The organism is Chloroflexota bacterium (genome assembly GCA_015478725.1).
Classification (GTDB): domain Bacteria; phylum Chloroflexota; class Limnocylindria; order Limnocylindrales; family CSP1-4; genus C-114.
In genome coordinates this window covers 173,015-288,357 of record JADMIG010000001.1, presented here as the reverse complement: position 1 = coordinate 288,357, position 115,343 = coordinate 173,015, and the positions used below count along the sequence as shown (strand labels likewise).

Sequence of the window (115,343 nt, the reverse complement as noted above, 5' to 3'; positions counted from 1 at the left end):
ATGCACGTCAGCCGGCTCCTGCGGGGCGCGGAGATCCCCGAGGGGTTCCCACGGTTCGATCTCGACGAATACGAATCGCCCGAAGAGATCGCGCGCGCGGTGCGCGCTGCCTGGAATCTCCCGTCCGGGCCTATCCAGAACCTCATCCAGGCCGTCGAAAGCGCGGGCGGGCTTGTGATCCGCATGGACTTCGGCACGCGCCTGGTCGACGCTGTGAGCCGGTGGGTGCCGGGCCTGCCGCCGCTGTTCTTTCTGAACGCTGATCTCGTCGCCGATCGTGAGCGGCTCACTCTCGCGCACGAGATCGGGCACATCGTCATGCACAAGGTGCCGACTCCCACGATGGAGGACGAGGCGTTCCGGTTTGCGGGCGAGCTGCTCATGCCCGAACGCCAGATTCGGCCGATGCTTCGCGCCCTTACGCTTCCGCGATTGGCAACGCTGAAGTTGATGTGGCGCGTGTCGATGGCCGCGATCGTGACTCAAGCAGCTCGCATTGGGGCCATCACGAAGAACCAGGAACGCTACCTGTGGATCCAGATCGGTCGGGCTGGCTACCGACAACGCGAGCCCGTCGAACTCGACTTTCCGAAAGAGCCGGCCGGATTGCTCCACGAGCTGTTGGACCTTCACCGAACGACGCTCGGGTATTCGATCAGCGACCTGAGCCAATGGTTCGCCGTCTACGAGCGCGAGCTTCTGTCGGCATACCCGCTAACCCCGACCGCAGACGAGGGCCGGCGACATCTTCGCGCCATTGCAAACTGACCTAGCGCCGAGCCGAGCCGAGCGGCGCATTCAGATCGACTCGGCCTGCGGGGCAGCGACGCTGCAGGATCGGCTCGGGTCCGGCTCCGCACTGTGACCCGGGCCGATGCCCGGACGACGGTGAGCGAGTGAGTGAGAGCGATGCCGCAGTGAAGGAGCAGCCCAAGGGCGACCGGTTCAGCATCTACGGGAAGTGCACTCTCCTCATCACGGCGCTCGTCGGCGAGGATGGACAGCCTCTCTTCACGGAGGCCGACCTTCCTGCCCTGATGGAGAAGGGTGCAACGGCGATCGACAGGCTCTTTGACATCGCGGCGCGCATGTCGGCGATCGACGTGGGCGATGGCAGGCCGTCGTACCTCCAGACGCTCTTCCCGGACAAGCTGATCCGCGCCCTGGTCGATCGCGGCGATAGTGACGCGGAGATCCTGGCGGCCATAGACAGCGACGAGCTCAAGTGGTGGTTTGACCGCTTGACGTCGCCGCCGGCCAAATGCCGGGCACTTCTCGCGGAGCTGAGGCAGAGGCCGTCGTCCGGGGAGGGCAAGCCCGGGCCGCAGCCAATGGTGACGGCGGGGGATGTCGCGCGGACGCGCCAGGAGCTCGCGTCCTGGGGCCGCCCGGCCGGGGAGCGGTCGATTGCCGACGAGCTCGGCGTGAGCCGCGACGCTGTTCGCTATGCGCTCGGAAAGGACAGGCGTCGGCGTCGGGACGCCTAACTACCGACCAGACTACCGACCACCCGCCACCTTCACCCGCCGCCCATGGGGCTGCTAGAACAGCCCCATGACACGGATCAATGTTCCGCTTCCCGAGAGCGCCGCCGAGCGGCTCCGTGACCTTGCCCGCCGCGAGATGCGGGACCCGCGCTCGCAGGCCAGCCTCCTGATCCAAGACGGGCTCCGCCGAGCCGGCCTGGACCCCGAAGGGTCGCGCGCGGCTGCTACAGACTCGGCTCGGCCGGGCGGGCAACCATGACGTCCGTCGCGCACGAGGCCGTCATGCGGCCGCCGACCTCAAGTTGGACCACGCGATCGCGCTCGCTGACGGCGGTGCGCCCTTCGATCGGGCGAACGCCGGCGTGCTCTGCGGGCCGTGCAACAGCCGCAAGTCGGGCGGCCGCGGTGCCGGCTCCTCGGACGGGTGGGGGGGTATGAGGGTAGGTGGCCGCCGCGGCGCCCAAAGGTCGTCAGCCGCTTGTGATACGCGGCCGAGTTTCGCCATTCTTGTCACTCCGCCCGGTCGGTGAGCGGAGCTAGCTGATGGGCAGGCGCGGTCCCGCTCCCATGCCCAGCACACTCAGGCGGCTCCACGGTGAGACGCGCCCGTCGCGCCTCAACGATCGGGAGCCCCTGCCCCGCCAGACCGCGCCGCGACCGCCTGCCCACCTCGATCCGGCCGCCAGGGTCATCTGGCGGCGGACGGTCCGCGCGATGCCCGCGGGCGTCATCACGGGCGCCGACACCGATGCCCTCGCCTGCTACTGCGAGGCGGTCATCCGCTATCGCCAGGCGGCCTCGCTGCTCGTCCGCTCGGCACCCCTCATCCGCGGCGCACGGGCAGGCGACCTCATCGCGAACCCGCTCGACCGGATCATGCGGGGCTGGGCCGACCAGATCCGCCTGTTCGGCCGCGAGCTCGGACTGACACCCTCGGCCCGGGCAGGCTTGCACATGGAGATCAGCCCCTTCAGTCCCTCGGTCGCGGACGAGATCGGCTTGCCGCCGCGGTTCAGGGTCCTGGCTCCCGCGGCGGGCGATGGCTGAGCCGATGGGAGGAGCGCTCGAACTCGCGCCTCGGACACGGGCCAGGCTCGGGGAACCCGACCCCCGGGTCGTCACCCCGATCATCACGATCGGCGGCGGCCGGCGGTCGGTTTCTCACCTTGCCAACTCCCCGGCAACAGAGCGTACATGGATCCCTGAACGCGAGGCGATGCGGGCCGCGCTCCGGGTGGTACTGGACCTTCCCCGGGTGCTCCCCTCCCCCGCGGACGGAGGCGAGCAATGACGATGGCAACCGCGACCCGACGCGTGGCGACCTACGAACGAGTGAGTTCGGCCGACCAGCGCGAACGCGAGACGATCAAGACCCAGACCGACGCTCTCGACCGACGGCTCTCCTTCGAGTCAGACGTCGAGATCGTCGCCCGATATATGGACGACGGGGTTTCGGGCACGATCGCCCTCGCCAACCGCCCCGCCGGAAGCCAGCTGCTGCGGGATGCGGCCGCCGGGCACTTCGACGAGTTGTGGATCGTCGCCATTGACCGGCTCGGGCGCGACGCGCCCGATGTCATGCTCGCCCGGCGACGGTTCGCGTTCCTTGGCATTCGGCTCATGTCCCTCACGGGCGAGGTACAACCGCTCGTCGCAGACCTCGAGGCGGTCATCGGCGACTTCAATCGACTGAAGTTGCTCGCGGACATGGCCCGAGGGATGACGAGAGCGGCGCGAGAGGGCCGCTACACCGGTGGCATCGTGCCGTTCGGCTATCGGGTCCAAGGCCTCAAGGAATCGGCCCGTCTCGTCTCGGACGACTCGATCGTGTGGGCGGATCAGAGCGCGGCGGACATCGTCCGCTGGATCTACCAGCGCCTGGGGGCCGACCGCTGGAGCTGTCGGCGCGTCGCCGAGGAGCTCAACGCCCGGGGCGTACCCACCCACTACTCCCGCGACGACCGGCTCGTGACCTCCAAAGGTCAACGGGCACAGCGGACCCAGGGCGTATGGAGATCAGGACGGATCCGGAACCTCGTCGTCAATCCGCTTTACCGAGGTGAGCTCCAGTACGGCCGGAGAACCACGAAGGCGTCACACGGTCGCGAGGTGATCTCCGCACCGGTCGAGCCGCTGGTTTCCCCGGCGCTCTGGCATGCGGCGCAGGAGGCACTCGCGGCGAACCGGACGATCGCGAAGAACACGCGGCGCAAGTACCTGCTGCGGGGCGTCATCCACTGCGGGATCGATGGCCTCTCCTACTGCGGGACCCAGGGTCGGGGCGAGGTCGGCTGGTATCGCTGTACCGGCCAGCTCGTCGAGCGCGGTCCCCTCCCAGGGCGCTGCTGGGGCCAGTCAATCCGGACCGATGCCATCGAACCAGTTGTCTGGGCTGACGTTGAGCGGTGGCTCCGCGACCCCGGCGATGTCCTCGACGAGCTCGACGGACAAGCTGATCGCGAGGCCCACGGCACGGTCGTCGTCGCCGAGTCGATCACGCTCGCGCGAGCGATCGAGGCTCTGGGGGCCCAGCGCAAGCAAGCGATCGCCCTCAACATCCGTGGCCGCCTGCCCGACGCAGAGCTGGATAGCGAGCTTGACCGGATCGCGGCCGAGACGACCGAACTCGAGCGCCGTGTGGCCGCCTTGGAGCCCCGTGACGACCCGGACGTGCCGGTGGCGGCCATCGACCTGCTCGCCGAGGTCCGGGCCCGCCTGGACGCTGGACTGACCGCTGAGCAACGCCAGGAGATCGTCCGTCTGCTCGTTCGCGTCGTCCTGAACACCACGACCCACGACGACGGCAGGAAGAGCGTCTGCGCCCTCGTGACCTACCGGTTCCCGGGTGTAGTCGAAACCTCCACGGGCACGGGTTCATCGCGGCGACGAGCTGGAACCTCGCCGGGAAGGTCTCGGCGCGACCGGCCCGGACGATCGCCACGCGACCATCCTCGAGCGGCTGCCGGAGTGCCTCGAGGACATCCCGATCGAACTCCGCGAGCTCGTCGAGGAACAGCACGCCGTGGTCAGCCCGGGTCACCTCGCCCGGCGCGAGTCGCGGACCCCCACCGACCATGCCCGCGTACGAGATCGTGTGGTGCGGTGCGCGGAACGGCGCGCGCCGGATCAGACCCCTGAGCGGCGCCTCGCCGGCCACCGAGTCGACGATCGTCGCGGCGAGTGCCTCGGCGTCGTCGAGCGGCGGGAGGAGTCGCGGGATCGTGCGGGCGAGCAGCGTCTTGCCCGCCCCGGGGGGGCCGATGAAGAGGATGCCGTGGCCACCGGCAAGCGCGATCTCGAGCGCTCGCCGCGCCTCCACCTGGCCGCGGACCTCTGCCAGGTCGGGGATCGAGGTCTGATCGTCCTTCCGGGCCGGCGTCCCGTCGTCGACCGGACCGCCGGCGAGCTCGACGCGGGCCGCCACCGTCGGCGTCCGCGGCCGTCGGCCGGCCGGTCGCAGCACCTCGAGGGCCTCGCCGAGCGAGGCGGCGCCGATCGCCTCCACGCCGTCGACGAGACGCGCCTCGGCGAGGCGATCCAGCGGCACCACGACGCGTCGCACGCCGCGTCTCGCGAGCGCCACGACCATCGGCAGGACGCCCGGCACCGACCGGACGTCGCCACCCAGCGACAGTTCGCCGATGAGCGCCCAGCGGCCCGTCGCCCGGAGCTGCTCCGAACCGATGAGGATCGCGGCCGCGATCGCCAGGTCGAGCGAGGACCCTCCCTTGCGCAGATCCGCCGGGGCCAGATTGACGGTGATCCGACGAGGTGGGTAGACGAACCCGCTGTTCCGGATGGCTCCGCGGACGCGTTCTCGCGCCTCCTGGAGCGCGGTGTCCGCGAGACCGACGATCGTGGACCCGGGCAGCCCGGGAGCGACGTCCACCTCGACGCGGATGACGCGTCCCTCGAGCCCATGGAGGGTGGCCGAATGGATCGTCGCAAGCACGGTCCGAAGGCTAGGACCGCCGGCTCACCCGCGACTTACCAGGCGCCATCCAGGCGGCTCGTCCGCTGGCGGCTGGTCCGCTCAGCGGCTCGGCGCCACGACGAGTCGGCTGCCTTTGGCCGGCTCCTTGTCGACCGCCCGAGCGAAGTCGAGGAGCGACCGGCCGAGCGGTGAGTCCGCCTTCGTGAACATGAACGGCGCGCCGCTGTTGAGGGCGCTGATCGCCCCGCGGTACTCGTTCACGACCTGATGGTCGATCGTCCGCTTGAGAGCCCCCTCGGCGTTCTTCACGCTGATCCCGGTGAAGGCATTCGAGCGATTGAGGACGAGCTGCACCTTCCCCTGCTCGTAGCCGAGGTTGGCGATCGTCTCGAGGACGAGGCGGACATTCTTGAGGCACGACAGGTCGGCGGTCATGACGACGAAGATCGTGTCGGACGCGTCGAGGGCTCGAAGGTTCACCTCGTCGAGCCGCTTGTCGATGTCCACGAGGACGTAGTCGTACAGCGTCCGGAGGTGATCGAGGATGAGCGGCACGTGGTCCGCCGTGACGAGCTCGGCCGTCTCCGGTGATGGCGGAGCGAGGAGCAGGTCGACGCCCGAGTCGTGCTTGACGAGGACCTGCTTCACGAGGTCCACGTCGATCGTCGATGCGGTCACGACGTCGACGATGCTCTTCCGGTCGAGGCCGAGGTCGAGGAAGACGCGATGGTCGCCGAACTGGAGGTTGCCGTCGACGAGGGCCACCGAGCGCCCGAGCTCGCGATGGAGGGCGATCGCCGCATTGATCGCGATCGTCGTCGTCCCGACCCCGCCCTTCGCCCCGTAGTAGACGTGCAGGCGCCCGAGCGGCGGGCGGCCGACAAGGGTCTCGGCCGGGGCGAACCGGGCGAGGAGGCTCCTGATCCGGGCGACGAGCTCGGCCGGGTGGAACGGCTTGATGAGGTAGTCGTCTGCGCCCGCCCGCAGGCCGCGCACCTTCTGCTCGACCTCACGCTCGGCGGTGAGCATGATGATCGGGACGTGGACGGTCGCGCCCTCCTCCGCCCTGATCCGCTCCGCGACCTGGTAGCCGTCGAGCTTCGGCAGCAGGACATCGAGGAGGATAAGCGCAGGGCTGTCCACGCCCCACAGCCGGATCGCTTCGGTCCCGTCCGCAGCGACGACGACCTCGTAGCCTTCCTGCTTCAGCGTGTAGGTGAGCTGTCGCTGGACGTTCGGGTCGTCGTCGACGACGAGGATCTTGGCCGCCATCAGGTCGCGTCACCCCTCCGTGCGAGCCCGGGCGGGCTCCGGCGTCCGGATTATAGGCGTTCGACCGCGACGCTCCGAGTGACGGCGTCGAAGATGATCCGACTCCACGTCTCGAGCCGATCGCGTACGGCTGCGACCTGTTCGCCCGTGGCGAATCCGCCCTCGAGCTTGTCCGACTCCCGGATCCCGACCGGACGCCCGTCCGCCTCGGCCATGTAGACGACGCCGAGGTGCACGGCACCGACGGGGCTCGCATCGTCGTTGATCAGGCCGACGGGCCTGAACGGCGGCACGAACGCCGCCTCGAGCTCCTCGCTCCACTCCCGCAGGAGTCCTCCGTCGAGGTCCGTGTCGCCCGGATTGAGATGGCCGCCGATGCCGATCGACCAGCGATCGTGGAGGCGCTCGTCGCCGCCGCGGCGGGTGCGGCGCATGAGGAACCAGTGCGGGCCGTCGCGGAGGACGAGGTACGGGATGATCTGCTTGGCGGTCGGGTCCGCCTCGGCCGCGGACCGGAGGACGAACCGCCCCTCCGACTTCATGGCGCCGACAAGGTCGGCGATCCCCCCCGGATCCGTCCGCAGGCCATGCCACGGGATCGGGACAGCCACCGCGCGAGGAACGACGAGGACGTGCTCGGATGGGTCGCTCACCCGGCTTCGTCCGCGTCGCCGCCGTCCGGCGCCTCGAGGCGCGCGCGCGCCTCGGCGAACGCCGCCGTCAGCTCCGCCGGATCGCCACGCTCGATCTGCACCCGCCAATCCACGAGGACGGCCTCGAGGTCGCGGATCCGCGCGACGATCGAGGCGGCATTCGTCGCGGCGATCCCGGCGGCCATGGTCGGGTCGCCGCGAGCGAGGCGCGTGGCGGACGCCCAGCCGCTCGCCGCGAGCGCACGCGCCGCCGCCGCGTCCGGTCGCTCGGTGTCTCCAGCCGGGCCGAAGACGGCACCGGCGAGCGCGGCGGCAACGATGAGGGGGAGATGGCTGATCCCGGCGACCGCGGCATCGTGATCGGCCGCGTCCATGACGACCGGGGCCGCACCACACGCGCGAGCGAGTGCTGCGATCCTGTCGACGCCTCCGGCGGGGCTCGTGGCGGTCGGCACCACGACCCACGGCCGGCCCCTGAACAGGAGATCGTCCGCGGATCCGAAGCCGCTCGTCTCCCGGCCGGCCATCGGATGGCCACCGACGAACGGCAGGTCGAGGCGAACGGCCCGCGCGACGATCGCCGCCTTCGTCGACGCCACATCCGTCAGCAGGACGTCCGTCGCGAACCGATCGCGGACGTCCTGCTCGCCGCTGCGGTCGATCAGATCGAGGCAGGCGAGCGGGGGCGCGGCAAGGATGACGAGCGAGGCGCCGTCGACCGCCTCGCCGATCGAACCCGCCGCCACGTCGACGGCGCCCGCCGCGAGCGCGGCGCGTGGGCCGCGCCCGTCGGGCGTCCATGCGGAGATCCACGGTCGACGGGCAGGGTCGTCGTCCGGCCGGCGAAGCGCCCGGGCGATCGAACCGCCGATGAGCCCGAGACCGAGAAGAGCGACCCGCATCGGGCGATTATCGTCGCTCCGCCACCGTCGGCGCCGATGGAAGGCTCGGCGTGGGCGTCGGCGCCTCGATCCTAGGGGCCCGGAGTCTCCTCGCTCGTCGTCGTCGGAGGGGGTCGATGGCCGCCCGGTTCGGCGGATGGGATCGCCGACGCGGGAGGCGAAGCGCTCTCGATCGGAGAAGCCGATGCAGTCGGAGCGCTTGCCGCCCTCGTCGAAGCCGCGGACTCGGACGGGATGGGCGACGCCGGCGGTGCCGGGGAAGCGGACGGCGAGGCCGACGCGCGCGATCCGAGGCCGGCGACGATCGGGGTGGGGTTCGCGAGGTCGGTGGTGCCTTTGTGCACCGGCGGTGAGCCGAGACCGCCGAGGGCCAGCGCGACGGCCGCGATGACGAGATTGATCAGGCCGAGCGCGAGCACGAGGCGGGCGCGCTGCGCGACGGTCACGATGATCCGGGCTCTCCGTGCACGGGCACCTGCGCGGGTCGGGTCCAGCGTGGCTCAGCCGATCGTACCATCCCCCGACGTACTTCCTGCTCCCGCTTCCGACGCGATCCCAACGTTCCCGAGCGACGCTTCCATGAGCCGCAGGTAGCGCGCGGGCCCGCCTCCTGTCTGGCTCTCGAATAGCACCATGGATGTGGCACGCCAGCGGAGCGACAGACCGTCGGCCGCGGCGATGAGCCGGCGCGCGAGCCGCGGCCCCGCCCGGACCCCGTCGGAGCGGGCGAGCGTGAGATGCGGCCGGAACGGCCGCTGGTCGGTCGGCCAGCCGAGCTCCACGAGGGCTCGATCGAGGGTCGAGGCAAGAGCGCCGAGCTCGGTCTGACCGGCCCCGATGCCGAGCCACAGGGCCCGCGGGCGATCTGTGCCGGGGAATGCCCCGGCGCCCGTCACCCGAACCTCGAAGGGGTGGCCGGCGGCGGCGACGCGTTCGACCGCCGTCGCGATCCGTTCGACGTCTGGATCGAGGGTGGGCCCGATGAACCGGATCGTGACATGGAGGGCGTCCAGCCGGACCCAGCGGACGTCGTTCGCGCCGCGTCCCCCGCGACCGACGGGCCCGACGATCGCGGCGCCATCCGCGGCGCGAACGCCCTCCACGAGCGCGGCCACCCCACGGATGACCTCCGCCGGCAGGGGCACCGCGACGAACAGCCGACGGCCGGGCTCACGCGCCCGGGCGAGCCACGCCGGCTCGCGCGGATCGGCCGCCACCGTTTCGCGGCGCGGTTCGCCGAGCGGCGCGTCCTCCGTCATCGGCCGGATCGGCCGCCGCCCGCCCTCCGCTCGGCGTCGAAGGTCCGTCGGTCGGCGAGGAGGACCTCCCGGGCCGCCACCGCTGCGCGCCAGCCGACGACCTCCGTCTCCTTGGACTCGAGCAGCTTGTACGTGTCGAAGAAGTGGCGGATCTCGACGAGCCGGTGGGGCCTGACCTGGTCGAGGTCAGCGACGTGGGCCTGATGCGGGTCGCCCACGGCGACGCAGAGGACCTTGAAGTCGAAGCCCTTGTCGTCGCGCATCTCGAGCCCGCCGATCGGGCGCGCCCAGACGTGGCAGCCGGTGAACGTGGGCTCGTCGATGAGGAGGAGTGCGTCCGTGTGATCGCCGTCGCCGGAACGCGTTCCCTCGACGAAGCCGTAGTCGAAGTTGTAGTAGACGGCTGAGGAGAGGACGCGGTCGAGGCGGAACACGCGCTCGTGCTCGTCCCACTCGTACTTGTTCCGACTGCCGCGGGGGATCTCGACCACGACTTCCACGACGTCCGGGAACCGGTCGCTCACGCGCTCGCCCATCCGCACACGATACCCGTGCCGGGCCCGTGACGCGCGCGACGGTGCGCCGCCGCGCAGCGGCGCCTCAGTCGTTGTAGAGGCGCTCCTCGATGAGTTTCTCCTGCACCGTCCGGCCGCTCGGATCGAAGCATGAGAACTCAAAGTGCTTCTCGTACTCGAGGTCGACGTTGTCCTGGCCGCCGCGGTTCTTCTCGATGCTCACGACGACCCAGTCGCGGAACCGCTGCGCCTGATACGGGTTGAACTCGATGTTGACCTTGGCCACGATGTGGTACTTCTCGTTGATGATGACGATGATGTCCGCCTCGTAGTTGATCGCCGAGCTGCCGCGCAGGTGGTGGTTCCGAAGACGGGCCGCCTTGAGCCCCTCCTTGTCGGCCGCGACGATGGCGATCATCGGGACATCCTCGGCCAGGGCGATGTCCTTGAGCCCGTTGACGACGAACGTCACCTTCTCGGTCTCGGTCGGTGGCTCCGGGTAGACCGGCACCTTCTGGAGATAGTCCACGACGACGAGGAGCCGGCGGTCGCCGGACAGCTCCTTGTGCTGGCGGATGAGCTGGCGGAGATTATCGACGGTGCTCGCCGTCTGCGTGCCGCGCATGAGGAACAGGTTCTGGCCGTAGCGAGCGATCCGGTCGAGCGAGGGCCGGAGTCGCGGGTTGTTCGCCAGCTGTGCGGTGCCGGACCCGTCCGCCATCCAGGAGCCGAGGATCTCCTTGCGAACGTCCTGGATCTTGATCGCCCCGGTCTTGTGCGGCAGGTGGGCGAGGGCCGACTCCATCGCGATGAGCCGATTGAGGAGGTATTGCTCCTCATGCTCGAAACAGACGTACAGCACGTTCGCCTGTCCGCCCGAGGCGACGTTGCGCGCCATCTGGAGGGCCATCGTCGTCTTGCCGGTCCCCTGGGCGCCGCCGATGAGGAAGAGCTCGCCGGCTCGCAGACCGTTGCCGATCGTCTTGTCGAGCGGGGTGAACCCGAGCGGCACCGGCTGGTATTCGCCGACGTTGCCGGAGGTGACGTGATCGTTGAGATCCACGAGGACATCCAGCGCGGAACGAGGAGCCATGCTGCCGTTCGGCGTGTCGAGCCGCCACGCGGTCTTGGGGGTGGCGTTCGTGTCAGGTGCCTCGGTGCTCACGCGGCGTATCCCTCCCGGTGGTGACGTGCGGGCATGGTAGCACCGGCCAGAAGCCCGGAAAGTCGCCGAAGGTCCTGGGTCCCGCGGACCGGCGGAGTCCCGGCGGCCGGCTCGCTGCCACCTGCCGCCCTCACCGCGGGAGGCTCGCGAGCTCCTCCCAGTAGCGCGCCATCGCGCGGATCCCGAGCTCGAAGTTGGTCAGGTCCATCCACTCGTTCGGGGCGTGGAAGTTCCCGTCCGGCGGGGTGAATCCCATGATGACGACGGGCAGGGCGAGGAGCGTCTCGAACGCCGCGACGAACGGGATGGAACCGCCCTCGCGAATGAAGACCGGCTCGCGACCGAAGACCGCGGCGAGGCTCCGGGCGAGGGCCTGGTTCGCCGGCAGGTCGATCGGCGAGAAGCTCGGCCGGCCCATGCCCAGATCGTGCACCTCGACCGTGACGCCCGGCGGGCAGGTCGCGAGGACGTGCTCGCGGAAGCGCCGCAGGATGACCTCGGGATCCTGGGCGGCGACGAGCCGACAGCTCACCTTCGCGTGCGCCCTGGCAGGGATGATCGTCTTGCTCCCTTCGCCCTGGAAGCCGCCCCAGATGCCGTTGACGTCCAGGGTCGGGCGGGCCGCGCGGCGCTCGAGGGTCGTGTAGCCCACCTCGCCGACGAGCTCCACGACGCCGAGCGATGCGCGCGCCTCATCCTCGTCGAACGGGAGGGTCGCGAAGGCCGCCCGGTCGTCCGCGCCGAGGGGGATGACGTCATCGTAGAAGCCCGGGATGAGGATCCGTCCGTCCGCGTCCTTGAGCCCGCCGAGGATCGTCGCGAGGGCGTTCGCGGGGTTGGCGACCATGCCGCCGTAGACCCCCGAATGGAGGTCCTGGAACGGGCCCGTCACGTCGAGCTGGGCGTACATGATCCCGCGGAGTCCGATCGTCACGGCCGGGATGTTACCGGCGAAGAAGCCGGAGTCGCAGATGAGGGCGACGTCGCCGCCGAGCCGCCCGCGGTTCGCCGCGAGCCACGGCTCGAGGTGGACCGAGCTCGACTCCTCCTCGCCCTCGAAGATGAACCGCAGATTGATGGGCAGCTGTCCGCGCGTCGCAAGCAGCGCCTCGGCCGCCTGGACGATGATCGCGATGTTGCCCTTGTCGTCGCTCGAGCCACGGGCGAGGACGCGGTCGTCGACGATCACCGGCTCGAACGGTGGTGACGCCCACTCCTCGACCGGGTCGACCGGCTGGACGTCGTAGTGAGCGTAGACCACGGCCGTCGGAGCGCCCGCCGCGTGCAGCCAGTCCGCATAGACAATCGGATGGCCGCCCGTCTCGGACACGTCGACGTGCTCAAGACCGATCGCCCGCAGCCGATCAGCGACCCAGCCCGCCGCCCGGCGGCAGTCTCCGTCGTGCTCCGGAAGCCCCGAGACACTCGGGATCCGGAGGAACTCGATGTACTCGTCGAGGCGTCGGCCGTGGGTCTCGACGAGGTACGCCTCGAGGGCCGGATCCGTGACCGGGGCGCCCGGGGATACGGAGGGCTGCGTCGTCACCTGCCGGTGATCCCGATCGGTTCGATCGGGATCACGCCGGGCTCGGCGCGGGCGCCGGAGCCGGACCGGTCGACGGGCCCGGAGCGGCGGGCGCGTTCGGCGTCCGCGGCGTCACCGGCGCAGCGGCGATCAAGGGTGTTCCGCCGCGCGGATCCTCCTTGGGCGGCAGGTCCGCGAAGATCTTCTCGAATTCCTCCGAGTCCACCGTCTCCTCCGCGACGAGCTTCTCGGCCAGCGTCTGGAGCCGGTCGCGATGGGTCACGAGGACCTCCATCGCCCGATCGTATGCCCGATCGATGATCGCCCGGACCTCGTCGTCGATCGTCTTCGCCACATCGTCGCTGTAGTTCCGCTGCTCGCCGATCTCGCGGCCGAGGAAGACGAGCTCGTCCCGCTTGCCGAAGCTCAACGGACCGAGCTTGTCGCTCATGCCGAACTCGGTGACCATCCGGCGCGCGAGGTCCGTCGCCTTCTCGATGTCGTTGCTCGCCCCCGTGGTCGTGTCACCGAACACGAGCCGCTCGGCGGCGTTGCCGCCGAGGAGACCGGCGATCTTGTCCTCGAACTCCGACTTGCTCTGCAGGTACCGATCCTCCGTCGGCAGGGCCATCGTGTAGCCGAGGGCCATGCCACGGCTGATGATCGTCACCTTGGAGACCGGGTCGCATTTCGGGAGGATCCGCTGGACCACCGCGTGGCCGCCCTCGTGGAAGGCGATGATCCCCTTCTCGACATCGCTAATGACCCGGCTCTTCCGCTCCGGGCCGGCGACGATCCGTTCGAGCGCCTCCTGGAACTCCGGCATCGCGATGACCTTCTTGTTGCGGCGCGCGGCGAGGATCGCCGCCTCGTTGACGAGGTTCGCGAGGTCCGCTCCGGAGAAGCCGGGCGATCGCCGGGCGATGCCTTCGACGTCGATGGTCTTGTCGAGTGGCTTGCCCTTCGTGTGGACCTTGAGGATCGCCGTCCGACCCCGCATGTCCGGGCGGTCGAGGATGACCTGGCGGTCGAAGCGGCCCGGCCGGAGCAAGGCCGGGTCGAGCACGTCCGGCCGGTTCGTCGCCGCGACGACGATGACATTCGTGTTCGTGTCGAAGCCGTCCATCTCGACGAGGATCTGGTTGAGCGTCTGCTCGCGCTCGTCGTGGCTGCCGCCGAGGCCCGCCCCGCGCTGACGACCGACGGCGTCGATCTCGTCGACGAAGACGATGCACGGGGAGTTCCGCTTGGCCTGATCGAACAGGTCGCGGACCCGTGAAGCGCCGACGCCGACGAACATCTCGACGAACTCCGAACCGGAGATGCTGAAGAACGGGACGCCGGCCTCACCGGCGACGGCCCGGGCCATGAGGGTCTTGCCGGTTCCGGGAGGGCCGACGAGAAGGACGCCGCGCGGGATCCGCGCGCCGAGCGAGTTGAATTTCTCGGGGTATTTGAGGAACTCCACGACCTCCTGGAGCTCCGTCTTTGCCTCGTCCACGCCCGCCACGTCCGCGAACGTCACGACCGTCTTGTTGCCGAGGAACATGCGGGCCCGGCTCTTGCCGAAGCTCAGCGCCTGGTTATTCGTCCCCTGCGCCTGCCGCATCATGAAGATGATGAAGCCGACGATGACGACGACCGGAAGCAGGATGCCAAGGAGCGAGAGGAACCACGAGGTGTCCGCGGGGACATCCGCGGTCAGGTCCGGGGTGGGCTTGCCGCCGGCCTTCGCCGCCGCGACGATGTCCGGATAGGCGTCCGCGAGGAGACCCGGGACGACGACCGTGTACTGACCGGTCGACTGCTTCACCGTGAGCGTCTTGTCCTGCTGGACGATCGAGACGACGGTCCCGTTCTGGACGTCCTGGAGGAACGAGGTGTACGAGTGGGCGGTGCCGGTGCTGCTCGGGCTGATGAGCACGGCGGCGAGGAGCGCAACGGTGCCCACGACGAGCACGAGCATGACGATGCCGTTGCGGAGGAACTTGGCGTTCAAGGAAGGAAGCCTCCGGATGCGCGAAGACCCGCCGACCGAGCGGCGAGCTCACGGGCGAGTATACCGCCGCACTCTTTGCCCGCCCCCCGGAGAGGCGACTGCGGCTGGACCGGGCCGTCCATGCGGGTCGCGTCCGGCCGCCGCTGCCCCTCGCTCATCCGCTCATCGGAGGAACGTTCGGGAGCGGTGCGGTCTCCCGAGGCCCACGTCCACCGCTCGATCGTGCCCGGCCGAGCGTGATCCGGCGGGACCGAACGGGCCGGAAGCTCGCCCTCCAGCCGGAATCGCGCACGAACGTTCCGGGGATGAGCGGATGAGCACGAACGTGCGGAGGATCTGGTAGCGGAGGGCGGATTCGAACCACCGACCAAGGGCTTATGAGTCCCCTGCTCTACCACTGAGCTACTCCGCCGAGGTTCTCAAGCTTACCGAGCGTGACCAAGGGCAGCAACCGAGGTCGCTAGAGCACATAACTATCGCACAGCACATAACTATTGAGCCCTGGTCACGTACGGCCAGGCGGCGGACAGTCGCTCCCGAACCATATCGAGGTCGTCGGCGTTAGAGTACGGCATATTGACGAGTGGAGTCAATATCACGTAGTCTTGCTGAGTGAACACCACGCAGACGGGCGCCAAGCTCATCGAGTTCCTCCAGCTGGCGTTCCTCCAGGTCCTGCCAACGCGCCTGCCCATCGCGGACTATGTCGTGAAGGGTGGCGCGAACATGCGTCTCTTCTACGAGAGCCGCCGCCGGTCGCAGGACATCGATCTCGACTACGTGGGCACTGCGTTCTGGAAGATCGAGGACAAGGTCGACGAGACGCTCGACTCTCGAGCGTTCCGCGACCTGCTACGGCTTGCCGGTGTCGAGATGGCCGACCTGACGAAGCCGAAACAGACCGACACGACCCGGAGATGGAAGTTCGCCGTCGTCGGGAGCGGGGCCAGACTCAACTCCAAGATCGAGTTCTCGTCCCGGAACGCCGCCGATCCGGAGTACGCCCTTGAGGCCGCACGGTCGGACATCGGGCGGGCCGCCGGTCTCCGTGTCGTGAAGGCCAACCACTACCTGGCCACCGCCGCCATTCGGCAGAAGATCCGGGCCCTCGCCGAGCGCTCGGAGACCGAGCCGCGCGACGTCTTCGATCTCGACCTCCTGTTCGCCGGGAACCCGGACGCGGTCAAGGCCGGTGATGTCGACGGGGTACTTGTCGGCAAGGCCATCGACGCGGCGTTTGCGATCCCGTTCGAGGCCTTCGCGGACCTCGTCGTCGACTACCTCGAAGAGGAGTTCGTCGAGATCTACAACCGGCCAGAGGTGTGGGACGAGATGGTGACCACGGTCGCCGGCCATCTGGAGCGACTGCGATGACGCTGGCCTCCTACGCCACCCTCGCCGGACTCGGTCCGACACTGACGACCGGCGAGGCCGCCGCCGCGCTTCGGATCTCCACCAGTGCGGCGAGCCGTCTCCTCAGCGATCTCGCGACGCACGGTCTCGCTCAGCGGGTGCGACACGGACTGTGGGTCCTCGGGAGCGAGCCAGTCGACCCGCGACGACTCGCCGAGGAAGTCACGCGACCGTACCCCGCGTACATCTCGTTCGCTTCGGCACTCAACTTCCATCAGCTGATCGACCAGCTCCCGCGGGATATCTCTGTCGCCTCGCTCGATCGTTCGAAACAGGTCCGGACCTCCGTGGCCACCTTCGTTGTCCATCACCTGCCACCGGACCTGTTCGGCGGATGGGTGGAAAAGGACGGGATCAAGGTGGCGAGTCCGGCGAAAGCGCTCTTCGACCTCTGCTACGTGTCTGCGGCGCATGGCGCGCGGCAGCGCCGGATTCCCGAGCTTGAGCTCCCGACGGACTTCGACCGCAAGGAGATCGCTCATTGGCTGGAGCGGATCGGATCGCCACGGCTGCGCACGCTGACGTCGCGCGGGCTCGAATACGCCCTTCGCCGAGCGCTCCGGTAGCCCGCCGTCGGTCTCCATGACTGACCCAGGAAGACTGCCTCTTGCGCTTCGCCAGATTGACTCTGTCGGTCGACGCGCCAACAAGTCGCCCGAAAGGCGGAGTGCCGACTTTCAGTCCACGGCGCGAAGGATCGGGCGCTTGGGGGCAAGTTGGACGTCATCGAGGAGCGACGTAAAGGCCGGCCGGCGCGCGTTGGCCGCCCTGATGTCGGCCACGTACGACGCGAACTCCGTAGCGCGACCAAGCCTGGACATCCGCGGGCCGATCCGTCCGAGAAGGTCAACCGCCTGCACGTAGTTCCCCTTGTCGCTCACCTGGAGCAGTCGCTCGACCTCCTGACGGTAGATCGGGATGGCTTCGTCCGGGTGGGTCACCTGGCGCTCCGCGGCCAGCAGGAGGAGCAGACCCGGCGAACAGCCGAGCGCATGTGCTTCCGACCACGCCTCGTCGACGTGACCTTCCCAGCGGAGGATGTCGACCAGCCGCGAGCCGTCCGGCGGCACGTTCCAGCGGTATCGGGCCCGACTGATCGCGGCGGGCGTCGGTCCAGCAGCCTTGGCCAGGCCGATCGACCGGCGCACCTCCGCGAGCGCGCGCGAGCGCCAGAGCGCCCACGTTCCGATCTGGTCGGCGTACCGCTTCAGAAGCTGGAAGGCGGCGAGGGCCGGCTGCTCGAGGAACTGCGCCCAGATGACCGCCATCGCGTCGTCGCCTCGGGCGCGGCGCAGGTATTCGTCGGCAATGAACTCTCGGAGACGATGGTCAGTACGCTCCGGGAAGGCGCGAACCCCGCGCTCGGCCCAGTCGAGTGCCTCGTCGGGGCGACCGGCGTCCCGACAGACTTGTGCGATCTCGAGGAACCGGTAGGCGGACGATAGGTCGCGGCTTCGGACCGCGATCTCCATGTCAATGTCGTGATACGCGTGGGCGAGCGACTCCATCGTGTACGTGATGCTGAACCGGTTGGAGTCGTTGGGCTCGATGGCGTCCGGGACTGGCGCGAGCGTCGGCATGCGCTCCCACTCGGCCTCCGCGAGAAGCCGATACCTGGCCAGCCCGGCCTCTCCGAGCACGTCGCTGTAGGTCTCGGCCGCGCCCCGGAAGACATCCCAATCGCCGCTGAGTTCCCAGCGGAAGAGCCGTTCAGCGAGCTTGACCGGATCGGGTCCGGCCGCCCGGCACGCGTCGAGGTGGGTCTGCTGGAAACGGGCGAGCAGATCGCCGATCAAGCCATCCGAGTCGTCGGCGTGATCGAGCGCCTTCTCGAGGCGCGCCAAGGCATGCTCGGCCAGGCCGATCGCGGCGTCGGGCCGGCCGTCCGTCACCAGCCCATCGAGCAGGTCAGCGACCTCGTCGACACCCCGGGCGAACGCCCGGACGTCCCGATAGCGGAGGAAGCCATACGTCCTGGTCGCGCGACCGATCGCCTTCTTCAGTGCCGGCAGGCCATCGGTTCCGGGGGCCGCCATCGCCGCGCGGAGCCCAAGTCGCTCGGCGAGTCCGTCGTCACGGTCCGCTTCCTCGACGATGAGGTCGACGAGGGCATCGCCATCGAGGCTCGCCAGGAACGGTCGGATCAGATCGGGCATGTCAACCGAATCCTAAGCGTTCAATCGAACGGCGGAGATTGAACGCTTGGGGAGGCGATCACGTCCCTCGGGCTAGAGGATGATGACCAGATTCAGGTATGTGCTGTATCGGAGTTATGTGCTCTGACGGTCACCGACGATACAGCCTATAAGTGGACCGATTCGTGCTCAGCTTTCACGAGGATGAGCACAGCGGATGTGTCGGGCGGCTTATGAGTCCCCTGCTCTACCGCTGAGCTACTCCGCCGCCGATTCACGCGCTGCGCTCGATTCCATGGCCGAGCCGGACGTGTCCGCCAACCTTGCCTCGTTCGGCCGCCACCCGCGGGTCGACGACGGCTACATGCCTGCCGTGCTTGGCATGAATCCGGGTGCGAGCTCGGGGATCCGGATCGTCGCGATCGCCAGGCCGAGGCAGGCGACCCCGACGAGTCGCGCGAAGGCTTCTCCCCTCGACCAGAGCTTCTCCGTGAGGACCACCGCCGCGAGGATCAGCATCGGGACGACGCTCATCGCCCCAAGAGCGAGCAGGACCACCATGAGCGCCCAGCAGCAGGCCAGGCAGTAGGCGCCGTGGTGCACGCCCACACGCAGGTCTCGCAGTACGCCCTGGTAGGAGCTGTACATGAGGAAGAGCGACAGGGGAGAGCGGCAGTGCGCCAGGCAGCGGTACTTGAGCGGCGATAACTGGTACAGGCCGCAGCCCAGATATGCGACGACTCCCGCCGCGGTCCCGAGTCGCCCATCCCCCTCGGCCAGCCGCGAGATGAACCCGCCGAGCGCGAACGCGAGCACGCCCGCAGACGCCCAGACCGCCAGATAGCCGCCGGTGAACAGGGTCAGGCGCAGGGCGCGACGCCCGGAGATCGACCGGGCGTAGAGGGAGGCCACCGGCGCGACGGACGGCAGCATCATGGCGGCCATCATCACGGTCCAGGCGACCAGAAATGCCGGTAGCGCCAGGCCCATGGTGCCGGACATGGCCCCGTCCTGCGACGACCAGGCGATGATCGCGACCCAGGCGATCGCGGCCGCGATGAGGAGGACGGCCGCCTGAGGTGTCAGGCGCCAGATGGTCCGAGAGCTGGCTACCCCGCCCACGAGAATGGCGCCGAGAACCCGCTCTTGCCGACGAGGGCGATGTCGTAGCCGAACGCCGAGATGCGGGATGCGGTCGACCGCGCGACCGTGAGCGATGCGCCCGCGGGGTGATGCACGCCGGTCACCTTCGGCGCATCGGCGGCAGGATCGAGCGGTGAGGAGACGTCATCGACCTCGATCGCGACGCCATCGCCGATCTTCACGCTGTGGTGACGTCCGTCGCTGCGGTACTCGATCGATGCCGACTCCATCCCGAGCATTTCCGTGATCAACGGTGCGAGGCCAGCCATGGGCCCACCGATCTGCCCGGAGAACACGCTCGCGAGCTTGGCTCCCTGCTGCGCCGATGCGTTGGAATCCATGAACAGTCCGACCTTCCAGTTGCCTTCGACCATCATGGCGGGCGTATCGCCGAAGACGCCGACGGTCAGCCCGCTGACGTCCACGTCGTCGACCTTGCCCGAGTCGACGTGGAAGGCCATGAGGAACCGGCACCGCTCATGATCCGCAGGGGCCGAGAAGTCGGCCACGGTGCATGGACACCCGACCTCGCAGCTACAGTTCTCGAAGTAGGTGCCGTCCAATCGCCAGGCCATGACGAGTCCTCCATGAGCGAGCCATTGCGGAGCCTCCTCATCGTGGCCCGGCCGTCCGGGCAACGTCAAGGACATTTCGGAGTTGGTCGCCCCCGGTGCGCTCGAGCCGGGCGCCAGGACGACCGCATCGTTGGTCCAGAACGACAGGATCCGCTCGATGTGCGTTCCTTCCGACGCTGCCCGCGCCCACTCGGCGTCGCGCTCCGGCACGGGAAGCCGTCACTGCGCAGCGTCGTCCCTCCGGGCGATCAGCCGCCCGGCGTCGGGCCGAAGAGCATCTGCAGCCAGGAGTCGAGGGGCGACGGGCTCGAGGCCGGCGCGCCGAGGCGGAGCGCCGCGGAGCCCGGGGCATTCGAGGGCAGCGGCGGCGCTCCCGGAGCGAGGACGAACGCATGGTCCTTCGCCGTGCCGAGTCCGAGGCCGCGGGCCTGCTGGAGGATGTAGTCCGGCCGCTGGACGAGGTTGAGCTCCCGCTGGAGCGCGATGACGTTCGCAGCCACCGCGGCGTTCGCCACGCGGGCCTGATCTGCCTGCACGGCGACCGCCGACGCGTCGCCCACCTGGCGCGCGAACACGATGACGATCCAGACGGTGGCCAGAGCCCCGACGAGCCACGCCGCCCGGCGTCTCGTGAAACCTCCCACGGTGAGGCCCTCGAGCGACAGGCGCGGGGCGCTCGTGTCGGCGAACGGCTCGTCCGTGGACTCCTGACTCTGCGCCCCATCCTCGTCGAGGCCGGGGTCGAGGTCCGCCGAGGCGCCGTGGGTCCGAGGGTCCATCGGGCCGGATGCTAGCTGCGGGCAGCTGGCGTGTCAAACCACGGTACGCGTGCCTGTGGACGCGTGCCAGGTGACCTGTCACGAACGCGGCTGACCGTGTGGCGTACACTCCGAACCGCACATCCGTTCGATATCACCTGGGAGGAGCGAGTCTTGCGGACCTACGCCCCGCTCGATACCGCTGCCGTGCTCGCGAGGATCCTCGCTGAGCCGTCGCTCGCCGCGACCGTCGTCCACCATGAGACGATCGCCGCTCGCGAAGCCGCCTGGGAGGACCTGCCGTCGTGGCTGGATCCCCGCATCGCCGCCGGTCTTCGGACGCGCGGCATCGATCGGCTCTACACGCACCAGGCAGAGGCGATCGACGCGATCCGCGCCGGGCGCGACACCGTCGTCGTCACGGCCACGGCGTCGGGCAAGACGCTGTGCTATGCGATACCGACGCTCCAGGCGATCGCGGATGATCCCGGATCTCGCGCGCTCTGGCTCTTCCCGACGAAGGCCCTCGGTCAGGACCAGGTCGCCGAGTTCTCGGCCCTCGCCGGAGCGGCCGGCCTGACGGTCTCGACGGCGACCTACGACGGCGACACGCCGGCCCCCATCCGGTCCACGATCCGTGACGCCGGGCAGGTCGTGGTGACCAACCCGGACATGCTCCACGCATCGATCCTCCCCCACCACACGAAGTGGTTCCAGCTCTTCGAGCAGCTGCGGTACATCGTCATCGACGAGCTGCACACGTATCGCGGCGTATTCGGCAGCCACGTCGCGAACGTGCTGCGTCGACTCCTCCGCCTGTGCGCCCACTACGGCTCGCACCCGGTCATCGTCTGCTGCTCCGCGACGATCGGGAACCCGGCCGAGCTCGCCGGCCTCCTCACCGGCCGGCCGGTGGAGCTCGTCACCCGCAACGGGGCGCCGTCCGGCGAGCGGCATCTCCTCCTCGTCGAACCGCCGCTCCTCGATCCCGCCACCGGCGCCCGGGGATCGGCCCTCACCCTGGCCCAGCGATGGGCCCTCCCGTTCCTCCGCGCCGACCGCCAGACCGTCGTGTTCGGTCGATCGCGGACGGCCGTCGAGCTCCTCCTCACCGGCATCCGCGAGGCGCTCCGCGAGCATGCCGGCCCCCGATCGCGGATCCGCGGCTATCGAGGCGGGTACCTGCCGACGGAGCGTCGGGCGATCGAGCGAGGCCTCCGCGACGGCGAGGTGCTCGGGGTCGTGAGCACGAACGCCCTCGAGCTCGGCGTCGACATTGGCCGCCTGGACGCCGCGATCCTCGCCGGTTATCCGGGATCCGTCGCCGCCACGTGGCAGCAGATCGGCCGGGCAGGCCGGAGGTCCGGGGTGAGCGTCGCCGTCCTTGTCGCCGCCGGTTCACCCGTCGACCGCTACATCGTCCACCACCCGGAGTTCCTCCTCGCCGGCACGCCGGAGGAGGCGCGGGCGGACCCCGACAACCTCCACATCCTGCTCGCCCATCTCAAGGCGGCGACCTTCGAGCTTCCATTCGAGCCGGACGAACGGTTCGGGCGCGACGGCGTGGCCGACCTCCTCGCGTTCCTCGCCGAGGAGGGCCACGTCCGTCAGGCCGGCGACGGTCGCTGGTACTGGTCGTCGGAGAACTTCCCCGCCGCCTCGATCTCGCTGCGGACGGCCGCCTCGGAGAATGTCGTCATCGTGGACACGACACCCGATCGGCCGCGGGTCATCGGCGAGGTCGACATGTTCTCCGCGCCGACGCTCGTCCACGAGGATGCCATCTACCTCCACGAGTCGGCGCAGTTCCACGTGGACCGCCTCGATTGGGACGAGCGGAAGGCGTACGTCCGGCGGGTGGACGTCGAGCACTACACGCAGGCTGACGCCGCGGTGACGCTCAAGCCGCTCGACGTCTTCGCGACGGCACCGGTGCCGGGCGGGACGCGGGCCCACGGCGAGGTGATGGTCGCGAGCCTCGCCACCATCTACAAGAAGCTCCGCTTCACGACGAACGAGAACATCGGCTGGGGACGGATCCACCTGCCGGAGATCGAGCTCCAGACGACCGCCTACTGGCTCACCCTCGGACGCCCGCAGGGGGCATGGTCGCGGCGCGAGCTCGACATCGCGCTCCTCGGGGCCGGGCGGGCGATCCAGGCGGTGGCGGCGATCCTGCTCATGGTCGACCCGCGCGACCTCGGGCTCGTCAGCCAGGTCCGCTCACCGCACCACGAGGCCCCCACGATCTACCTCTACGACGGCGTGCCCGGCGGCGTGGGGCTCGCCGAACGCCTGTATGAGCGGCACGACGAGCTGATCGAGGGCGCCGCGAGCCTCGTCGCGAGCTGTCCATGCGACGCCGGATGCCCTGCTTGCACCGGCCCCCGCCTCGAACCCGACGTCGACGCCAGGGCATCCGCGCTCCGCCTGCTCGGCGAGATCGTCGGGCTCGGCACGCGCGGCGCGATCGGCGGGGCGACCGTTCGGTGAGCCCCAACGCGACGCTCGAGCGCCGCCTCGCGAATCATCGAGCGGGCCACTCGGCGGGGCCGGCCGGGATCCATCTCGAACCGCAAGGCGAGGCGCCCGCCGTTCGACTCGCCGCCGCGCTCGGCGGCGAGGTCGTCGAGACGTCGCGCGGGCGATACATCCGCTGCGACCTTCCACCCACGACCGTGCCGCTCGACCGCGGCCGGCTCGCGCTGCTGCCGGGAATGCCGCCGGCGTCGGTCCCCCTGGTCTGCCTCGACACGGAGACGACGGGCCTCGCGACGGCGGCCGGCACGATCGCCTTCCTGGTCGGGATCGGCTGGTGGGAGGGTGCGACGTTCCGGCGAGTCCAGCTCGTCGTGCCCGACCAGCCGGACGAGCCGGCGATGCTCGGCGCGCTCGCCGACCTCGTGCCCGCCGATGCCTGGCTCGTCACGTACAACGGGCACGGCTTCGACTGGCCGCTCCTCGAAGCCCGCTTCCGGATGGACCGCCGCGCTGCCCCGAGCCGTGCCGGCCATCTCGATCTCCTGCCGTTCGTCCGTCGCGTATTCCGCCACCGGATGACGGATGCGCGACTCCGCACCGTCGAACGCGAGCTGCTCGACCTCCATCGGCGTGGCGACGTCGAGGGAGCCGAGATCCCCGGCCGATACCTCGCCTTCCTCCGAGGCGGCACGGCGGGGCCGCTCGTGGACGTCGCGCGCCACAACGCGCTCGACGTGTGGTCCCTCGCCACCCTCCTCGCCCACATCGACCGGACGGTCGCCGACCCGGATCTCCGGCGAAGCGCCCATCGCGGCGATCTCGCCGCCGTCGCCCGCCTGTTCCGGCGCGAGCGTCGGCACGCGGAGGCCCTCGCCTGCCTCGACGCCGCTCTCGACGCGGATCGGGCGTGGGACGCCACGGCCCGGACGCGCGGCGTCGAGGACCCGCACCTGACGCCCGATCCGCGACGGATCCGCGATGGCATCGCCGCAGAGCGGGCTCGGACCCTGCGGCGCCTCGGCCGCCACGCGGAGGCGCTCGCGGCCTGGCGGGAGCTCGCGACCGCCAGCCGTCCCCTCGCGGCGCTCGCGATCGTCGAGATCGCGAAGGCGCTCGAGCACGCGTGGACGGATCCGATCGCCGCCCTCGCGATCGTCGAGCGCGGACGCGTGGTCGCCGAACGAGGGCGGGCCATGGGTCGGCCGATGCCGATCTTCGAGGCGGACCTCGCCCGACGCCGACGTCGCCTGGCGGCGAGGATCGCCCGCCACCTATCCGCCGGCGTCCCCGCCTCCGCGCGGAAGCTCCGCGATCCTCCGCTTCACGGCCTCCCTCGTGGGAACCCCGGCGAGTCCGGGACCCTCGAGGACGAGGGACGCTGCGGCGGCCGCGAGGCGCAGGTCGAGCTGTGCCCCGAGCCGGCCGCCGACGAGCCGCGGCTCGACGCGGGCGGCGAGGAGCGCGGCGAGGAAGACGTCGCCGGCTCCGGTCGGGTCGACGATCGCCGCTGGCCGGATACCCGGCCAGCGGCGCATCCTCGTCGGACCTCCGGAACCGCCACCCAGCGCAATGCCGCCGTTCGCGCCCTGGGTGAGGACGAGCGTCGCGCCCGGATGCAACAGCTCGCAGAGCGTCGCGAGCGGGACGTCCGCGTCGAGGTCGTCGCGGCTCACGCCCACGATGTCCGAGCGCTCGATGATCGGAGCGCGGCCTGGAGCCCGGTGGCGGACGCGCTCGCCCGACGTCACCTCGCGGAGGAGTCCCTGCCAGCCGGTCGCGACGAGCGCGCCAGCGGGGACGGCGGCGGCCCAACCGTCCCCGAGCTCGTCCGCGACAGCCGCGAAGAGCCAGCCCGGGGCGTCCGCCCAGGCTCGCGGGATGGCCTCGTGGGGGACGCGGTCGGAGGGTGACGAACCGATCTGGATGCGACCGCGCGGCGTCTCGATGTTCTCGAAGACCGGTCCGTGCTCCAGACGGACCGTGATGACCGATGCTCCGGCGTCGCGGAGCAGATCGAGCTCGTGTGCCGCCTCGGCCGTCGCGTCCACGCCGACGAGGGCCGCGGTGCGGACGCCGAGGCGGGCGATCGTCAGCGCGCCGTAGGTCACGCCGCCGCCGAGGCGCCAGCCCCGGGGATCGTCGGCCGCGATGTCGCGGGCGGCCGCGCCCACGACGACGATCGTGGGTCGGGACGGCTCGCCCGTCACGCCGACCTATACTGTCGGCCGCCGGGCGCCGTGGGATCGCCGGTGGTCAGGGATCGGGAGCGAGCGTGTATTTCTACGAACTCCATGAGGGCGATGGCGACGTCTTCGCCGATCTCATGCTCGCCCGTGACGAGGAGATGGAAGCGGAGGAGTTCTTCCGGACGGTGCAGGAGATCCGCGAGCAGGTGATCGAGTCGCATGAGCACGATACCCTCATCGAGGCCATCGCCGATGAGCTCGAGCGGATCCACGGCTTCATCCACGTCTCCGACGAGCGACTGACGGCAGCCGTCAACGTCTCACGCGACCCGGACGAGACGTTCCTCGCCGACCTCGAGGGCACGGCCACCAGCGGGCGCGACGACGACGACGACGATGACGACGATCCGGAGGGATCCCCATCCGACTTCCGGTCCATCGTCGCCGACTTCAACGGGTCGCGTCCGCCTCGCCCACACTGACCACCCGCGGATCGTGCGCCGTCGGCCGCCGAGCCGCCGCGGGTCGACCGCCTACCGGCTGAAGAGCACCTCGAGGACGTCGCCGTCGCGGACGCGATAGGTCTTTCCCTCCGAGCGGAGCTTGCCGTGGCGACGCGCCTCCGCCGTCGAGCCGAGGGCGAGGAGATCCTCGTAGGCGATGACCTCGGCGCGGATGAAGCCTCGAGCGAGGTCCGTGTGGATCGTCCCGGCGGCCTCGACCGCCGTGGACTCTGCCGCGATCGGCCAGGCACGCACTTCGTCCGGACCGGCCGTGAGAAAGCTCACGAGCCCGAGCAGCCGGTACGAGAGGGCGATGACCCGATCGAGGCTCGAACCGTGGAGGCCGAGCTCCTCCATGAAGGCGGCCGCCTCGCCCGGCTCGAGCTCGCCGAGCTCCATCTCGATGCGGGCGGAGAGCGCGTCCACGAGCGAGTGCCGATGGTCATATCGGGCGACGATCGCCGCGATGAGCTCGGCGGACCGCGGCAGGTCTCCCTCCCCGATGTTGAGGAGGACGAGGACCGGCTTCTGGGTGAGGAAGCGGAACCCGCGGAGCGCCTTCTCTTCGTCGCGCTCGAGGCCGGCGTCGCGGATCGGCGTCCCCGCGCGAAGCGGCCCGACAAGGCGGCGCAGGATCGCCTCCTCCCGTTCGTTCGCCTCCCGCTCGGCCGGTGTCCCGTGACGCCCGGTCGCCGCGAGCCGTTCGAGGCGCCGCTCGACCATCGCGAGGTCCGCGAGGATGAACTCGAGATCGAGCCGCTCGAGATCGCGGGCCGGGTCGACCGAGCCGTCCGGGTGCGGCATCGCGGGGTTGTCGAACGCGCGGACGACGTGGAGGAGCGCGTCCGAGTCGCGCAGCCGGGCGAGGTGTTCCGCTGGCAGCTCCTCGGTCCCGATCCGGCCCTCGGTCGACGCCGGGGGCGCCGGGAGGTCAACGTACGTCACGTCCGCCTGCACGATCTTCTTGGGGCGAAAGATGGCGGCGAGCCGCTCGAGCCGCTCGTCCGGGACCTTGACGACGCCGACGTTGAGCTGGACGCCGCCGAAGCCGCCGGTCTCCGCATGGCCGCGTGTCAGGGTGTTGAAGACCGTGGTCTTGCCCGCGCCGGCAAGGCCGACGATCGCGATCTGCATGCTCTCCTCAGTACCCGACGGTCGGATCGACCGCATTGTGGAGTGGCTCGCCCGCTGCATATCGGCGGAGGTTGTCGCAGAACAGCTCGACGCTCCGGTCGAGGACGCGGCCCGTCGACCAGGCGGTATGCGGCGTGACGATGACGTTCGCGAGATCGTAGAACGGGGAGCCCGGCGGGAGCGGCTCATCGCGGAACGTGTCGAGCACCGCCCCGCCGAGAGGTCCCTCGCGGAGGGCCCGCACGAGCGCACGCTCGTCGACGAGGCGACCGCGGGCGACATTGATGAGCCATGCCCCGGGCTTCACGCGGGCGAGCGCCTCTGCGTCGATGAGGCTCTCGGTCTCGGCGGTGAGCGGCGCGGCAAGGACGATGAAGTCGGACTCCGCGAGCAGCTCCGCAAGCCCATCGGGACCAAGGATACGGGCGGGTCCGTGGTCCTCGCCGCCCTCGCCCCGACGGCGGGTGGCGACGACCCGGCAGCCGAACGCGGAGGCCAGGTCGGCGACGGCCCGTCCGATCGACCCGAGCCCGACGATCCCCACGGTCACGTCGCGCAGCTCGGCGCCCTCGAGGGGTTGCCACGTCCGCTCCCGTTGCAGCTCGAGGAGCTGCGGGAGTCGCCGGCTCACCGCGAGGATCATCATGAGGACGTACTCGGCGATCGGCTCCGAGAAGACGCCGCGGGCGTTGGTGATGACGAGACCGCGATCCCGGCCCGCCGGCGTGAGGACCCGCTCGACCCCGGCCGAGGCGGAATGGACCCACCGGAGGCGGGGCGCCCGGGCGAGGATGCGATCGAACGCGTCCGCCGAGAGCCAGCCGCGCAGGAGGACCTCCACCTCGTCGAGCGGCCCGTCCGCGAGGCCTTCCGTGGAGACGGACACGATGCGCGCACCGGGTGCCGCGGCTCGGATCCGGTCGAGGTCGCGGACCCGGTAGCGCGCCGACAGGATCGGCGTCAGGGCGATCGCGAGCGGGACACCGTCCGGGCCGAGACCCGGTCCGCCGAGGGATCGCGGTTCCTCCTTCACGCGGAGGCACCGCCGCTGGACCCGACGACGCGGGCGAGCCAGCGTTCGGGTGCGTCGATCTCGCCGTTCAGCGGCAGGTTTTGCGGTCCCTCCCACAGTCGTCGAAGGGCGGCGGGTCCGCCGCGCTCGGCCACGGCACGAACGAACCGTTCGCCGTTGCGGTATTGCTCGAGCTTGAGGTCCATGCCGATGAGCCGGCCGATCGCCCGCTCGAAGCCGGTCTTCTGCTCCCGACGGGCGTGGAACCGGGCACTGATCCGGGCGACGTCCGGGACGAGGTCGCGGCCGACCTCGTCCATGACGTAGTCACTGAACCCCTCGAGCAGACTCATGACCGCCTGGGTCTCCCGGAAGCGGTCGCGCTGTTCGTCCGTCATGAGCCGCTCGAGCCAGTGATCGCCGCTCGACTCGCCCCGCAGCGCCCGACCGAGCTGGCGGACGGTGTCGCGCGACACGACCGCCAGGCCGTCGCCGAAGTCGGCGAGCTGACGCTTCAGTCGTTCGGAGAGGTACGGCCGGAGCCACGGGTGGGCCTCGAACTCGAAGGCGTGAGTCGTCTCGTGGATGGCGATCCAGGTCCGGAACGGATCGAGGGGCACATCGAGAGCGCGGGCCGTCTGGCGGATGTTCTCCTCGACGAACAGGAGGCGGCCCGGTGTCGCCTCCGCGGAGAGGAGGGCCAGGTCGTACTGGCCGAGGACCCGCTGGCCCATGAAGCCGAGGATGAAGCCGAGCTGACGCGTCGTGACGAAGCGGTTGGCGATCGCGAGCGAGGCGTGGGCGAGCCCGCCGCCGGTCGGCACGACCTGGTCGAGCAACCGTCCCTCGAGGTGGCCGACGAGCTCGGCGAACGACGCGACGTTCGCGTGGACCCAGCCGGCCCGATCGACGACGCCGGCTCGCTCGACGATCCCCGGCAGGTCCGCCTCGAGCGCCGCCGCGAGTCGCGGCACGATCCGGTCGAGCGCCGCCCGGTAGACCGGCTCCGCCGCGGCGAGCTCGGTCGCCGTGAGGGTCCCGGGTGCGGAGCGCAGTCGGGAGATCGCGAACGCCTCGGCCGCGCGCCAGTCGACGAGTCCCCGCCGTGCCGAACGCTCGGCCCGGCGCCCGAGGACCGTCGCCGCGGCACCGAGGGCCGCTCCGACGAGGAAGCCACCCTGCCAGAGTGGATCGCCGAACCGCCCGCCACCGCCGGCACCGGCCCTGTCGCTCATACAGCCACACCGAGCTCGACGTGCTCGACGTCCCGGAACCGCTCGCCGAACAGGACACTGGCGAGGCGCTGGAACTGTCCCCTGTCGCCGGTCGTGAGCTGGCGGTGGATCGCGCCGGTCGTGCCGCCGGTGGACGACGACGGCGGCCGATCGTGACCCTCGCTGCCCGCGTCGGCGGCCGTGCCGCGACTGCTCCCGGGAGCTTCGAGCCCGTTGATCGCGAGGACCTCCACGAGCGCGGCGGCGGTAGCCGTGGCGCTGTCGACGATCGCGATCCGCGGCCCGGTCACGGTCGCGATCGCGGACCGCAGCAACGGATAGTGGGTGCAGCCGAGGAGGAGCGTGTCGACCCGCGCGGACGGCGGCATCGGGAAGATGAATTCGCCCGTCGCGTCGCGCGTGCCGAACAGGGGCGCCAGGGCATCCGCGACGACCGCCTCCACCGCGGCGCCGTCGAGCCGGCCCGCCTCGACGAGCGGGACGAGCGCCGGTGTCGCGTGCTCGTAGACTTCGATCGCCGGGTTCTCGTCCTTGATCGCGCTGAAATACGCATGCGAACGGACCGTCGCCGGGGTGGCGATGACGCCGATCCGACGACTCCGCGTCGCGAGCGAGGCCGCCACCGCGCCCGGCCGGATGACGCCGAGCATCGGGATGTCGTACCGGCGGCGGAGCGCACCGAGGGCGACCGCCGTCGACGTGTTGCAGGCTACGACGATCGCCTTGACGTCGCGCTCGACGAGCAGATCGAGTGCCTGCCGGCTGAACGCGAGGACCTCATCGTCCGATCGGGTCCCGTACGGGGCGCGGGCATTGTCGCCGAGGTAGAGCGTCGATTCCGCCGGCGACCGGCGCAGGATCTCCTGCAGGACGGTGAGGCCACCGACGCCGGAGTCGAAGACGCCGATCGGTCGCGGGTCGGCCACCGGGATCAGCCGCGCGCCGCGACGAGGACTCGGCCCTCGAGCAGTTGTGCCGCGATGCGCGCGATGTCCTCGCTGATGCGGGCCGTCGGGTTGGCAAGGACGAACGGTACCCCCTCATTGTTCGACTCGACGACGAGGAGCCCGTCCGAGACGACGGCGTGCTCGGGGACGCGGCCGAGCGCGCGGGCCAGATCGGCGGCCTGGAGGCCACCCGGCGAGTCCACCCGGTTGACGAGGTATTCGACCTTCGACGCCGGGTAGCCGATCGTGCGGAACGCATCGGCGACGGCGATCGTGTTGTGGATCGTCGTCGAGTCGTAGGTGACGATCTCGAGGATCGTGTCCGACGCGTCGAGGAGCGACAGGTTGACGTCCCCGAGTGCCGGCGCGGTGTCGATCACGATCACGTCGTAGACCCGCCGCAGGATGGACAGGACCTTGTCGACGTCGCGAACGGTCACCATCTCCGCCATCTCGAGCCGCGGTGGGGCGAGGAGGATGTCGATGCCCGAGGGGTCTCGCCACAGGACGTCCTGGAGATCCGACTCCTGGATGCGGTCGGTCGGCAGGTCGAGGATGGACGGCGCGTTCGCCGGAACCTTGAGGAGGGAGCGGAGATCGCCGAACTGGAGGCTCCCGTCGATGAGGGCGGTCCGTTTCCCCCGCTGGCCCATCGCGACCGCGAGATTGAAGGCGATCGTCGTCTTGCCCACCCCGCCCTTCGGAGCGAAGACACTGATGAGCCGCGAGACGCCGCTCTCATCCGATGCCTGGAACGCGGCGTGGATGGACTGGATCCGATTGATGAGGTCGTAGCCGCTGAATGGCATCGACAGCACGCCGTGGACACCTCGCTCGGGATCGACCTCGACGGGGTTCTGGGGCACCGTGAGGACGATGACCGGGACGCCCGAGCGTGACTGGGCGAGCTGTGCGGCGAGCTGGAGACCCTTGACCCGACCCTGGAGCAGCGCATCGACGATGACGACGTCCGGTTTGAGCTGCTGGACGTTGGCGGCGACCTTCGCACCCTCGATGACGACGTCGAGGAGCTTGATGTGCGCCTGCGCGTTGAGGAGTCCGCGGATGTACTGCGCCACCTGCGGGACGTCCTCGACGACAAGGAGTCGGATCTGGTTCGTGGTCGCCATGCCGGCCGAGTGTATCAAGCCCGGCCGCTCGGCCGAGACGCAATGCCCGTCGCGGGCAGGCCGGGACGATGACGGCGCGGCGGCTCGCCTGTCCGCCCGCCACCTCGGGCTGCCCAGGGCTGCAGCCTTGGGCGCCCGGGGGTGGGGTGCAGCCCCCTCGCCGTATCCCAGCGCGTCCATTTCGCGTCGCTTACGCGCCTGGTGCGTGGTGGACGGCGGAAGACGCGACGGTGGCCCGGAAACACGAACGGCGGACGGTGACCACGTCACCTCTCGCGTCGAATGCCGCGTCGAGTACGCACCCAGTGCGTATCCGGCGCGCGGGGGCAAGCCCGGCCGCTCGGCCAGCGTTCCTACGGCTTGACGGCGACGAGGATCGCCCGATCGGCACCGCCGGCGAGCGGCTCGAGATCGTAGCTGCCGCCCATCGTCTCGACGGTGAGCCCTGCCGCCTCCGCGAAGCCGACGAGCTCATCGGCGGAGACGAGCCGGAGGCGATCCTCGCGGATCCAGCGGACCGCCGGCACGCCCGGATCGCCCTCCTCGTAGATCGTCGTGAGGCGGACCGTCCCGGTCGCGGCGTCGTGGACCGCGCTCGCCGCCTTGGTCACGAAGCGCCGGCTCTCGGGATCGCGGCGCGGATATTCGAGCACGATCCGACCGTCGAACCGGGCGAGATCGTCAGCGTCCGGGACCCACACATCCACCACGGCGAGACCGCCCGGCGCAAGATGGGCGGCGAGCGTCGCGACGACGTCCGCCTGAGCGCGGCGATCGCCCATGAGCAGGAGCGAATTGAGGGCCATGAATGCGAGGTGGTAGGAACCGGCGTCGGGAAGCCGGATCGTCCGGGCGTCGCCCTCGATGAAGCGGACTGGACCGGACGAACGGGATGACCCGTCGGCGCCCGGGACAGGCCGCCGTCGGGCCCGCTCGAGCATCGCCGCGTCGAGGTCGACGCCGGACACTGCGTGGCCGTCGCCCGCGAGCGGGATCGCGAGCCGGCCGGTCCCCACGGCAAGCTCGAGGATCGGCCCGCCTGTCCGGACGGCGAGCGCCCGGTAGAGGTCGAGGTCGCCCGGGGCATCGAGAAGGTCGAGGTCATAGAGGCGAGCCAGCGCGGCGCGCTCCTCCGGCGTCGCCCCGAGGATCGGCATGGCGGCGTCGCGGTTCAGCGTTCGAACCGGACGGTGCGCCCGGCCGCCTTCTTCACGGCGAGCGCGCTGATCGCCTCGAGGACGGCCCGGTTCGCCGCCATCGCCGTGGTCTCGGCGTGATCGTACGGCGGCGAGACCTCCACGACATCCATCCCGGCGAGCTCGACGGCGCCCACGACCTGGCGGATCGCCCGGAGCACCTCGCGGGTGAGCATGCCGCCGGGCTCCGGCGTGCCCGTGCCCGGTGCGAGCCCCGGATCGATGACATCGATGTCGAGCGAGAGGTAGATCGCGTCCGGCCCGTCGAGCGCCTCGGCGATCGCATCGGCGACGACCGCCTCCGCGCCGCGCTCCTCGATCTCCCGCATGAGGTGGTAGCGGAGGCCGTGCTCGGCCATCCATTCGAAGACCGGGATCCGCGGCCAGTACCCACGGAGCCCCACCTGGACGAAGTTCCGACCGTCCACCGCGCCCGACTCGATGAGGCGGCGCATCGGCGTCCCGTGGCCGGCGAGGACGCCCCAGTCGTCGCTCGCCGTATCCGCATGGGCGTCGAAGTGGACGATGCCGATCGAGCCGGGTCGATGGAGCTCGGCGACGGCCGTCGCCGAGGGCCAGGTGATCGAGTGGTCCCCGCCGAGGACGATGGGGATCGCGCCGCTGCTCGCCACGTCACGAACCTTGCGGTAGATGAGCGCATGGGCCCGCTCGGTCCAGGCCGGGACGATGTTCGCATCGCCGGCATCGACTGCCGTGAGCACCTCGTACGGCTCGATGCCGAGCGCCAGCGAATGGAGCGCCCCGGTCGTGTACTGCGCCTGGCGGATGGCGCGAGGGCCGAAGCGGGCCCCCGGGCGGTGGCTCACCGCGTCGTCGAACGGGGCGCCGATGATCGCGACGTCCGCCCGACGAGCGCGGATCTCCGCGGGGTCGGGCACCCATGGCAGGCGGCTGAACGTGACCGGGCCGACGTAGGTCGGGAGGTCGTAGTCGTCGAACGTCTCGTACTCGGCGTCCCAGCCGTTGACCGCGGCGAAGTCGGGGACGCGGGCCGCGTCGCGGTCTGATCCGTTACGTTCGGGCACGGAGCACTCCTCCGGGAGGCGGCGCGGTGGCGCGGGCGTCATCGCCCGTCGCGGCCGACGAGAGGCCGTCTCAGGGGGCGCCGCCGGTTCGTGTCCGTCGTCCAGCGGGGCGCGTCGAGCCGATGATACGCCCGGTGCGACGAGCGTGACCGGGGGCGGACTCAGCGGTCAGCGGACAGCCAGCCCTCGGCGAGGGTCACCATCGTGAGCACGAAGAGCGCGATCGCCAGCTGCAGGGCTCCCTGGAGCCGGAGCGCGACGAACAGCGCAACGACGATGGCGACCCAGCCACCGCGCCGGCTCGCCCGGAGCCAGTCACCGCGGTACGCGATGCGCCGATGGCGGCCGAACACGGCAAGCCAGAAGAGGGGGATCGTGGTCAGGCCGATCGCCGCCCCGATGAGGACGGCGCCGACGAACCCGGTGGCCGGATCCACGCGCGGATCGCGAGTCGTGACGACGATCCCGACGAGCACCCAGACCGCCGCGGCAGCGGCAAAGACCGCGAGGTTCCCGAGTCGATCGCGCGATTCCATGCGGTTGCGAGTCTAGCCGGCGGTCAGGCGAGCCGATCGACGAGGTCGCCGAGCTCGTCGAGCAGGAGATCCGCCCGCACGGCGTCGTCGGGATCGCTCGAGGGAAGCGGCGAATCCCCCTGCCGTCCCGGCAGGTACGCAGCGAGCCAGCCGGCTCGCTTCGCCCCGACGACGTCCGCCGCCCAGTCGTCGCCGACGTGGAGGATCGAAGCGGGCTCCGCGTCGAGCGCCGCCTCGGCGGCACGGAAGATCTCCGGCCGCGGCTTGATCGCTCCGACGCGCTGCGAGACGATCGTCGCCTGGAACAGCGGCGACCATCCCGCCGCCCCGAGAAAGCGGTCGATCGTCCTCGCGTGGGGCCAGTTCGACAGGACACCGAGACGGTGGCGCTGCGCGAGTCGGGCGAGCAGGGCACCCACGCCATCCGGTACCGGTACCTCGGCGATGAACGCCGCGCTGTAGGCCTCCACGGCGGCGCTCCGCTCCGCGGCGTCGGACATGACTGCCGCGACCGCGTCGTCCCAGCGCCGTCCGACGGCGGGTGGGGGCATCCCACGAAGGCGGGCGAGGACGCGCACGACCCGCTGTTCCAGGTCCACCTCGCGACCCTCCGGGATCTCCTCCGCGAACTGGCGGACCCGCTCCTCGCGCCACGCGGCGAGGAACGCCGGCCGCGCAACGGGCCCGGAGCGGCGGTCGACCTCGATCGCCAGCCGCTCGACCACCAGCTCGAGCGCGTCCCGACGCACCGCCACGAGCGTGTTGCCGAAGTCGAAGGTGATCGCGACCGGGTGAAGCCGACCCGCGGCCCGCGTTCTGGATCCGGTCACGCGGTGGCGCTCGCCGGACAAATGTCCCGATACGGGCAATACGAGCATCCGACCGGGTCCGGGCGCGGGGTGAAGTCGCCGGCCCGGATGCCGGTCGCCGCGGCCGCGATCAGCGTTCGAGCCCGGGCGATCCGGCGGTCGTCCACCTCCGCCCGTCCGACGAGCCCCGAGTCGAGGAACCACAGCTGGACGGCGTCCGGAAGCCGTCCCGTCTGCGCCTCGTACGCGAGCGCGTAGATCGAGAGCTGCAGCGATTCCCGGGCCCGCTTCCGGGCGACCGCGGGGTCGCGAACGTCGCCGGACTTGTAGTCCGTGATGGTCACCCGCTCGCGCGGGAGGAGCCGCAGGGTCGGCTCGACGACGTCCGGGGCGAGACCACTGCGGTTCGGACCGGCCGCGGTCGGGCCGAGCTCGGCGGCGCTTCCCGCTACTTCCGCCTCCATCGTCGAGGTCTCGCCGATCCCCGTGCCGTCGGCGGGACCGGCCTCGACATCGACCCGATCCCAGCGACCGCGGATCCGATCGCCGTCGAGGAGGAACGTGAACTCCCGTTCGACCGAGGCCGGCACGACCGCGTCCGCCTCGAGCTGTGCCGCACGGAAACGGCGGAGCGCCGTCCGCCCGGCCTCGAGTCGTGCCTCCTCGTGCTCGCGTGACAGGAAGCCCTCGTTCGACCACGCCGCCTCGAAGGCCGCGACGAGATCCGCCTCCGACATCACCTCCCCGCCGGCCTGACGGCGATGAAAGGCCGAGACGGCGACGTGGAGCGCCGCCCCGTAGATGAGGGCGTGATGCGGCGGTGTCGGTATCCGGAGGAGGTGCCCGTAGCGGTACTTCGCCGGACAGCCGAGGTACGCGTCGATCGCCCCGAAGCTCAGCGTCAGCGGTTCGCCGATGGGCCGCACTCGCACCGGCCGGTCCTCCGCGATGGGCGCCGTCGCACGACCGTGGCGGGCGAGCCGCTCGAGCGGCGACGGGGTGACGATCTCCGCGGCCGCGGCGGGGAGGTCGAGCGCTTCGACGACGAACGGCGACACACGGCGGACCCGTGCCCCCCCGTAGTCTCGGGCGTGGCTGAGGATGAGCTCGTCGCGGGCGCGGGTCATCGCGACGTAGAAGAGGCGGCGCTCCTCGGCAAGACCCGCGTCGCCCTCGGGCACGACCTCGTCGAGGAGCGCCGCCGGCAACCCGAGGGGATCCCGTCGATCGAGCGCCGGGAACCGGCCGGCGACGAGGCCGACGATGAACACGGTCGGGAACTCGAGCCCTTTCGCCTTGTGGACGGTGAGGACGGCGACCCCGTCGGCGTCCGGATCGAGCTCCGCCGTCGCCGGATCGTCCCCCGCCTCGAGGAGTGCGCCGAGGTGCGGGACGACGAACGCCGCTCGAGGATCCGCGACGAGCTCCGAGCGGACGCGCACGATCTCGAAGAAACGGGCGACGTTGCGGAGCGTCTCCTCGGCCGCGACGCTGTCCGCCGCCGACCAGCGAGCGAGCAGGCCCGACTCCCGAAGGAACGTGTACAGCACCTCGCCGGACGATCGTTCGTGGGCGAGGGCCACCCAGCGCCGCAGGTCGTCGACGAAGCGAGCGAGCGTCTTCGAGGTGGCGGGTGAGAGACGGATGAGCCCCGGCTGCCGCTGAAGCTCCTCCACGATCTCCCAGATCGAGCGGTTCCGCCGTCGCGCGGTCGTGACGATCGAGGTGAGGTCCTCGCCGCCGAGGCCGTAGACCTCCGAGGCGGCGAGGGCATAGACGTCCGTGCTCGAGCCCGGGTCGGCGATCGCGCGGAGCGCCGACAGCAGGAGCCGGACCTCGGGTCGAGCGTACAGGCCCGACGTCCCGGAGAACCGCCATGGGATGCCCGCCGCGTCGAGCGCCCGGACCACGGGATCGGCCATCGCGTTCGTCCGCACGAGGACGGCGTGATCGCGCGGCCGGGCGCCGGTGATGATCCGGCGCCGGATCTCCGCCGCGACCCAGTCCGCCTCGTCCGATCCCGTGGCGAACGACTCGACGCGGACCGGACGGGCTCCGTGCGCGCGGCGCTCGGGCCGCAGTCGCTTGGCGATCCCGGCCCGCACCTCGAGACGGTCCGGATCGTTGTGGCGGATGAGGCGATACGACGCGTCGAGGATCGGAGCGCGGGAGCGGTAGTTCCGCCGGAGCACGACGAGTCGGGCTCGGCGGTGGCGCTCACGGAACTCAAGGATGTTGCTGATCGCCGCGCCACGGAAGCGGTAGATCGACTGGTCGTCGTCGCCGACCACGGTGATGTCGTGGTGGCGGTCGGCGAGGAGGCCGACGAGTGCAGCCTGGGCGCGGTTCGTGTCCTGGAACTCGTCGACGAGGATGTACCGGAACCGCGCCTGCACGCGGGCCCTGACCGATGCCGAGTCCCGGAGGACCCGCAGGGCGAGTGCGACCTGTTCGCCGAAGTCGAGGTAGCCGGCGGCCCCGAGAAGCTCCTGGTACCGCTCGAACGCTCGGGCGAGCTCGAGCTGACGTTCCGCCGCCTCGAGCTCCGCCGCGGCGCCCTCGTCGCCGGACGTCCATGCGGCGCGTGCGTCCTGAACCCGCCGGCTGGCGTATCCGAGGTACCGCGCGGGCGAGATGTCCTCGTCCTTGCACCGACTGAAGTGGCCGGCGAGGGCGTCGAGGAAGCGGGTGGGATCGCCGAGGGGCCGGTATCGGTCGAGCTCGAATCCGAAGAGGCGCTCCCGGAGGAAGACGACGACGTCCGCCCGGGAGAGGACGCGGATATCCGACGAGAGTCCCGCCTCGAGCGCGAACTCGCGGACGAGCCGATCGCCGAAGGCGTGGAAGGTGGAGATCGCCGTGTCCGTGTAGCCATACGGCACGAGCTGATCCACCCGCACCGCCATCTCGTCGGCGGCCTTGTCCGTGAAGGTGAGGGCGAGGATCTCCGAGGGTTTCGCCCGCCGCGTCGCGATGAGCCAGGCGATCCGGCGGGTGATCACCTCCGTCTTGCCGGTACCGGCCCCAGCCACGACGAGGAGCGGCCCCCGGTCGTGCGTCACCGCGCGGCGCTGCTCCACATTGAGGCCGTCGAGAAGCCCGCCCAGGCCCTCGCCATGCCCCGCGGCGGTCGAGACGATCGTCGGCGGCACACCCCAGACGGGGATCTGTTCGAGCGGGGCGGGTTCGCGCCGTCGATGAGGTGCACTCATTGGGGGGTCATACGACGGTCGGCCTGCCACCACGAGCGGATCATGGACGGCATCCGTGACAGCTTGGCCGTCACTCGGCCCTGGCGGACCCCGTCGGATGGTCCGCGGTCGCGGGGCTGCCCTTCGCCGCGGCGCGCGCGAGCTCGAGCGCCTCCGTCTCCTCACCCGACAGGGCGTTTTCGGACCGGCCAGCGGTGAGGGCCCTGGCATAGACGCGGGTCCCGGAGCGCGTGTGGAGGCTGGTGAGGATGAAGCCATCGTCGTCCGCATCGAGAAGGGCGAGGACGAAGCTCTGGTTCCCGCCCGTCTCTTCGAACGGGTTGTAGCGGACGAGCCCGAGCCGCTGGAACGCGCGCCGTCCGGAGGCCTCGAGCATGGCCGTCCGGGCAGCCACCGAGGCGAGCTCGCGGGCGACCGCGTCGACCGTCTCGAGATGTGCGCCGATGACGGCTTCGAGGGTGTGCCCGTCCGCACCCCGGGTGAGCGCGACGACGCGGGCCTCGAGCCGTGCGAGCCGCCGCATCGAGCGGACGCCGACCGCGACCGCGACGGCGAGCGCGATGGCAGCGATGATGAGATCCACCGCCGGCGAGGCGAGCGAGAGGTCGATGGGGCGGTCCTCCTCGGGGACCCGAGTCTAGCAGTCGGGCCCGACGCGCCCGATGCTATCCTTCCGCGTCGGCGGTCCGAACCGCCCACGAGACGACGACCGGAGGCATCCCGCACCCATGGCGAAACGCCAGCGAACGAGACCGGGCCAGCGGCCACCCGCAGCCCGAGCGACCCGCCCGGCGGCGCGCCCGGCCACTGCCCGGCCGGTGGGCGGACCCGCGGTGTCGCTCACCGCAGCGGAGGAAGCTCGGGCCGCGGAGATCGAGGCCCAGCTGGTCGCGGACGAGCGGGCCGCCGAAGCAACCCGGATCCGCGGACGCGATCGCCGCCGCGACGAGGCGGGTGGTCGCGCGACGATGGTGCGGACGCGGGACGGGAGTCTGCTTGCCGCCCGCGCCGAGGAGGAATACGCCTACGTCGCCCGCGACGTGCGACGGATCGTCCGGGTCGGCGGATCGCTCCTGGGGGTCATGTTCGTGCTCTTCATCCTCATCGACGTGGCCGGGGTCGTCCGTCTCTGATCCTCCCGCGGGCACGGCGGCGGTACCATCCGACGATGCCGGCCCGCCGATCGACCGCCGCCGGAGGCGCCCGCCCGGAGGCGCTCTTCGCTCCGCCGCCGGGGCGGCAACCACTCGCCGCCCGGATGCGCCCGCGGGATCTCGACGAGTTCGTCGGCCAGGAGCACCTCGTCGGCGAGCGCGGCCCGCTCCGCCGCTCGCTGGCTCGCGGTCATCTCGGCTCGCTCCTGCTGTGGGGTCCGCCCGGGACGGGCAAGACGAGCCTCGCCCGTCTCCTCGCGACCGCGGTCGGCGCCGACTTCGAGACCCTCTCGGCGGTGATGAGCGGCGTCGCGGACGTCCGCTCGATCGTGGCGAACGCGCGGGAGCGACTGACGCTCGGCAGCACCCGCACCGTCCTGTTCCTCGATGAGATCCATCGCTTCAACAAGGCGCAGCAGGACGCGCTCCTGCCCCACGTCGAGGATGGCACCGTCACCCTCATCGGGGCGACGACGGAGAACCCGTACTTCGAGGTGAACTCCGCCCTCCTGAGCCGCCTGCGCGTCTGGCGCCTGGAACCGCTGAGCGACGCGGATGTCGCGACCGTCGTCCGCCGAGCGCTGTCCGACGCCGAGCGTGGACTCGCGGGCGACCTGGGTCCGGCCGGTGGCGTGGCCCTTCCCGAGGATGCATTCGCCCACCTCGTCGACATCGCCGGCGGCGACGCACGGTCGGCCCTCAATATCCTCGAAGGCGCGGTGGCGCTCGCCGATGCGGAAGAGGCCCGCGACGCGGACGGTCGGCTCGCCCCGCGGCTCGAGGACGTCGAGGCGGCGGCACAGCAGCGGGTCCTCACCTACGACCGGGCGGGCGACGGCCATTACGACACGGCGAGCGCATTCATCAAGAGCCTTCGCGGCAATGACCCGGACGCCGCGCTCTACTGGCTCGCCTCGATGATCGCCGCTGGCGAGGACCCGCGATTCATCGCCCGGCGGCTCATCATCAGCGCCTCGGAGGACGTCGGCACCGCGGATCCCCGGGCGCTGTCGGTCGCGGTCGCCGCCGCATCGGCGCTCGACTGGGTGGGGCTGCCGGAGGCGCAGTACGCGCTCGCCCAGGCGACGATCACGCTCGCTGTGTCGCCGAAATCCAACCGGGTCGGTCGAGCCTACGCGGCGGCGATGGACGACGTGCTGCGGCACGGATCCCAGCCGGTCCCGCGGCACCTCCGCGCAGCGACGGACCGCCAGCGTCGCGAGACCGGCGATGCGGCCGGTTACCGCTACCCACACGACTACGAGGGAGCGGATATCGAGCAGCAGTACCTGCCCGACGCGCTCGTCGGCCGGCGCTACTACGTCCCATCCGACCAGGGGGTCGAGCGCCGCATCGGCGAGTACATGGCGGAACGCCGGGCGCGACGAGCGGACCGACCGAAGCGGGTCCCCCAACCCGGCGGTGACCCGATGGTCGGCATGGGCGACGGTGCGAAGGCGCACACCGAGAGTCGGCGGAAGCTCGCCCGTACCCAGCGCGCCGACGCCGAGGAGTAGCTCGGGACGGGTCGGTGACGAGATTGCCCATCGGATCGAGCCCTCCGTCCCAGGTTCCGGCAGATGGCCATCAGGGGGGCACTGGTCAGTCGGATCGTGACAGGTCGCCATAACCCGGGTATCTGGCAGCGTCCACGCTCCCGCTCGTCCCGAACCACGCTCAGGTCTGCGAGCGCCACGTGGAGAGTCGGTGACCAACGCCCACCTGGGGGTCCTCTGTCAGGATCGGCGTGCCGCGACGTACTCGGCCGGGCGATCGGATCCGGCAGCAGCCGGGCGGGTCTGCGCTATCCAAGGTCCGTGGGGAATCACCGCTCGCTCAGGCCGCCGCACCCGTGGGGCACCCCGATCAGCCAGGAACCCCCGCCACGATCTCGAGGATCTCCGCGCCGTAACGGTCGAGCTTCGCGGGTCCCATCCCCTTGACGCGCCGCAGCGCGGCGATCGATCCCGGGCGCGCCTCGGCGATCGCGGCCAGCGTCGCGTCATGCGCGACGACGTAGGCCGGCACTTCATCGGCTCGGGCACGCTCGAGGCGCCAGGCGCGAAGCGCGTCAGCGAGCGGATCGCCGGTCTTCGCGACCGGTCGGGCCATCGCGTCCGGCAGGACCGTCACGCGACCGCGGGGGCGGGTCGGCGGCCGGGCTGACCGTGCCGGCGCGAGGTCGGCGAGGAATCGGCTCGGTCGTCGGCGCGCCTCGCGACCCGCCGTGCCCGCTCGAGACTCGGCCCATGAGAGGGCGAGGTGGACTCGGGCCCGAGTGATCCCGACGTACAGCAGGCGGCGCTCCTCGTCGAGCGAGGCCTCGTCGTCGAAGGCGTGGTGGATCGGCAGGCTCCCCTCTTCCAGCATCGGCAGGAAGACCGCGTCCCATTCGAGCCCCTTCGCGCGGTGGTACGTGACGAGGTTCACACCCTCGCCCTGGCCGGCACGCTCGGCCGCATCGCGACCCGCGAGGTCCGCCAGGACCGTCTCGGCGTCGAGCCCGGCATCCGCGACGGCACCCTCGGCGATGATCGCGACGAGCACGGCGAACGCCGCGCCTCGTTCGCGGGCCTCCGGACCGTCCGGGTCGACGCCAGGCTCGTATCCGAGTTCGTCGTGCCAGCGGGCCACGATCGCATCGAGGAGCGCCGGGCCCGTCTCCGTGAGGCTGCCACGCCGGATGATGGCGATGGCATCGCGGACGTCGCGGCGCTCGTAGAACCGCTGGCCCCGCACCGCATAGGAGATGCCCGCCTTCGTGAGCTCCTGCTCGATCGGTGCGAGCTGCGCGTTCATCCGGACGAGGACGGCGATCTCGACGGCGGCGACCCCGCTGCCGACGAGGCGGCTCATCTCTGCGACGATTGCCTGAAGTTCGCTCGCCGCGTCCGGATACCCGCGGATGCTCGGCGACGGTCCGGCAGGCCTGGTCGGGACGAGCACCTTCTGGCGACCGGGATGAGCGATGAGCCGGTTGGCGAGCTCGAGGACCTGTGGCGTGCTGCGGTAGTTCTCCGTGAGGGCGATGACCCGGGCATCGCGGTGGCGGGCGGCGAACCCGGTGAGGAACTCCGACGTCGCGCCGGTGAACGTATAGATGGTCTGGTCCTCGTCGCCGACGACGCAGAGGTCGGTCCTTTCGCCGGTCCACAGCTCGAGCAGCCGCTCCTGGAGCGGACTCGTGTCCTGGTATTCGTCGACACTGAACCAGCGCTTCCGCGACTGGACCACCGAGAGCGCCTCCGCATCGGTCTCCAGCAGCTCGATGGTGAGGGTGAGCATGTCGTCGAAGTCGACCCGTCGGGCGCGTTCCTTCGCCGTCTCGTAGTCGGCGTACAGCCGAGCGAAGAGCTCGACCGGGATCGGCGGAACTCGGGTCGCGGCCGCGACCGGATACGCCCGCGGGGCGATGCGGCGGCTCTTCGCCCACTCGATCTCGTCGATGAGGTCCTTCGCCGGAGTGAAGCGATACCCGCCCGGGAGCGCCCGGGCGAGCCGCCCGACGATGGGGTACTTCGACTCGAGGATCGCGGGCAACGGGTCGCCGTCGTGGCGCGACGGCCAGAAGTGGCGGAGCTGACGCAGGGCGTGGGCGTGGAACGTCCGGGCGGTGACCGATCGGTGGCCGAGCGCCGCGAGCCGTTCGGCCATCTCGCCCGCGGCCTTGTCGGTGAACGTGACGACGAGGATGTCGGCGGGCGCCACGACGCCTGTCGCGATCGCGTACGCGGTTCGGCGGCTGATGACCCGGGTCTTGCCGGTCCCGGCGCCGGCGAGGATCGCCACCGGTCCGCTCGTGGTGCGGACCGCCTCGCGCTGGGCGTCATTGAGGTCTTCGAGCAGCCGCTCGGCCGCCAGCGGGTCCCGGTTCACCCCGAGCTCATCGTGGGCTCGCCGGCCGAGCGGCGGCGGTGTCGTCCGACCGGGTGCCGGGGATTCGAGAGGCCATCGCGACAGCTTAGCCGTTGGGTGGCCGCGATCGACCGCCGGGCGATGGCTGGTGGCGAGTCGGGCTCAGTACGCCTTGCTCTCGACGACTTCGACGACGCGAACTCGTGGGGCTCCACCCAGGACCGACGTCGCGTGCGGCGATCGCCACAACTCCTCAAGGGCGAGCTTGAACGCCTCCGCCGTCGTCCGGTCTTCGAACTCGAGGTCGACCGCGACGTATTCGGGATCGTCGACGGGTCGGAAGATCCGGTACCGGCGCACCCCGGATTCCTCACGTCGGACGGGATCGCGGTCGAACGCGTCCTTCCAGGACTCGAAGTCGCGGATGGGATGCTCGAGTTGCACAACGGACATCTGTGGACCCCTTTGACGCCAGACGACGCGTGACTACTGTGTCACTGTATCCAATACAGTGCTACTATATCGATATGGGAGAACCTGTCAAGGTGCATCGTGCCTACGACTCGCCACGTCGCCGGGAGCAGGCGCGGGTTACCCGTCGTGCTGTACTCGATGCGGCCCGGACTCTCTTCATCGCCGGCGGCTATGTCGCCACCACGATCGATGCGATCGCTCAGAGCGCGCGGGTGTCGACCGAGACCGTGTATGGGATCTTCGGAACGAAGCGCTCGCTCCTGGCGGAGCTCGTCGACGTCTCGATCGCCGGCAGCGACGACGCACTGCCGATCCTCGAGCAGCCCTGGGTGCGGGAGATGCGCGGGGAACCCGATATCCGGCGCCGTCTCCAGGTCCTGGCCAACAACGGCCGGATGATCCTCGAGCGACGGGCCGCCATCGACGAGGTGGTCCGCGGCGCCGCAGCGGCCGATCCCGAGATCATGACCCTGTCGGATCGCGCGAAATCCCAGCGTTTCGTCGGCCAGCGGGAGCTGCTGCGGATCGTGATCGGCGGGGCTGCCCTGCGGGCCGGCCTGGATCTCGAGACGGCCGCCGACATCCTCTATGCCGTCGGCAGCCCGGAGACCTACCGTCTGCTCGTCGTCGATCGTGGCTGGACCAGCTCACGCTTCAAGCGATGGTACGGCGAGACCCTCGAGCGCCTGCTCCTCGTGCCGTGAATATCAGCTCGCCGATGGACTCGGCGCGGCCGGGTTCCGAACGGTCGGGGTGAGCGCGGACGACCCGAGGACGCGGCCCGTCGCGTCGAGCGCCCGGGCGAGGACGAACCGCCTGCCACCGGTCAGCGGGATCGACGTCTCGAAGTCCACCCGCTCTGCGGATCCGATCGAGGTGAGCGAGGCCCGATCGTCGCCGCCCAGGAGCTCCCAGCGGGCGACGTCCGTTGCGCCGTTCCATGACACATAGGCGGTCGGACTTCCGTCCGCCCCGGCCTCGACGACCATGGCGGGCGGCTCGGACGGCCGGCCCACCCACGGCGACCGGATGCTGCGATACGACTGGATCGAGTCGGGGAACGAGGCGTCGAAGCGGAGCGTCCCGTCGCGACCGAACTCCGAGAGGTACGGCGTGCTGCCCCAGCCGACGAAGTAGTCGCCATTCGGCTGGACGCGGACGCTTCCCTGGCTCTGGACGACGAGTCCGTGGGGGTGGTCGAACGCCCGGATGAGCGATGCGCTGCGGGCCGCCTCGTCGACGGCGAGGACGATCGCCCTGCCGTGCCCGGGCGCCGTGCCGTCGTCGAAGATCGTCAGGCTCCCGTCGGCCTGACGGCGGGCATCGTGCTGCCAGGAGAACGTGGCGCCGTCGCCGAATGTGAAGTCGCTCTTCCTGCCGCCGAGACGCCAGAGGATCTCGCCCGTCGTGCGGTCGATCTTGTAGACCGTGGAGGTGTTCCTGGCGGACACGAGGAGCTTGCCGTCCGTGTCGATGTCGATCGAGTTGAGGTGGACCGCGTCGTAGGCCGCGTTCGCAGTCGTCGGTTCGTCGAGACGCGATTCCTCTACCGCGATGTGGTCCCGCGTGTGCCACTCGAAGAGGACCTTGCCCGACGCGATGTCCGTCTCCTGGATGACGTCGTCCCACAGCTGCCACGGCGCGGGCGTCGCGCCTGGGGTGACGTCGAGCGCGTTCGGGCCGCCCCAGAAGGCGAGGGTCGTCCCCTCCGGCGTGATGAGGAACTCATGGAGGTCGGCGCGGTGGCCGCCTCCGGCACCGACACGGAGCAGCTCCCGGTACGAGCTGTCCGCGACGACGAACTCGCCGCTCCCGTTGCCGCCGTTGAGCGTGCCCTCCCACCACGTCAGCACCGGCTGCCCGAGGTACCGGCTCACGGCGAGGTTCACGGCGTGGTTCCCGGGCCCGGTCGGGTGGATCCAGATCGGACGGCCCAGATCGTCCATGATCAGAAGACCGTCCGGAGGCAGGCCGTTGTTCGGGCTGATGAGGATGACCCCGCTCGCGACGCCGGACGCTGGCGTCCCGATGACGATCGGCGCGGCGCTGAGATCGGGCCGCGACCGGTACCGCCTGCGCCGTGCCACGGCCGCCGCTGCGGACGCCGATGCGGCCGCGTTCTGCGCGCCCGTCTGGCCGCTCGGCAGGGCGGACGATCCCGGACCCGGCGCTGTCGACGCGCCGTCGCTGCCCAGGCTGGCGACGATCGCACCAACGCCGACGATACCGGCGGTCGCGATCACGCCCGCCTTGAGGAATCGCCGCCTCGTCCAGCCGGGGCGGTCCGTCGGAGGGGCCGCCCGGGAGGTGTCGTCGCTCATCGGCCGTATTCTGCCCCAGCGCGCCTGAGCCCGTCCTGAGATTCCACCGCCTGGCGGGTACCGTCCGGGCCGGCTCGCGCTGTCTATGGCTCGAGGTCGAACGCCCGCACGTGGCGCGGTCGGAAGACGGCGATCGGCCGACGATCGAACGTCCCGATCCGCCGGATGCCGAGTCGTTCTGCGGTCGCGACGAGGACGGCCTCCGTCAGTCGCGGCCGGTGTTCAGCCGCCGCGGCGAGGAGGACCGCCGCCCGGGCGAGATCGGCCGCGGTGGTCGGGACGAGCCGGATGGCTCCGCCCACGACCGCGTCGATGACCGCGAGCGTCGCGGCGACGCCGAGCTCCCGCTGCAGCAGGTGATCGAGCTCGGTGAGCGTGAAGGCCGTCACGAGCAGCGGTTCATCGACCCGCTCGAACCAGCCGATCGCGGCCTCGTGGTTGAGATCCGCCGTGTCCGCCGCCGCGACGACGATCGAACCGTCGAGGATCACGGCCATCGGCAGGTCTTACCGGTCCTGCCGGCGCGACCGGCCGACCTCACGGCGGACGATGGAACGGCCATCGAGCGAAAGGCGACCGTGCGTACTCCGTCCGATGGCGAGGAACCCGAGCTCGGGTCGCGCCTCGTGCTCGTCGAGCCAGGCCTCGAGGGCGGCCATGACGATGGCCGTCTTCGTCGTTCGGGAACGGTGGGCCTCCCGCTCGATCCGTTCGAGGAGGTCCGCGTCGGCGAGGATCGTCGTTCGTCTGGTCGGCATATGCCGTCATATATTCGCTGGTGGCGGGTCCGGTGTCGAGACCGCTACGATCGACCCTCATCGAGCCGTCCGGACCACAGGGAGTCGCTGCCGTGAACCGTTTCGAGACGAATCTCCGCATCCCCGGTCCGACGGCGCTGCCGTCCGCCGTGCGCGAGGCAGGCGCCCGCCAGATGATCAACCACCGTGGCCCGGAGTTCGCCGCCATGCTCGAGCGGCTCACGAGCGGGCTCCGCGAGTTCTTCGGCACCCGAAACGACATCGCCATCCTCAGCTGCGCAGGCTCCGGCGGCCTCGAGGCGGCGATCGTGAACACCCTGTCGCCCGGCGACCACGTGCTCGGGGTGAGCATCGGCTCGTTCGGGGACCGCTTCGCGAAGATCGCCGCCACGTACGGCGCGGCCGTGACGAAGCTCGACGTGCCGTGGGGTCAGGCGGCGGAACCGGCCGCGGTTCGAGCCGCACTCGCCGCCGGCGGACCGTGGAAGGCCGTCCTGCTCACCCACAACGAGACCTCCACCGGCGTCATGAACCCGATCCCCGAACTCGCGGCGGCCGTCCGCGACGTCGCTCCGGATGCGCTCATCCTCGTCGACGGCGTCTCCGGCGTGGGGGCCGTCCCGTTCGAGCAGGATGAATGGGGACTCGACGTCGTCGTGTCGGGGTCTCAGAAGAGCTGGATGGCCGCTCCCGGGATGGCCTTCGCGAGCCTGTCGGCACGGGCGTGGGCGGCCGGCACCACCGCCCGCATGCCGCGCTTCTATCTCGATCTCGCGAGGCATCGCGAGAGCCAGGCCGCGGGCCAGACGCCGTGGACGCCCGCCGTCGGCGTCATGTTCCAGCTGGACGTCGCGATGGGCCTCATGGCGGCCGAGGGCAGGACCGCCATCTTCGCCCGACACGCGGCCTGCGCGGCCGCGACGCGGGCGGGTCTGGAGGCGCTCGGTTTCGAGCTGTACGCGGACCAGCGCCACGCCTCGCAGACCGTCACGTGCGCCCACCTCCCTGCCGATCTCGACTGGAAGACCTTCAACGGGGAGCTCAAGCGGCGGAAGCTCGTCGTCGCCGGCGGTCAGGGACCGCTCAGCGGCAAGGTCTTCCGGATCGGACACCTCGGGACCGTGACGCTCGACGAGATCCTCGGCTGCCTCGGCGTCATCGAGGAGGCGCTGGTCAGCCTCGGTCGTGACGTCGTTCCGGGGACCGGACTCGCGGCGGCGCAGCGAGCCGGCCTGGCGAGCATCGGCGTCGGGACGGCTGCGGGGATCGGCGCGGCGTGAAGGTCCTCGTCGCCGAGTCGCTGGCGGCGGAGGGTCTCGCCCTCCTTCGCGCACACCATGACGTCGACGAGCGGCTCGGCCTGAGTCGGGACGAGCTGAGCGCGATCGTCGGCGACTACGACGCCCTCGTCGTCCGAAGCCAGGTCCAGGTGGATGCGGCGCTCATCGGTGCCGGCGATCGACTCGTCGTGATCGGGCGAGCGGGTGTCGGCGTCGACAACGTCGACCTCGACGCGGCGACTCGAGCCGGGATCGTCGTGGTCAATGCGCCGACGGGGAACACGATCGCGGCAGCCGAACACACGCTCGCCCTCCTGTACGGCCTCGCCCGACGCATCGCCGACGGCGACGCGGCCGTGCGACGGGGCGAATGGAAGGCGGCCCGGGGGCGGCTGACCGGCGTCGAGCTCCGCGGCAGGACGCTCGGCATCGTCGGGCTGGGAAAGATCGGCCATGCGATCGCCGATCGGGCCCGGGCGATGGAGATGACGGTCATCGGTCAGGACCCGTACGTGAGCCCGGAGCAGGCCGCCCTCCGCGGCATCGAGCTCGTCGCCCTCGAGGAGCTCCTCCGCCGAGCCGACGCGGTCACCGTCCACGTCCCGCTCACGCGGACCACGCGGAACCTCATCGGCGCGCGCGAACTGGCCCTCATGAAGCCCACGGCCCTCCTCCTCAACGTCGCCCGCGGCGGCGTCGTCGACGAGGCGGCCGTCGCCGTGGCCCTCAGCGCCGGCCGGCTCGCCGGGGCCGCTATCGATGTCTTCGAGCACGAGCCGCCGTTCGAGCCGAACCCGCGCTCCCCGCTCCTCGACGCGCCGAACACGCTCCTCACGCCGCACCTCGGCGCCTCGACCGCGGAGGCCCAGGTCCGTGTCGCCGAGGAGGTCGCGGCTCAGATCGTGGACGTCCTCGACGGACGGTCCGCGCGGTACGCCGTCAACGCACCGCTCCTCACGCCGGAGACGGCCCAGGCGATCGCGCCCTACCTGCCGCTCGCCGAGGTGCTCGGCCGGTTCTTCGCCCAGTTCGCCCGGATCGGCGTGAAGACCCTCACCCTGGACGTCGCCGGCGAGCTCGCCACGCACGACGCCTCGCCGCTCACGGCCGCCCTCCTCCGCGGCCTCCTCGAGACGACCACGACCGAGCGGGTCAATCTCGTCAACGCCGGCGCTCTTGCGAAGGCACGCGGGATCACCGTCGTCGAACGAAAGACACCGGACGCCGGGGCCTTCGCGGCCGAGCTCACCGTCTCCGGGGAGGGTGGCGACGGCCCGATCGCCGTCGGCGGGACGGTGGCCGGCGGCGAGGCGCGATTCAGCCGACTCAACGGCTACCGGCTCGACATGGCGCCGGCGCCATCCATGCTCGTGACCCGCCATCGCGACCGTCCCGGGACGGTGGGGCGCATCGGCCTGATCCTCGGCGACGCGGACGTCAATATCAGCTCGATGCATCTCGCCCGATCGGGCCCGCGCGAGGACGCGCTCATGATCCTCGCCCTCGACGATGAGATCCCGGTCACGGTCGCCACCTCCATCCGGGCGAGCGACGGCGTCCTCGACCTGTGGTCTATCCGTCTCGGCACGGACCGGTGACGGAGGACGGCCGCCGGCTCGACATCCCGGACGGTCTCGACGCGACCATCGTCCTGCTCCGCCACGGCGAGTCCGTCCACATCACGGAGGGTCGCTTCCAGGGTCGGCAGGATTCGCCACTCTCGACCCGCGGCGAGGAGCAGGCGCGTCTCGCCGCAGAGCGGCTCGCGACCATCCCCCGGCCGTCCTCGCTCCCGGTGCCGGCCCAGCCGCCGATCGAGGTGGTCCACTCGCCGCTCGTCCGCGCCGCCCGCACCGCGGAGCTCGTCGGCGAGGCGATCGGTCGGGCGACCGGCGCGACCAGGCCGCGACGCGCCGACGGCCGTCTCATCGAGCTCGGCCAGGGGAGATGGGAAGGGCGGCTGCGGAGCGAGATCGAGGCGAACGACGGTGACCTCCTCGACGCCTGGCGTCGCTCGCCGCTCGAGGCGAACGCCCCGGGCGGCGAGCGCGTGGCAGACTCCGTCGACCGGGTTCGGGCCCTGCTCGTCGACGTGGTCGATGGCCTGTCAGCGGTGGCGCCGGCCGATCCGCGGCCAGGTTTGCCGTCGCCCGTCCCCGGCTACGCCACTGCTCCCGGCGTCGATGGGCCGTGGACACTCCTCGTCGGCCACGACGGGATCTTCAAGGTGATCCTGCTCGAGCTCCTCGACCTGCCGCTCGACCGCTTCTGGACGTTCCCGTTCGCCCTCTGCGGCTTCACCGTGATCGAGCTCCGCGCCGGGCGTGGCGTCCTGCGAGCCCACAACCTCACCGACCACCTCGCCGCGGCTGCGCCGGAGCGCCAGGCCAACGAGCCGATCAGCGAGCCGAACGGCCGCCTCTGACCGTCCTACGCCCGGCCGCGGGCATGGCGGTAGCGTCGCACGAGGGCGTTCGTCGACGTGTCGTGAGCGAGAGCCGGCGCGGCGGCTGACGTCAGTTCGGGCGAGATCCGCAGGGCAAGCGACTTGCCGAGCTCGACGCCCCACTGGTCGAACGAATCGATGCCCCAGATCGTCCCCTGGGTGAAGACCTTGTGCTCGTAGAGGGCGACGAGCGCTCCGAGCGTTCGCGGGTCGAGCCGGTCGGCGAGGATCGTCGTCGTCGGGTGGTTCCCGGCGAACGTGCGATGCGGCACCTGCGCCTCGGGGACGCCCTCCGCCTCGACCTGCTCGCGCGTCCGGCCGAATGCGAGCGCCTCCGTCTGGGCGAAGAAGTTGGCCATGAGCAGGTCCTGCTGACCCCCCGTCGCGCCGCCGACCTCCTCGGCCGCGTGGACGAAGCCGATGAAGTCCGCCGGAATGAGCCGGGTCCCCTGATGGATGAGCTGGTAGTACGCATGCTGACCGTTCGTTCCCGGCGTGCCCCACACGATCGGTCCGGTCTGGACGCCGACCGCCCGGCCCTCGACGTCGACGGACTTGCCGTCGCTCTCCATGTCGAGCTGCTGGAGGTAGGCCGGGAACCGTCCGAGGTACTGGCTGTAGGGGAGGATCGCCTGCGTCTCCGCACCGAAGAAGTCGTTGTACCAGAGGCCGATGAGGCCGAGGAGGACCGGCAGATTCCGCTCGAACGGCGCCGTCCGGAAATGCTCGTCCATGGCGTGGAAGCCGGCGAGCATCTCGCGGAAGCGCTGCGGGCCGATGGCGATCATGAGCGACAGGCCGATCGCCGAGTCGTAGCTGTACCGACCGCCGACCCAGTCCCAGAACTCAAACATGTTCGTCGGGTCGACGCCGAACTCGGCGACCTTCGCGGCGTTCGTCGATACGGCGACGAAATGGCGGGCCACGGCCGCGTCATCGCCGCCGAGGCCGGCGAGCACCCAGTCCCGGGCGGCGCGGGCGTTCGTGAGGGTCTCGAGCGTGGTGAACGTCTTGCTGCAGACGACGAAGAGCGTCTCGGCCGGCTCGAGATCGCGGGTCGCCTCGAAGAAGTCCGTCCCGTCGACGTTCGAGACGAAGCGGACCGTGAGCCCCCGATCGCCGTACGCCAGGAGCGCATCGTGGGCCATCGCCGGGCCGAGATCCGAGCCACCGATGCCGATGTTGACGACGGCCCGGATCCGCCGGTCGGTGTGCCCGGTCCAGGCGCCGGAGCGGACCCGCTCGGCGAAGGTCGCCATCCTCGTCAGGACCGCCTGGACGTCGGGCACCACATCGTGGCCGTCGACGACGATTGACGTCCCGGCCGGCGCCCGGAGGGCGACATGGAGGACCGGCCGGTCCTCGGTCGTGTTGATCCGCTCGCCACGGAACATCGCCTCCACCCGGGCACGGAGACCGGCGCGTTCCGGGAGAGCAAGGAGAAGGCGGAGCGTCTCGTCCGTGAGGCGGTGCTTCGAGTAGTCGACGAACAGGCCCGCCGCCTCTGCCGTGAGGCGTTCGCCGCGCCCGGGATCGGCGGCGAACAGTTCGCGCAGATGGACGTCGCGCATGATCGCGGCGTGTCCCTTCAGGGCCGCCCACTCTGCTGTCGTCTCAATCCGATCCATCCGTCTCCCATGCTCCGGTCGTCGCCGGCGTCGTTCGAAGTATGGACGAGGTCTCGCTCAGCGAGTCGGCGGAGCACCCCGGGTCCCGCCCCGGTCGCGCCGTTCGCGGCGCCTGAGGACGAGGCGGAGCAGCACGACCCGGAGCCGGCGCTCGGATGCCCGGACGCCCGCGAGCCGCCCCGGATCGAGGGTCCGCCGTCCGTACGCGACCTCCACCTTGGCGCGGGCGACGAGCTGGAGATCCGGCCGCGCGACCGGGAGCGCCTCGCCGAGGGCGGTCGCGTACTCGAAGGGCGTCTCGGTGGGCCGTGGCGCCCAGCCGAACCGCCCGGCCAGCCGCACGACCCCGGCCCAGGCGGATTCGGGCTGGGTGGGGCCTCGCGGGCCGCGCCGGTAGGCGGCGAAGGCGAGGCCGCCCACGGCCACAAGGAGGATCATGGCGAGGACGACGAACGGGGCGCTCGATGGAGCTGCGGGCGTCGTGCCGGACGACGATCCGGCGGCCCCGCCGCGGTTCGGTGTCCGATCCGGGCCGCGCGCTCCGTCGCTCGCTGCCGGACCCGGCGTCGCCGGCGGCGCGGTGGGCACGACCGGGCCGGCCGGGAGCGCCACCGGTTGCGTGTCGCCGTTGCCCGTCGGATCGAACGGAAACCAGCCGTAGCCCGGGAAGTAGACCTCCACCCAGGCGTGCGAGTTGCTGCGGAGGATCGTCTCGACCCCGCTGGACGGATCCCGTGTGCCCGGCAGCCAGCCCTGCACGAAGCGGGTCGGGACGCCCGCCGCACGGAGGAGGATCGCCATCGTCGTCGCGTAGTACTGGCAATAGCCGCGGCGGTATTCAGCGAAGCACTCGACGGTACTGAGCTGGCTGCATGGTGTCGCGAGATCGGTGACGTCCGTCGAGTAGCTGAACTCGCTCGACCGCAGGACGGCGACCGCGGCTGCCGCGAGGTCGTACGGATCGAGCGCCCAGGTCGAGGGGTCGCCGCCTCGCGCATGGCCGTTCATCCGGAGCGCGACGGAGCGGATCTGGGCGAGCAGCTGCTGGCCATACGAGCCGATCGTGCCGGCCGGCACGTCGAGATAGGTCGACGCGATGTCCGCCGGATAGTCCGTCGAGGCCGCCCGGAGCCGGTTCGCCGTGAAGCCTCCGGTGGCGGTGGTCGGCACGAGCGCCGTCGCCGTGTAGGAGCTCCAGCCGGAGGTCGCGTCGAGCCCGGCGAAGTAGCGGTCCGCGCCGATGACCGTGAGCTCGGTCGGCACGTTCACGGTGGCGGGTGCGTCGGGCGAGAAGATCTGCGTCCCGGCGAAGGCAACGTTCGTGACGGTGAAGCGCAGCTCGTGGCGGAGCGTCGGCACAGCGACGGCATCGCCGGTCCCCCCGAGGATCGGCGATCCGGGCGCCCGGGCCTGCCGGGTGTTCGACGAGATCGACCAGCCGTTCTCGACGAACCGGTCGTACGCGTATGCCCGCCAGTAGTACGGCGTCGTGTCCCCGGCAGGGACGGTGATCTGGAGGGCCGGCGCCGTGTCGGTCACCCACAGCCCGGTGATGCTCGCCGTGGGTCCGAAGGAGACGCCCGAGAGACGGGTCCCCGGACCGCCGAACGGGAGGTACCGCTGGAACGCCTGACCCACCTCCACGAGCCGATCGTCGAGCCCGGAGAAGGCGGTCCCGAGCGGTGCCGATGCGGCCGTCGTCGTGAGAACCAACGAGCCGGCGATCGCGACGCCGACGAAGATGCTGCCACCCCGGAGGTAGAGGCTCGAGACCTGCCGCGGATCCCCGATTCGCCGCCGGAGCCAGGCGGCCCGCGCCTCTTCCGCGTGGAGCCGGACGAGGAGGAGGAGTGCGGCCGCGCTGAACATGACAAGGAACCACAGCTGGTGCCCGGCGAGATCCTTCGTGAGGGCAATGTTCGCGAGGAGCACGAGTCCGCTGACGAAGATCGCCCCGAGCGGGCGGCGATGGCCGAGCGCCGCGTAGCCCGCGAACTGGGAGGTTCCCCAGACGAGGATCCCGAGGACGAGGAGGAAGTGGCCGTATTCCTGGGTCACCGTCCGGTCGCGGACGGTGAGGTCGAGGATCGCCTCGATCGCGGAGGAGGCCGTCGCCACGTACGACGCGGCGAGCCCGCTCGACGTCGGGTCGATGAGCGGACCGATGACGATCGGCAGCACGAGGGCGGCGACGACGGCGCCGAGGAGGTGCGTCGTCCAGCGGCCCCAGCCGACCTTCGCGCCGAGGATGCCCCACCCCACTCCGCCGACGGCCGCGAGCGGAAGGAACGAGGTGAGCTCGCCGCGACCGAGGACCCAGCGGGCATCCGCGATCGACCAGGCGACGGGCAGGACGAGCGCGACGAGGAGGGCGATCGTCGTCCACCCCTCCGCCGGTCCGAGCGGCGGTCGACGGGCGGCGGTTCTGCGCTCGATCGGTCCGCTCATCCGGAGAGGGCCTCCGCGAGGGTCCGACCGCGAAGGACGGCGTGGGTCGGGATCTCGTACTCCGCGAGCGCATGGCGGAGGGCTCGACGCTCCTGCGCCGCGACCCCCTCCGATGTCGGTCCGGCGTCGCCGACCGCGCCCGGTGCCACCTCGAAGCTCGGTCCGTCGAGCGCGACGACCACGCAGGCGACGCCACGCGTCCGCAGAGCACCGAGAGCCCGGACCCACGTCCGATCCCGCGAGGCCGTGACGATGACCGCCGTCATCCCGCGCCGCAGTCGGGCGAGACCGATGACGAGCGTCTCCGCGAGCGGGGTCGTTCCGTCGGCCTCCACGGCGGCGAGGAGCTGCATGATCTTGAGGTGCTGCCGGCCGCCACGATCCGCCGGCAGGACGGTGGTCCGATGACCGGCGACGGTCAATCCGACCGCTCGATTCTCGAGCAGGGCCCGGTCGGCGATCGAGGCGGCCGCGCGGACGCCGACCTCCACCGTCGAGTCGTCCCCCGCTCCCGCCTGGACCCGGCGGTCGAGGTCGAGGAAGATCCACGCGTCGGAGGTCTGCTCGAGGTCGAACTCCTTGACCTGGATCTCGCCATGGCGGGCGGTCGAGCGCCAGTGGATGCGGTTCATCGAGTCGCCCGGTGCATACGGCCGGACCGTCGTCGCGAGCGGCGTCGTCTGGAGTGTTCGCTCGGGCGCGGCGTGGCTCCCCTCGATGTTCGCCGCCGGGAGTCGCCACAGCGGCAGTCGCTCGATCCGCGGGTAGACGATGAGGGTAAGCCCGGCACCCACGACCGCGGACGCCTCGAACAGGCCGAACGGGTCGCCGGTCCGGATCTGGAGCGGCTCGATCCGGAAGTGGCCGCGTCGCGTCAGCTGGGTCTTCGCGACCCACGAGCGCTCCGCCCGTGCCCCGAGGGCGAGAGCCCGACCGGTGAGCCCGCCGGTCAGGTCAGTGGGGTTGTGGACCTCCAGCCACGGCTTCGGGAGCCGGCCCACGTTGCGCAGGGTGTACGTGAGGCGGAGCGTGTCGCCGACCCGGCCGCTCAGCTGGTTCACGGCGTAGCCCGCCTCGAGATCGGCGAGGCCGAGCCGGGTGAGGATGTAGCTCCCGCCGACCACGATGAGCCCGAGGTAGAGGACGAAGAAGAGGAACGGCAGCCCGGTCGCGAAGGCGGCGACGACGAGGAGGACGGCCGCCACGACCGCCTGGAGCCGGCGGATCACGGCCGACCGATCACGCGCCCGCCGCCGCGGACACGTCGCGGGGGCCGCCGCCGCGACCCTGCGGCCGGATCCCCTCCACCGGCGTCGAGTCGAGCAGCTCCCGGATGACGTGACCGGGCTGGATGTCGTGGATCGACGAGCTCGTCCTGATGATGAGGCGGTGGGCGAGGGCGGGTTCGGCGAGGCTCTTCACGTCGTCCGGGATCACATAGTCCCGGCCGAGCAGCGCGGCGAGCGCCTGGCCGGCCCGGTAGAGGGCGAGTGAGCCGCGCGGCGACGCGCCGAGATAGACGTCGGGATGCGTCCGCGTCCCGTTGACGAGGCGGACGATGTATTCGCTCAGGGACGAGTCGACGTAGATCTCGCGCACCGCCGTCTGCAGGTCCCGCAGCTCGTCGGCCTCGCACACGACCGCGAGCTCCTCGAGCGGATGGGACCGCTTCTGCTCGTCGAGGATGACGATCTCCTCGATCGGCTGCGGATAGCCCATCCGGATGCGGAGCAGGAACCGGTCGAGCTGGGCTTCGGGGAGGGCGAAGGTGCCCTCATATTCGATCGGGTTCTGGGTCGCGATGACGAGGAACGGATCGGGCATCTGGTACGTCGTCCCGTCGATCGTCGCCTGGCGCTCCTCCATGCATTCGAGGAGGCTCGACTGGGTCTTCGGCGTCGCCCGGTTGATCTCGTCCGCGAGGACCACCTGGGCCATGATCGGTCCCGGCCGGAACTCGAATTCCTGGGTCTTCTGGTTGTAGATCGAGAGACCGGTCACGTCCGACGGGAGGAGGTCGGGCGTGAACTGGATACGCCGGAACGTGCAGCCGAGACTCCGGGCGATCGCCTTTGCGAGCATCGTCTTGCCGGTCCCGGGAACGTCCTCGATGAGCAGGTGACCGCGGCAGAGCAGCGCGACGAGGGCGAGGCGGACCTCGTGGTGCTTGCCGACAATGACCCGCTCGACGTTGGCGACGACCTTCTCGCCGGACTCCTGGATGCTCGACATCGGGCTCCTCGCGGTGGCGCGTCCCCCGATCCGGATCGGAGCCACGCTTGTCGGATGGGCGGTCTCCCGCCGCGTGTCAGGGGATAGTACGACCGGGGACGGCGGATGGTTCGCGGGCGTGACGCCGACCCGCCAGCCAGCGGAGGCCGCCGACGCCCATCGGCCCCGGTCGGCGTACCGTACGCAGCGATGGCGACCGGGCGACGAGACGACGATCGGTCCGACGTTCGGTCGGCGGAACGCGACCGCCTCGCCGCGGCGGCGGACCCGGCCACGCCGTGGCGCCGCTGGGGCCCATATCTGTCCGAACGCCAGTGGGGCACCGTGCGCGAGGACTACTCGGCGGATGGTTCCGCCTGGACGTACCTTCCCCACGATCACGCCCGCTCGCGGGCGTACCGCTGGGGCGAGGACGGGATCTTCGGAATCTGCGACGACCGGCAGCGGCTGTGCTTCGCCCTCGCCGTATGGAACGGCGTCGACTCGATCCTCAAGGAGCGCCTGTTCGGTCTCAGCGGCCCCGAGGGGAACCACGGCGAGGATGTCAAGGAGCTGTACTGGTACCTCGACGCGACGCCGACGAGCAGCTTTCTGCGGGCCCGCTACGCGTATCCGCAGCGGGCGTTCCCGTACGACGACCTCGTCGCGGAGAACGGACGGCGGACGAAGGCCGACCCCGAGTACGAGGTGCTTGACACGGGGATCTTCGACGACGGTCGCTGGTTCGACCTCGAGGTCGAATATGCGAAGGCCGGCCCCGAGGACATCGTGATCGCGATCGTCGCCACGAACCGCGGACCCGAGCCGGCCACGCTCCACCTCCTCCCGACACTGTGGTTCCGCAACACCTGGTCGTGGGGGTCGCATCACACGCGACCGCGCCTCCGCGACGGCGGCACCGTCGGCGGCGGACGGCGGATCGTCGGCGAGCACCCGGCGCTCGGCCGGTTCCGGCTCGACGCGGACGGCGAGCCGGCCCTGCTCTTCACGGAGAACGAGACGAATGCCGAGCGACTGTTCGGCGCACCGAATCCCGACCCGTACGTCAAGGACGGGATCGGCGAGGCGGTCGTCCTCGATCGGCTCGACCGGGTGAGCCCGGACGGCATCGGCTCGAAGGCCGCCGTCCACCACCGGCTCGAGCTGCCGGCCGGCGGATCCGCCCGCGTCCGACTCCGCCTGCGGATGGATCGATCGGCCGGGACGCCAGCCATCGGCGAGTCGGGCCCGGCCGGCGCGGGGTCCGAGCCGGACGATGCGGAGGCGGACCCATTCGCCGGGATCGACCGGCTCCTCGACCTCCGGCGGCGTGAGGCGGACGCGTTCTACGCCCCGCTCGGCGGGTCGGCCATGACGGCCGACGAGCGGCAGGTGCAGCGCCAGGCCTTCGCCGGCCTCCTCTGGTCGAAGCAGTGGTACCACTACGATGTCGGCCGCTGGCTCGACGGCGACCCGGGACAGCCGGCTCCGCCGCCGGAGCGGCGACGCGGCCGGAACCGCGACTGGCGGGAGCTCAACACCGCCGACGTCCTCTCGATGCCCGACACCTGGGAGTACCCCTGGTTCGCCGCCTGGGATCTCGCCTTCCACGCCATCCCACTCGCCCAGATCGACCCGGAAGCGGCGAAGGAGCAGCTCCTTCACCTCACCCGCGAGTGGTACATGCACCCGAACGGCCAGCTCCCGGCGTACGAGTGGGCGTTCTCGGATGTCAATCCGCCGGTCCACGCGTGGGCAGCCCGGCGGGTGTACCAGATCGACGCCCGAGTCTCCGGCCGCCGCGACCGGGACTTCCTGGAGCGGATCTTCCACAAGCTCCTGCTCAACTTCACGTGGTGGGTGAACCGCAAGGACGTGGACGGCAACAACGTCTTCCAGGGCGGCTTCCTCGGCCTCGACAACGTCGGCGTCTTCGACCGGAGCGCGCCACTGCCGGTCCCCGGCCACCTCGGCCAGGCGGACGGCACCGCGTGGATGGGGATGTACTCACTGTCCATGCTCGCCATCGCCCTCGAGCTCGCCCGCGAGGATCCGGTGTACGAGGACATCGCGACGAAGTTCTTCGAGCATTTCCTCTACATCGCCGGTGCGCTCAACGGCGTCGGCCTTCCCGACGGCGAGCGCATCCCCCTGTGGGACGACTCGGACGAGTTCTTCTACGACGTCCTCCACCTCGACAGCGGGCCGGTCATCCCGCTCCGCATCCGGTCGCTCGTCGGGCTCATGCCGATGCTCGCGGTGGAGACACTCGACGCCGACATCCTTGACCGGCTGCCCGGATTCCGGCGACGGATGCGCTGGTTCCTCGCCAACCGACCGGAGCTCGCGAGCCTCGTCGCGAGCTGGGAGGAGCCGGGCATCGGCCGGCGCCGCCTCCTCGCCCTCGTCCACGGCCACCGCCTCAAGCGGCTCCTCGCCCGGATGCTCGACCCGGACGAGTTCCTCTCGGACCACGGCGTCCGGTCCCTGAGCCGCTATCACCGCGACCATCCGTTCCGCCTCGACCTCGGCGGGACGGTGAGCACCGTCGATTACGAGCCCGCTGAATCGAGGACCGGCACGTTCGGCGGCAATTCGAACTGGCGCGGCCCGATCTGGTTCCCCATCAACTACCTCATCATCGAGGCGCTCCAGCGGTTCCATCACTACTACGGTCCCGAGTTCACCGTCGAGCATCCGACCGGGTCGGGGAGGCTGCGTTCGCTCGTCGAGGTCGCCGACGATCTCTCCCGTCGACTCGAGGGCCTGTTCCTGCCGGGCCCCGACGGTCGGCGGCCCGCCCTCGGAGCGAACGAGCACCTCGCCACGGACCCGGCGTTCGGTGACCTGCCCCTCTTCTTCGAGTACTTCAACGGCGACACCGGGGCCGGTCTCGGAGCGAGCCACCAGACCGGCTGGACCTCCCTCGTCGCGAAGCTCCTCGAGCAGACGAGCACGCGCTCGATGACGACGTCGGACGACATGACGGACCGGGCGTCCGGCAGCGCGACAGGCCGCTGACGGCCTCCCGATGAAAGCCGCCCCGACCCCGACTCCGCCACCGCTCGTCGCCTTCGGACGAGCGATCGCGGCCGAGCTCGACGACGGGCTGCGCCGCGAATGGCTCGTCACGAACGGTCTCGGTGGCTCGGCGTCCGGCACCCTTGCCGGGATCGCGACGCGCCGGTACCACGGCTGGCTCGTCGCCGCCACCCAGCCTCCGGTCGGCCGGCGGGTGCTCGTCGCGGGCCTCGTCGAACGGGTAACAGTGGGTGGGACCGTCGTCGACCTCCACAGCCACGAGTTCGGCGACGGCACGATCGGCGGTGGGGGCCACGTCCACGCGGAGTCGTTCGCCCTCGATGGGACGATCCCGGTCTGGACCTACGCCATCGAGGACGCACTCTTCGAACGGCGCGTGTGGATGGCGCACGGCTCGAACACGACGTACATCCGGTACCGCCACGCGCGGGGCGCCCGGCCGATCGACCTCTCGGTCGGCTGCCTCGTGACCGACCGCGACTTCCACGCCCTCCTCCGGGCGGCGCCCGACGACCCCGGACCCTCGATCGCCGCCGTCCCTCACGGGCTGCTCGTCCGCTGGGGAGCAGCCGGCACGCCGCTCCGCATCCTCGCCGACCCGGGCGACGTCGATCCGACCGGCGGCTGGTGGTGGGACTTCCGCCATCGCGAGGAGACCGCGCGGGGCCTCGACGACCTCGCCGACCTGTTCCTCGCCGGCGCCCATCGCACGCGGCTCGAGCCCGGTGGCTCGTGGACGCTCGTCCTCTCGACCGACGAGGCGCCCGAGCTGGACGGTGAGGCGGCCCTCGCGGCGGCGCGCGCCCGGAGCGCCGAGCTCGTCCACCTCGCCGGGACGGAGCGGGCCTCGCCATTCGTCCGCCAGCTCGTCCTCGCGGCCGACCAGTTCGTCGTGGCCCGCGTGGTGCCGCCCGGTCCCTCCGGCGAGCCCGAGCCGGGTCGGTCGGTCATCGCCGGCTACCCGTGGTTCAACGACTGGGGCCGCGACACGATGATCGCCCTGCCCGGCCTCACCCTCGCGACCGGCCGCCCTGAGGTGGGCGCCACGATCCTCCGCGCCTTCGGCCAGTGGATCGTCGACGGACTCCTGCCCAACGACTTCCCGTCGTCGGCGGCCGCCACGCCCGAGTACAACACCGTCGACGCCGCCCTCTGGTACATCCAGGCGCTCCGTTCGCATGTGGAGGCGACCGGAGACGACGCCCTCGTCGACGAGCTCCTCGCGGTCGTCCGGGGCATCATCGACGCCCATATCTCGGGAACCCGACACGGCATCGGCGTCGACGCCCAGGACGGTCTCCTGCAGGCGGGCGAGCCGGGGCTCCAGCTGACGTGGATGGACGCGCGAGACGGCGATCGCGTGGTGACGCCGCGGATCGGCAAGCCGGTCGAGATCAACGCCCTCTGGTACAACGCGCTGTGCACCGTCGGGCCGTGGCTCCTCGCTCGCGGCGAAAGCGGGCCCGGGACGTCCTGCATGACGCTCGCCGAGCAGGTCGCGAAGAGCTTTCGCCAGCGCTTCTGGCGCCCGGAGCTCGGTCACCTCGCGGACGTCGTCGACGGTCCCGACGGCGACGATCTCGCGCTCCGTCCGAATCAGATCCTCGCCCTGTCACTCCCCTTCCCGCTCCTCGATCACGGCCCGGCGCGCGTGACGCTCGAGGCGGTGGGCCGGTCGCTCCTCACGTCGTACGGCGTCCGGACGCTGGCCCCGACGGATCCCGCCTACCACGGCCGATACGAGGGCGACCCCGGCGCCCGCGACCGTGCGTATCACCAGGGTCCCGCCTGGCCCTGGCTCAGCGGCGCCTACGCCGAGGCGGTCGACCGCGTCAGCGGCGATCGAACGGCGGCGCTGTCCATACTCCGGCCGTTCGAGGCGCACCTCTCGGACGCGGGCCTCGGCTCGATCTCCGAGCTGTTCGACGGCGATCCACCGCATCGACCCCGCGGCTGTCCGGCCCAGGCCTGGTCGGTGGCGGAGGTCCTCCGCGTCTGGCGCCTCCTCGGCGGCGAGTAGTGCCAGGGCGCGCCTGACGCCGCTCAGCCTCGGACGAGGGTGACGATCCCGACCCACACCGTCATGAGGCACCCGATCGCGCCCATCGCCGCGAGGAACGCATCCCCTCCCGACCAGGACCCCACGGCGACCGTCCCGAAGAGTCCGGCGAACACGAGAGCGATGGCGGCCAGGCCGATCCGTTCGATCCACGGACGACGCTCCGGCGGCGCAGGTCCGCTCACTGGGTCGCCTCCGTCGCGAAGTAGCGGGCGAGGAGCTGGCCGGCGAGGGGCGCCGCGCGATCGCCGCCCGCGCCGCCGTTCTCGACGAGGACCGCGATCGCGATCCGCGGCGCGTCCGCCGGCGCGAAGCCGATGAACCAGCTGTGCGGCTCGCCGGTGCCGCCGAGCTGCGCCGTGCCGGTCTTGCCGGCCGTCGGAATCCCGGGCACGGCAGCTCCGGCGGTGAAGATCCGGCCCCAGGGGCTCTCGACGGCCAGTTCCATCGCCTGCCGGACGACCGCGTCGGCCGCCGGATCGATGACCGTCCCGAGCGACTCGGGAGCGACCGTCCGGGTGCCGGTCGACCCCGTGAACGCCGTCACGAGGCGTGGCTTCATGAGCACCCCGCCGTTCGCCACGGTCGCCGCGACGAGCGCCATCTGCAGCGGCGTGACGAGCGTCTCGGCCTGCCCGTAGGCCGCGTTCGCGAGCTCGACGTCGTCCTTGAACCCACCCGGAAGGGGCCCGCCGCCGTTCGTCAGCTGACTCGTCGCGGTCGGAAGGTCGAACGGGATGGGCGCGTAGAAGCCGAGTCGCCGCGCGGTCGCGTCGAACGCCGCCCCGCCCGTCCTGAGCCCCGCCAGGGCGAAGTAGATGTTGCACGAGACCTCGGTCGCGCTGTACAGGTCGAGTACCTGTGAGCCGGTGAACAGATGGTGGCCATCCCGGACCCGATACCCGTCGACGAGGAGACCGGTCCGTTCCGCAGCGGGTTGTTGCGGGAACGTCGTGGCGGTGCTGAGCGCGCCGGACGAGACGCCGGCCATCATCGTGACGATCTTGAGGATCGATCCCGGGACGTACGTCCCGAGCGTCGCTCGGGGAAGCAGCGGCTGGGCCGGATCGGCGCCGATGGATGCCCACGCCGTGCGCGCGGTCGCCGGATTCGAGATCGCCGACGCGTCGAACGTCGGCGACGACGCGAGGGCGAGGACGTCGCCGGTCCTCGGATCGAGCATGACCACCGCGCCACGGTCCGAGCCGAGTCCGCGGAGCGCCGCCTGCTGGAGCGGGAGCGAGATCGAGAGGCTGAGATTCTGCGGGTCGTAGCGCCGCGACCCGAACTTCGCGAGGGCGTCGGCGAGCGGATCCGGCCGGCGAAGTCCGGACAGCTCTCCGTCGTAGGTCCGCTCGAGGCCCGTCAGGCCGTAGAACCGCGAGTCGTACCCGATGACCGGACTCATCGAGCGGTCGCGATACACCCGATAGGGGACGCCGTTCGCATCCTTGCGGTTCGAGGCGAGGACGGTCCCGTGACGGTCCAGGATCAGCCCGCGCGGCGTGGCCCGGGCGGCGGCGATGACGCCGGCGTCGTCGGCGGCCGTCGAGAGGTCCGCGGAGCGGACGACACCCCAGTAGCCGGCCCCGGCGGCCAGGGCGGCGAATGCGACGGCGAGCGCGAGACCCACCCGACCGATGTTCCGGTCGACCGGACGGGGCGCCCCGCCGGGTGCGCTCACCGGACCCTCCCCGCTGCCGCCCCGCGGCCGATCGTCCGGTGCAGTCGTCCGAGCCGCGACGGGCGGGTCGCCCCCGGTGGTGGGGGCAGTTCGACGCCGCGGTCGGAGATCGCGAGAAGGAGGCCGATGACGATGGCGTTCGCGAGCAGCGACGAGCCCCCATAGCTGATGAATGGCAGGGTGATCCCGGTGAGCGGGATGAGCTTGAGATTCCCGGCCGCGATGATGAATGCCTGGACGCCGATGACGAGCGAGAGGCCGGCGGCGAGGATCGCCCGGAACTCGTCGGCCGCAGCCGCGGCGATCCGCAGTCCCCGTTCGATGACGACGAAGTAGACGCCGAGGATGGCGAGGACTCCGGCGAGTCCGAGCTCCTCGCCGAGGGCGGCGAGCGGAAAGTCCGTCTCGACGGCGGGTATGGGGAGCTGGCCGCCGACGGCCGGCAGCCCGGCCCCCAGACCGGTCCCCACGATCCCGCCGCGCGCGAACGCGTGGAGCGCCTGGACGATCTGGTAGCCGGCACCGGTCGGATCGGCGAAGGGATCGAGCCAGATGTCGACCCGCGTCTGGACCGTCGGAATGAGCCGGTACAGGACGGCTGCGCCGGCAAGGAAGAGCGGGAGGCCGACCGCCACGGCGCTCAGCCGGCCGGTCGCGATGTAGAGGAGGACGAGGAAGACCGTGAAGAACAGGAGGGCCGCACCGAGGTCCCGCTCGATGACCACGATCCCGACGGCAATCGCGAGCATCGCGAGCATCGGCGCGAGATACGGCAGCGGTGGGAACCGGAGCGGTCCGAACCGGGTGTCTCGCTCGACGAGGAGCGGCCGGTTCTCGGAGAGGTACCCGGCGAGGAACACGACGAGGATCACCTTGAGCAGCTCCGACGGCTGACCGCTCAATGGGCCGATCCGAAGGGCGAGTCGTTCGCCGTTGACGTCCACCCCGAAGGCGGCCGTGAGGGCGAGGAGGACGATGCCCGCGGCGGCCCATGTGTACTTGTACAGGCGCAGCCAGGCGTCGGACCGGACCACGACGGCGAGCGTGCCGATGACGAGGAGGGCGAGCGTCAGCCACACGAGCTGGACCTGGCCCAGGCCGAGGGTCACGCCGAAGAAGGTCTGGCTGACGAGGCCCTGCGGCAATCGCTCCATGAGGAGGAGGCCGATGCCGCCGAGGAGTCCGACGGCCGGCAGCAGGATCTGGTCCGTCCGCCGGCCGGCGAGGATCTGGGCGAGGTGGACGGCCGCCAGGAGGCCGAGGTAGACGGCGAGCGCACGCGGGTCGGCAGCCACGAAGGCGATCGGATGACCGCCGGCGATCCGCTCGGTCGCCCCGAGCGACACGCTCCCCACGACGAGGCTCACCGCGACCACCCCGAGGAGGGCCGACTCCCGGCGCCTCGAGCGAGGCCGGATCCGCGACAGCAGGGACCGCCGACCCACGCTCCGCGAGCCGATCATCGGCGTCGCCCTCGCTCGAGTCGAAGGCGGATCTCGCCCACCTGGAGCTCGTCGCCGAAGCCGAGCGGCGAGGTCCCCTCCACGAGCTCACCGTTCACGTACGTCCCGTTCGTGCTCGCCAGGTCCTCGACGTACCAGCCCCGACCGCGGTACGTGAGGACACAATGTTCCGCAGAGGCGAATGGGTCGCCGAGGACCACCGCATTGTTCACGTCCCGGCCGATCGTCGTGAGCGCGTCCAAGGTGAACACGGAGCCCGTCGCCGGGTCGCCGGCCGGCGACGTCGTCACGACGAGCCGGCCGAGTTCCGTGACCCGCTCTCGACTCGCGGCTCGCAGGTCGCGGATGAGGACCCGGACCACGCCGAACAGGAAGAGGTAGATGAGACCGAGGAAGAGGAGGCGGAGGATCCACAGCGCGGCGAGCGTGGGGTCCATCGTTCAGCCCGGGCGGTGGTCGTCGTCGGGGGCGGGTCCGGCAGGTCGATCCACGACGAACGTTGCGCCGCCGAACCGGACGCGATCGCCCGGCCCGAGGATCGCCTCCGCGATCGCGACGTCGTTGACGAACGTGCCGTTCCGGCTTTCGAGATCGGTGAGCACGATCGTGCCCTGCCGGCTGTGGAAGCGCGCATGGTGTCGCGATACCGCCGGGTCCGCGAGCACGACGTCGTTGTCCTCGCCACGGCCGACGGTCACGGGGCGCCCGTCGAGCGCGACCTCGGCGGTCGAGCCGTCCGCGCGTCGGACGTTGAGCACCGCCGACGAGGGTGCGGGACGCACCGCCGCGAAGACTGCGGTGTGCTCGATCGTCGGTCGGCCACCAGGGTGCCCGCCCCCCGCGAACGGACTCGAATGTACTGGATCCGATCGATCCGGCGAGGCCTCGGAGAAGCGGGCCGTCACCGCGATCTCGCCTTCGGCGATGGCTGCGTCGGCGACGATCTCCACCTGCGGCCGGGCGGCGACGAGGTACCGATGACTCCGCGCGAAGTCGAGCACCTCGCCGGAGAGGCGCTCGGCGAGCGAGCCGGAGATCTGACCGAGCTCCGCGACGTCGGATGGGTGGAGGCGGACCGCGAACCGGTCGGGCACGATCATCCGCTCGCCGTTGGATCGGCGTTCGAGCTCCATCGCCCGCTCGATCCGGCGCTCGATCCGGACCGGCTCGAGATGCGCCCGGAAGAGACGGCCGGATGGCCGCTCGACGAGACGTTCGATGAGTCGCTCGATCGCGGCGAGTGGTCGCATGAGGCGCCCGGAGTCTAGCAGAGGCTTCATGGCGGTTCCGCCGGCACGTCCAGCGCCAGGGCGGCACGTCCAGCGCCAGGGCGGCACGTCCGCCGGCATGTCCACCGGCGGGGCGGACGGCGCGGTCGCCACCGGGACCTTCGGGCGATCCGGACGGTACGAGCGACACGGGGCGGCCGGGAATCCGTGGCGTATACTCGCGCTCCCGTTCGGCAGCCCGGCCGAGACGGACACTGACCAGGCGTGCTTGCCCCGGGGGCCTGATGGCCGAGATCCTCACCGAGTCCTTCTGCGAACGCTGTGGCACCCGCTACACGTTCGAGGCAGCAGCGCCGCGAGCCCGCCGCCTGGTGAGGGTCCGGACCCTCACGAAGGGCCTTCGGAATTACGTCCTCAGCGACGAGACGTCCTTCGGCGAGGCGATGGCGGATGCCCGCAACGACGTCGACCGGTTGGCCTCGAGCCAACAGCTCGACGCCTTCCACAAGACGTTCAACTTCTGCATGTCGTGTCGGCAGTACACCTGCGGGAACTGCTGGAACGCCGTCGAGGGCACGTGCCTGACATGTGCGCCCCGCCTCGGTCGTGAGATCCTCGATGCGCCGTTCCGAACGCTCAGCGCAGTCGACACCGAGGGCGCCGCAGCCGCGAACGGCAATGGGCACGCCGAACCGATCGCGGCCAGCGCCGAGATCGTGGCGGGAGGCCCGGGAGCTTCGTGGCCCACCGCGGACTTCCGCGGCGAACCTGGCTGGGCCGAACGTGGCGTGGACTCGCCGACCGGCCTCCCCGTCGCCGAACCACACACGGAGGCCGCATCGACACGTGCCGTCGAGACCGACCAGGTGGGGCGCGAGGCCGCGAGTGCGGCGGCCCGAACGCTCGACCTGCTCGCCCGCTTCCGTCCCGCACCGGCGACCCCCGCACCGGCGACTCCCGCACCGGCGGTGGATGTGACCCCGCCGTTCGCGGCGCCGGAGAGCGTGGCCGAGCCGGTCGCTGCCTTCGCGTCACCGGGACCCGCTGCGGACGCGACACCGGAGCCCGCGCCGGAGCCCGACACGGCGGTCGCCGCGGAGGCGACCCGGATGGAGCCCGAGATCCTCGCCCCGCCGAACTCCACCGATGCCGTGGAGACGGCGCACCGCGACGATCGTGTCGAGACGCCCGTCTGGCGGATCGTCGCGCCGGATTCCACGGCTGCGACCCCACTCGGCGCGAACGGCACCCCCGCACCTGCCGCACCCATCGGGAAGGCAGCCGGCCGGCGCGGCGCGGCCGCCACGCCCGCTCCTGAGTGGCCCGCCGCGACCCCGGCCTGGCCGCCGCGCCCGGCGGTCCCGACCGCCGGCCCGCAGTGGCCGGCACCCATCCAGCCCGCTCCCGTCCGCGGTGCCGATGCCGTCTGGGCCCAGTCGAGTCGCGACGTCCTCAACCGACCCGAGACCGGCGTCCAGGCGTGCGTGAACTGCGGGTTGCCGCTCTCCGCCACCGCGCGCTTCTGCCGGCGCTGCGGCTCGAACCAGATCGGCGCCTGAACCGGCAGATCAGGAGTCGGCGGTCCCACCGCCGTCCGCGCCGGCCGCGCTACCCTCGTCGCCCCTGCCGGCCTCGCCGTCCGTTCGGGGAACCTCATCCCGGACGCGCACCCAGGCTCCGCCGATGAGGAGGATCTGGAACGCGATCGAGAGCCAGATCATCGTGGCGAGGACGCCGACGAACTCCGTGAACAGCTCGAGGGATCCGAGCAGGTGCGACTGGAACTGGACGAAGACCGCCGTCAGGACCGCCAGTAGGACCGCGACGACGACCGCTGGACGACGGATGGAGCGCCACGATGGCCGGCGCGGCGGGACCAGCCGGTAGATCCCACCGACGCTCCCGAGATACACCGCCAGGCTGGTGATCGTCACGGTCAGCGCGACGATCGCCCGGACGATCGCCGATCCACCCGAGCGGAGGGTCTGGTCGAGCGCGGCGCCCATCCCGGCCAACCCGATCGACACGACGACCACCGCCGTGAGGAGCGCGACGACGACGATGCCGCGAACGAACCGAACCACAAGGTCGCGCCCAGGCTCGTCCTCGAAGATCCGCGCGAAGGCGACATCGAGGTTCTCGTAGAAGCGTCCGGCGCTCCACCCGAGCCCGATGAGACCGGCGATCGAGAACTGGACGGCCGAACCAGCGACCCGTTGGAGGCCCAGCTCGAGCACGTTCGCGACCGGCGGCACCCGCCTCGCGATCTCGCCGACGATCGTCGCCTCGGTCACCGGATCGCGGACGAGGAACCCGAGCAGTCCGATGAGGAAGAGGCTCGCCGAGAAGACGGCGAAGATCCCGCTGTAGGCAAGGCCGGAGGCGAGGAGTCCGCCGGCCGCCGCGCCGTACACGCTGAACGTTCGTCGCGCGGTGATGATCGACGCCCGCTCCACGATGGCCGCGACCAGCGGATGATCGAGCCACCGTGCGACGCTCCGATCGGGATCCGTCGAGGGCACCAGCCGGCGCCGGTGTCAGCCGCCGAGCTCTTCGAAGAGTCCCGGCTGGAGCTCGTCCGCCCGGATGCGACGCGGGGGTGCGACGAGGGCCTTCACCTCGCCGCGGCGGACGAACCGCCGGCCGCCGAGCTTGATGCTCTGAAGCCGGCCGGACCGCGCCCACCCGCCGATCGTGGCGGGCCGGAAGCGGATGTTCGACGCGGCGAGGAGCTCGGACGCCTCGCTGAGCGTGATCCAGTCGGCCGCGGCGGGCATCGCGTCAGTCCGTCGAGCCCGGGCTGCCCGTCCCCGCGCCGGCCGCCGATCCGTGCTTGACCGGCCGCGACGCGGTCCCGGAGGAGGCAGAGCCGGGCGTTGAGGCGTCACCGGATGCGTTCGCGCCGTCGCCGGATGTGGTTCCGCCTTCGCGAGATGCGGTCCCGCCTTCGCGCGATGCGGTCGCACCGTCGCGAGATGCGGTTTCGCGGTCGCCGGACGAGGTCGAGCCTTCGCGAGCCGCGGTCCTGCCCTCGCTGGGCGTGGTGGAGCCGTCGCCGGGAGTCGTCGACGGTCCGTCGCCCGCCGCCTTCGCCGCGGCCCTGGTGGACGCCGCGTTCCCGCGATCCTTCTTCGCCCAGCCGCTTCCCTTGAAGACGACCGCGGGCGCCGAGATCGCCTTCCTCATCGCGCGGGCATGGCAGTTCGGGCATTCGACGGGCCCGTGGTCGTGGAGGCCGTGGATGACCTCCAGCCGGTGACCGCAGGCGCGACAGACGTAGTCGTAGATCGGCATCGGAGCTCGAACGGACGCGCCGTCAGCCGCGAAGGAGGCGCATGCCGCATTTCGGGCAGTAGAACGCCCGCTCGTGCGCCGAGGCGAAGCCGCAGTGGGCGCACACGAGTCCCCCTCGCCCGGCGGCCGGCACCGGCCGCTCGATCGCGGTGATGCCGAGGGCGTGCTGGTTCGCGAGGACGTTCGTCAGCAGGCCGCCGAGGATCCGCGCCCCGATGCGGTCCGTGTCGCCCCGGACGCCGCGGCCACCCCAGCCCACGACGGATCGGACGAGCAGATCGCCGGTCGTCTCGTCCCAGTGCGCGACGACGCCGCCGATGATCGCGTTGTACTCGGGATACCCCGACGTGTCCGTCTCGCCGTCGAGGAGCGCGCAGGCGAACGTATCGAAGGCGAGATCGATCGCATCGATCGACTCCAGGACGACGAGCGCGTGGCGTGTGATCGGTCCGTGGATGTGATGGGCGTTGAGCCACTGCATCGCCTCGGAGGGCCGACTGATGACGGGGCTCGCCTGGCCGAACTCGATGGGCAGCGGCTCGACGACCTCGATCTCGCTCTTCGCGAGCCCCATGAGCATGGACGGCAGCTCGCTCATCGCCCCGGGGCCCACCTTCATGCGGACTCCCTCGCTGCTCTTGCCCGCGTAGTACAGCTTGAGCTGATGCTCCTCGGCGACGATCTCCTCGGGCAGAGTCGCGGAAGCCGCCGGCGGCGCGTCCGCGGCCTTCTGGTCGGCATTCCTTCGCTTGAGGAAATCGAGCGGCACGATGGGGCGACTCCTGGTCCGGATGGTTGGCCGATATGGTAGCAGCGGTCCGAGCCGGATCCGCCCTCGGTCCGTGGGCCTTTGGACAGCGTGCGCGTTCGGTCCGTGGGCGTTCGGTCAGCGGGACCGCGTCTCGAGGCGGGCGACCCGCTCCTCCAGTTCGTCGGCCCGGACCCGCGCGCCGTCCACCACGGACGTCGGAGCCCGCGACACGAATGCCGGGTCCGCAAGCCGGGCCCGGGCGGCCGCGAGGAGGCGCCGCGCCTCCTCGAGCTCCCTCGCGAGTCGAGCCCGATCGCCGTCGGCGGAGATCGCGCCCACACTCGCGGCGGGACCTCGCCCGATGACGGCCTCGAGCTCGCCGGCGAGCACGGCGAGACCAGAACCTGCGGCAGTCGCCTCGAGCGCCTCGCGCGTCAGCTGCCGTTCGAGGGGACGGGCGCGTGCGAGCCGTTCGACGCCGCCTCGAAGCGCCTCGAACACGGGCCCGATCACGGCCGGGACATACACCTCGACGGGCAGCCAGGCCCCCGGCTCGACACGCGCCTCTGCCCGGGCGTTGCGGATCCCGCGCACAAGGCCGAGGACCGCCTCGACGGACGCTTCGACCTCCGCCTCTCGAGGCCCCGCTATCGGCCAATCGGCGACGATGAGGAGGGCCGGGTCACCGTCCTCGTGCGGGATCGCCTCCCAGATCACCTCACTCACGAAGGGCATGACCGGATGGAGCAGGCGGAGGTACACGTCGAGTGCGTCGACAAGCGTCCACCACGTCGCCTCCCGCTCGGCCGGCGCGATCCGGGCGTCCCCGAGCCGCGTCTTCGCGAGCTCGATGGCCCAGTCGCAGAACTCGTTCCAGATGGCCTCGTAGAGGAGACGCGTGACCTCGCCGAAGGCGTATGTCGCCATGGCGACATCCACGGCCGCGACCGTCGCCGCGACGCGTGAACGAAGCCAGCGGTCGGCGGGACCGAGACGGGCCGGGTCGGGGCGCTCACGGCGGGCACCGGGAGCGAGCGAGACGGGTCGCGCTCCGAGCACGTAGCGAGCGGCGTTCCAGAGCTTGTTCGCGAAGTTGCGGGCGTTCTCGAGCTTCTCCCGGCTGAACCGCTGATCGTTGCCGGCGGTCGCGCCATGGATGAGGGCGAAGCGGAGCGCATCCGCGCCGGTCTCGTCGATGACCTCGAGCGGATCGACGACGTTGCCCTTCGTCTTGCTCATCTTCTGGCCGTACGGGTCGCGGATGAGGCCGGACAGGTTGACGACCTCGAACGGCGGTCTGCCCGTGAGCTCGATGCCGAGCATCATCATCCGGGCGACCCAGAAGAAGATGATGTCGTAACCCGTCTCCATCACCGTGCCCGGGTAGTAGCGCCGATAGTCGGTCGTCTCGTCCGGCCAGCCGAGTGTCGAGAACGGCCAGAGGCCCGAGCTGAACCACGTGTCGAAGATGTCGGGGTCCTGGATGAGGGGCGTCCCGCCGCAGACCGCGCAGGCAGCGGGGCCGGCCACCTCCACGGTCACCGTCAGGTGGCCGTCAGGGCAGTACCAGGCCGGGATGCGGTGGCCCCACCACAGTTGGCGGCTCACGTTCCAATCGCGGATCTCGGTGAGCCAGTGCTCCCAGGTCTTCTCGAACCGCTCGGGCAGGATCCGCGTCCGGCCGGACCGCGTCGCCTCCAGCGCCGCCGCCGCGAGGGGACCGGTCCGGATGAACCACTGGGTCTTGAGCCGCGGTTCGATGACGTCATCGCTCCGCTGGCAGCGACCGATCACCATCTCGTGGGCCGCGGATCCGGCGAGGTCGCCCCGCATCGTGAGCGCGGCGACGATCTCCCGCCGGGCGACCTCCCGGCTGAGACCCCCGAACGGCCCGAACCCCGCGACGACCCGGGCTTCGTCGTCGAGAACCGTGATCATCGGGAGGCCGTGACGCTGGCCGGTGGCAGCGTCGTCGTGATCGTGGGCCGGGGTGATCTTCACCGCGCCCGTCCCGAACGCCGGGTCGACCATCGGGTCGGCGATGACCGGCACCGGTCGCTCGACGAACGGGATGAGCGCCCGGCGCCCGACCATGGCCCGATAGCGATCGTCGTCGGGATGGACGGCGACCGCCGTGTCTCCGAGGAGCGTCTCGGGACGGGTCGTCGCCACTGTGATGGTGGCGCTCGGATCAGCTGCTCCGGTCGCCTCATCGATGAGGTGGTAGCGGATCGACCAGAGCGTCCCGGTCTCCGGCGTCGGCGCGACCTCGAGATCGGAGACGCTTGTCTGGCAGCCGGGACACCAGTTGACGAGTGCCTCGGTCCGATAGGCGAGGCCATCGCGGTGGAGCCGGACGAACGCCTCGCGGACGGCACGGGCGGATCCCTCGTCCATGGTGAAGCGGAGCCGGCTCCAGTCGAGCGAGGCGCCGACGCGCCGCTGCTGGCCCACGATCGTGGCCCGCGTCTCGGCGACGAACGCGCGCATCCGTTCCAGGTACCGCTCGCGGCCGAGGGACTCGCGGCTCTCCCCCTCCCCTGCGAGGATCCGGTCGAGGACGAACTGGGCGGCGATCGAGGCGTGGTCGAGACCGGGCAGGAAGAGCGCGGGTCGCCGCTGCATCCGCGCGTGACGGATCATGAGGTCCTCGACGGACGACCGCTGCGCGTGCCCGAGATGGAGCGAACCGGTGACGTTCGGGGGCGGCTGGATGATCACGAAGGGCGCCGCGGCCGGATCCGCACGCGACCCGGCACCGTCCGGCGCGAAGACGTCCGCCGCGAGCCAGCGATCGTAGACCTGGGCCTCGACGCCGGCTGGGCGATAGGCCTTCTCGAGCGTTCGATCCGTCGCGTCTGTCCCGCTCACCGCTCCCCTGCCCGCATGATCCGATCGCTCCCGGGGCGAGCCGATCATCGCGATCGGTGCCCGGCGGCCGATCGTAGCACGCGGTCACCGGCGGGCATGAGGCGGGTGCGGGTGCGGGGGCCAGGCACATGCGCAGGGCGGCCGCAGCGGATCCGGCCGCAGCAGATCCAGCCTCGCTTCGCACCACGTGCCCGATCTCGCACCGTATATCCGATCGGTCGATGCAAGGCGCGCCCGCGAGACCCCGTTGGACGCTGGATCCGCACCGACGAGTCAACGCCACCCGGTATCCGCCCGGATATCGGCACCTCCGATACCGTGCACCGCGATCGGTCGATCCGAGAGCAGGTTCGCGCCCAACATCTACACGGTCGATGAATGGGTGCCCGGCTCCGGGTCCCCGCCATGAGCCCGGCTCCGGGTCCCCGCCATGAGCCCGGCTCCGGGCGGGTCGCCACGCGCCACGCGCTACGCTGGACGGCGATGACCCACGAAGACACCGACCCGGACGACATCATCGCGCGCCTCTCGCTGCGCCCGCATCCGGAGGGTGGCTGGTACGCGGAGACGTGGCGAACGACGGCGGTCGACGGCGGTCGCGCGACGAGCTCGGCGATCTACTTCCTCCTGCGCCAAGGCGAGCGATCGGCCTGGCACCGCGTCGACGCCGACGAGACGTGGCACTTCTACGCCGGATCCCCGCTCGAGCTCGGCATCGCCGCCGACGGCCGCGCTGCCGCACGGACGATCCTCGGGGTCGAGCTCGCGGCAGGTGAGCGCCCGCAGGCGACGGTGCCGGCCGGCTCGTGGCAGGCGGCGCGCTCGCTCGGATCGTGGACGCTCGTCGGCTGCACGGTGAGCCCCGCGTTCGAATTCGAGGGCTTCGAGCTCGCGGTGGCCGGCTGGGAACCGTCGGGCGGTTGACCGCCGCGCGGCCCGGACCTGCCGGACTTCGGCCATCTACCGCCCGGTGGGCGTTATCCGGATCGGTCGCCTGCCGGGCTGGGGGCCCGGTCGTCTGACTTCGGCCAACGCCCACCAGATGGGAGATCGCGCAGCTGGAATGCGAACTCGACGAGCGATGGCCGCCCCGAGGGCACCGCCGGCCGCATCACATCCGGATAGGTCCCGCCAGCCGGGAGTCAGCCCATCTGGCGGCCTCGACCGCGCCGGGGCGGTCGAGCGCCCGGCCCCGCACCCCGCGGCCCCGGCAAACTCGGGACCCCTGGAACCTCGTCTAGGCGGTCTCGCCCCGTTCGGCGAGCCAGTCTTCGTAGTTCGTCTCGTCGACGCCCTGATCCACGTCGGACTTCGTGAGGAGGAGCGGCGGGCGGCCCTGGCGGATCGTCTCCTCGGTGATGATGCACTTGCGGATGTCCGTCCGCTCCGGGATGTCGAACATCACCTCGAGCAGCGATTCCTCGACGATCGAGCGGAGGGCGCGTGCCCCGGTCTTTCGGTCGAGGGCGACATCGGCGGCGGCGACGAGCGCGCCCGGGGTGAACACGAGCTCCACCTTGTCGAGCTGGAGGAACCGCTGGAACTGGCGGGTGACCGCGTTCTTCGGCTCGGTGAGCACGCGGACGAGATCCTCCGCCGTGAGCGTCGCGAGGGTGACGATCACCGGCAGGCGGCCGATGAACTCCGGGATGAGCCCGAACTTGAGGAGGTCCTCCGGCATGAGTCGCTCGAGGATCTTCGACCGGTCCGCCTTCGAGACCGCCGTCTCGGTTCCGAAGCCGATCCCGCGCTTGCCCACCCGTTCCTCGACGATCTTCTCGAGACCGTCGAAGGCGCCGCCGCAGATGAACAGGACGTTCGTCGTGTCGATCTGGATGAAGTCCTGGTGCGGATGCTTCCGGCCGCCCTGGGGCGGGACGTTGGCGACGGTTCCCTCGAGGATCTTGAGGAGCGCCTGCTGGACGCCCTCGCCGGAGACGTCGCGTGTGATCGAGGGGTTATCCGCCTTCCTGGCGATCTTGTCGATCTCGTCGATGTAGATGATCCCCCGCTGGGCCCGCGCCACGTCGAAGTCCGCCGCCTGGATGAGCCTGAGGAGGATGTTCTCGACGTCCTCGCCGACGTACCCCGCCTCCGTGAGCGACGTCGCGTCGGCGATGCAGAACGGCACGTCGAGGACGCGGGCGAGGGTCTGGGCAAGGAGCGTCTTGCCCGAGCCGGTGGGCCCGACGAGGAGCACGTTCGACTTCTGGAGCTCCACCTCGTCGACGGCATGGCCGGCGTTGATCCGCTTGTAGTGGTTGTAGACGGCGACCGAGAGGACCTTCTTCGCGCGCTCCTGGCTGATCACGTACTGATCGAGGGAAAAGGTGATCTGGCGTGGGTTCGGGAGCTTGGTGCTCGACGGCTTCGCCTTCGGCGCCTCGAGCATCTCCTCCTCGATGATCTCCTGGCAGAGGTTGATGCACTCGTCGCAGATGTAGACGCCCTGGCCCGCGATGAGCTTGCGGACCTGTTCCTGGCTCTTGCCGCAGAAGCTGCAGCGGTACGGGACCTTGGGCCCCTTCGCGCCGCTCGTCGAGGTCACTCGCGCGTCCCTCTCATCGTCCCGTTCCCGGCCCTGCCTGCTTCTTCGCCGTCGCCGCAGCCGGCGCTTCGGCGGGACCCACCATCGCGTCCGTCTCCGTGGCGGCTCCGGCACCGCTCCGACGAAGACTCAGCGGGTCACCGGCCGTCGAATACACCGCGTCGATGATGCCATACTCCCGGGCCTGCTCGGGAGCCATGAAGTAGTCACGATCCGTGTCCTTGCGGATCTTCTCGACCGTCTGTCCGGTGTGGTGGGCGAGGATCTCGTGGAGCCGCTCGTTGAGCTGCTCGAGCTCCTTCACCTGGATGAACACGTCCGGCGTGTTGCCGCGGAATCCGCCGGACCCCTGGTGGATCATGATCCGGCTGTTCGGGAGCGAGAAGCGCTTGCCCGGCGCCCCGGCGGCGAGGAGGACGGACGCCATGCTCGCCGCCATGCCGATACAGATCGTGCTGACGGGTGAGCGGACGTACTGCATCGTGTCGTAGATCGCCAGACCCGCCGTGACGATGCCACCCGGCGAGTTGATGTAGAGGTAGATGTCCTTCTCCGGATCCTCGGAGTCGAGGAAGAGGAGCTGGGCGATGACGAGGTTCGCCACGTGATCCTCGACGGTATCGCCGAGGAAGATGATCCGCTCCCGGAGGAGCCGCGAGTAGATGTCGTAGGCGCGCTCCCCGCGACTCGACGATTCGATGACCATCGGCACGAGCATCGGCGGTCTCCAGTCCTGAGCTTCTGGCAGGTCGAGTGGATGAGGGCCGGGGTCAGCGAGGCTCGGCGGCCGGGCCCGCGTCCGGGTCGGTCGCTCCGATCGCCGCCGACGCGGCCGCGGATTCGAGGCTGATTGCGGCCGGTTCGTCGCTCTCGGCGTGGGGGATCGGCGGGTGGTCGGGATGGGCGACGAGCCACTCGTCGACGAGTCGCTCCACCGTCTGGCTCCGGCGGAGCGTGCTACGGAGGAACGCGCGACCCCGGTCCGACTCGAAGTACGCGAGGAGCTTCGGCTCCCCGCGATACCGCACCCGGGCGGCCGCGATCTCCGTCTCGATGGTCGCCTCGTCCACCGTCACGCCTTCCGTCTCGGCGATCTTCGACAGGACGAGCAGCGTCTTCACCCGACCCTCGGCCCGTGGCCGAAATTCCGCATGGAGGTCCGCCTCCGTCTGCTTCACGACCTTGAGATACGCCTCCTCGGTGATCCCCTGCCGGACGAGCGAGGAGCGGAACTCGTCGTGCATCACCTCGATCTCCTGGTCCACGAGGACGTCCGGGAGCTCGAGAGTGCTGTTCGCGACGGCGTAGTCGATGATCCGGTCGCTGAATCCATGGCGAGCCCGGTCGAGCGCGTTCCGCTCGAGGCGATGGCGAACGTCCACCCGGAACGCGGCGAGGTCCGGATACTCCCCCATGGATCGGGCGAACTCGTCGTCGAGATCGGGCAGGACCTTGGTCCGCAGCTCCCGCAGGTCAACCTCGAAGTGGGCGGTCCGGCCAGCGAGACCCGGCTCCGCGTAGTCCGTCGGGAAGTCGATGTCGAACGCGGTCGATCCCCCCGCCCGGATGCCCACGAGGTGGTCCTCGAAGCCTGGGATGAGCCGCTCGTTCCCGATGATGAGCGGCATCCGCTCCGTGCTGCCGCCCTCGAACGGCTCGCCGTCCCGGGTACCGCGATAGGCGATGATCGCGTAGTCGCCCTTCTTCGCGGGTTCCGTGGAGGGGGTCAGGGCCGCGTTCTGGTCGCGCAGCTCGTCGAGGACCGTGGCGACCTTCGCGTCGTCGATCGCCTCGATCTCCGGCCGGAACGTGAAGCTCCGGTAGTCGCCGAGGGTCACCTCCGGGCGCACCTGGACGGTGGCCGTGAACACCACCGGCTCGCCCGCGATGGCCCGCACCACCTCGACCTCGGGTCTCGTCAGTGGCACGAGATCCTGCTCGAGGATCGCCGCCCGGTACGCGTCGGAGACGAGGTGCTCGACCGCTTCGTCGTGGACCGCCTCGGGCCCGAGGACCCGCTCGAGGACCGCGCGGGGTGCCTTGCCGGGCCGGAACCCGGCGACCTTCGTCCGGCGGGACAGGCGGCGGACGGCCTCGTCCACGGCGCGATCGAGTCGCTCGGGCGGGAGCTCGACGGTGAGGACGATGGAACTCTTCGGAGCGGGGATCGAGGTGACGTTCATCGGGCCGAAGTATACGGGCCGGCCCGGTCCGGGCCGGCCTGATGGGCGGACGCCCGAGCCCGGCCCGCTGAGCCGGACGCCGGGCCGCGCTGTCGCCGGGCGTTCGGCCCGGGTGGACGCTGTGCATGGTCGTCGGTGCACGAACCGCGCGGCGGGATCAAGCCGGCCATCACCAGCAGTGGCTCGCCAGGTCAGCGCATCTGATCTGGTCGGGGCGGATGGACTTGAGGTCGAGGTAACAAGCGCGACGCTCCGCGGGGCCCGACCGAGCCCCAGCTCCGTATGCCACGTCGGCACTGACCGTGCGCGCGCCGCGCCCGGCATGGAGTCCTTTCAAGCCACGATCGAATCGAACTCCACTCGGTAGTCCCCGTAGCGCACCCGCTTCCATTGCGTCTGCAAGAGCTCGGATGGCGGATGAGGCGGGTCATCGAGCAGCCTGATGAGATCCGACACGGAGGCACCCGCACGAAGCATTCGAGCCAGCATCTGGTGTGACCGGATGGTGATCCCATCCGGTTCGACGATTCGCACCGGCAGGACGTTCGGCGTGACGATGAACCAGCGTGCCCGCACGCTGCTGCAGTCCGGCCAGCTAGCGGGCCACCGCGCAGTGGCCTGGCCGCCATCCATTTCCGATCGAAGGCGAGCGACCTGCGCTCGCTTCTCGTGGGCCCGCTCCTCCGATCGAGCGACCTCTGCTGATCCGTCAGGGTCGATCTGCCACATGACCTCGAAGATCACCATCGTGCCTTCCGATGGGTCGTAGGCGACCACATCGAGATCGCCCGCCTGGCTGCCGCCGTCGCGTAACACCTTCACGCCAGTCTCCACGCGCGCGCCCGAGAGTCGGCCCAACGTGGCGGCCGTCGTTCGTGCGCCGAGCAGGCCGAGCAAATTCCCGGCCTTGCCAAACGAGGCTGGATCACGCTGCAGGAGAGCCGTCAGATTGCGGATCGGCGACGACGGAATGATCAGGCTGCTCATCGGCACCAGCCGATCCCCGGCGATCGGAACAAGCGGGGTCAGACAGGGATCGGGACGGCGACGGAGGTCGAGGGTGAGCAGGTTCGCCAGCGCGCCGACTCGCTGGACATCGACGGCGGAAGCCTCGGCGAGTTCGTCGATCAAGTCGCCGGCGACCAGCATCGGCACGACGACAGACGCGTTCACAGAACCATGCAGCGTGCAAGCGTGCATTTGGGCACCGCGAGCCATCAGCTCGACCCAGACCCGGGTCGCCTCAGCCATGGTGAACCCGCCTACATCGAGATCTCCGGGCAGATAGCTGGGGTAGCCATCGATGAGGCGCGCCGCGAATGTTCGGTACTGCTCCTTGGCCCACAAAGGGACCTTGCGCCATGGAACGTCCCGACCTCCTCCTGCCAGCCACCGGGGGAGGCGCCCGTCCGCAAAGGTGGGTGGGTCGGCGATGGAATCAAGGTCGTCGACCAGACCGAGGAGGCGGTCGAGAGCGTCAAGACGATTGTCCCCGTCGTACCTCAGAACGATCCGTGTCCCGTCCGCCTCATACCGGCGGACGCCCTGACGGACCTCGGCCAGGAGATTCCGGATCAACCAATGACGCCCCGCGAGATCGAAGAGTGCGACCCTCTCCTGTTCGGTGGAGGCGCGTGCGCGCCGCGATCCTGTCATGTGCTCGGTGGTCCACCCCACGGCGACGCCGACTTGATTGTGGTGGGCGCGGGTCGTCGCGAACGCTGCGAAGAGGGGGCCCTCGGTCGCGATGCGTTTTCGCTGCTCCACGACCGGGTGCGTGTTGAGCCAAGCGAGCATCGGGTACAGGCCGAGTGCGCCATCTCGCCAACACCCAAGCTGCGGCGGGCGTGACTCCACGTAATCGGCGAACTGGCTCGGTCCAGGTGAGGTAAGAGGGCGCTTGGTGCGCATCGCGTCCACCATTATCCGCGACCTCTCGCCGCTGGCCTCTGGTCTACATGGTCGGTCGGAGACGTTGCGTGCGAGGTCCGACGACCTGACTGTGGCCGGGAGGTTCCTGCACCTCGAGCCGTCCCGAAAGAGGAGCGCCGCCCGTGGCCTCGTTCTCGTGCTCATCGACACGGCGCGACGAACTGCCCCGGACGGAGGTCCTATGTTTGCCTCGGCCTCAAGACTCCCGCCCCGGCGCACATGCAACAGTCGCCTTTGACTCCTGCAAGCATGGCCCCCGCCCGCCACGCTCGATCGCGGCGAGTGCGGCATCAACAAACTCCGGACGCGCCATCCCGCCCCATCGGGTGTCGTGGCTATGGCTGCACGATCTGCGAGAGCCAGCATAGGTAATCGAGAAGCGTGAACGCACGGAGCGAGTTCTCGCGGGTCGGATAGTCCAGATCGACACCGTGCAGCACTCCGTGCCGGTTCAATGGGCCGTAGTCGGGATCGCCTTGCCGATGAGTAGTGCGCTGGGCTGTGTTGACGACGAGGCTCGAACCTTCATCGATGGGAAGCAGAACGGTCCGGGCCCACCATTGCTCGGTGCCCCGCAGCACGAACAGGTGATTCAACGCCTCACGCGCAGCTGTGCCTCCCTTTCGATAGAGTTGCTCCCCGATGATGTCGTAGAAAGCTCCATCCGCCTGGGCGAGGAGCGCGGGAGCGGTCAATGTGTACCGGCGATTCCGATGAGCCCAGACCGCGTCCTCAACGAATGGGGCGCGAGCCGGGAAGCTCGACCGGACGCGTATTGCCACGTGGCCGAGCCGGCGTTCGGCGAAGTTCGCCATGCGCCTGTCGACCTCGACGATGTTGCCCGCGGCTGCCAGTCGGGCAATCTCAGGATCGTAGGATGGCATCTCGGGCGACGGGTACCAGCCGCGGGTCAATAGGTATCGCACCTGCTCTTCGGCCTGTGTGTCCGGCGCCAGGATCCGCAACGCCGCCGCGTAGTCAACCGTGATCCTGTCGAGGATTGGGGCGAGCGTAACTTGGAACTGAGCCACCGCTCGCTCTGCCTGAGCCGCGGCTGCCGCGATGGTCTCGGTGACGAGCGGTAGGGATTGTTGGGTCTGTTCGAGCGCCGCGAGCATCCCCGGAGGCAGCGTCGCCATCGACTTGATCTGCGCGAGCAGCGGTGCATATGCGGCTTCCTCTTCCTCCCGTCGGCGTCGGACGGCCGCCCGGAGGGTTTCGAACGACGCTACCTCGGCATCGATCGAGAACAGCGTGGTGGCTCGGTCAAGGAAGGCACGCAGCAGCGCTTGCAGGCGGTCGTCGGCCCAGCTCCGGAGTTCATTGGCCCCAGTACCCCTGGGTGCCACGATCTGGCGGCCGAGCGTTCGCACAGCGAACTCGCGATCGTCGATGCCCGCGGCAACGGCGTCGCCCATCATCGCCACAGACTGTGCGTGCGACCACGCTGAGACCGAGAGGTCGAACTCCGGAAACGCGTACACCGTGAGTCTCGTTCGGAGGATCTCCTCCCTGGTCAAGGGTGCCCTACCAGCCGACTCGTCCTCGGTCGGATCGTTCGCGTGGCCATGCTCCTCGTCGTCCTTCACGGAGGCATTCTCACATCTGAGGCACCCTTGTAACCGTCCCGGAACGAGGCCCTCCCGGCGCAGGCTCCTGCGTGTCTGGCGCGCCGAAAGAGCAGGGCATGACCCTTGAGGCGTCTGGAACTGAGAGCGGATCCTCGGCGAGTCGTCTGTCGCGCCGTTCAGGCCTCTCCGAAAATGACGGGTCTCCTCCTGCGCGAGCTCGGCTTCTATGACGATCGTGCCGCCGCGCAACTCAAGCAGGGAAGTCGCGCCTACCAGTGGGCCCTCGGGAGGCGTCTCGCGCCGCCAGGGGCGAAGAGCCGTCGCAGGCGGATGCATGAGCCGTAGCCCTTTGTCTGAGACAACCGACGCGGTGTTCTATCCGGTGCCTGCTACGCTCCGACCGTGAAGACGGACGTTCTCTACTACGGGGACAATCTCGACATCCTTCGGCGGTACATCCCGGACGAGTCGGTCGATCTCGTCTATCTCGATCCGCCGTTCAACAGCAACCGCGACTACAACGTCATCTTCAAGGACGAGTCGGGACGGAAGAGCGACGCGCAGCTTCTCGCCTTCGAGGACACGTGGCACTGGGGCCCATCCGCCGAGGCGACGTACGCGTACTTGACGAACACGGCCCGTCACGAGGGCCGCGTCCCAAACACGGTGAGCACGATCGTCGCCGCCCTCCGGGCCGGCGTGGGCGAGAACCAGATGATGGCCTACCTCGTCGAGATGGCCGTTCGGCTCGTGGAACTCCGCCGTGTGCTCAAGCCCACGGGCTCGCTCTACCTGCACTGCGACCCGACAGCAAGTCACTACCTCAAGCTCGTCCTCGACGCGATCTTCGGCCCCAAGAACTTCGTCAACGAGATCATCTGGAAACGCTCGACCGCCCACAGCGACCGAGCGCAAGGTTCACGGCACTTCGGCCGACTTCATGACGTTGTCCTCGTCTACGCGAAATCCGACTTGTACCTGTGGAATCAGCTCTACGAACCGCTCGGGGCAGACTACGCGGCCTCGCACTACCCGCACGTGGAACCCGGCTCCGGACGGCGCTACGGGTTGGACAACATCACCGGGCCCGGAGGAGCGGCGAAAGGGAATCCCGAGTACGAGGTGATGGGGGTCAGGCGGTACTGGCGCTACAGCCGCGACCGGATGCAAGAGCTGATCGACGCGGGCCGGATTATTCAACCAAGCCCGGGGGCGGTCCCACGATTCAAGCGGTACCTCGACGAGTCGGCCGGCCGACCAATTCAGGACGTGTGGGACGACATCGCTCCGGTGAACTCGCAGGCCAAGGAGCGACTCGGCTGGGGTACCCAGAAGCCGCTCACGCTCTTGGAGCGAATCGTCTCTACGTCCTCGAACCCAGGCGACCTCGTCCTCGACCCCTTCTGCGGCTGCGGCACGGCGCTCGTCGCCGCCCAGAAGCTCGATCGGCGCTGGATCGGCATCGACATCACGTACCTCTCGATCGCCGTCATGCGGGCCCGGCTCAAGGACAGCTTCGGGCTCCTCGAAGTGGAGGTGATCGGGCAGCCGACGGAGGTCGAGGGCGCCCGCCAGCTCGCCGCATCGCCGGATGGTCGTTACCAGTTCCAGTGGTGGGCACTCAACCTCGTCGACGCGAAACCGCTCGGTGGGGTCGAGAAGAAGGGCGCCGATCGGGGCATCGACGGACTCATCACGTTCACCGACCTCAACCGCGAGCTCCACTCGGTCCTCGTGAGCGTGAAGAGCGGCCACGTGACCTCGGCGATGCTCCGCGATCTCAAGGGCACGCTCGACCGGGAGAAGGGCTCGATCGGGCTCTTCATCACGCTCGAGGAACCGTCACGCGAGATGCGCCTCGAGGCCGACACCGCCGGCCTCTTTCATTCGGAGCTCTGGAAGCGCGACTACCCGCGGATCCAGATCCTCAGCATCCGCGAGTTGCTCGAGGAGGGGAAGAAGCCGCAGCTGCCACCGTTCGTCCTCTCGACGTATCAGGAAGCGGAGCGGATCGTCACGAAGCAAGCGGCGGAGCAGGCCGAGTTGTTCGGGAGCTGATCCCTACCGAGGGGGCCACGGCTGCGGCCCTCAGGACCGCACCGTGGAGCGAGGTGTCGGTCAGCGTGTGGAAGCGACGGACTGACCGCTCCAGCAGCGATGCTCAGCCGCCGTAGCGGATGACGCGCGCGGTCCGCAGGTCCACCGTGACGTGCGGCGGGGACGGGTAGGAGGCGTTCGGGCTCATGACCACAGCGGAGCCGCAGAAGCCGGGCTCGCTCGGACACGGGGCCACGGCGAACCCGCTGAACTCGAGCCGGGCGGCGGTGCTCGCGTCCGCGCCGAGCCAAGCGACCGTCGCCGGATCGGCCGCCACGGCTGCCTCGAAGCAGACCCGCTCGTAGGGCGAGAGGCCGGTCGGGAGCGAGGACGGATCCTCGACCCGGAGCGGGCGTGGATGCGCGCCATTCGTCGCGAGGGCCGCGCGGATCTGGGTGCCGCTGTCGTAGTCGTGGAACGTGACGTACGCGGTGCCCTTCGACTCCGTCACGTCCGCCGGGCCCGTTTGACAAGGGCCCGTCTGATAGGTGACACTTACGAAAGCAGATGCTAACTTCCAGCCATTCCGATGTGACCAACGGCGTTGGCGTAGCAGAAGGAGCACGACCATGGGCGCCCCGATCGCGTTCTTCGAGGTGATCTCACCTGACAGCGCCCGCGCACAGCGCTTCTATGGCGAGCTTTTCGGCTGGAAGATCGATGCCGACCCCTCGCTGACGGGCTACGCGCTCGTCGACACCGGGGCAGGCGAGGGGGCGGTCGGCGGCGGGATCGGGCAGGCCAGCGAGGCGTTCCCTTCGGGGGTGAAGATCTACCTGCGGGTCGCTGATCTTGCGGCGTATCTGGCCCGCGCCGAGCAGCTCGGCGGCCGCACGCTCCTCCCCCCGATGGACCTGCCCTCCGGCTACGGGCGCATCGCCATCTTCGCCGACCCGGACGGCAACCCGGTCGGGCTGTGGGCGTGAGGGAGCCGCGCTCGGAGGCGGCGCTCGACGAGACGCTCCGGGCGCTCGCCGAGCCACGCCGCCGGGCGATCCTCCAACTGGTCGTCGATCGGGAGCTCCCTGCAGGCGAGATCGCCGCCCACTACGCGGTGACCCGCTCGGCCGTCTCGCAGCACCTCCAATTACTGAAAGCGGCGGGCCTCGTGCGCGAGCGACGGGCGGGGGTGCGGCGGCTCTATCGGGCCAGCCCGGACGGGCTGCGGGAGCTGCGCGCCTACCTTGACGAGCTGTGGGGCGAGAGCCTGGAGGCTGCGCGCGCGCTCGTGGAGGCGGAGGCGGGGTGGGCGGGGTCAGCCGAAGACCTCTCTGCCGCTGATTGGGCGGAGCCGAAGCATGCCTGAGGCGACCGTGCTTGCGCCGATCCGCAAGGCGGTGACCGTGCGCAGCGACCTCGACCACACGTTTGGCGTCTTCGTGCGCGAGATCGGCCGCTGGTGGCCGACTCGCCCCTTCTCGCTCGGCCAGGAGCAGGTCGTGCAGGTCACCTTCGAGCCGCGCCTGGGCGGGCGGGTCTTCGAGACCTGGGCAGATGGCCGCACCGTCGACTGGGGCCACGTCCTCGCCTGGGAGCCCCCGGCCCGCTTCGCAATCAGCTGGGAGATTCTCCCCCGGGCCACCGAGGTCGAGGTTCATTTCCGCCCCCTCGGCCCTGCTCTGACCCGCGTCGAACTCGAACACCGTGGCTGGGAGCGGCTGACCGCGGAACAGATCGCAGCGGCCACGCGCCAGGCTGGCGGGTACGAGGCCGGTTGGGCGTCGATCCTGAGCGACTTTGTGGCGGCGACAGAAGCGGAGGTGGTTTCGAAGTAGCCGATCCGCCCTCCAAGAAGAGCGCTGGCTGGCGCGACACCCCGAACAAGCCACCGCGGGCAGTTCGTGCAACGGAGGTCAACCAGGATGAAGCACCTGTTCCTCGCGATCCACCACCCCAAGCCTGAACACCTCGACGACCTTCTCGGAGCAATGGCAGGGCTTGGCGAGACCCTTGCCCGTGTGCCTGGGCTGGTCGAGGTGCGCACCTGGCGCGATGAGTCGCGGGTCGTGGCGATGTCGGTTTGGGAGTCGCGCGAGGCGCTGGCGGCAGCCCGACCGACCATGGGCGCGGCGATCGTCGATGTCCCCTTCGCGCAGTGGGAGGCCCGCCCGCGCGAGCTGTACTTCCTCGACGAGTTCAGCGTTCCGGCGGTCGGTTCAGAGGCCGGTTGAGGGAGGCGCCTGCGAGGCGGCAGCACCGCCTAACCCGAGCAGAAAGGAGCGCCATCCAGATGGACCTTCGCGGGCTCGCTCAAGCCTTTGACGGGTTCCTCGCGGCGGCAGAAGGCACAGGACCAGCGGCTCGCCCCTCGGACGAATGGACGCCCCAGATGGTGGTGGCCCACATCATCGCGAACAACCGACTGATCGCGGCGCACCTCGCTGAAGCGTTGAGCGGCCGAGAGCCCGCCTACGACAACCGACCGGCCGTACGTCTTTCGTACCTGGAGGCGATCGTGCAGGCGGCCGGCGACTGGGTCTGCCTCGTTGACGAAGCGCGCCGATCTGCGGTTGAAGTCATGCAGCTGGCCGGGCTGGTCGACGACGCGACTGCCGTTCGCCGCTTTCCGACACGGGTCGAGGACGGCAACCGCGTGCGCATCGACGAGCCAGTCTCGATCGCCCATCTGCTCGATGCGCAGGCGGAGGTACATCTCCCTTCGCACGCGGGCCAGCTGCGAGTGGTGCGCACCGGCACGATGTCGCGGGCGGTCGCGTGAGTGCGGCGAGCCGGCGCAGACGTGACTGTCCTTCGTACCCTGAAGCGCAGCGTGACCGAGTTTCGCGCTGATCAAGGACTCGTCGTGTCGTGGGCGCTCAGTCAGGCCCTTGGGCGAGGTCCTGCGGCAGGGACAGCGAGCCCGGACCAAGGCGCTCCTGCGCCTCCTGATCGGCGAGATCCGGGTCATCTCGCCCGACGACATCCGGCCGACGTACCGGGTGCCGGCTGCGGTTCGCATACCGGAGGATCTGGTAGGCGAGGTCGGGGTCGAACCGACACGCCGCTTTCGCGGCACCGGCTCCTAAGGCCGGCGCGTCTGCCATTCCGCCACTCGCCCGTGCCTAGTCTCCCACAGAGGGTTCGACTCTACCGAGTTCCATGGCCAAGTGGACGAGGCGCTCGAGCTCGATCACCGCGGGCGCTCGCCGGATCCGGTTCCATCGAGCGGGGTACGGCGCGGCATGCCGTTCCTGACAGCTGACCACCAGGCGGGCGTTGGTCATCGACTCCCCACGCGGCGCTGGCTGACCTGAGCGTGGAGCGGGCCGGGCCGGCGCCTGGATCCTGCCAGATGCCCGGCTGAGGGCCACCTGACACCGATGTGCAGACCAACGCCCGCCTCATGGCCATCTGCCGGAATCTGGCCCAGATGGCTCGATCCGCTGGGCATCCTCGCCAACGACGTGTCAGGCAATCACGGCTACCCCGGGCGGGCCTCGTCCCCGCTCGGCGGTGGCGTCGTGCCGCCAGTCTGCGTCCAGCGCTCCCGTGCCCGCTTCACGGCCGCGTCGAACGCCGCACCGCCCGCCGCCTTCGGGCTGAACAGCTCATCGGCGAGTCGGCGGCCGAGGCGGCGGGTGATCGGCCCGAGAATCGATCCGGCGAGCAGGCTGCTCGTCGCCCCGAGATCGCGGCGCTTCCGCTCGGCGGAGTTCGCATCGAGGTAGGCCGCGAACTCGCGCTCGAGCGTCCCGCGCACGCGGGCCCCGTCTGTGCCGAGCGCCCGGACCGCCTTCTCCACCTCGCCCGGCAGCATGGACGACGGAAGTTCCTCGCGCGGCCCGCGGACAGCCCGCGCCACGCGCCGCAGGGCCCGCCGGGGCCCGCCGAGGGCGACGAATGCCGCCCCCGCCGCGAGTCCGGCCGTCTTCGCCGGTGCACGCCGGATCTTGGCCGGGATGTCCACGGCGGCCCGTCCGGCGGCCTCGAGTCGGGCGACCTCCTCGGCGAGTTCGCCCCGACTCGCTACCGCGGCGGCCCGAGCGGCGTCCGTTCGCGCACCCACTCGATCGTCTCCTTCGTGGTCTCGATGGTCTGGCTCGGCCAGAATCGCGCCTTGAGCGCATCCGTGTCGACGCCGGTCCGGCCAAGACCGATCCCGAGCAGGGCGGACCACATGGCGATGCCGACGGCGACGCCGAGGGCGACGCCGGGCCCCACCCCGAAGCGGACCGCCGAGAGCGCCCCGACGATGGCGCCGCCGATCGCGCCGCCGACGATGCCGCCGAGGGCAGCCCGCCCGCCGGAGCGTGCGCCGAGGATGAGGCCGAGGAGGACGCCGACCGCGGCGAGGGCAGCCGTCCCGACGACGAGCGGCCGGACGCCGGACTCGACTCCTGGGGCGACCGACATGCCGAGCTGCGTCCACGCCGTGTTCGTCAGCGCGGTGCCGAGGACGATGGCGAGGACGATGGCGATCACGACCGCCCAGCCGAACGCACTGCCGACGCGGCGGGCCGGCAGGCCGAGGCCCAGGACGAGCGCCGTCACGGCGATCGCGAGGCAGAGCTCGGAACCGAGGAGGACGCCCCACCCGATCGACCCGAACAGCCATTCGCCGACGAACAGGATGAGGCCCACCGGGAGGAGGACACCGAGGAAGAGGAGTGCCGCGACGGCGGCTCCGGCGAGCAGCGCGACGCGCTGCATCTCGACGGCGATCTCGGCGACCTCCGCCCTGGCGAGCTCGATGTGCGCACGAACGAGCGCAACGCCTGCGGCGACGGTCGCGCGGAGCTGTTCGCGGAGGCCGGGCGCCTCGGCGTGCGGATCCTGATCGGTCACGATCGGCCGATGATATCAGCGGTCCGGTGGCGGCCGGACCCGGCACGCTACGCTTCGCCCCATGACGGATGCAGCGCCGGACCGGATCGTCGGGGCCGCGCTCCTCTCGATCGGGACGGAGCTGACGGTCGGTGAGACGCGTGACACCAACGCCGGCGAGCTCGCCCGCGACCTCACCACCGAAGGCGTGCGCGTGATCCGCATCACGGCCCTGCCGGACGAGCTCAGCGCGGTGACGGAGGCGTTCGCGGACGGCCTCGTCCGGGCGGATCTCGTGGTCTCCACCGGCGGCCTCGGTCCCACCCCGGACGACCTTACCCGGGAATCGATCGCCGCGGTCTTCGCCGAGCGGCCCGCGCTGGATCCGTCGCTCGAGCGCTGGCTCCGCAACCTCTGGGAACGACGGAGCCTGCCCTTCGCCGAGATCAACCTCAAGCAGGCCTGGCTCATCCCGTCGGCGACGCCGATCCCGAACGACAACGGGACGGCCCCGGGCTGGTGGGTGGAACGCCCCGACGGACGAATCGTCGTCGCTCTCCCGGGGCCGCCGCGCGAGATGCGGCCGATGTGGCGCGACTGGGTGCTGCCGCGGCTGCGGGATCGCGGACTCGGCCTCGACACCGCGCGTCTCACCTACCGCCTCACGGGCATCGGCGAGTCCGCCGCCGCCGACCTGCTCGGGGAGGATCTGCTCCGCTCACCGAATCCGATCGTGGCGACGTACGCCCGGGCGGACGCGGTGGACGTCCGGATCAGCGCGACGGCAGAGCTCGACCGTTCGGCGGCGGACCTCGTGGGATCGGCGGCCGAACGGGTCCGCGCGGCGATCGGACCGTACATCTGGGCAACGGGCTCCGACACCTGGGGTGAGGCGGTCGGCGAGGCGCTGACCGCCCGCGGCTGGACGCTCGCCATGTGGGAGTGCGGGACGGGCGGCTCGCTCGTCGGTCTTCTCGGCGACCTGCCCGGCCTCGTGACCGCGACGGTCGTGGGCCCGGGATCCGCGGATGCCAGCCAAGACCCGAGGATCGCGGCCGAGCGGCTCCGGGCGGAGTGCGGGGCGACCGTCGTGCTTGCCGTTCGGGCCGCGGAGCGACGCGCCGACACGGTCGTGAGCGTCGCCCTGGCGACGGCGCGCGGGATCCATCACGAGCGGCGAGTCGCGTTCCTCGGCGGCCCTCTCGGCAGGTCGCGAGCGGCCCTCACCGCCGTCGCGATCCTCCACGAGCGCCTGCGCGAGGTCAGTGGCGGGCCATCCGGGCGAGCCCGTCGCGGTCGAGGATGACGATCGCGTCGCGATCGAGCCGCAGCAGCTGATCGTCGACGAAGATGCCGAGGAGCTTGTTCACCGTCTGTCGGGTCGCCCCGATCATCGATCCGAGATCGCCCTGCGTGAGCGGCGCGTCGAGGCGGATGGTGCCATCGGGGTTCGTGGTGCCGTCGGTCGCCGCGAGCCGGATGAGGCGGGCCGCGAGCCGGCCGGTGATGTCGAGGAAGTGCAGGTCCTGGACGTGCATCGTGATCTGGCGAAGCTCCCTCGCGAGGGTGGCGAACAGGGCATCGCGAAGGGCGGCCTCGGTCGCGAGGAGCTCGCGGAACCGCTGCCGCGACAGGACCACCGTCTCCGTCGGCCCCAGGGCCGTCGCCGTCGCCGAGCGGGGCGCACCGTCGAGCAGGGCGAGCTCGCCGAAGAACTCGCCCGGTCTTGCCGTGGCGATGATCGCCTCACCTCCCTCGTCGGACGGGAGGCTGATCTTCACCGCACCCCGCGCCACGACGAACAGGGCGTCGCCCGGGTCGCCCTGATGGAAGAGGACCTCGCCGCGCCGGAACCGCCGGACCCGAACCTCCGCCGCGAGGCTCGCGAGTTCGGCCGGACCGAGCCCGGCGAAGAGGACGCACTTCGACAGAGCGGCGGCGACCTCCGGAGCAACCATCCCGCCATCGTAGCCAGCCGGGCCCCTCGCCGTCCGCCGATACCGCCGGTCCCGCGACGTCCGACCCGACCGGGCACACTGTCGGCCCGCCGACAGGCGAGCCGTCAACCTGCCGATTCCACGCGCCGCCTGCAACGATGGACGATGCGCGGGTGATGCGCCTTACCGTGGTCGGCTCGGGACCGGCCGCCCCTCAGCCGGACACGCCCGCGTCCGGGCTCCTCGTCGAGAGCGGGCTTACGGCCGTGCTGTTCGATTGCGGGACCGGCGTGGTCGGTCGGCTGCGAGCGCTCGTGGACCCCGGACGCCTCGACGGCGTCGTCATCGGCCACCTGCACGCGGACCATTTCATGGATCTCGCGCCGCTCAGGTACCTCTACCCGTGGCCCGGGACAGCCACCGGCCGGCCGGCGATCTGGCTGCCGCCAGGCGGGCGCGCCCGGCTCACCGTCTTCGCGACGGTCATGAGCGAACGGGCGACCTTCTTCGAGGATGCGTTCGACGTGCATGAGTACGAGGACGAGGTGCCGTTCCAGCTCGGCTCGCTCGTCGTCCGCCCGACGCCGCTCCAGCACTACGTCGCCGCGCGAGCGATGCGGATCGAGGGCCTCGGCGCGAGTCTGGTCTACGGCGGCGACAGCGGGCCGACGGAGCACCTCGTGACCCTCGCCCGCGGGGCCGACCTCCTCATCGCCGAGGCGACGCTCGCGTCGGCGAGCGAGGACGAGCCCTGTCGGGGCCATTCGACCGGCGTCGAGGCCGTCGAGATGGCTCGCCGGGCGGGTGTCCGGCGCCTGCTCCTCACGCACTATCCATCGGCCCATCGCGACGATCTGCGGGCGCTCGCCGATCGGACGACGGATGTCGCGGTCGAGATCGCCCGGCCGGGTCTCCGGCTCGCGGTCGCTCCTCAGGCCGGTCCCGAGGCCGCGCCGGCTGCGGCGGCGGCCGCGACCAACCCGGCGACCCGCTCACGGATCCCCCTGGCGAGGCCGCTCAGGAGATCGTGAGGACCGGCTGCTGGGCGCCCATCGCCCGCACGCTCATCCGCGCGGCCACCGTCCGGGCCAGGGCCTCGAGTGCGAGCGCGGCCGGCCCGGGCTCGCGCTGGGCGACGACCGGGATCCCGGCGTCGCCGCCCTGGCGGATCGTGACGTCGAGGGGGATGCCGCCGAGGTACTCGATACCGTGGGCCGCCGCGAAGCGTTCCCCGCCTCCCCGGCCGAAGATCTCGGTCGCCTCGCCGCAGTGGGGGCAGATGAAGGCGCTCATGTTCTCCACGATCCCGATCACCGGGACATTCATCCGCTTGAGCATCGCGAGCGCCTTCTCGACATCGAGCAGGGCGACGTCCTGCGGCGTCGTCACGAGGAGGGTTCCGCCGATCGGGATCGCCTGGGCGAGCGTCAGCTGCGCATCCGACGTCCCCGGCGGCTGGTCGATGACGAGGTAGTCGAGATCGCCCCAATCGACGTCGCGGAGGAACTGCTGGATCGCGCCGCCGACGAGCGGACCGCGCCACACGATCGGCTGGCCCTCCGGGACGAAGAACTGGATGGAGATCGCCTTGACGCCGTGCCGCACGAGCGGCGCGATCTTGCCCTCCGGCGTGGCGGTCGGCTGTCCGCTGAGCCCGAGCATGATCGGGACGTTCGGTCCGGTGATGTCCGCATCGAGCAGGCCGACGCTCGCACCGGCGCGGGCGAGGGCCACGGCCAGGTTGACCGCGATCGTGCTCTTGCCGACGCCGCCCTTCCCGGAGGCCACGGCGATGACGTTCTTCACGCCGGGCACGAGCTGCTCCGGGCGGACCGGCACCGCCCGCCGGACCATCGCACCCCAGGTGATCTCGACGGCGTCCGCCCCGATCGCACGCAGGGCGACGTTCGCCGTCCGCTCGATCTCGTCCTTGAGCGGGCAGGCCGGCGTCGTCAGTTCGAGGGTGAACGCGACTCGGGAACCGTCGATGGCGATCTGTTTCACCATCCCGAGGGTGACGATGTCGCGGCCGAGCTCCGGCTCCTGGACGGTGCGGAGCGCGTCGTAGATCGCGCCTTCGGTCAATGGGATCATCGCGGGCCACGTCCTCGGGTCGTTGCGGGGTCGGTCGGTGGGGATTTCGGTGGTCCGACCGTTCGATATCCTACCGCCGGGCGGCCGTGGTCGCCTCCGGCGAGGGCAGCGCGGCGGCGGCGCATCCCGCCATCCATCCGCGGCGATCGGCGCCGACCCGGCAGCACCAGCGCCCTAGCCACCGCGATACGACGCGATTCGCACGAAACAGCAACGTTCACCGCGAAGGTCGAACCGTTAACGCCGCCTTGACATCGGACTCCGTGAGGTCCTATCCTCCGGCCACCGGCGGGCCTCACGGCCGTCCGGTTCGATCGACGTGGTCCTCCGTGCCGGCGGCCGACGCGCGACCTCGAGACCGCCCCACCGCTCCGAGCTGGAGAAGCATCCGCCCCGTGCCCACAGTCGATGTTCGGCTCGTCGAGGTGGTCAAACGGTTCGGCGACGTCGCCGCCGTCGACCGGATCAACCTCGAGGTCCAGCACGGCGAGTTCTTCTCGCTGCTCGGACCGTCCGGTTGCGGCAAGACGACCACCCTCCGGATGATCGGCGGCTTCGAGCAGCCCACCTCGGGACTCATCGAGCTCCAGGGCCAGGACGTGACGTGGCTGGCGCCGTACCGCCGCAACGTCAACACCGTCTTCCAGAACTACGCCCTGTTTCCCCACCTGACGATCTTCGAGAACGTCGCCTTCGGGCTCCGCCGGCGCGGGATCAAGGGCGACGAGATCAGGCGCCGGGTGACGGACATGCTCGCCCTCGTCGAGCTGCCCGGGTACGAGAAGCGCAAGCCGCATCAGATCTCCGGCGGTCAGGCCCAGCGTGTGGCGCTCGCCCGAGCCCTCATCAACCGCCCGGCGGTCCTCCTCCTCGACGAGCCGCTCGGAGCGCTCGACCTCAAGCTTCGCAAGCAGATGCAGGTCGAACTCAAGCGGATCCAGCAGGAGGTCGGGATCACGTTCATCTACGTGACCCACGACCAGGAGGAGGCGATGACGATGTCGGATCGGATCGCCGTCATGAATCACGGCCGCTACGAGCAGCTCGGCGACCCGGAGAGCCTCTACGAGCGACCGACGACGCGGTTCGTCGCCGGATTCCTCGGGGTGAGCAATCTCCTGCCGGGAACCGTCACCGGTACCGCGGACGGCTACGCCGTCGTCCGCCTCGGTGACGATGCGAGCGTCCGGGTGCCGGGGGCGCTGCTGAACGGAGCGACCGCGGTGGAGGTCGGGGTGAGGCCGGAGAAGATCCGCCTGCTCGCGCTCACGGAGGCCGGCCCGGCCGGAACGAACGCCCTCGTCGGCGTTGTCCGAGATGCGTCGTACATGGGCGTGAGCACGCAATACATCGTCGAGACCAGATCGGGCCAACGGATCGCCGTCTACGAACAGAACGTGGAGCGGACGAACCACGGCTCGCTCCACCGGCCGGGCGATGAGGTCCGCCTCGCCTGGTCGGCGGATCATTCATTCGTCGTCCACGACCCGTCGCCCCACGCGGACGACGACGTCTGAGCGCGTTCCCACTGCCGGGAGATCACCCGGGATCACGATCGGAGGAGCACATGTTCGACGATACCGGCATCGACCGCCGGGCCATCAGCCGGCGCCGCTTCCTGCAGGGCGGCGCGGTCGCCGGGTTCGGCGCCTTCCTCGCCGCATGCAGCGGATCGAGCGCCGCGACGAGCGCCCCGCCAGCGGCGTCGACCGCGGCGTCGATCGCGATCCCGACACCACCCCCGATCACCCCGGGCCCGACGGTGGCCCCGACCCCGAAGGTCGTCACCGGTCCGCTCCACTGGGCCCAGTGGCCGGCGTACATCGACCTCGCCGGCAAGGCCGCGACCGCCGGCAAGTATTCGCCCGGGTCGTCGCCGACCCTCGAGGAGTTCAAGAAGAAGTACAGCGTGGACGTGAACTACGAGGAGAAGATCGACGCGAACGACAGCTTCTTCGCGACGATCCAGCCGCAGCTCGTCGCCGGTGCTCCCACCGGCTGGGACATGATCACGATCACGGACTGGCTCGCGGCGAAGATCATCAGCAAGGGCTGGGCGGAGAAGATCGACCAGACGAACGTGCCGAACTGCGTCGCCAACCTTCGCGATCCACTGCGCAACCAGGTCTGGGATCCGGGTAACGACTATCACTACCCGTGGCAATCCGGGATGACCGGCATCGGCTACGACAAAACGTCGCTCACGAAGAACAACATGCCGTTCCCTAAGTCGCTCGCCGACCTGTGGGCGCTGCCGGCCAACAAGGTCACCTTCCTCAACGAGAAGCGGGACACGTTCGGACTCGGCCTGCTCAAGCTCGGCAAGAGCGCCGATCCGGCGACGACGACCGACGCCGACCTGCAGGCCGTCCACGACGACATCAAGCCGCTCGTGGGCAAGGGCCTCCGCTTCACCGGCAACTCGTACCTGCAGGACTTCGCGGCGAAGACGACGTGGGCCGCGATGACCTGGTCCGGGGACCTCGCCTCGTCGGGCTCCGCCGACCAGGTCTGGGTGGCGCCGACCGAAGGCTCGATGGTCTGGTCGGACAACATGGTCATCCCGAAGGGCGCGACGAACATCTACACGGCGGAGCTCATGATGAACTTCGTCTACGACCCGAAGATCGCGGCCCAGATCGCGGACTTCGTCTTCTACGTCTCGCCGGTCAAGGGCGCGGCCGCGGAGATCGCGAAGATCGATCCACCCGCGGCGAAGAACCCCCTGCTCTTCCCGCCAGCGGCCGTCGTCGCCGGGCAGCACAACTGGCAGTTCCTCAGCGATGAGCTCGAGGCGAAGCTGAACCAGCTCTACTCGGACCTCTCCGGCACGTAGGTCGACAGCGGCGAACACGGCAGCCGACGAGCGCGATGACGACCGCCGCCGCCCCACGACGAGCCCCGGGACCCGGGCTGCGACAGCGTCTTGGACGGGCCACCCCGTTCATCCTCCTCGCGCCCGGGATCCTCTGGCTGGTCTTCTTCTTCATCCTCCCGTCGGTCCAGATGTTCCTCACCTCGGTGTCGAGCGGATCGCTCAGCGACGGCTACCGGGTGACGTTCTCCGCGCAGGCCTACGACACGGCGCTCACGCAGTTCAGCCGGCAGTTCGGCAATTCGATCATCTTCGGCGGCACGGCGACGATCCTCACGTTCCTCATCGGCTTCCCGATGGCGTACACGATCGCGTTCCGCGGCGGCCGCTACAAGAACATCCTCCTCTTCCTCGTCATCGCCCCGTTCTTCACGAGCTTCCTCATCCGGACGATCAGCTGGAAGATCCTGCTCGGCGACGCGGGGCCGGTGCTCGGTCCACTCAAGGATCTCCACCTCATCCCGGAGAGCGTAAGCCTCCTCTACACGCCGATCGCCGTCGTTGCGGGGATCACCTACAACTTCCTGCCGTTCATGGTGCTGCCGCTGTACGTCGCCCTCGAGAAGATCGACCCGAAGCTCATCGAGGCGGCGAACGATCTGTATGCGAGCGGCTGGGGCGCATTCCGCAAGGTGACCCTGCCCCTCGCCCTGCCGGGCGTGTTCGCCGGCTCCATGCTCACGTTCATCCCGGCGATCGGTGACTGGGTGAACGCCGAACTGCTCGGCGGCACGGACACCAAGATGATCGGCAACGTCATCCAGGACCGCTTCGTGGGGCAGGGCGATTACCCAACCGCCGCCGCCCTGTCGTTCATCCTCATGGCGGCCATCCTCGTCGCGGTGGCGGTCTACGCCAGGTTCCTGGGCACAGAGCAGCTGACCGGCTGACGACGATGACGACGACGACTCTCGATCGGACCGCCGCCCGGACGGGCGTCCCTTCGCGCTGGCTCCGGACCGCCCGCCGCTGGGCCCTGCCCGCCTTCACCGCGCTCGTCGTGGTGTACCTGCTCATCCCGATCGCGGTCATGATCGTCTTCAGCTTCAACGACTACCAGGGCAAGTTCAACTACGTCTGGAGCGGCTTCACCCTCAACGGGTGGCTTCATCCGCTCGACTGGCAGGGGCTGCCGGACGCGCTCCGGACGAGCCTCTTCATCGCCGTCACGTCCACCATCGTGGCGACGATCCTCGGCACGCTCATCGGGCTCGCCCTCGTCCGCTACCAGTTCCGCGGCCGCGGCTTCATCAACGGCCTCATCTTCCTGCCGATGGCGACGCCGGAGATCGTCATGGGGGCGAGTCTCCTCACGATGTTCGTCGCCTCGGCGACGCAGGAACCGCTCAAGGGGATCGTGCCGAAGGGGCTCCTCTTCCCCCTCGGCATCCAGACGATCCTCATCGCCCACGTCATGTTCAACATCAGCTACGTCGTCGTCACCGTGAAGGCCCGGCTCATCGGCTTCGACCGCCGGCTCGAGGAGGCGGCGATGGACCTCGGGGCGAATGAGTGGTCGACGTTCTGGAAGGTGACCTTCCCGCTCATCCTGCCCGGGATCGTCGCGGCCGGGCTCCTCGCGTTCAGCCTCTCGATCGACGATTTCATCATCACGAGTCTCGTCTCGGGGCCGACGACGAACACGTTCCCGATCTGGGTCTATTCGATCCAGCGCAACGCCCTGCCCGTCCAGATCAACGTCATCGGATCGATCATCTTCCTGTCCGCGGTCGGATTCGTCGCGATCTCGAACATCGTCCAGGCGCGCCGGCGCTGACCCGGCGAGGAGACCCGCAGTGATCGACAGCGCACCCCCCGCCGTCGCGTCCGCGTCCCTGCCGGACCGGTCGGTCGTCCCGCCGGTCTGGAGTCGGATCGCGAACATCGTCGTCGACCACGGCGAGGGCTCATGGCTCGTGAGCGTGGACGGGGAACGCTACCTCGACTACAGCTCCGGCATCGGGGTGACGAACACCGGACATGCGCACCCGCGGGTCGCCGCGGCGGTCGCCGCCCAGGCGCAGAAACTGCTCCACGGGCAGCAGAACATCGTCTACCACGAGCCCGGGCTGCGGCTCCACGAACGCCTCCGTCACGTCCTGCCGGGCGACGGCTGGGGCGCCTTCCTCTCGAACAGCGGGGCGGAGGCCGTGGAGGCGGCGGTCAAGCTCGCCCGGATCGCGACCGGTCGCCCGGTCATCATCGGGTTCCGGGGCGGATATCACGGTCGGACGGCCCAGACGATGGCACTGACGACCGCCAAGGACGTCTACCGCGGTCACTTCGAGCCGCTGCCCGGATCCGTCTACCACACTGCCTATCCGTACTGCTACCGAGCGCCCGGGCAGGCCCACGCGCCCGCGGATTGCACCTGCGACTGGGAGGCACAGCTCGACCTGACGTTCCATCAGCTCATCTATCCGGAGCACGTCGCCGCGATCATTGTCGAGCCGGTGCTCGGCGAGGGCGGCTACATCGTGCCCCCGCCGGGTTTCCTGCCCCGCCTGCGGGAGATCACCCGCGATCACGGGATCCTCCTCATCGCGGACGAGGTCCAGACCGGATTCGGACGGACCGGGAAGATGTTCGCCGTGGAGCACTGGGGGGTCGAGCCGGACATCCTCACGATGGCGAAGGGCATCGCCTCCGGCCTTCCCCTCTCCGGGATCCTCGCCCGCCGGACGCTCCTCGAGGCTTGGCCACCGGGCACCCACGGCGGGACATACGGGGGCAACGTCGTCTCGTGCGCTGCCGCGAACGCGACGCTCGACGTCATCCGTGACGAGGGGCTCGTGGAGAACGCCGCGGCGCGTGGCGTCCAGTTCCTCGCCGGCCTCCGCTCGCTCGCAGGTCGCCACCTCGCGATCGGGGACGTCCGCGGTCTCGGCCTCATGGTCGCCCTCGAGTTCGTCAGGCCCGGCGTCGGGGACGGTCGCACGCCCGACCCCGACCTGACGAAGCGCGTCATCGCGGAGGCTCTCTCGAGGCGCCTCATCGTCCTCTCCGCGGGCACCTACGCGAACGTCGTCCGGATCATCCCGCCGCTCGTGACGACGGCCGCCGAGGTGGACCTCGCCCTGTCGATCCTCGACGAGAGTCTCGCCGCCGCCGGCGCCTGAAGCGACGAGCTCGACGCCATCCGGTCCGACCGCCGGTCGGACGGCCGATCAGCCTCGGAGGCGCGCGAGCAGACCGTCGTGGAGGATGCCGTTCGAGGCGACCATCTCGAGGCCGTCGATGCGGCGCCCGCCCGCCAGGTCCGTGACCCGCCCGCCGGCTTCCTCGATGAGCACGAGCGGGGCCGCGAGGTCCCAGGTCTTCACGTCCACCTCCACCATGCCCTCGGCCGCACCCTCGGCGATGAGCGCGTAGCCCCAGAAATCGCCGAAGCCTCGCTCGCGCCAGACCTCGCCGAGGAGAGATCGAAAGCCGGGCGCGCGACCCGACGCCTCGATGTCGTGGCCCGAGCCGTAGAGGAGCTGTGCGTCCGCGAGGCGAGCGACCCGCGAGACCGCGATGCGCCGCGGTCCGGTCGTCCCGGCCGCCCCCACGGCCCACGCCCCGCCGCCGCGCGACGCGTACCACCGCTCTCGAAGGGCCGGTGCGGAGAGGACGCCGGCCTGGAGCTCACCGTCCACCTCGATCGCGAGGAGCGTCCCGAACAGGGGCACCCCGCGGATGAAGTTGTGGGTCCCGTCGATCGGGTCGATGTACCAGCGGATCCGCCCCGCGCCCGACTCCTCGCCGTATTCCTCGCCGACAAGCCCATGATCGGGATACGCGGTCCGGACCCGGTCGCGGATGACCCGCTCGATCTCCTGGTCCGCCGCGGTCACGAAGGTTCGGTCCGGTTTCGTCATCACCTCGAGGTCACGGCGGAAGTGGCGGAGGGCGATCGCATCGGCTTCGTCGCAGGCGGCCTGGGCGAACGCCAGCCAGCCGGCCAGCTCGGCGGCCGTGGCGCGCGCCCGGCTCGCGCTCCAGGCCGGGCCGAACGGCTCGCCGCTCACGATCTGATCCGCTCGCCGGCCGGGTCGTAGAGCGGTTCATGCGCGACCTCGAAGCCGACCCACTCGCCGAAGACCTCCACCTCGCCACGCGTGCCGATCGGCGCCCGGTCCGCGGGCAGGTACGCGTAAGCGATGGACCGCTCGACCGCGAAGCCGTAGCCGCCGGAGGTCACCCGGCCGACGATCCGGCCCTCGACGCGGACGGGCTCGTTGCCGAGGGCGACCGAGCGCGGATCGTCGAGGACGAGGCAGCGGAGCCGCTTCCGCGGGCCGGCCGACCGCGCCGCTCGGAGCGCATCGCACCCGATGAACCCGCCGGGCTTGTCGAGCGCGACGGCGAATCCGAGGCCGGCCTCGAACGGCGTCTCGTCTGGCGTGATGTCGCTCGACCAGACGCGGTAGCCCTTCTCGAGCCGGAGTGCGTCGATCGCCCGGTAGCCGGCGGCGACGAGACCGTGCTCCCGACCGGCGGCCCAGACCGTGTCCCACAGCGCGGCCGCATATTCGGTCGGCGGATAGAGCTCCCAGCCGAGCTCACCGACGTAGGTCACGCGGAGGGCGAGGAGGGGCACGTTGCCGACGACGATCGGGCGAGCGGTGAGATACGGGAACGCCTCGTTCGCGAGGTCGTCCGTCGTGAGCGGCGCGAGGATGTCGCGAGCACGCGGACCCCACAGGCCGAAGCAGGCGCGCGACGAGGTCACGTCCGCGATGAGGACCGAGCCGTCGGCCGGGGCCTGCTTCCGGATCCAGCCGAGATCGTGGTTGCCGAAGGCGGTGCCGGTGACGATGAGGTGGCGCCCCGGCGCGAGGCGGGTGACGGTGAAGTCGCATTCGATGCCCCCGCGCGCGTTGCACATCTGGGTGTAGGTGATCGAGCCCACGGGTCGGTCGACGTCGTTGGCGCAGAGCCGCTGGAGGAACGCGGTGGCGCCGGACCCCGCCACCTCGACCTTCGCGAAGCTCGATTCGTCGAACAGGGCGGCGGCGCCTCGGGTCGCGAGCGCCTCGGCGCCGATCGCCGGGCTCCAGTGCATGCCGGCCCAGCCGCGCGGTCGGAGTCCCTCGTCGCCGGCCGCCGCGTTCGCCTCGAACCAGTTCGGGCGCTCCCAGCCGGACTTCTCGCCGAACGTCGCACCGAGCGCCTCGAGTCGCGGATAGGCCGGCGAGATCCGCAGCGGACGGCCGGCCTGGCGCTCCTCGTTCGGGTAGTGGATGTCGTAGTACGTGCGATAGACCTCCACCGTCCGCGCGAGCGTGTACGAGCGCGACCGGTACTGGGCGCCGAATCGCCGGATGTCCATCTTCCAGAGGTCGAGCTCCGGCTCGCCATCGACGATCCAGCTCGCGACCTGGCGGCCGATCCCGCCGGCGCCGGCGATCCCGTGGGCGCAGAACCCGGCGGCGACGAAGAAGCCGCGGACCTCGCTCTCACCGAGGATGAACTCGTTGTCCGGCGTGAAGCCCTCGGGTCCGTTGATGACCCGGCTCACGCCCGCATCGGCGATCGACGGGACGCGCCGGACGGCGCCGTCCATGATCTCCTCGAAGCGCGGCATGTCCGGAGCGAGGAGCTTCCCGTTGAAGTCGGCCGGGACTCCGTCGAGCGACCAGGGCGCCGGATGGCGCTCGTAGCCGCCCATGCACAGCCCGCCGACCTCCTCCCGGAAATACACGAGGTTGTCCGGGTCGCGGAGCTGGGGCAGCCCAGGATGGACGCCGGCCATGGGGCCGGTGAAGAGATACTGGTGGGCCATCGGCACGATCGGGATATCGACGCCCGCCAGGCGCCCGATCTCCGGGGCGAACATCCCGCCGGCGTTGACGACGACGTCCGCGGCGATCGTCGAGCGCACCTCGCCGTGCTGCACTTCGACGCCCGTGACCCGGCCGCGATCCGTGTTGATGGCGATCACCCGGGTATTCGTCCGGATCGCCGCGCCGCGAGCCCGAGCGCCCGCCGCGAGGGCGAGGGCGAGCCCCGACGGGTCGAGCCAGCCGTCCGTCGGGAGGTACAGGGCGCCGAGGACGCCGTCCGTCGACATGAGCGGGAAGCGATCCCGGGCCTCCCGGGCCGAGATGAGCTCGATGGGCAACCCGAACGTCTTCGCCCAGCCGGCCTGGCGCTGGAGCTCCTCATGGCGGGCAGGGCTCGAGGCGAGACGGAGCGATCCGACCTCGTGCCAGGATGGGTCCGTCCCGGTCTCCGCCGCGAGACGGCGGTACAGCTCGACGCTGTACATCATCATCGTCGTGAGGGTGACGCTCGAGCGGAGCTGCCCGACGAGGCCAGCCGAATGGAACGTGCTCCCCGAGGTGAGGTCCGCCCGCTCGACGAGGACGATGTCCGTCCAGCCGCGCTCGGCGAGATGGTAGGCGATCGACGTCCCGCCGACGCCGCCCCCGATGATCACCGCCCGGGCGTGCTCCACCATCCGCTCGCGCTCCCACATGCCGTCTCGCCGGTTGACTCCGTCAGCCTAGCGGGTGGCAGCGTGTCGCGCGGAGGTCCATCGCACCATGAGACGCGGACTCGACGCGTGGCCGCTCCGCGGCGCGGCGGCGGCCGGCGTCGCGGTCGCCTCCGCTCCTGCTAGCCTCACCCCCGATGGCGACGATCGAGCAGGTCATCGCGGCGATCCCGGCGTGGCGGGACCGAGCCGTCGCGGTGGAACCCGTGGATGGCGGCCTGACGAACCGGAACTACATCGTGGAGGTCGAGGGCGAGCGGGCGTTCGTCCGCATCGCCGGCGCGGGCACGGAGCTCCTCGCCGTGGACCGGGCGAACGAGCTGTTCAACACGCGAGCCGCCGCGTCCGTGGACGTCGGGCCACGGGTGCTCCACGAGCTGCCGGATCTGACGGCCTTCGTCCTCGAATACCTTCCCGGGCGGACGATGTCGAAGGACGCGTTCCGGGAGGAGGCCATGCCGGACCGCGTCGCAGGGACGCTCCGCCGCCTCCACGCCGGACCCCGCTTCCAGCGGGACTTCGACATGTTCCGACTCACGGAACGGTATCTCCGGGTCTGCGACGAGCGCTCGATCCGCATCCCGGACGGCTACCGTGATCGGCTTCCACTCATCCCGAGGATGGAGGCCGCGCTCGCTCTCCGACCGCTGCCCACGGTCCCCTGTCACAACGACCTCCTCGCCGAGAACTACCTCGCCGACGGGTCCCGGCTGTGGATCGTCGACTACGAGTACAGCGGCAACAACGACCCGTGCTTTGAACTCGGCAACACCTGCCAGGAGCTCGGCTGGGAGGACGACAGGATCGCCCGACTCTGTGGCGCGTATTTCGGCCGGGTGACCCCCGCGCTCATCGCCCGGATGCGCCTCCAGATGATCATGAGCGACGTCGGCTGGTCACTGTGGGCGGCGATCCAGGCCCGCATGAGCTCGATCGACTACGACTTCTGGGGCTGGGCGGTGGAGCGCTGGGAACGCGCGGCTGGGGCCCTCAGCGCCCCCGACTTCGAGCGCTGGCTCTCCGAGGTCGCGGTCGCCGATCGATGAGGCCGCCGCGGTCGGCGGCACCGCACCGACGGTCGACGGGCGGCCGACGACTCAACCGCGCATCCGCGAGCCGGCCGGGTCGACGAGCGCATCCGCGGCGACAACGCCGGGCGCTCGAGCGTCGAAGACGTCGACCGTGAGATCCGTCCCCTCGACGACCTCCGGGCCGAGATACACGGTGCCCACCGTCCGCCCCACCGTGAACCCCGGCGCCACACTCCGCAGCCGACCCGCCACCGCGCCCTCGATCCGGACCGCCTCGCCGCCGTACAGCGGCAGGAACGCATCGTCGTCCCCGATGACGATCGTCCGGAGTCGCTGCCGAAGACCGCGACGGCGACTCGCCTCGAGTGCCGCCCGGCCGAGGAACGGACCGCGCTCCGGTCCGATGGTCACCCGGAGTCCGGCTTCGTCCGGCGTCTCGGCCGCCGTGAGATCCGTCCCGTAGTACCGGTATCCCTTCTCGAGTCGGAGCGATTCGAGCGCCCGGTAGCCGAACTGCTGCATGCCCCACGGCTCACCCGCCGCGACGAGCCGATCCCACACCTGGGTCGCCCAGCCGCGATCCGTGTACAGCTCCCAGCCAAGCTCCCCGACGTAGCTCAGGCGGGCCGCAAGGACCGGCGCCGGTCCGATCGTGACGTCGTGCGCCCGACGGAGCGGCAGCTCGGCGTCGTCCGCTCCCTTCGCGCCGGCGGCCTCGAGGACATCCCGCGCCCGCGGACCCCACAGGCCGAGACAGGCGATCTCGTCCGAGACGTCGCGGATCGAGACCGGCGCGTCGTCGACCGCCAGGTTGAGGCGGAGCCAGCCGACGTCACCGGCGACCGCGCCGGCACCGGTGACGACGCGGAAGCGATCGATGTCGAGCCGCGTGATCGTCACGTCGGCGAGCATGCCGGCGCGCTCGTCGAGGAACGGGCTGTAGACGACCGACCCGATCGGTCGGTCGACGTCGTTCGCCGCGACCCGCCGGAGGAGCGGCAACGCCCCGGGACCCGCGAGGTCGATCTTCCCGAATGAGGAGAGATCGATGAGGCCGACACGTTCGCGGACCGCCCGGCACTCCACGGCGAGCCGTTCCATGTACGGTGGCCGGCCCCAGCCCCAGGCGCGCTGATCGGGCCCGGCCCGGCGCCAGGCTCGTCCCGGAGCGTGGTGATCGGCGCGCTCGACGCCGGCCTTCGCGGTGAAGACCGCCCCGCTGTCCTGCAGCCGTGCATGCAGCGCGGAGGTCCGCCGCGGTCGGCCCGCGCTGTCCGCGTCGCCCGGGTAGCGAAGGCGGTAGTAGTACGAGTAGGCCTCACGGGCGAGCGCCGCCGCGTACGTCGGGTCGTGGTACGTCTCGCTGAACCGCCACGCACGGTAGGCGACGACGTCGATCCCCGGATCGCCGGTCGCGATCCAGCCGGCCATCGCCCGTCCGATCCCGCCGGCACCCCCGAATCCGTTGAGCGACAGACCCGCGGCGACCCAGAAGCCGCGCACGCCGGGCAGCGGCCCGAGCAGGGGGTTCGCGTCGGGCGTCATCGCGTCCGGGTGACAGACGAGCCGGCCGATCTCGGCCTCGCCGAGGAACGGAAAGCGCCGGGCGGCGCCGGCGAGGAGGGGCGCGAATCGCTCGTAGTCCGGAGGCATGCCCGTCGCGGCGTGGTCCCACGGGACGCCATCGATCCAGCGGGCCGGCGGCTCGGCCTCGTAGCCGCCGACGAGCATCCCGCCCGCCTCGCTCCGCCCGTACACGAGCCGATCCGGATCCCGGAAGCACGGCATGTCGCGCGGCAGCTCGGATCCGGCGACGACCCGGAGGGCCGCGTGCTGATGGTCGACCGGTGTCGACGGGATCCACGTCCCGACCATCGCGCAGACCTGCGGCGCCCACATGCCCGCGGCGTTGACGACGATCTCCGCGTCGATCGGCCCATCCGTCGTGTGGACGCGGTGGACGGCTCCGCGCGTCGTGAGCTCGATGCCCGTCACCCGGACAGCGGTCCGGATGCGGGCTCCCGACCCTCGTGCCGCCGCCGCGACCGCATGCGTCGCGGTGTGCGGATCGAGATGACCGTCCCCTGGCAACCAGACGGATCCGTACAGCTCGTCGGGCGCTGCCGCCGGCAGCCGCTGGCGGGTTTCGGCCGGCGAGAGCAGCTCCGCCTCGAGGCCCATCGCCGTGGTCCGGCTCAACGTCCGCTGCAACTCCCTGAGCTGATCCTCGCTCGAGGCGATCCGGACGCTCCCGACCGCATCGAAGGCGCCGAGCGAGCGGTACAGCTCGATGCTGTAGCGGCGGAAGGCGAGCATCGTGGACGACGGATTGAACATCGTGACGAGCCCCATCGCCTGGCACGTGGAACCCGCCGTGAGCTGCGCTTTCTCGAGGAGGAGGACGTCCCGTTCGCCGGCGAGGGCGAGATGGTAGGCGACGCTGACGCCCGTGATCCCGCCACCGATGACGACGATCCGGGCCTGGTCCGCCATCCCTTCGCGCTCCCTCATGCCGGCTGCCGTGTGGGTCTCGTCAGCCTAGCGGGTGGCAGCGTGTCGCGCGGACGTCAGTCGCCCGCGGCCTCCCGCAGGGCCCGCTCGAAGGCCGGCGTCGTCGCGTTCGTCAGCAGCCGGTCGAAGTGCTCCGCAGCGTACGCGACGAAGTCCACGTCGAGGGTGCTGATCCCCTGCTGGAGCACCCCCCACATCGCCTCCCGGAAGTCGGAGACGATCCGCATGAGCGTCAGCCGGGCGAGGCGATCCGGGCGGCCCGGACCCAGGTCGTAGGCCTCCAGGAGGATCGCGTTCTCATCCCGCGTCAGGTCGTGGTTGACGCTGAAGTTGCCGAGGTCGAAGAACGGGTCGCCCATCCCCGCGTACTCCCAGTCGACGATCCGGATCCGCGTCCCGTCATCGATGAAGTTCCCGTTGAGCAGGTCGTTGTGGCACGGCCGCAGCTCGATCGGGTTCGTCAGCAGGGCGAGCTCGATCCGCCGGCCGATCGCTCGGGCGAGCTCATACCCGAACGGGATCGTCACGCCGCGCGCCGCCGCGAGTGCCCGGTAGGCCTCGACGATCCGGAGCGGGATGAAGAGGCCAGGAATCGCCGGCCCGTCGTGGATGCGGCGGATCGAGTCGGCCACGCGCCGGATGGTCGCCGGCTGGTGGACCGCCTCGTCGGACACCGGGGAGCCCGCGATGAACCTCGTGATGAGATACCCGTACGAGCGGAGGAAGGCGACGACCTCCGGCCCGACACCCACCCCCGCCGCGGCGACGGTCGCGGCGTGCTCCACCTCACGGCTGATGCCGAGGAGATGGGTGTCGTTGCCGGCCAGCCGGACGACGTACCGCTCGCCCTCTCCGGCGAGCTCGATGAGGAAGTTCCGATTCGTGATCCCCCCGGACAGCGCGGTCAGCGTGAGCCGCCGCCCGGCGATCTCCGGGACCGCCTGCAGGGCGGCCACGATCTCGGCGTTCCCTCCATCCCGCACGGACGTCGCGCCCGATCTCCCGTTCATCCCCGCGCCTCCGGCGACGGCGACGGCGGCGGCGCGACGATCGTTCGCCGCGCCGCCCGCGCGCCGCTGAAGCGTCGAGTATCTACCCGATCGCCGTCTCGCCGGTCGCCGTGTCCGCCTCGACATCCACCTTGCGACCCTGACCAGTCGCGAAGTAGTAGATCGCGCCCACGATGACGATGAGCGCGATCGTGAACTCGAAGAGCGGGATCCCCGGCAGGCCGCCCTGGACAGTCCCGCCGAATGACAGGGTGCTGAGGAGCGGGTTCGTCTGGTCACGCAGGTTGATGACCGCGGCGGCAGTCGAACCGGAGGCCGGGATGGTCCATGTCTGCGTGCCCAGCGACCCGAAGAGGTCCGTCTGCCAGAGCGAGAAGTTGAGGAGCATCACCCCGCCCCAGACGAGGGCGAGGACGTTGAGGATGGTCCCCCACGATCCGAGCTTGAACCACGCGCCCTTGTGCGGCCAGCCGCGTCGCCGGGCGATGAGGACGCCGAAGTTGCAGAGGAAGTAGCTGAGGTAGATCAGACCCGTTGCGCCGATCGCCAGGAGGCCCGGGCTGTCGCTCACAAGGAACGGGATGGCGGCGAGCACGCCGACCGCGACGGCCGCGTTCGCCGGCGTCTTGAATCGTGGGTTGACGTGGCCCCAGATCCCGCCCAGCGGGAGCCGCCGGTCACGACCCATCGAGAACATCAGCCGAGTCGTCGCGCCCTGGATCGCCATCGTGCAGACGAACACCGCGGCGAGGATGACGAGGAGATAGACCTTCCCGAAGTCGCCCATGTTCGCGTTGATCGTGTCGCCGATCGGGAGACCGAACGCCTGGGCGCTCGAGATCTCCGCGCCGACGTCCTTGAACGACAGGATGATGGCGAGGAGGAAGACCGCTCCGATGACCCCCGAGAGGATGATCGCGGTGAGGATGCCGCGTGGCGCCTGACGTCCTGCATCCAGCGTCTCCTCACCGAAGGTCCCCGCCGTGTCGAAGCCGTAGATGACGAACAACGACATGAACATGGCGACGAGGTAGGCGCCCGGGAAGCTTCCTCCCGGCTGATTCTCGACACCCGCCGTCTGCGTCAGGACCGAGAGCGGCTGGTGATTGAAGAACACGAGGAGGATCAGCGCGAACACGAGCATCCCGAGGATCTCGGCCCCGACGCCGATGTTGTTGATGATCGACAACAGCTTGATGCCGAAGGCATTGATGAGCGTCGTGATGACCAGCACGACGACGGCCCAGAAGACGAGGTTGTTGACGATGCCGATCGGCGACTTGTCGGTAAGGTTGAAGCCCCAGATCGTCGACATGACGAGCGGGACGGTGATCGCGACGGCGGTCGTCGTGAGAACGCCCGCCCAGAAGTAGATCCAGCCTGTGAAGAAGCCGAGCGTCTTGTTGGAGAGCCGCTTCGACCACTGGTAGATGGAACCAGCGACCGGGAAGTGGCTCGCGAGTTCGGCGAAATTCAGGGCGACGAAGAGCTGGCCCACGACCACGATCGGCCACGACCAGAAGAAGGACGGTCCACCCGCCGCAAGGCCGAGCCCGATGAGGGTGAACGTCCCCGTCGAGACACTGATGTAACTGAAGGCGACGGCGAAGTTCGACAGGAAGCCGAGGCTCCGCTGGAGCTCCGGCTTGATGCCGAGCGAGCGCAGGTGGGCGTCGTCCCGCGCTGCCTGGTCGCCGCTGTTCGAGATACCCGCCACGACTCTCCTCCTCTACCACCGCGCCGGGATGGGGTCGTCGGCGCGAGCTGACCTCTGGGGAAGGCGCGAGGACGCGAGGGACCGCTCGGCGCTCCCTCGGAGCCGGGCTTGGCGGCGAGTATGGGGATTCGGCAGCACGGCCGTCAACGAGATTCCGCGCCGTGCGCCTCCCCGGGCTCCGTCGCGCGTTCCGAACTGGCGAGCAGGGACCGTCCCTCGCCGGCCGGCGGCGATCAACCGGCCGGAGCGACCTCACGGAGGGCGTCCGGCAGGGGTCGATGGACCTCCAGCGGCTCGATGTAACGATCGACGATGGTCCGGCTTCCGTCCACGCCGAGCTCCCGGAACAGGAAGTCGATCTTCGCGTGCTGGGCGGCGAGGATCTCGTCCTTCGTCCCGAGGTCCCACAGCCGGCGCTTGAACGGCCCGATCGTCTTCTTCCGGGACGAGTAGACGAACTGCTGTTCGGTCTGGCCGGGCTTCCGTTCGTCTGCCGCGTTGGCGAAGCACCAGGCGTCGAGCTCGGCGCGGAGCTCGGCCGGGAAGGCGGGGTGGTCGTAGAGGAGGTTCTGGAACCCGGTCGCGAGGTGGATCTCCGCCGTCTCGACCTCACGGAATCGGTGGAACAGCTCGTCCGGCAGGGTGCTCGCCCCGTGCTGGACCGTGCCGGCGAGTCCGTACTCCCGCCGGGCGATCGCACCGAGCCGCTCGTGGACCGAGAAATCCACGGCCACCGTCCCCACCGTCCCGTCCGGGAGCACGCGGCCGCCGTGGCTGGTCCCCGTCTGGACGCTCACCTTGCTGATGCCGATCGCGTCTGGCGACCGCGCGTCGAGATCCACGCGGTAGCCGTCAAGGAACGCCCGGAGCTCGGCCTCCGTCGAGTTCTCCTTGCCGACCTCGCCGATCTCCCCACCGACACTGATCGTCACGCCGTCCGCCTCGAGGGTCCGGATGAGTGCGGTGAGCTCGGCCGCGCGTTCGTAGTTCGCCCGCTGCTCCTCGTCCGCGTTCGGCTTCGAGAGGTCCACAAGGGTGGAGCTGTCGATGTCGATGTTCCGGTATCCGGCGCCGATCGCGAGGCGACAGGCTCGCCGGATCTCGTCCGTCATCGCCTCCGGGTCCGCGGCGTACTTCTTCGCGTTGAACTGGTAGTGGTCGCCCTGCAGGAAGACGGGTCCCCGCCAGCCGGCCGCGATCGCCCCGGCGAGGACGCTCGCGGTGTAATCGGCGGGGCGCTGGAACGTGTATGTCTGCTCGCTCCGGGCGAGCTCGAGGATGACGGCACCGACGGCACCCGCCGCGGCGGCTTCGTAGACGATGCGGGCCATGTCGAACGTCTGGGCCCGGATGTTGATCGCGGGCACGGTGAACCCCGCGACCTCGCCGCGAGCCCGGGCTCGATAGAGCACCTCGATGCTCGCCGAGCGCGCCCCGAGGACCTGCGCCGCCTCCCAGATGAACCAGCGCGCGGACTCCACCGTGGCCTCGTCCGTCGCGAACGCGGCGGTCCAGGCGAGATCCCTGATCGTCCGCTGCCGGAATCCGGCCTCGTCGTCGACGGTGAGACGCTCGCCGGAGAGATGGGCAGTGGCGGCCAACCCGGCGAGCAGCTCGGTGGTGGTCGCGGCGACGTTCGGCATGGGCGCAGGTCTCCTCGGACGCGGGGCGCCTATGGTACCGGCCGATCGCCGGCGGGTCGCCGGTGGCCCGCCCACGCCTCAGCTGCCGATCGTCGGCTTCGTCACCATGAGCAGGACGATGAGGACGATGAGGGTCGTGAGGAGCATCCCGCCCTGCTGGAGCTTCTTCGCCGTCGCGGCGATCTCCGGGGGAGGGCCGGCCGGCGCTCCGGCCGGCGGCGGCCCTGACATCGCACCGGTGAGCTCGACCATCCGCGTCGCGGCCGGCCCCAGGACCATCACCGCGTAGACGATCGCGACGAGGTAGAGCGCGATCCCGATGAGGAGCCAGCGCCACGTGGTGGAGGTGACGTCGAGGCCGAGGGTGGCCATGAGGCCGAGGCCGGTGAGACCCTGGACGACCGCGCCCGGGATGACGATCTTCGTCTCGATCCGTTCGGCCAGCTCGGCCGCGAAGTGGCCGTGCTGTGGCGCGCGACGGGCCGCGCTCCCGATGAGCGGGAAGATGAACGTGGGACCGAACACGGCGATGGCACCCAGGACGTGGGCGAACAGGAACAGCTCGGCGAGCGGGCTCATCGGTGAGGTCCTCCTTCAGCGCCCCGAAGGGCAACCCGCCGGACAGGGACGGGCCGGGACGCATTGGCGGAGACTCTACGACACCCGTTTCGTCCGGCGCGACACGAAATCGACGAGGACGTATTCGCCGAGATGCTCGGGCTCGGCGTAGAACGCGCGGCCGCGATTGAGCCGCGTGACGAGGGCGACGAACTCCGCGAGAGCCCGTGACCGTTCGAGCATGAAGGTATTGATCGTGATGCCGTCCTTCGTGCAGCGTTCGACCTCACGGAGGGTCGCGGCGATGGTGCGGCGCGTCGGCGGGTAGTTGAACTCGACCTGGCCGCCCTCCATGTGCGCCGTCGGCTCGCCGTCCGTGATGACGACGATCTCCCGGTTCGAGCCATGGCTCCGGGCGAGGATCCGGCGCGCGAGCATGAGACCGTGCTGGAGGTTCGTGCCGTACTCGTAGCCGTGCCAGTTCAGCCCGGCGAGCGCCTGCGGCCGGATCTCCCGGGCGTAGTAGGCGAACCCGACGATGGTGAGGTCGTCACGGGGGTACTGGGTCCGGATGAGCGTGTCGAGGGCGACGGCGACCTTCTTCGCCGCGACGAAGCAGCCGCGCAGGAGCATGGAGCGGCTCATGTCGACGAGGAGTACCGTGGACGTCCGGCTCGTCTGCTCGGTCCGGAAGACCTCGAAGTCGGCCGGCGCGAGGTCGAGGCCCGGTCCCGCTCGCCGGCCGGGCGCGTTCGACTCGCGGGTGAGCGCGTTCGCGAGCGTCCGCCGAAGGTCGAGATGGAACGGGTCGCCGAACTCGTACGCCTTCGTCGCCTCGTCCCGCTCCCCGCCGCGTCCGGACCGCTCCGCCCGATGATCGCCGAAGACATCCCGCCGCAGCCGCGAGAACAGGTCGTCGAGGACCTTCTGGCCGATCCGCCGACTGCCCCGCGGCGTGAGCTCGAGGCGTTCCCCGTCGCGGGTGAGATAGCCGGCCCGCTCGAGGCGGGCGGCGAGGTCGTCGAGCGCGTCGAGATCCCGCACGGCGTCGGCACCGAGGAGGTCGCGCACCCGGTCTCGATCGACTCGCCCGAGATCCCCCGGACCGCTGACGCCGTCGAGCTGCTCCTCGAGCGCGTCGAGGGCATGCAGATCGCCGAGGCGGGCCAGGGCGCCCTCCAGGCCGAGCGGCTCGTCGCCGCCGAAGCGGAACCGCTCGCCGAGGCCACCCGGCAGGAGCTGGTCCATCGTGGCGGCGAGCTGGGCGAGATCCCAGCGCAGCCGGTCGTCGCGGAGCAGGGCGTCCATCGCGTCCTGGAGCTCCGCGCGCTGCTCCGCGCTCATGGACCGCAGGAGCGACTGCATCGCCGCCATCCGCTCGGTCAGCTGCGCGACGACGTCGTCGAGCGTCCGGGCACCCGGGAAGAAGGCGCCATGGCGGGCGAGGAATTCGGATGCGTCCGGATCGCGTCCCGAGAGCCGCTCCTGGAGGAGCCGGTTGAGGTCGCGGACCATCTCCCGATTCGCGGTGAGATCCTCGGGCGTGGTCGAGGCGATCGCATCGGAGAGGCCGTCGATGTACTGGTCGAGTACCTGGCGACGGAGACGCGCGACGAGGGCGTCGAAGCGCTCGCGCGCGCCCGATTCGAGGAAGTCGTACGACTCGAGTTCGCGGATCCGGCCGCCGACCTCAGGCGGGAGGGCATCGAGCCGGTCCAGCCGCTTCGCCGCGATGTCCCGGAGCATCTCCCGGAGGGCAGGGTCCGGCGGGTCCGGAGCGGGCGCGGTGCCGTCTGGAGCGGCGCCGCCGGCACCGGCCGCCGTGTCGAGCCGTCGCTGGACGCCCGCTCGTTCCTCGGCGATGACCGCGTCGAGTTCACGGCGCACCTCATCGAGCACGTCGCCGAGCCGGTACCGGTCGAGGAGCTCCTCTCGGCGGCGCCCGAGTCGGTCGAGGAGGTCGCGGAGGCCCGCCAGATCGGCCCGCGTCGGATCCGTCGAACGCCAGCCGCGTTCCATCAGCCGGCGCAGCGCCGCGGCGATGTCGCCCTCGGCCATCATGTCGTCCGCGAGTTCGTCGAGGAGTTCGTCAGCGTCGAGGTCGGGGACGGACTGGCTACCGTCCCACTGCGAGTAGCGGGCGGCCCCGCGGGGGGCCGGGCGGCGCGCCTCGAGCCCCGAACCGCCGTCGCGGAGGTCGCGCCGGTCGGGAGTGAACCCGAAGCCGGTCATCGGGGCAGGAGGACGGTCATCGGCGTACGGCGCCGGTCATCGGCGATAGACGGGGCCGGCCGGGCCGCGATCCTTGTTGACCTTGCGCTGGAGGTGCAGTCCCTCGAGGATGAATTCGACCGCCGACGCGACGAGCGGGGCGGTCGTCGGATCGTCCGTTCGATCGTCGACGCCGAGGCCGCGAACCACGTCCGGCAGGCCGGGCACCTCGCGAAGCCAGCGAACGTACTCGCGCGACGGGACCCGGTCGCCGGTCTCGACGACGAGCCCGGCGTCGAACGCCCCGACGACCTCGTCGAGTGTGTCCGCCTCCACGAGCCTCCCGAACGTCGCATGGAGCGCCTTCGTGATGAGGCGCTCGACGATGCGCTCTTCCGAGACGTCCTCGCCGACGGACTCGAGCTCGACCTTGCCGGCCGTGGAGGCCAGCACGGCGCCGAGATCGCTGACCCGGGGGGCGCCCGCGGGCTCGCCGAGCCGGATCGCCCGCTTGAGCGCGGCCGCCTCGAGCACTTCCGCGTTGGCGACGCTCACCCGCACGGAGACGCCGCTCCGCTGGCTGATCTCCGGCGAACGCCGGGCGAGGTGGGTGATCTCGGCGACGAGCGCCTCCATGAACGCCGGCGTGACGATCGGCGGGACACCCTCGTCGGCCGGGAAGCGAAGCCGCTCCTGGCGGACGATCGCAATCTCATCCTCGAGGGTCCGTGGATAGTGCGTCCGGATCTGCGACCCGAGACGATCCTTGAGCGGCGTGATGATCCGACCCCGCGACGTGTAGTCCTCCGGGTTCGCCGACGCCACGACGAAGAGGTCGAGCGGCAGCCGGATCGTGTAGCCACGAACCTGCACGTCGCGCTCCTCAAGGATGTTGAGGAGGCCCACCTGGATCCGCTCGGCGAGGTCGGGCAGCTCGTTGATCGCGAAGATCCCGCGGTTCGTGCGCGGGATGAGTCCGTAGTGGAGCGTCGATTCGTCGGCGAGATAGCGACCCTCGGCGACCTTGACGGGATCGACCTCCCCGATGAGGTCGGCGATGGTGATGTCCGGCGTGGCGAGCTTCTCGCCGTAGCGACGGGCCCGCGGGAGCCAGGCCACCGGCGTGTCCTCCCCGCGAGCGGCGACGATCGCCCGGGCGGCCGCGCTGACCGGCGCCGATGGGTCGTCGTTGAGCTCGCCCCCGTCGACGACCGGCAGCCACGGATCGAGGAGCCCGATGAGGAGCCGCGCCATCCGGGTCTTCGCCTGGCCGCGCTCGCCAAGGAAGACGAGATCTTGCCCCGCGAGGATCGCGTTCTCGACGGCCGGCAGTACGGTCTCCTCGAAGCCGATGATGCCGGGAAAGACCGCCTCGCCTTCCCCGAGCCGAGCGAGGAGATTCGCGCGGAGCTCCTCCTTCACCGTGCGGCTGCGCCAGCCCGATGCGCGGAGCTGACCGAGCGTCTGGAGGAGCGGGGCGGCGGTCGGTTCGGGAGTCGTCGACGCGGTGGCGGTCGGTTCGGTCATCGGGGGCTCCGGGGTGCGGGATGCCGCGGAGAGATGGCGCGCGGCGGTGGCGGGCGTCGGGTGGCGCCGTGTGGCGTCGGAGGTCCGAGCCTACGCTCGGTGGGAAGGAGCGTCAACGTTGCCGTCGGTCGCTGCCATCGGTCGCGGGGGCGAAGCCTTGGCTCCGGGGCGGATCCTCGCGCCGGGGCGGATCCTGGCGCCGGGGCGGATCCTGGCCAACAACCACCAGGAGGTCGTTATCCGGATGGAGGTCCGCATCGGCGGACCTTTTGTGTACGCCTCGAGCTCGTGCGGGCCACCGACCTCTCAGGTCGTGAGAAACCCGCTCATATCGTGAGAACGTCGGCTGTCACCGCGGCCCGCGCGCATCCCTCATCGAGGATCTATTCGGATAACGGTCTGCAGGCGGGAAATAGCAGGGATTGGTCGCCGGCAGGGATTGGGCGCCGACCGCCGCCCGTCAGTCGGAATCCCTCGCGAACGTCGCCGCCCGCCGCGCGTGCTCCGCCTCGAAGTCCCCGGTCTTCATCCCGACCCGCTCGGCGAGCTCCGCTGCGACTCCCCAGCTGAAGTCCTCGAACCGGTCCGCCAGCGGATCCCAGGTCGCGAGGACGGCCGGCCCGAGCCGCTGGACGTGGCCACCGGCGTCACGCGAGACCGGACGGACGTAGTGGGCGGCGACCACGCGCCGGACCCAGGCCCCGCTCGTCGGATGGCGGACGATCCGCAGGATGAGCACAACGCCGAGGCGCGACAACTCGTCGTCGGTAAGGCCCACGTCCGGACCGCCGAGCGCCGCGAAGACATCCTCGAGCGAATCGGCATGGATCGTCCCACCGAGACCGTAGCCGAGACTCAGGGCCCGGACAGCGATGCGCGCCTGCTCACCCCACGTGTGCTCCGGCAGGTGGTCGCTGAACTCATGGACGAGGAGGCAGGTCGTCGTCGGGCCGACGAGTGGAGCCGCCGTCGCCGGGGCGGACGGCCCTCCGGCCCGCAGAGGCGTGACCTCGACCCCGACGCCGCGGAATCCGTGCGGCCGCCAGCCGAGGGTCGGCGCCTCCGGCAGCCAGGCGAAATCCTCCGCATACCCCGCGAGCGGATGGATCGCAACCTCCTCCGGCAGCAGGCCCAGGAGCGTCGCGAGCAGCGTCGTCTTGCCCGTTCCCTGCGGGCCGGCCGCGACGATGAGCGGGAGCCTGGCCTCGACGAGGATCGAGAGGAGCCCGGCAAGCGACGGATCAAGGACGCCCTGGCGGATGAGGTCGACGACGGACACGGTCGCGACCAGGCGAGAACGGGCCGGGGAGCCGTCGGATGGCACGGTGCAATCGTAGGCCGCGCATCATCCCCGGCGCGTCACGGGGTGACAAAGTCTCAGCCCAGGTCAGGGGTGACAGAATCTCAGCCCATCGACACGCCGAGTACAGGGAATTGACGCACGAGTGGCGCACCGCGTAGACTCCGCCACCGGCGCCACATCGCGCGCCCAGCCGACCACGAAGCGGTCGAGAAAGGAGGGC

Annotated in this window: 99 protein-coding genes and 2 tRNA genes (1 of these 101 cut by a window edge); 36 read left to right on the top strand and 65 right to left on the bottom strand. The window is 70.6% G+C overall.

Annotation, left to right across the window (positions count from 1 at the left end; translation table 11 throughout):
• From IVW53_01290 to IVW53_01265, 6 genes are all read left to right on the top strand, one after another.
• Positions 1-768, top strand: partial view of an ImmA/IrrE family metallo-endopeptidase gene (locus IVW53_01290; protein ID MBF6604204.1) — the 3' portion only. 324 nt of this gene lie to the left of the window's left edge; only the last 768 of its 1,092 coding nucleotides appear in the window; the start codon falls outside the window, past its left edge; its stop codon occupies positions 766-768.
• Positions 769-917: 149 nt separating this feature from the next.
• Positions 918-1,487: a hypothetical protein gene (locus IVW53_01285; GenBank protein MBF6604203.1), complete on the top strand. Its 570-nt coding sequence runs from the start codon at positions 918-920 to the stop codon at positions 1,485-1,487.
• 67 nt (positions 1,488-1,554) lie between these two features.
• A complete protein-coding gene (locus IVW53_01280) occupies positions 1,555-1,746 on the top strand; it encodes a hypothetical protein (GenBank protein MBF6604202.1) in 192 nt (63 codons plus the stop codon).
• A 308-nt stretch (positions 1,747-2,054) separates the two neighbouring features.
• On the top strand, positions 2,055-2,534 hold the full coding sequence (locus IVW53_01275) for a phage terminase small subunit P27 family (protein ID MBF6604201.1): 480 nt from the start codon (positions 2,055-2,057) through the stop codon (positions 2,532-2,534).
• A 246-nt stretch (positions 2,535-2,780) separates the two neighbouring features.
• The gene (locus IVW53_01270) at positions 2,781-4,625 is read left to right on the top strand and encodes a recombinase family protein (protein MBF6604200.1); all 1,845 of its coding nucleotides are present in this window, start codon (positions 2,781-2,783) and stop codon (positions 4,623-4,625) included.
• Positions 4,626-4,761: 136 nt separating this feature from the next.
• Positions 4,762-5,613 carry a hypothetical protein gene (locus IVW53_01265; protein MBF6604199.1) on the top strand — a complete coding sequence of 284 codons (852 nt, stop codon included), beginning with the start codon at positions 4,762-4,764 and terminating at the stop codon, positions 5,611-5,613.
• Here IVW53_01265 and IVW53_01260 read toward each other — a convergent pair.
• The 10 genes from IVW53_01260 to IVW53_01215 form a co-directional block, all read right to left on the bottom strand.
• The gene (locus IVW53_01260) at positions 5,521-6,693 is read right to left on the bottom strand and encodes a response regulator (protein ID MBF6604198.1); all 1,173 of its coding nucleotides are present in this window, start codon (positions 6,691-6,693) and stop codon (positions 5,521-5,523) included. The genes IVW53_01265 and IVW53_01260 overlap by 93 nt on opposite strands.
• 50 nt (positions 6,694-6,743) lie before the next feature.
• On the bottom strand, positions 6,744-7,346 hold the full coding sequence (locus IVW53_01255; protein ID MBF6604197.1) for a hypothetical protein: 603 nt from the start codon (positions 7,344-7,346) through the stop codon (positions 6,744-6,746).
• A complete protein-coding gene (locus IVW53_01250) occupies positions 7,343-8,248 on the bottom strand; it encodes a prephenate dehydrogenase/arogenate dehydrogenase family protein (protein MBF6604196.1) in 906 nt (301 codons plus the stop codon). The genes IVW53_01255 and IVW53_01250 overlap by 4 nt, the downstream gene beginning before the upstream one ends.
• 71 nt (positions 8,249-8,319) lie before the next feature.
• Entirely contained in the window at positions 8,320-8,694 is a 375-nt protein-coding gene (locus IVW53_01245) for a hypothetical protein (GenBank protein MBF6604195.1), read from the bottom strand.
• 54 nt (positions 8,695-8,748) lie between these two features.
• Complete coding sequence (thpR, locus tag IVW53_01240; protein ID MBF6604194.1) at positions 8,749-9,507, bottom strand: RNA 2',3'-cyclic phosphodiesterase; 759 nt, start codon at positions 9,505-9,507, stop codon at positions 8,749-8,751.
• Positions 9,504-10,043, bottom strand: a complete 540-nt coding sequence (locus IVW53_01235; GenBank protein MBF6604193.1) for an inorganic diphosphatase — start codon at positions 10,041-10,043, stop codon at positions 9,504-9,506. The genes thpR and IVW53_01235 overlap by 4 nt, the downstream gene beginning before the upstream one ends.
• 64 nt (positions 10,044-10,107) lie before the next feature.
• Positions 10,108-11,187: an AAA family ATPase gene (locus tag IVW53_01230; protein ID MBF6604192.1), complete on the bottom strand. Its 1,080-nt coding sequence runs from the start codon at positions 11,185-11,187 to the stop codon at positions 10,108-10,110.
• 130 nt (positions 11,188-11,317) lie between these two features.
• Positions 11,318-12,733, bottom strand: a complete 1,416-nt coding sequence (locus tag IVW53_01225; protein MBF6604191.1) for a dipeptidase — start codon at positions 12,731-12,733, stop codon at positions 11,318-11,320.
• Between the two features lie 31 nt (positions 12,734-12,764).
• Positions 12,765-14,678 carry an ATP-dependent zinc metalloprotease FtsH gene (ftsH, locus tag IVW53_01220; GenBank protein MBF6604190.1) on the bottom strand — a complete coding sequence of 638 codons (1,914 nt, stop codon included), beginning with the start codon at positions 14,676-14,678 and terminating at the stop codon, positions 12,765-12,767.
• Positions 14,679-15,048: 370 nt separating this feature from the next.
• Positions 15,049-15,123, bottom strand: a tRNA-Met gene (locus IVW53_01215).
• 200 nt (positions 15,124-15,323) lie between these two features.
• Between IVW53_01215 and IVW53_01210 the strand changes: the two genes are divergently transcribed.
• Both IVW53_01210 and IVW53_01205 read left to right on the top strand, forming a co-directional pair.
• Entirely contained in the window at positions 15,324-16,085 is a 762-nt protein-coding gene (locus IVW53_01210) for a nucleotidyl transferase AbiEii/AbiGii toxin family protein (protein ID MBF6604189.1), read from the top strand.
• Positions 16,082-16,690 carry a hypothetical protein gene (locus IVW53_01205; GenBank protein MBF6604188.1) on the top strand — a complete coding sequence of 203 codons (609 nt, stop codon included), beginning with the start codon at positions 16,082-16,084 and terminating at the stop codon, positions 16,688-16,690. Before IVW53_01210 ends, IVW53_01205 begins: the two co-directional genes overlap by 4 nt.
• Positions 16,691-16,801: 111 nt before the next feature.
• Here IVW53_01205 and IVW53_01200 read toward each other — a convergent pair whose 3' ends face one another.
• The 4 genes from IVW53_01200 to IVW53_01185 form a co-directional block, all read right to left on the bottom strand.
• On the bottom strand, positions 16,802-18,280 hold the full coding sequence (locus IVW53_01200; protein MBF6604187.1) for a hypothetical protein: 1,479 nt from the start codon (positions 18,278-18,280) through the stop codon (positions 16,802-16,804).
• Positions 18,281-18,619: 339 nt separating this feature from the next.
• Entirely contained in the window at positions 18,620-19,261 is a 642-nt protein-coding gene (locus tag IVW53_01195) for a DUF2182 domain-containing protein (protein ID MBF6604186.1), read from the bottom strand.
• A gap of 107 nt (positions 19,262-19,368) precedes the next feature.
• Positions 19,369-19,977, bottom strand: coding sequence for a DUF1326 domain-containing protein (locus IVW53_01190; protein MBF6604185.1), 609 nt, complete (start codon positions 19,975-19,977; stop codon positions 19,369-19,371).
• A gap of 248 nt (positions 19,978-20,225) precedes the next feature.
• Positions 20,226-20,756 (bottom strand): hypothetical protein, encoded by a 531-nt coding sequence (locus IVW53_01185; protein MBF6604184.1) that lies wholly within the window; start codon positions 20,754-20,756, stop codon positions 20,226-20,228.
• Positions 20,757-20,909: 153 nt separating this feature from the next.
• Here IVW53_01185 and IVW53_01180 point away from each other — a divergent pair, with 153 nt between their 5' ends.
• From IVW53_01180 to IVW53_01170, 3 genes are all read left to right on the top strand, one after another.
• Positions 20,910-23,228 carry a DEAD/DEAH box helicase gene (locus tag IVW53_01180; protein ID MBF6604183.1) on the top strand — a complete coding sequence of 773 codons (2,319 nt, stop codon included), beginning with the start codon at positions 20,910-20,912 and terminating at the stop codon, positions 23,226-23,228.
• Positions 23,225-25,126 carry a ribonuclease H-like domain-containing protein gene (locus tag IVW53_01175; GenBank protein ID MBF6604182.1) on the top strand — a complete coding sequence of 634 codons (1,902 nt, stop codon included), beginning with the start codon at positions 23,225-23,227 and terminating at the stop codon, positions 25,124-25,126. The genes IVW53_01180 and IVW53_01175 overlap by 4 nt, the downstream gene beginning before the upstream one ends.
• A 362-nt stretch (positions 25,127-25,488) precedes the next feature.
• A complete protein-coding gene (locus IVW53_01170) occupies positions 25,489-25,884 on the top strand; it encodes a hypothetical protein (GenBank protein ID MBF6604181.1) in 396 nt (131 codons plus the stop codon).
• A gap of 51 nt (positions 25,885-25,935) precedes the next feature.
• On the opposite strand, the gene ychF is transcribed toward IVW53_01170, so the two are convergent.
• From ychF to IVW53_01115, 11 genes are all read right to left on the bottom strand, one after another.
• Positions 25,936-27,039 carry a redox-regulated ATPase YchF gene (gene ychF, locus IVW53_01165; protein MBF6604180.1) on the bottom strand — a complete coding sequence of 368 codons (1,104 nt, stop codon included), beginning with the start codon at positions 27,037-27,039 and terminating at the stop codon, positions 25,936-25,938.
• A gap of 7 nt (positions 27,040-27,046) precedes the next feature.
• Positions 27,047-28,072, bottom strand: coding sequence for a D-2-hydroxyacid dehydrogenase (locus tag IVW53_01160; protein ID MBF6604179.1), 1,026 nt, complete (start codon positions 28,070-28,072; stop codon positions 27,047-27,049).
• A complete protein-coding gene (locus IVW53_01155) occupies positions 28,069-29,286 on the bottom strand; it encodes a zinc-dependent metalloprotease (protein MBF6604178.1) in 1,218 nt (405 codons plus the stop codon). Before IVW53_01155 ends, IVW53_01160 begins: the two co-directional genes overlap by 4 nt.
• A complete protein-coding gene (locus tag IVW53_01150; GenBank protein ID MBF6604177.1) occupies positions 29,283-30,212 on the bottom strand; it encodes a glutamate racemase in 930 nt (309 codons plus the stop codon). The genes IVW53_01155 and IVW53_01150 overlap by 4 nt, the downstream gene beginning before the upstream one ends.
• Before the next feature lie 5 nt (positions 30,213-30,217).
• Positions 30,218-31,363, bottom strand: a complete 1,146-nt coding sequence (locus IVW53_01145) for an AAA family ATPase (protein MBF6604176.1) — start codon at positions 31,361-31,363, stop codon at positions 30,218-30,220.
• 353 nt (positions 31,364-31,716) lie between these two features.
• A complete protein-coding gene (locus IVW53_01140) occupies positions 31,717-32,520 on the bottom strand; it encodes a methyltransferase domain-containing protein (GenBank protein MBF6604175.1) in 804 nt (267 codons plus the stop codon).
• Between the two features lie 14 nt (positions 32,521-32,534).
• Positions 32,535-33,647, bottom strand: coding sequence for an agmatinase (gene speB, locus IVW53_01135; GenBank protein MBF6604174.1), 1,113 nt, complete (start codon positions 33,645-33,647; stop codon positions 32,535-32,537).
• Positions 33,648-33,766: 119 nt separating this feature from the next.
• Entirely contained in the window at positions 33,767-34,141 is a 375-nt protein-coding gene (locus IVW53_01130; GenBank protein MBF6604173.1) for a hypothetical protein, read from the bottom strand.
• A 23-nt stretch (positions 34,142-34,164) separates the two neighbouring features.
• Complete coding sequence (locus tag IVW53_01125) at positions 34,165-34,971, bottom strand: HAD family hydrolase (protein ID MBF6604172.1); 807 nt, start codon at positions 34,969-34,971, stop codon at positions 34,165-34,167.
• A complete protein-coding gene (locus tag IVW53_01120; GenBank protein ID MBF6604171.1) occupies positions 34,968-38,162 on the bottom strand; it encodes an ATP-dependent helicase in 3,195 nt (1,064 codons plus the stop codon). Before IVW53_01120 ends, IVW53_01125 begins: the two co-directional genes overlap by 4 nt.
• A gap of 70 nt (positions 38,163-38,232) precedes the next feature.
• Positions 38,233-38,745 (bottom strand): DUF4446 family protein, encoded by a 513-nt coding sequence (locus IVW53_01115; protein MBF6604170.1) that lies wholly within the window; start codon positions 38,743-38,745, stop codon positions 38,233-38,235.
• Between the two features lie 250 nt (positions 38,746-38,995).
• On the opposite strand from IVW53_01115, the gene IVW53_01110 reads away from it, so the two are divergent.
• Complete coding sequence (locus tag IVW53_01110) at positions 38,996-39,295, top strand: hypothetical protein (GenBank protein MBF6604169.1); 300 nt, start codon at positions 38,996-38,998, stop codon at positions 39,293-39,295.
• A gap of 35 nt (positions 39,296-39,330) precedes the next feature.
• Positions 39,331-40,833, top strand: a complete 1,503-nt coding sequence (locus IVW53_01105; protein MBF6604168.1) for a replication-associated recombination protein A — start codon at positions 39,331-39,333, stop codon at positions 40,831-40,833.
• A gap of 349 nt (positions 40,834-41,182) precedes the next feature.
• Here the strand turns inward: IVW53_01105 and IVW53_01100 are convergent, their stop codons facing one another.
• A complete protein-coding gene (locus tag IVW53_01100) occupies positions 41,183-43,192 on the bottom strand; it encodes an ATP-dependent DNA helicase UvrD2 (GenBank protein ID MBF6604167.1) in 2,010 nt (669 codons plus the stop codon).
• A 141-nt stretch (positions 43,193-43,333) separates the two neighbouring features.
• Positions 43,334-43,624: a hypothetical protein gene (locus IVW53_01095; GenBank protein MBF6604166.1), complete on the bottom strand. Its 291-nt coding sequence runs from the start codon at positions 43,622-43,624 to the stop codon at positions 43,334-43,336.
• Between the two features lie 74 nt (positions 43,625-43,698).
• On the opposite strand from IVW53_01095, the gene IVW53_01090 reads away from it, so the two are divergent.
• Positions 43,699-44,349 carry a TetR/AcrR family transcriptional regulator gene (locus tag IVW53_01090; GenBank protein ID MBF6604165.1) on the top strand — a complete coding sequence of 217 codons (651 nt, stop codon included), beginning with the start codon at positions 43,699-43,701 and terminating at the stop codon, positions 44,347-44,349.
• Between the two features lie 3 nt (positions 44,350-44,352).
• On the opposite strand, the gene IVW53_01085 is transcribed toward IVW53_01090, so the two are convergent.
• From IVW53_01085 to IVW53_01075, 3 genes are all read right to left on the bottom strand, one after another.
• Positions 44,353-45,966, bottom strand: coding sequence for an arylsulfotransferase family protein (locus IVW53_01085; protein MBF6604164.1), 1,614 nt, complete (start codon positions 45,964-45,966; stop codon positions 44,353-44,355).
• 83 nt (positions 45,967-46,049) lie between these two features.
• Entirely contained in the window at positions 46,050-46,463 is a 414-nt protein-coding gene (locus tag IVW53_01080) for a PIN domain-containing protein (GenBank protein ID MBF6604163.1), read from the bottom strand.
• A 9-nt stretch (positions 46,464-46,472) separates the two neighbouring features.
• Positions 46,473-46,724 (bottom strand): hypothetical protein, encoded by a 252-nt coding sequence (locus IVW53_01075; protein MBF6604162.1) that lies wholly within the window; start codon positions 46,722-46,724, stop codon positions 46,473-46,475.
• Positions 46,725-46,816: 92 nt separating this feature from the next.
• Between IVW53_01075 and IVW53_01070 the strand changes: the two genes are divergently transcribed.
• Genes IVW53_01070 through IVW53_01060 form a run of 3 tightly spaced genes read left to right on the top strand, consistent with a single transcriptional unit; the run spans position 46,817 to position 50,429 of the window.
• Positions 46,817-48,004: an alanine--glyoxylate aminotransferase family protein gene (locus IVW53_01070; GenBank protein MBF6604161.1), complete on the top strand. Its 1,188-nt coding sequence runs from the start codon at positions 46,817-46,819 to the stop codon at positions 48,002-48,004.
• Positions 48,001-49,602: a phosphoglycerate dehydrogenase gene (locus IVW53_01065; protein ID MBF6604160.1), complete on the top strand. Its 1,602-nt coding sequence runs from the start codon at positions 48,001-48,003 to the stop codon at positions 49,600-49,602. The genes IVW53_01070 and IVW53_01065 overlap by 4 nt, the downstream gene beginning before the upstream one ends.
• Complete coding sequence (locus tag IVW53_01060) at positions 49,599-50,429, top strand: histidine phosphatase family protein (GenBank protein MBF6604159.1); 831 nt, start codon at positions 49,599-49,601, stop codon at positions 50,427-50,429. Before IVW53_01065 ends, IVW53_01060 begins: the two co-directional genes overlap by 4 nt.
• Positions 50,430-50,434: 5 nt before the next feature.
• Here the strand turns inward: IVW53_01060 and pgi are convergent, their stop codons facing one another.
• The 4 genes from pgi to IVW53_01040 are packed head-to-tail and all read right to left on the bottom strand — an operon-like array spanning position 50,435 to position 56,758.
• Positions 50,435-52,078, bottom strand: coding sequence for a glucose-6-phosphate isomerase (gene pgi / locus IVW53_01055; protein ID MBF6604158.1), 1,644 nt, complete (start codon positions 52,076-52,078; stop codon positions 50,435-50,437).
• 57 nt (positions 52,079-52,135) lie between these two features.
• Positions 52,136-54,526: a transglutaminase domain-containing protein gene (locus IVW53_01050; GenBank protein MBF6604157.1), complete on the bottom strand. Its 2,391-nt coding sequence runs from the start codon at positions 54,524-54,526 to the stop codon at positions 52,136-52,138.
• Positions 54,523-55,755: a DUF58 domain-containing protein gene (locus tag IVW53_01045; GenBank protein ID MBF6604156.1), complete on the bottom strand. Its 1,233-nt coding sequence runs from the start codon at positions 55,753-55,755 to the stop codon at positions 54,523-54,525. Before IVW53_01045 ends, IVW53_01050 begins: the two co-directional genes overlap by 4 nt.
• A 10-nt stretch (positions 55,756-55,765) precedes the next feature.
• Positions 55,766-56,758, bottom strand: coding sequence for a MoxR family ATPase (locus IVW53_01040; protein MBF6604155.1), 993 nt, complete (start codon positions 56,756-56,758; stop codon positions 55,766-55,768).
• Between the two features lie 189 nt (positions 56,759-56,947).
• Here IVW53_01040 and IVW53_01035 point away from each other — a divergent pair, with 189 nt between their 5' ends.
• Positions 56,948-59,758, top strand: coding sequence for a glucosidase (locus IVW53_01035; protein ID MBF6604154.1), 2,811 nt, complete (start codon positions 56,948-56,950; stop codon positions 59,756-59,758).
• A gap of 10 nt (positions 59,759-59,768) precedes the next feature.
• Positions 59,769-61,799, top strand: coding sequence for a glycogen debranching enzyme family protein (locus IVW53_01030; protein MBF6604153.1), 2,031 nt, complete (start codon positions 59,769-59,771; stop codon positions 61,797-61,799).
• A gap of 23 nt (positions 61,800-61,822) precedes the next feature.
• Here IVW53_01030 and IVW53_01025 read toward each other — a convergent pair whose 3' ends face one another.
• Genes IVW53_01025 through IVW53_01005 form a run of 5 tightly spaced genes read right to left on the bottom strand, consistent with a single transcriptional unit; the run spans position 61,823 to position 66,235 of the window.
• Complete coding sequence (locus IVW53_01025) at positions 61,823-62,023, bottom strand: hypothetical protein (protein MBF6604152.1); 201 nt, start codon at positions 62,021-62,023, stop codon at positions 61,823-61,825.
• Positions 62,020-63,522, bottom strand: a complete 1,503-nt coding sequence (locus IVW53_01020; GenBank protein MBF6604151.1) for a penicillin-binding protein 2 — start codon at positions 63,520-63,522, stop codon at positions 62,020-62,022. The genes IVW53_01025 and IVW53_01020 overlap by 4 nt, the downstream gene beginning before the upstream one ends.
• Positions 63,519-64,985, bottom strand: coding sequence for an FtsW/RodA/SpoVE family cell cycle protein (locus IVW53_01015; GenBank protein MBF6604150.1), 1,467 nt, complete (start codon positions 64,983-64,985; stop codon positions 63,519-63,521). Before IVW53_01015 ends, IVW53_01020 begins: the two co-directional genes overlap by 4 nt.
• Positions 64,982-65,422, bottom strand: coding sequence for an FHA domain-containing protein (locus IVW53_01010; protein ID MBF6604149.1), 441 nt, complete (start codon positions 65,420-65,422; stop codon positions 64,982-64,984). The genes IVW53_01015 and IVW53_01010 overlap by 4 nt, the downstream gene beginning before the upstream one ends.
• 3 nt (positions 65,423-65,425) lie before the next feature.
• Positions 65,426-66,235, bottom strand: a complete 810-nt coding sequence (locus tag IVW53_01005) for a DUF3662 domain-containing protein (GenBank protein MBF6604148.1) — start codon at positions 66,233-66,235, stop codon at positions 65,426-65,428.
• Between the two features lie 263 nt (positions 66,236-66,498).
• Between IVW53_01005 and IVW53_01000 the strand changes: the two genes are divergently transcribed.
• Positions 66,499-67,773, top strand: coding sequence for a hypothetical protein (locus tag IVW53_01000; protein MBF6604147.1), 1,275 nt, complete (start codon positions 66,499-66,501; stop codon positions 67,771-67,773).
• Between the two features lie 9 nt (positions 67,774-67,782).
• Here the strand turns inward: IVW53_01000 and IVW53_00995 are convergent, their stop codons facing one another.
• From IVW53_00995 to IVW53_00975, 5 genes are all read right to left on the bottom strand, one after another.
• Entirely contained in the window at positions 67,783-68,736 is a 954-nt protein-coding gene (locus IVW53_00995; GenBank protein ID MBF6604146.1) for a YihY/virulence factor BrkB family protein, read from the bottom strand.
• A 15-nt stretch (positions 68,737-68,751) separates the two neighbouring features.
• Positions 68,752-68,991 carry a helix-turn-helix domain-containing protein gene (locus IVW53_00990; protein ID MBF6604145.1) on the bottom strand — a complete coding sequence of 80 codons (240 nt, stop codon included), beginning with the start codon at positions 68,989-68,991 and terminating at the stop codon, positions 68,752-68,754.
• Positions 68,992-68,995: 4 nt separating this feature from the next.
• Positions 68,996-69,508 (bottom strand): zinc ribbon domain-containing protein, encoded by a 513-nt coding sequence (locus IVW53_00985; GenBank protein MBF6604144.1) that lies wholly within the window; start codon positions 69,506-69,508, stop codon positions 68,996-68,998.
• Positions 69,509-69,530: 22 nt separating this feature from the next.
• Entirely contained in the window at positions 69,531-70,277 is a 747-nt protein-coding gene (locus tag IVW53_00980) for a hypothetical protein (GenBank protein ID MBF6604143.1), read from the bottom strand.
• 117 nt (positions 70,278-70,394) lie between these two features.
• Positions 70,395-73,130 (bottom strand): valine--tRNA ligase, encoded by a 2,736-nt coding sequence (locus IVW53_00975; GenBank protein ID MBF6604142.1) that lies wholly within the window; start codon positions 73,128-73,130, stop codon positions 70,395-70,397.
• A gap of 483 nt (positions 73,131-73,613) precedes the next feature.
• Between IVW53_00975 and IVW53_00970 the strand changes: the two genes are divergently transcribed.
• Positions 73,614-74,054 (top strand): cupin domain-containing protein, encoded by a 441-nt coding sequence (locus IVW53_00970; protein ID MBF6604141.1) that lies wholly within the window; start codon positions 73,614-73,616, stop codon positions 74,052-74,054.
• 313 nt (positions 74,055-74,367) lie between these two features.
• Here the strand turns inward: IVW53_00970 and clpX are convergent, their stop codons facing one another.
• The 5 genes from clpX to IVW53_00945 form a co-directional block, all read right to left on the bottom strand.
• The gene (clpX, locus tag IVW53_00965; protein MBF6604140.1) at positions 74,368-75,678 is read right to left on the bottom strand and encodes an ATP-dependent Clp protease ATP-binding subunit ClpX; all 1,311 of its coding nucleotides are present in this window, start codon (positions 75,676-75,678) and stop codon (positions 74,368-74,370) included.
• Positions 75,679-75,691: 13 nt separating this feature from the next.
• On the bottom strand, positions 75,692-76,396 hold the full coding sequence (locus tag IVW53_00960) for an ATP-dependent Clp protease proteolytic subunit (protein MBF6604139.1): 705 nt from the start codon (positions 76,394-76,396) through the stop codon (positions 75,692-75,694).
• Positions 76,397-76,448: 52 nt separating this feature from the next.
• A complete protein-coding gene (gene tig, locus IVW53_00955; GenBank protein MBF6604138.1) occupies positions 76,449-77,861 on the bottom strand; it encodes a trigger factor in 1,413 nt (470 codons plus the stop codon).
• 333 nt (positions 77,862-78,194) lie between these two features.
• Positions 78,195-79,772: a hypothetical protein gene (locus IVW53_00950; protein MBF6604137.1), complete on the bottom strand. Its 1,578-nt coding sequence runs from the start codon at positions 79,770-79,772 to the stop codon at positions 78,195-78,197.
• A gap of 356 nt (positions 79,773-80,128) precedes the next feature.
• Positions 80,129-81,277, bottom strand: coding sequence for a hypothetical protein (locus tag IVW53_00945; protein ID MBF6604136.1), 1,149 nt, complete (start codon positions 81,275-81,277; stop codon positions 80,129-80,131).
• Positions 81,278-81,556: 279 nt separating this feature from the next.
• Here IVW53_00945 and IVW53_00940 point away from each other — a divergent pair, with 279 nt between their 5' ends.
• Together IVW53_00940 and IVW53_00935 are read left to right on the top strand one after the other, a co-directional pair.
• A complete protein-coding gene (locus tag IVW53_00940) occupies positions 81,557-81,709 on the top strand; it encodes a hypothetical protein (protein MBF6604135.1) in 153 nt (50 codons plus the stop codon).
• Between the two features lie 57 nt (positions 81,710-81,766).
• Positions 81,767-83,422 carry a restriction endonuclease gene (locus IVW53_00935; protein ID MBF6604134.1) on the top strand — a complete coding sequence of 552 codons (1,656 nt, stop codon included), beginning with the start codon at positions 81,767-81,769 and terminating at the stop codon, positions 83,420-83,422.
• Positions 83,423-83,525: 103 nt separating this feature from the next.
• Here the strand turns inward: IVW53_00935 and IVW53_00930 are convergent, their stop codons facing one another.
• Entirely contained in the window at positions 83,526-83,912 is a 387-nt protein-coding gene (locus tag IVW53_00930) for a hypothetical protein (protein ID MBF6604133.1), read from the bottom strand.
• 118 nt (positions 83,913-84,030) lie between these two features.
• Between IVW53_00930 and IVW53_00925 the strand changes: the two genes are divergently transcribed.
• From IVW53_00925 to IVW53_00905, 5 genes are all read left to right on the top strand, one after another.
• On the top strand, positions 84,031-84,387 hold the full coding sequence (locus tag IVW53_00925) for a VOC family protein (GenBank protein MBF6604132.1): 357 nt from the start codon (positions 84,031-84,033) through the stop codon (positions 84,385-84,387).
• Positions 84,384-84,767, top strand: a complete 384-nt coding sequence (locus IVW53_00920) for a winged helix-turn-helix transcriptional regulator (protein MBF6604131.1) — start codon at positions 84,384-84,386, stop codon at positions 84,765-84,767. Before IVW53_00925 ends, IVW53_00920 begins: the two co-directional genes overlap by 4 nt.
• Complete coding sequence (locus tag IVW53_00915; protein ID MBF6604130.1) at positions 84,760-85,236, top strand: SRPBCC domain-containing protein; 477 nt, start codon at positions 84,760-84,762, stop codon at positions 85,234-85,236. The genes IVW53_00920 and IVW53_00915 overlap by 8 nt, the downstream gene beginning before the upstream one ends.
• An 87-nt stretch (positions 85,237-85,323) precedes the next feature.
• Positions 85,324-85,632 carry an antibiotic biosynthesis monooxygenase gene (locus IVW53_00910; GenBank protein ID MBF6604129.1) on the top strand — a complete coding sequence of 103 codons (309 nt, stop codon included), beginning with the start codon at positions 85,324-85,326 and terminating at the stop codon, positions 85,630-85,632.
• Between the two features lie 59 nt (positions 85,633-85,691).
• Positions 85,692-86,180 (top strand): hypothetical protein, encoded by a 489-nt coding sequence (locus tag IVW53_00905; protein MBF6604128.1) that lies wholly within the window; start codon positions 85,692-85,694, stop codon positions 86,178-86,180.
• Between the two features lie 251 nt (positions 86,181-86,431).
• Here IVW53_00905 and IVW53_00900 read toward each other — a convergent pair.
• From IVW53_00900 to IVW53_00890, 3 genes are all read right to left on the bottom strand, one after another.
• Positions 86,432-86,519 (bottom strand) — tRNA-Leu (locus tag IVW53_00900).
• A gap of 363 nt (positions 86,520-86,882) precedes the next feature.
• Positions 86,883-87,467: a hypothetical protein gene (locus IVW53_00895; protein ID MBF6604127.1), complete on the bottom strand. Its 585-nt coding sequence runs from the start codon at positions 87,465-87,467 to the stop codon at positions 86,883-86,885.
• Positions 87,428-88,246, bottom strand: a complete 819-nt coding sequence (locus IVW53_00890) for a hypothetical protein (protein ID MBF6604126.1) — start codon at positions 88,244-88,246, stop codon at positions 87,428-87,430. The genes IVW53_00895 and IVW53_00890 overlap by 40 nt, the downstream gene beginning before the upstream one ends.
• Before the next feature lie 61 nt (positions 88,247-88,307).
• Here IVW53_00890 and IVW53_00885 point away from each other — a divergent pair, with 61 nt between their 5' ends.
• Positions 88,308-89,531: a competence/damage-inducible protein A gene (locus IVW53_00885; protein MBF6604125.1), complete on the top strand. Its 1,224-nt coding sequence runs from the start codon at positions 88,308-88,310 to the stop codon at positions 89,529-89,531.
• Here the strand turns inward: IVW53_00885 and IVW53_00880 are convergent.
• On the bottom strand, positions 89,488-90,183 hold the full coding sequence (locus tag IVW53_00880; GenBank protein ID MBF6604124.1) for a Crp/Fnr family transcriptional regulator: 696 nt from the start codon (positions 90,181-90,183) through the stop codon (positions 89,488-89,490). The two genes, IVW53_00885 and IVW53_00880, sit on opposite strands and share 44 nt — an antisense overlap.
• A gap of 155 nt (positions 90,184-90,338) precedes the next feature.
• Between IVW53_00880 and IVW53_00875 the strand changes: the two genes are divergently transcribed.
• Positions 90,339-91,193 carry an MBL fold metallo-hydrolase gene (locus IVW53_00875; protein MBF6604123.1) on the top strand — a complete coding sequence of 285 codons (855 nt, stop codon included), beginning with the start codon at positions 90,339-90,341 and terminating at the stop codon, positions 91,191-91,193.
• Here the strand turns inward: IVW53_00875 and IVW53_00870 are convergent.
• Positions 91,180-92,256 carry an Mrp/NBP35 family ATP-binding protein gene (locus IVW53_00870; protein MBF6604122.1) on the bottom strand — a complete coding sequence of 359 codons (1,077 nt, stop codon included), beginning with the start codon at positions 92,254-92,256 and terminating at the stop codon, positions 91,180-91,182. The genes IVW53_00875 and IVW53_00870 overlap by 14 nt on opposite strands.
• On the opposite strand from IVW53_00870, the gene IVW53_00865 reads away from it, so the two are divergent.
• Genes IVW53_00865 through IVW53_00845 form a run of 5 tightly spaced genes read left to right on the top strand, consistent with a single transcriptional unit; the run spans position 92,247 to position 98,250 of the window.
• Positions 92,247-93,773 carry an ABC transporter ATP-binding protein gene (locus IVW53_00865; GenBank protein ID MBF6604121.1) on the top strand — a complete coding sequence of 509 codons (1,527 nt, stop codon included), beginning with the start codon at positions 92,247-92,249 and terminating at the stop codon, positions 93,771-93,773. The genes IVW53_00870 and IVW53_00865 overlap by 10 nt on opposite strands.
• 50 nt (positions 93,774-93,823) lie before the next feature.
• Entirely contained in the window at positions 93,824-95,092 is a 1,269-nt protein-coding gene (locus tag IVW53_00860; GenBank protein MBF6604120.1) for an ABC transporter substrate-binding protein, read from the top strand.
• Positions 95,093-95,127: 35 nt separating this feature from the next.
• Positions 95,128-96,021, top strand: a complete 894-nt coding sequence (locus IVW53_00855) for an ABC transporter permease (protein ID MBF6604119.1) — start codon at positions 95,128-95,130, stop codon at positions 96,019-96,021.
• Positions 96,022-96,026: 5 nt separating this feature from the next.
• On the top strand, positions 96,027-96,908 hold the full coding sequence (locus tag IVW53_00850) for an ABC transporter permease (protein ID MBF6604118.1): 882 nt from the start codon (positions 96,027-96,029) through the stop codon (positions 96,906-96,908).
• 58 nt (positions 96,909-96,966) lie between these two features.
• Positions 96,967-98,250, top strand: coding sequence for an aspartate aminotransferase family protein (locus tag IVW53_00845; protein MBF6604117.1), 1,284 nt, complete (start codon positions 96,967-96,969; stop codon positions 98,248-98,250).
• 48 nt (positions 98,251-98,298) lie between these two features.
• Here IVW53_00845 and IVW53_00840 read toward each other — a convergent pair whose 3' ends face one another.
• Positions 98,299-99,066, bottom strand: a complete 768-nt coding sequence (locus IVW53_00840) for a histidinol-phosphatase (GenBank protein MBF6604116.1) — start codon at positions 99,064-99,066, stop codon at positions 98,299-98,301.
• Positions 99,067-99,137: 71 nt separating this feature from the next.
• Positions 99,138-101,576 (bottom strand): GcvT family protein, encoded by a 2,439-nt coding sequence (locus IVW53_00835; GenBank protein ID MBF6604115.1) that lies wholly within the window; start codon positions 101,574-101,576, stop codon positions 99,138-99,140.
• Between the two features lie 173 nt (positions 101,577-101,749).
• Between IVW53_00835 and IVW53_00830 the strand changes: the two genes are divergently transcribed.
• Positions 101,750-102,658 carry a phosphotransferase family protein gene (locus tag IVW53_00830; protein ID MBF6604114.1) on the top strand — a complete coding sequence of 303 codons (909 nt, stop codon included), beginning with the start codon at positions 101,750-101,752 and terminating at the stop codon, positions 102,656-102,658.
• 51 nt (positions 102,659-102,709) lie between these two features.
• On the opposite strand, the gene IVW53_00825 is transcribed toward IVW53_00830, so the two are convergent.
• From IVW53_00825 to IVW53_00790, 8 genes are all read right to left on the bottom strand, one after another.
• Entirely contained in the window at positions 102,710-105,136 is a 2,427-nt protein-coding gene (locus tag IVW53_00825; GenBank protein MBF6604113.1) for an FAD-dependent oxidoreductase, read from the bottom strand.
• A gap of 74 nt (positions 105,137-105,210) precedes the next feature.
• The gene (locus IVW53_00820) at positions 105,211-106,164 is read right to left on the bottom strand and encodes a phosphotransferase (GenBank protein ID MBF6604112.1); all 954 of its coding nucleotides are present in this window, start codon (positions 106,162-106,164) and stop codon (positions 105,211-105,213) included.
• 82 nt (positions 106,165-106,246) lie between these two features.
• Positions 106,247-107,881 (bottom strand): amino acid permease, encoded by a 1,635-nt coding sequence (locus tag IVW53_00815; GenBank protein MBF6604111.1) that lies wholly within the window; start codon positions 107,879-107,881, stop codon positions 106,247-106,249.
• Between the two features lie 233 nt (positions 107,882-108,114).
• The gene (locus IVW53_00810; GenBank protein ID MBF6604110.1) at positions 108,115-109,524 is read right to left on the bottom strand and encodes a class II fructose-bisphosphate aldolase; all 1,410 of its coding nucleotides are present in this window, start codon (positions 109,522-109,524) and stop codon (positions 108,115-108,117) included.
• 78 nt (positions 109,525-109,602) lie between these two features.
• The gene (locus tag IVW53_00805; GenBank protein ID MBF6604109.1) at positions 109,603-110,103 is read right to left on the bottom strand and encodes a DUF2269 family protein; all 501 of its coding nucleotides are present in this window, start codon (positions 110,101-110,103) and stop codon (positions 109,603-109,605) included.
• A 75-nt stretch (positions 110,104-110,178) separates the two neighbouring features.
• Entirely contained in the window at positions 110,179-112,314 is a 2,136-nt protein-coding gene (locus tag IVW53_00800; GenBank protein MBF6604108.1) for a VWA domain-containing protein, read from the bottom strand.
• A 36-nt stretch (positions 112,315-112,350) separates the two neighbouring features.
• Positions 112,351-113,820 (bottom strand): magnesium chelatase, encoded by a 1,470-nt coding sequence (locus IVW53_00795; protein ID MBF6604107.1) that lies wholly within the window; start codon positions 113,818-113,820, stop codon positions 112,351-112,353.
• Between the two features lie 460 nt (positions 113,821-114,280).
• Complete coding sequence (locus tag IVW53_00790) at positions 114,281-115,144, bottom strand: hypothetical protein (protein MBF6604106.1); 864 nt, start codon at positions 115,142-115,144, stop codon at positions 114,281-114,283.
• Positions 115,145-115,343 lie beyond the last annotated feature (199 nt).

Bases quoted from the DNA above. Each gene is read 5' to 3' on its own strand.
- IVW53_01280 (MBF6604202.1), top strand. From the start codon at position 1,555: ATGACACGGATCAATGTTCCGCTTCCCGAGAGCGCCGCCGAGCGGCTC.
- IVW53_01275 (MBF6604201.1), top strand. From the start codon at position 2,055: ATGCCCAGCACACTCAGGCGGCTCCACGGTGAGACGCGCCCGTCGCGC.
- IVW53_01270 (MBF6604200.1), top strand. From the start codon at position 2,781: ATGGCAACCGCGACCCGACGCGTGGCGACCTACGAACGAGTGAGTTCG.
- IVW53_01260 (MBF6604198.1), bottom strand. From the start codon at position 6,693: ATGGCGGCCAAGATCCTCGTCGTCGACGACGACCCGAACGTCCAGCGA.
- IVW53_01250 (MBF6604196.1), bottom strand. From the start codon at position 8,248: ATGCGGGTCGCTCTTCTCGGTCTCGGGCTCATCGGCGGTTCGATCGCC.
- thpR (MBF6604194.1), bottom strand. From the start codon at position 9,507: ATGACGGAGGACGCGCCGCTCGGCGAACCGCGCCGCGAAACGGTGGCG.
- IVW53_01235 (MBF6604193.1), bottom strand. From the start codon at position 10,043: ATGGGCGAGCGCGTGAGCGACCGGTTCCCGGACGTCGTGGAAGTCGTG.
- ftsH (MBF6604190.1), bottom strand. From the start codon at position 14,678: ATGCTCGTGCTCGTCGTGGGCACCGTTGCGCTCCTCGCCGCCGTGCTC.
- IVW53_01205 (MBF6604188.1), top strand. From the start codon at position 16,082: ATGACGCTGGCCTCCTACGCCACCCTCGCCGGACTCGGTCCGACACTG.
- IVW53_01200 (MBF6604187.1), bottom strand. From the start codon at position 18,280: ATGCCCGATCTGATCCGACCGTTCCTGGCGAGCCTCGATGGCGATGCC.
- IVW53_01195 (MBF6604186.1), bottom strand. From the start codon at position 19,261: ATGTCCGGCACCATGGGCCTGGCGCTACCGGCATTTCTGGTCGCCTGG.
- IVW53_01190 (MBF6604185.1), bottom strand. From the start codon at position 19,977: ATGGCCTGGCGATTGGACGGCACCTACTTCGAGAACTGTAGCTGCGAG.
- IVW53_01185 (MBF6604184.1), bottom strand. From the start codon at position 20,756: ATGGACCCTCGGACCCACGGCGCCTCGGCGGACCTCGACCCCGGCCTC.
- ychF (MBF6604180.1), bottom strand. From the start codon at position 27,039: ATGCAGATCGCGATCGTCGGCCTTGCCGGCGCGGGCAAGACCACGGTC.
- IVW53_01155 (MBF6604178.1), bottom strand. From the start codon at position 29,286: ATGAGCGACAGGGCCGGTGCCGGCGGTGGCGGGCGGTTCGGCGATCCA.
- IVW53_01145 (MBF6604176.1), bottom strand. From the start codon at position 31,363: ATGGCGACCACGAACCAGATCCGACTCCTTGTCGTCGAGGACGTCCCG.
- IVW53_01140 (MBF6604175.1), bottom strand. From the start codon at position 32,520: ATGCCGATCCTCGGGGCGACGCCGGAGGAGCGCGCCGCGCTGGCTCGC.
- speB (MBF6604174.1), bottom strand. From the start codon at position 33,647: ATGACGCCCGCGCCACCGCGCCGCCTCCCGGAGGAGTGCTCCGTGCCC.
- IVW53_01130 (MBF6604173.1), bottom strand. From the start codon at position 34,141: ATGGAATCGCGCGATCGACTCGGGAACCTCGCGGTCTTTGCCGCTGCC.
- IVW53_01120 (MBF6604171.1), bottom strand. From the start codon at position 38,162: ATGAGTGCACCTCATCGACGGCGCGAACCCGCCCCGCTCGAACAGATC.
- IVW53_01105 (MBF6604168.1), top strand. From the start codon at position 39,331: ATGCCGGCCCGCCGATCGACCGCCGCCGGAGGCGCCCGCCCGGAGGCG.
- IVW53_01095 (MBF6604166.1), bottom strand. From the start codon at position 43,624: ATGTCCGTTGTGCAACTCGAGCATCCCATCCGCGACTTCGAGTCCTGG.
- IVW53_01090 (MBF6604165.1), top strand. From the start codon at position 43,699: ATGGGAGAACCTGTCAAGGTGCATCGTGCCTACGACTCGCCACGTCGC.
- IVW53_01085 (MBF6604164.1), bottom strand. From the start codon at position 45,966: ATGAGCGACGACACCTCCCGGGCGGCCCCTCCGACGGACCGCCCCGGC.
- IVW53_01080 (MBF6604163.1), bottom strand. From the start codon at position 46,463: ATGGCCGTGATCCTCGACGGTTCGATCGTCGTCGCGGCGGCGGACACG.
- IVW53_01075 (MBF6604162.1), bottom strand. From the start codon at position 46,724: ATGCCGACCAGACGAACGACGATCCTCGCCGACGCGGACCTCCTCGAA.
- pgi (MBF6604158.1), bottom strand. From the start codon at position 52,078: ATGGATCGGATTGAGACGACAGCAGAGTGGGCGGCCCTGAAGGGACAC.
- IVW53_01050 (MBF6604157.1), bottom strand. From the start codon at position 54,526: ATGAGCGGACCGATCGAGCGCAGAACCGCCGCCCGTCGACCGCCGCTC.
- IVW53_01040 (MBF6604155.1), bottom strand. From the start codon at position 56,758: ATGTCGAGCATCCAGGAGTCCGGCGAGAAGGTCGTCGCCAACGTCGAG.
- IVW53_01035 (MBF6604154.1), top strand. From the start codon at position 56,948: ATGGCGACCGGGCGACGAGACGACGATCGGTCCGACGTTCGGTCGGCG.
- IVW53_01030 (MBF6604153.1), top strand. From the start codon at position 59,769: ATGAAAGCCGCCCCGACCCCGACTCCGCCACCGCTCGTCGCCTTCGGA.
- IVW53_01015 (MBF6604150.1), bottom strand. From the start codon at position 64,985: ATGATCGGCTCGCGGAGCGTGGGTCGGCGGTCCCTGCTGTCGCGGATC.
- IVW53_01010 (MBF6604149.1), bottom strand. From the start codon at position 65,422: ATGGACCCCACGCTCGCCGCGCTGTGGATCCTCCGCCTCCTCTTCCTC.
- IVW53_01005 (MBF6604148.1), bottom strand. From the start codon at position 66,235: ATGCGACCACTCGCCGCGATCGAGCGACTCATCGAACGTCTCGTCGAG.
- IVW53_01000 (MBF6604147.1), top strand. From the start codon at position 66,499: ATGGCCGAGATCCTCACCGAGTCCTTCTGCGAACGCTGTGGCACCCGC.
- IVW53_00990 (MBF6604145.1), bottom strand. From the start codon at position 68,991: ATGCCCGCCGCGGCCGACTGGATCACGCTCAGCGAGGCGTCCGAGCTC.
- IVW53_00985 (MBF6604144.1), bottom strand. From the start codon at position 69,508: ATGCCGATCTACGACTACGTCTGTCGCGCCTGCGGTCACCGGCTGGAG.
- IVW53_00970 (MBF6604141.1), top strand. From the start codon at position 73,614: ATGACCCACGAAGACACCGACCCGGACGACATCATCGCGCGCCTCTCG.
- IVW53_00960 (MBF6604139.1), bottom strand. From the start codon at position 76,396: ATGCTCGTGCCGATGGTCATCGAATCGTCGAGTCGCGGGGAGCGCGCC.
- tig (MBF6604138.1), bottom strand. From the start codon at position 77,861: ATGAACGTCACCTCGATCCCCGCTCCGAAGAGTTCCATCGTCCTCACC.
- IVW53_00950 (MBF6604137.1), bottom strand. From the start codon at position 79,772: ATGCGCACCAAGCGCCCTCTTACCTCACCTGGACCGAGCCAGTTCGCC.
- IVW53_00940 (MBF6604135.1), top strand. From the start codon at position 81,557: ATGACGGGTCTCCTCCTGCGCGAGCTCGGCTTCTATGACGATCGTGCC.
- IVW53_00925 (MBF6604132.1), top strand. From the start codon at position 84,031: ATGGGCGCCCCGATCGCGTTCTTCGAGGTGATCTCACCTGACAGCGCC.
- IVW53_00915 (MBF6604130.1), top strand. From the start codon at position 84,760: ATGCCTGAGGCGACCGTGCTTGCGCCGATCCGCAAGGCGGTGACCGTG.
- IVW53_00910 (MBF6604129.1), top strand. From the start codon at position 85,324: ATGAAGCACCTGTTCCTCGCGATCCACCACCCCAAGCCTGAACACCTC.
- IVW53_00905 (MBF6604128.1), top strand. From the start codon at position 85,692: ATGGACCTTCGCGGGCTCGCTCAAGCCTTTGACGGGTTCCTCGCGGCG.
- IVW53_00885 (MBF6604125.1), top strand. From the start codon at position 88,308: ATGACGGATGCAGCGCCGGACCGGATCGTCGGGGCCGCGCTCCTCTCG.
- IVW53_00880 (MBF6604124.1), bottom strand. From the start codon at position 90,183: ATGGTTGCTCCGGAGGTCGCCGCCGCTCTGTCGAAGTGCGTCCTCTTC.
- IVW53_00875 (MBF6604123.1), top strand. From the start codon at position 90,339: ATGCGCCTTACCGTGGTCGGCTCGGGACCGGCCGCCCCTCAGCCGGAC.
- IVW53_00865 (MBF6604121.1), top strand. From the start codon at position 92,247: ATGGGATCATCGCGGGCCACGTCCTCGGGTCGTTGCGGGGTCGGTCGG.
- IVW53_00870 (MBF6604122.1), bottom strand. From the start codon at position 92,256: ATGATCCCATTGACCGAAGGCGCGATCTACGACGCGCTCCGCACCGTC.
- IVW53_00860 (MBF6604120.1), top strand. From the start codon at position 93,824: ATGTTCGACGATACCGGCATCGACCGCCGGGCCATCAGCCGGCGCCGC.
- IVW53_00855 (MBF6604119.1), top strand. From the start codon at position 95,128: ATGACGACCGCCGCCGCCCCACGACGAGCCCCGGGACCCGGGCTGCGA.
- IVW53_00850 (MBF6604118.1), top strand. From the start codon at position 96,027: ATGACGACGACGACTCTCGATCGGACCGCCGCCCGGACGGGCGTCCCT.
- IVW53_00835 (MBF6604115.1), bottom strand. From the start codon at position 101,576: ATGGTGGAGCACGCCCGGGCGGTGATCATCGGGGGCGGCGTCGGCGGG.
- IVW53_00830 (MBF6604114.1), top strand. From the start codon at position 101,750: ATGGCGACGATCGAGCAGGTCATCGCGGCGATCCCGGCGTGGCGGGAC.
- IVW53_00825 (MBF6604113.1), bottom strand. From the start codon at position 105,136: ATGGCGGACCAGGCCCGGATCGTCGTCATCGGTGGCGGGATCACGGGC.
- IVW53_00820 (MBF6604112.1), bottom strand. From the start codon at position 106,164: ATGAACGGGAGATCGGGCGCGACGTCCGTGCGGGATGGAGGGAACGCC.
- IVW53_00810 (MBF6604110.1), bottom strand. From the start codon at position 109,524: ATGCCGAACGTCGCCGCGACCACCACCGAGCTGCTCGCCGGGTTGGCC.
- IVW53_00805 (MBF6604109.1), bottom strand. From the start codon at position 110,103: ATGAGCCCGCTCGCCGAGCTGTTCCTGTTCGCCCACGTCCTGGGTGCC.
- IVW53_00800 (MBF6604108.1), bottom strand. From the start codon at position 112,314: ATGACCGGCTTCGGGTTCACTCCCGACCGGCGCGACCTCCGCGACGGC.
- IVW53_00795 (MBF6604107.1), bottom strand. From the start codon at position 113,820: ATGACCGAACCGACCGCCACCGCGTCGACGACTCCCGAACCGACCGCC.